Source organism: Streptomyces sp. NPDC051738, assembly GCF_044453205.1.
In the GTDB taxonomy this organism is placed as follows: Bacteria; Actinomycetota; Actinomycetes; order Streptomycetales; family Streptomycetaceae; genus Streptomyces.
In genome coordinates, this window is the sequence record NZ_JBITCM010000001.1 from 1 (window position 1) to 112,559 (window position 112,559).

General features: G+C 70.6%; 108 protein-coding genes and 2 pseudogenes (1 of these 110 running past the window's edge). 46 read left to right on the plus strand and 64 right to left on the minus strand.

From position 1 onward, the window contains the following. The first annotated feature begins 722 nt into the window (after positions 1-722). On the plus strand, positions 723-1,754 hold the full coding sequence (trpS, locus tag ACIA8X_RS00005) for a tryptophan--tRNA ligase (protein WP_393449028.1): 1,032 nt from the start codon (positions 723-725) through the stop codon (positions 1,752-1,754). 42 nt (positions 1,755-1,796) lie between these two features. Here the strand turns inward: trpS and proC are convergent, their stop codons facing one another. The 6 genes from proC to ACIA8X_RS00035 all read right to left on the minus strand — a co-directional run bounded on the left by proC (position 1,797) and on the right by ACIA8X_RS00035 (position 6,915). Continuing rightward, positions 1,797-2,606, minus strand: a complete 810-nt coding sequence (gene proC, locus ACIA8X_RS00010) for a pyrroline-5-carboxylate reductase (RefSeq protein ID WP_393449031.1) — start codon at positions 2,604-2,606, stop codon at positions 1,797-1,799. Positions 2,607-2,878: 272 nt separating this feature from the next. Then, entirely contained in the window at positions 2,879-3,670 is a 792-nt protein-coding gene (locus ACIA8X_RS00015; RefSeq protein ID WP_393449034.1) for an ABC transporter permease, read from the minus strand. Next, on the minus strand, positions 3,667-4,485 hold the full coding sequence (locus ACIA8X_RS00020) for an ABC transporter ATP-binding protein (protein WP_399457437.1): 819 nt from the start codon (positions 4,483-4,485) through the stop codon (positions 3,667-3,669). Before ACIA8X_RS00020 ends, ACIA8X_RS00015 begins: the two co-directional genes overlap by 4 nt. A gap of 231 nt (positions 4,486-4,716) precedes the next feature. Then, complete coding sequence (locus tag ACIA8X_RS00025; protein WP_399457438.1) at positions 4,717-5,487, minus strand: class I SAM-dependent methyltransferase; 771 nt, start codon at positions 5,485-5,487, stop codon at positions 4,717-4,719. Positions 5,488-5,881: 394 nt separating this feature from the next. Beyond that, positions 5,882-6,385: an EamA/RhaT family transporter gene (locus ACIA8X_RS00030; RefSeq protein WP_393449043.1), complete on the minus strand. Its 504-nt coding sequence runs from the start codon at positions 6,383-6,385 to the stop codon at positions 5,882-5,884. A 173-nt stretch (positions 6,386-6,558) separates the two neighbouring features. Beyond that, the gene (locus tag ACIA8X_RS00035; RefSeq protein WP_393449046.1) at positions 6,559-6,915 is read right to left on the minus strand and encodes an SH3 domain-containing protein; all 357 of its coding nucleotides are present in this window, start codon (positions 6,913-6,915) and stop codon (positions 6,559-6,561) included. A 182-nt stretch (positions 6,916-7,097) separates the two neighbouring features. Here ACIA8X_RS00035 and ACIA8X_RS00040 point away from each other — a divergent pair, with 182 nt between their 5' ends. Next, complete coding sequence (locus ACIA8X_RS00040) at positions 7,098-9,239, plus strand: serine/threonine-protein kinase (RefSeq protein WP_399457439.1); 2,142 nt, start codon at positions 7,098-7,100, stop codon at positions 9,237-9,239. A 103-nt stretch (positions 9,240-9,342) separates the two neighbouring features. Here ACIA8X_RS00040 and ilvD read toward each other — a convergent pair whose 3' ends face one another. The 4 genes from ilvD to ACIA8X_RS00060 form a co-directional block, all read right to left on the minus strand. Beyond that, a complete protein-coding gene (gene ilvD / locus ACIA8X_RS00045) occupies positions 9,343-11,196 on the minus strand; it encodes a dihydroxy-acid dehydratase (protein ID WP_393449051.1) in 1,854 nt (617 codons plus the stop codon). Positions 11,197-11,320: 124 nt separating this feature from the next. Further along, positions 11,321-11,962 carry a TetR family transcriptional regulator gene (locus ACIA8X_RS00050; RefSeq protein ID WP_399457440.1) on the minus strand — a complete coding sequence of 214 codons (642 nt, stop codon included), beginning with the start codon at positions 11,960-11,962 and terminating at the stop codon, positions 11,321-11,323. After that, entirely contained in the window at positions 11,959-12,783 is an 825-nt protein-coding gene (locus tag ACIA8X_RS00055; protein ID WP_393449057.1) for a sugar phosphate isomerase/epimerase family protein, read from the minus strand. Before ACIA8X_RS00055 ends, ACIA8X_RS00050 begins: the two co-directional genes overlap by 4 nt. Before the next feature lie 199 nt (positions 12,784-12,982). Beyond that, on the minus strand, positions 12,983-13,915 hold the full coding sequence (locus ACIA8X_RS00060; protein WP_393449060.1) for a Ppx/GppA family phosphatase: 933 nt from the start codon (positions 13,913-13,915) through the stop codon (positions 12,983-12,985). 74 nt (positions 13,916-13,989) lie between these two features. On the opposite strand from ACIA8X_RS00060, the gene ACIA8X_RS00065 reads away from it, so the two are divergent. Next, entirely contained in the window at positions 13,990-14,850 is an 861-nt protein-coding gene (locus ACIA8X_RS00065; RefSeq protein WP_393449063.1) for a hypothetical protein, read from the plus strand. A gap of 237 nt (positions 14,851-15,087) precedes the next feature. Here ACIA8X_RS00065 and ACIA8X_RS00070 read toward each other — a convergent pair whose 3' ends face one another. Beyond that, the gene (locus ACIA8X_RS00070) at positions 15,088-16,893 is read right to left on the minus strand and encodes a hypothetical protein (protein ID WP_393449066.1); all 1,806 of its coding nucleotides are present in this window, start codon (positions 16,891-16,893) and stop codon (positions 15,088-15,090) included. 205 nt (positions 16,894-17,098) lie between these two features. Between ACIA8X_RS00070 and radA the strand changes: the two genes are divergently transcribed. Next, positions 17,099-18,508, plus strand: coding sequence for a DNA repair protein RadA (radA, locus tag ACIA8X_RS00075; RefSeq protein ID WP_393449069.1), 1,410 nt, complete (start codon positions 17,099-17,101; stop codon positions 18,506-18,508). 81 nt (positions 18,509-18,589) lie between these two features. Then, the gene (disA, locus tag ACIA8X_RS00080; RefSeq protein WP_393449072.1) at positions 18,590-19,714 is read left to right on the plus strand and encodes a DNA integrity scanning diadenylate cyclase DisA; all 1,125 of its coding nucleotides are present in this window, start codon (positions 18,590-18,592) and stop codon (positions 19,712-19,714) included. A gap of 45 nt (positions 19,715-19,759) precedes the next feature. On the opposite strand, the gene ACIA8X_RS00085 is transcribed toward disA, so the two are convergent. Beyond that, positions 19,760-20,587 (minus strand): hypothetical protein, encoded by an 828-nt coding sequence (locus ACIA8X_RS00085; RefSeq protein WP_393449075.1) that lies wholly within the window; start codon positions 20,585-20,587, stop codon positions 19,760-19,762. Between the two features lie 186 nt (positions 20,588-20,773). Here ACIA8X_RS00085 and ACIA8X_RS00090 point away from each other — a divergent pair, with 186 nt between their 5' ends. Beyond that, positions 20,774-21,406 (plus strand): phosphatase PAP2 family protein, encoded by a 633-nt coding sequence (locus ACIA8X_RS00090; protein ID WP_393449078.1) that lies wholly within the window; start codon positions 20,774-20,776, stop codon positions 21,404-21,406. Positions 21,407-21,409: 3 nt separating this feature from the next. Here ACIA8X_RS00090 and ACIA8X_RS00095 read toward each other — a convergent pair whose 3' ends face one another. Both ACIA8X_RS00095 and ACIA8X_RS00100 read right to left on the minus strand, forming a co-directional pair. After that, on the minus strand, positions 21,410-22,069 hold the full coding sequence (locus ACIA8X_RS00095) for a response regulator (RefSeq protein WP_393449081.1): 660 nt from the start codon (positions 22,067-22,069) through the stop codon (positions 21,410-21,412). Then, positions 22,066-23,676, minus strand: coding sequence for a histidine kinase (locus tag ACIA8X_RS00100; protein ID WP_399457441.1), 1,611 nt, complete (start codon positions 23,674-23,676; stop codon positions 22,066-22,068). Before ACIA8X_RS00100 ends, ACIA8X_RS00095 begins: the two co-directional genes overlap by 4 nt. A gap of 249 nt (positions 23,677-23,925) precedes the next feature. Between ACIA8X_RS00100 and ACIA8X_RS00105 the strand changes: the two genes are divergently transcribed. The 5 genes from ACIA8X_RS00105 to cseC all read left to right on the plus strand — a co-directional run bounded on the left by ACIA8X_RS00105 (position 23,926) and on the right by cseC (position 28,791). Beyond that, positions 23,926-24,861, plus strand: coding sequence for an A/G-specific adenine glycosylase (locus ACIA8X_RS00105; RefSeq protein WP_399457442.1), 936 nt, complete (start codon positions 23,926-23,928; stop codon positions 24,859-24,861). Positions 24,862-25,164: 303 nt separating this feature from the next. Further along, positions 25,165-25,704: a SigE family RNA polymerase sigma factor gene (locus ACIA8X_RS00110; protein WP_003999062.1), complete on the plus strand. Its 540-nt coding sequence runs from the start codon at positions 25,165-25,167 to the stop codon at positions 25,702-25,704. A gap of 131 nt (positions 25,705-25,835) precedes the next feature. Continuing rightward, positions 25,836-26,441 carry a hypothetical protein gene (locus ACIA8X_RS00115; RefSeq protein ID WP_393449090.1) on the plus strand — a complete coding sequence of 202 codons (606 nt, stop codon included), beginning with the start codon at positions 25,836-25,838 and terminating at the stop codon, positions 26,439-26,441. Positions 26,442-26,548: 107 nt separating this feature from the next. Then, positions 26,549-27,253 carry a two-component system response regulator CseB gene (gene cseB, locus ACIA8X_RS00120; RefSeq protein WP_393449093.1) on the plus strand — a complete coding sequence of 235 codons (705 nt, stop codon included), beginning with the start codon at positions 26,549-26,551 and terminating at the stop codon, positions 27,251-27,253. A gap of 179 nt (positions 27,254-27,432) precedes the next feature. Then, a complete protein-coding gene (cseC, locus tag ACIA8X_RS00125; protein WP_399457750.1) occupies positions 27,433-28,791 on the plus strand; it encodes a two-component system sensor histidine kinase CseC in 1,359 nt (452 codons plus the stop codon). Between the two features lie 110 nt (positions 28,792-28,901). Here cseC and ACIA8X_RS00130 read toward each other — a convergent pair whose 3' ends face one another. Beyond that, a complete protein-coding gene (locus ACIA8X_RS00130) occupies positions 28,902-30,503 on the minus strand; it encodes an MDR family MFS transporter (RefSeq protein WP_393449096.1) in 1,602 nt (533 codons plus the stop codon). Positions 30,504-30,621: 118 nt separating this feature from the next. Between ACIA8X_RS00130 and ACIA8X_RS00135 the strand changes: the two genes are divergently transcribed. Further along, positions 30,622-31,209: a TetR/AcrR family transcriptional regulator gene (locus ACIA8X_RS00135; RefSeq protein ID WP_393449099.1), complete on the plus strand. Its 588-nt coding sequence runs from the start codon at positions 30,622-30,624 to the stop codon at positions 31,207-31,209. 34 nt (positions 31,210-31,243) lie between these two features. Here ACIA8X_RS00135 and ACIA8X_RS00140 read toward each other — a convergent pair whose 3' ends face one another. Continuing rightward, positions 31,244-31,855: a M23 family metallopeptidase gene (locus ACIA8X_RS00140; RefSeq protein WP_399457443.1), complete on the minus strand. Its 612-nt coding sequence runs from the start codon at positions 31,853-31,855 to the stop codon at positions 31,244-31,246. Between the two features lie 494 nt (positions 31,856-32,349). Here ACIA8X_RS00140 and ACIA8X_RS00145 point away from each other — a divergent pair, with 494 nt between their 5' ends. Continuing rightward, positions 32,350-32,985 (plus strand): HAD family acid phosphatase, encoded by a 636-nt coding sequence (locus ACIA8X_RS00145; protein WP_399457444.1) that lies wholly within the window; start codon positions 32,350-32,352, stop codon positions 32,983-32,985. Positions 32,986-33,062: 77 nt separating this feature from the next. On the opposite strand, the gene ACIA8X_RS00150 is transcribed toward ACIA8X_RS00145, so the two are convergent. After that, entirely contained in the window at positions 33,063-35,588 is a 2,526-nt protein-coding gene (locus tag ACIA8X_RS00150) for an ATP-dependent Clp protease ATP-binding subunit (protein WP_393449108.1), read from the minus strand. A 430-nt stretch (positions 35,589-36,018) separates the two neighbouring features. Between ACIA8X_RS00150 and ACIA8X_RS00155 the strand changes: the two genes are divergently transcribed. Next, entirely contained in the window at positions 36,019-36,726 is a 708-nt protein-coding gene (locus tag ACIA8X_RS00155) for an SCO3374 family protein (RefSeq protein ID WP_399457445.1), read from the plus strand. 42 nt (positions 36,727-36,768) lie between these two features. Here the strand turns inward: ACIA8X_RS00155 and ACIA8X_RS00160 are convergent, their stop codons facing one another. From ACIA8X_RS00160 to ACIA8X_RS00205, 10 genes are all read right to left on the minus strand, one after another. Then, positions 36,769-37,104, minus strand: coding sequence for an Lsr2 family protein (locus tag ACIA8X_RS00160; protein ID WP_093908531.1), 336 nt, complete (start codon positions 37,102-37,104; stop codon positions 36,769-36,771). A 247-nt stretch (positions 37,105-37,351) separates the two neighbouring features. After that, positions 37,352-37,915 carry an amino-acid N-acetyltransferase gene (locus ACIA8X_RS00165; protein WP_393449115.1) on the minus strand — a complete coding sequence of 188 codons (564 nt, stop codon included), beginning with the start codon at positions 37,913-37,915 and terminating at the stop codon, positions 37,352-37,354. Between the two features lie 9 nt (positions 37,916-37,924). Beyond that, positions 37,925-38,407 carry a BlaI/MecI/CopY family transcriptional regulator gene (locus ACIA8X_RS00170; protein ID WP_393450014.1) on the minus strand — a complete coding sequence of 161 codons (483 nt, stop codon included), beginning with the start codon at positions 38,405-38,407 and terminating at the stop codon, positions 37,925-37,927. A 178-nt stretch (positions 38,408-38,585) separates the two neighbouring features. Further along, positions 38,586-38,765 (minus strand): hypothetical protein, encoded by a 180-nt coding sequence (locus ACIA8X_RS00175; protein ID WP_093908534.1) that lies wholly within the window; start codon positions 38,763-38,765, stop codon positions 38,586-38,588. A gap of 72 nt (positions 38,766-38,837) precedes the next feature. Further along, entirely contained in the window at positions 38,838-39,542 is a 705-nt protein-coding gene (locus ACIA8X_RS00180; RefSeq protein WP_393449118.1) for a hypothetical protein, read from the minus strand. Positions 39,543-39,887: 345 nt separating this feature from the next. Then, positions 39,888-40,685 (minus strand): type III pantothenate kinase, encoded by a 798-nt coding sequence (locus tag ACIA8X_RS00185; RefSeq protein ID WP_393449121.1) that lies wholly within the window; start codon positions 40,683-40,685, stop codon positions 39,888-39,890. Between the two features lie 8 nt (positions 40,686-40,693). Then, positions 40,694-41,674: a carboxylating nicotinate-nucleotide diphosphorylase gene (gene nadC / locus ACIA8X_RS00190; protein ID WP_393449124.1), complete on the minus strand. Its 981-nt coding sequence runs from the start codon at positions 41,672-41,674 to the stop codon at positions 40,694-40,696. A gap of 5 nt (positions 41,675-41,679) precedes the next feature. After that, positions 41,680-43,395: an L-aspartate oxidase gene (locus ACIA8X_RS00195; protein ID WP_393449127.1), complete on the minus strand. Its 1,716-nt coding sequence runs from the start codon at positions 43,393-43,395 to the stop codon at positions 41,680-41,682. Next, a complete protein-coding gene (gene panC / locus ACIA8X_RS00200; protein ID WP_393449130.1) occupies positions 43,392-44,402 on the minus strand; it encodes a pantoate--beta-alanine ligase in 1,011 nt (336 codons plus the stop codon). Before panC ends, ACIA8X_RS00195 begins: the two co-directional genes overlap by 4 nt. Then, entirely contained in the window at positions 44,399-45,337 is a 939-nt protein-coding gene (locus ACIA8X_RS00205) for a Rossmann-like and DUF2520 domain-containing protein (RefSeq protein WP_393449133.1), read from the minus strand. The genes panC and ACIA8X_RS00205 overlap by 4 nt, the downstream gene beginning before the upstream one ends. A 197-nt stretch (positions 45,338-45,534) precedes the next feature. On the opposite strand from ACIA8X_RS00205, the gene ACIA8X_RS00210 reads away from it, so the two are divergent. Then, complete coding sequence (locus tag ACIA8X_RS00210; protein WP_393449136.1) at positions 45,535-46,731, plus strand: threonine aldolase family protein; 1,197 nt, start codon at positions 45,535-45,537, stop codon at positions 46,729-46,731. On the opposite strand, the gene ACIA8X_RS00215 is transcribed toward ACIA8X_RS00210, so the two are convergent. Beyond that, positions 46,721-46,936: a hypothetical protein gene (locus ACIA8X_RS00215; protein ID WP_393449139.1), complete on the minus strand. Its 216-nt coding sequence runs from the start codon at positions 46,934-46,936 to the stop codon at positions 46,721-46,723. The genes ACIA8X_RS00210 and ACIA8X_RS00215 overlap by 11 nt on opposite strands. Positions 46,937-47,113: 177 nt before the next feature. Here ACIA8X_RS00215 and ACIA8X_RS00220 point away from each other — a divergent pair, with 177 nt between their 5' ends. After that, positions 47,114-48,220 (plus strand): DUF5937 family protein, encoded by a 1,107-nt coding sequence (locus ACIA8X_RS00220; protein ID WP_393449142.1) that lies wholly within the window; start codon positions 47,114-47,116, stop codon positions 48,218-48,220. Positions 48,221-48,223: 3 nt separating this feature from the next. On the opposite strand, the pseudogene ACIA8X_RS00225 reads toward ACIA8X_RS00220, so the two are convergent. The 3 genes and pseudogenes from ACIA8X_RS00225 to ACIA8X_RS00235 all read right to left on the minus strand — a co-directional run. After that, positions 48,224-48,583 (minus strand): annotated as a pseudogene (locus tag ACIA8X_RS00225) (ATP-binding protein); the annotation flags it as partial. Positions 48,584-48,870: 287 nt separating this feature from the next. Continuing rightward, positions 48,871-49,542, minus strand: a complete 672-nt coding sequence (locus ACIA8X_RS00230) for a response regulator transcription factor (protein WP_093908545.1) — start codon at positions 49,540-49,542, stop codon at positions 48,871-48,873. A gap of 103 nt (positions 49,543-49,645) precedes the next feature. After that, the gene (locus tag ACIA8X_RS00235; protein ID WP_393449145.1) at positions 49,646-50,860 is read right to left on the minus strand and encodes a sensor histidine kinase; all 1,215 of its coding nucleotides are present in this window, start codon (positions 50,858-50,860) and stop codon (positions 49,646-49,648) included. Between the two features lie 118 nt (positions 50,861-50,978). On the opposite strand from ACIA8X_RS00235, the gene ACIA8X_RS00240 reads away from it, so the two are divergent. Then, the gene (locus ACIA8X_RS00240; RefSeq protein WP_399457446.1) at positions 50,979-52,040 is read left to right on the plus strand and encodes an SAM-dependent methyltransferase; all 1,062 of its coding nucleotides are present in this window, start codon (positions 50,979-50,981) and stop codon (positions 52,038-52,040) included. A gap of 43 nt (positions 52,041-52,083) precedes the next feature. Here ACIA8X_RS00240 and ACIA8X_RS00245 read toward each other — a convergent pair whose 3' ends face one another. Further along, complete coding sequence (locus tag ACIA8X_RS00245) at positions 52,084-53,235, minus strand: NADH-quinone oxidoreductase subunit D (protein WP_393449151.1); 1,152 nt, start codon at positions 53,233-53,235, stop codon at positions 52,084-52,086. Positions 53,236-53,266: 31 nt separating this feature from the next. Here ACIA8X_RS00245 and ACIA8X_RS00250 point away from each other — a divergent pair, with 31 nt between their 5' ends. Both ACIA8X_RS00250 and ACIA8X_RS00255 read left to right on the plus strand, forming a co-directional pair. Then, complete coding sequence (locus ACIA8X_RS00250) at positions 53,267-53,800, plus strand: PH domain-containing protein (protein WP_393449154.1); 534 nt, start codon at positions 53,267-53,269, stop codon at positions 53,798-53,800. Then, entirely contained in the window at positions 53,797-55,131 is a 1,335-nt protein-coding gene (locus ACIA8X_RS00255; protein WP_393449157.1) for a PH domain-containing protein, read from the plus strand. Before ACIA8X_RS00250 ends, ACIA8X_RS00255 begins: the two co-directional genes overlap by 4 nt. A 51-nt stretch (positions 55,132-55,182) precedes the next feature. Here the strand turns inward: ACIA8X_RS00255 and ACIA8X_RS00260 are convergent, their stop codons facing one another. Continuing rightward, on the minus strand, positions 55,183-56,691 hold the full coding sequence (locus tag ACIA8X_RS00260; RefSeq protein ID WP_399457447.1) for a hypothetical protein: 1,509 nt from the start codon (positions 56,689-56,691) through the stop codon (positions 55,183-55,185). A gap of 132 nt (positions 56,692-56,823) precedes the next feature. Beyond that, a complete protein-coding gene (locus ACIA8X_RS00265; RefSeq protein ID WP_399457448.1) occupies positions 56,824-57,942 on the minus strand; it encodes an alpha/beta hydrolase in 1,119 nt (372 codons plus the stop codon). A gap of 365 nt (positions 57,943-58,307) precedes the next feature. On the opposite strand from ACIA8X_RS00265, the gene ACIA8X_RS00270 reads away from it, so the two are divergent. From ACIA8X_RS00270 to ACIA8X_RS00295, 6 genes are all read left to right on the plus strand, one after another. Continuing rightward, entirely contained in the window at positions 58,308-60,098 is a 1,791-nt protein-coding gene (locus ACIA8X_RS00270; RefSeq protein ID WP_393450017.1) for a phosphatidylglycerol lysyltransferase domain-containing protein, read from the plus strand. 360 nt (positions 60,099-60,458) lie between these two features. Continuing rightward, a complete protein-coding gene (gene folP / locus ACIA8X_RS00275) occupies positions 60,459-61,364 on the plus strand; it encodes a dihydropteroate synthase (protein WP_393449166.1) in 906 nt (301 codons plus the stop codon). After that, positions 61,361-61,864 carry a nuclear transport factor 2 family protein gene (locus tag ACIA8X_RS00280; RefSeq protein WP_393449169.1) on the plus strand — a complete coding sequence of 168 codons (504 nt, stop codon included), beginning with the start codon at positions 61,361-61,363 and terminating at the stop codon, positions 61,862-61,864. The genes folP and ACIA8X_RS00280 overlap by 4 nt, the downstream gene beginning before the upstream one ends. 335 nt (positions 61,865-62,199) lie before the next feature. After that, positions 62,200-62,559: a dihydroneopterin aldolase gene (gene folB, locus ACIA8X_RS00285; RefSeq protein WP_274241749.1), complete on the plus strand. Its 360-nt coding sequence runs from the start codon at positions 62,200-62,202 to the stop codon at positions 62,557-62,559. Continuing rightward, on the plus strand, positions 62,556-63,167 hold the full coding sequence (gene folK, locus ACIA8X_RS00290; protein WP_399457449.1) for a 2-amino-4-hydroxy-6-hydroxymethyldihydropteridine diphosphokinase: 612 nt from the start codon (positions 62,556-62,558) through the stop codon (positions 63,165-63,167). Before folB ends, folK begins: the two co-directional genes overlap by 4 nt. Before the next feature lie 56 nt (positions 63,168-63,223). Then, the gene (locus ACIA8X_RS00295; protein ID WP_393449178.1) at positions 63,224-63,712 is read left to right on the plus strand and encodes a DUF3180 domain-containing protein; all 489 of its coding nucleotides are present in this window, start codon (positions 63,224-63,226) and stop codon (positions 63,710-63,712) included. Between the two features lie 68 nt (positions 63,713-63,780). Here ACIA8X_RS00295 and folE read toward each other — a convergent pair whose 3' ends face one another. The 6 genes from folE to dacB all read right to left on the minus strand — a co-directional run bounded on the left by folE (position 63,781) and on the right by dacB (position 71,686). After that, positions 63,781-64,386 carry a GTP cyclohydrolase I FolE gene (folE, locus tag ACIA8X_RS00300; protein ID WP_393449181.1) on the minus strand — a complete coding sequence of 202 codons (606 nt, stop codon included), beginning with the start codon at positions 64,384-64,386 and terminating at the stop codon, positions 63,781-63,783. 145 nt (positions 64,387-64,531) lie between these two features. Further along, positions 64,532-66,571, minus strand: coding sequence for an ATP-dependent zinc metalloprotease FtsH (gene ftsH, locus ACIA8X_RS00305; protein ID WP_393449184.1), 2,040 nt, complete (start codon positions 66,569-66,571; stop codon positions 64,532-64,534). Between the two features lie 207 nt (positions 66,572-66,778). Then, positions 66,779-67,339 (minus strand): hypoxanthine phosphoribosyltransferase, encoded by a 561-nt coding sequence (hpt, locus tag ACIA8X_RS00310; protein WP_393450020.1) that lies wholly within the window; start codon positions 67,337-67,339, stop codon positions 66,779-66,781. A 77-nt stretch (positions 67,340-67,416) separates the two neighbouring features. After that, positions 67,417-68,640 (minus strand): tRNA lysidine(34) synthetase TilS, encoded by a 1,224-nt coding sequence (gene tilS, locus ACIA8X_RS00315; protein WP_399457450.1) that lies wholly within the window; start codon positions 68,638-68,640, stop codon positions 67,417-67,419. Between the two features lie 211 nt (positions 68,641-68,851). Next, positions 68,852-69,991: a zinc-dependent metalloprotease gene (locus ACIA8X_RS00320; protein ID WP_393449190.1), complete on the minus strand. Its 1,140-nt coding sequence runs from the start codon at positions 69,989-69,991 to the stop codon at positions 68,852-68,854. 69 nt (positions 69,992-70,060) lie between these two features. Continuing rightward, the gene (dacB, locus tag ACIA8X_RS00325) at positions 70,061-71,686 is read right to left on the minus strand and encodes a D-alanyl-D-alanine carboxypeptidase/D-alanyl-D-alanine-endopeptidase (RefSeq protein ID WP_399457451.1); all 1,626 of its coding nucleotides are present in this window, start codon (positions 71,684-71,686) and stop codon (positions 70,061-70,063) included. 79 nt (positions 71,687-71,765) lie between these two features. Between dacB and ACIA8X_RS00330 the strand changes: the two genes are divergently transcribed. After that, positions 71,766-72,257: an inorganic diphosphatase gene (locus ACIA8X_RS00330; protein WP_015658794.1), complete on the plus strand. Its 492-nt coding sequence runs from the start codon at positions 71,766-71,768 to the stop codon at positions 72,255-72,257. A gap of 116 nt (positions 72,258-72,373) precedes the next feature. After that, positions 72,374-74,005: a threonine/serine exporter ThrE family protein gene (locus ACIA8X_RS00335; protein WP_393449196.1), complete on the plus strand. Its 1,632-nt coding sequence runs from the start codon at positions 72,374-72,376 to the stop codon at positions 74,003-74,005. A gap of 97 nt (positions 74,006-74,102) precedes the next feature. Here ACIA8X_RS00335 and ACIA8X_RS00340 read toward each other — a convergent pair whose 3' ends face one another. Further along, entirely contained in the window at positions 74,103-75,017 is a 915-nt protein-coding gene (locus ACIA8X_RS00340; protein ID WP_399457452.1) for a DedA family protein, read from the minus strand. A 137-nt stretch (positions 75,018-75,154) separates the two neighbouring features. Here ACIA8X_RS00340 and ACIA8X_RS00345 point away from each other — a divergent pair, with 137 nt between their 5' ends. Beyond that, the gene (locus ACIA8X_RS00345; protein ID WP_093908567.1) at positions 75,155-75,520 is read left to right on the plus strand and encodes a YbjQ family protein; all 366 of its coding nucleotides are present in this window, start codon (positions 75,155-75,157) and stop codon (positions 75,518-75,520) included. A 25-nt stretch (positions 75,521-75,545) separates the two neighbouring features. On the opposite strand, the gene ACIA8X_RS00350 is transcribed toward ACIA8X_RS00345, so the two are convergent. Then, entirely contained in the window at positions 75,546-76,307 is a 762-nt protein-coding gene (locus ACIA8X_RS00350) for a MerR family transcriptional regulator (protein WP_393450023.1), read from the minus strand. 88 nt (positions 76,308-76,395) lie between these two features. Between ACIA8X_RS00350 and ACIA8X_RS00355 the strand changes: the two genes are divergently transcribed. After that, positions 76,396-77,817: a glutamate decarboxylase gene (locus ACIA8X_RS00355; protein ID WP_393449202.1), complete on the plus strand. Its 1,422-nt coding sequence runs from the start codon at positions 76,396-76,398 to the stop codon at positions 77,815-77,817. Positions 77,818-77,836: 19 nt separating this feature from the next. On the opposite strand, the gene ACIA8X_RS00360 is transcribed toward ACIA8X_RS00355, so the two are convergent. The 5 genes from ACIA8X_RS00360 to ACIA8X_RS00380 form a co-directional block, all read right to left on the minus strand. Beyond that, positions 77,837-78,598, minus strand: coding sequence for an ABC transporter permease (locus tag ACIA8X_RS00360; RefSeq protein ID WP_399457453.1), 762 nt, complete (start codon positions 78,596-78,598; stop codon positions 77,837-77,839). After that, positions 78,595-79,560: an ATP-binding cassette domain-containing protein gene (locus ACIA8X_RS00365; protein ID WP_399457454.1), complete on the minus strand. Its 966-nt coding sequence runs from the start codon at positions 79,558-79,560 to the stop codon at positions 78,595-78,597. The genes ACIA8X_RS00360 and ACIA8X_RS00365 overlap by 4 nt, the downstream gene beginning before the upstream one ends. A 100-nt stretch (positions 79,561-79,660) precedes the next feature. After that, a complete protein-coding gene (locus ACIA8X_RS00370) occupies positions 79,661-80,302 on the minus strand; it encodes a PadR family transcriptional regulator (RefSeq protein WP_393449211.1) in 642 nt (213 codons plus the stop codon). Positions 80,303-80,386: 84 nt separating this feature from the next. Next, complete coding sequence (locus ACIA8X_RS00375) at positions 80,387-81,847, minus strand: aldehyde dehydrogenase family protein (protein WP_393449214.1); 1,461 nt, start codon at positions 81,845-81,847, stop codon at positions 80,387-80,389. Positions 81,848-81,965: 118 nt separating this feature from the next. Beyond that, complete coding sequence (locus ACIA8X_RS00380; RefSeq protein ID WP_393450026.1) at positions 81,966-82,790, minus strand: helix-turn-helix domain-containing protein; 825 nt, start codon at positions 82,788-82,790, stop codon at positions 81,966-81,968. Positions 82,791-83,123: 333 nt separating this feature from the next. On the opposite strand from ACIA8X_RS00380, the gene ACIA8X_RS00385 reads away from it, so the two are divergent. After that, positions 83,124-83,666: an ATP-binding protein gene (locus ACIA8X_RS00385; protein WP_393449217.1), complete on the plus strand. Its 543-nt coding sequence runs from the start codon at positions 83,124-83,126 to the stop codon at positions 83,664-83,666. A 111-nt stretch (positions 83,667-83,777) separates the two neighbouring features. On the opposite strand, the gene ACIA8X_RS00390 is transcribed toward ACIA8X_RS00385, so the two are convergent. The 5 genes from ACIA8X_RS00390 to rpmG form a co-directional block, all read right to left on the minus strand. After that, positions 83,778-83,996 carry a DUF397 domain-containing protein gene (locus ACIA8X_RS00390; RefSeq protein ID WP_093908784.1) on the minus strand — a complete coding sequence of 73 codons (219 nt, stop codon included), beginning with the start codon at positions 83,994-83,996 and terminating at the stop codon, positions 83,778-83,780. A gap of 593 nt (positions 83,997-84,589) precedes the next feature. Further along, positions 84,590-84,823 (minus strand): 30S ribosomal protein S18, encoded by a 234-nt coding sequence (gene rpsR, locus ACIA8X_RS00395; protein WP_393449220.1) that lies wholly within the window; start codon positions 84,821-84,823, stop codon positions 84,590-84,592. A 4-nt stretch (positions 84,824-84,827) separates the two neighbouring features. After that, positions 84,828-86,009, minus strand: coding sequence for a CobW family GTP-binding protein (locus ACIA8X_RS00400; protein WP_393449223.1), 1,182 nt, complete (start codon positions 86,007-86,009; stop codon positions 84,828-84,830). A 4-nt stretch (positions 86,010-86,013) separates the two neighbouring features. Further along, on the minus strand, positions 86,014-86,262 hold the full coding sequence (locus ACIA8X_RS00405) for a type B 50S ribosomal protein L31 (protein ID WP_393449226.1): 249 nt from the start codon (positions 86,260-86,262) through the stop codon (positions 86,014-86,016). Positions 86,263-86,270: 8 nt separating this feature from the next. Continuing rightward, entirely contained in the window at positions 86,271-86,435 is a 165-nt protein-coding gene (gene rpmG / locus ACIA8X_RS00410) for a 50S ribosomal protein L33 (RefSeq protein WP_030573688.1), read from the minus strand. A 61-nt stretch (positions 86,436-86,496) separates the two neighbouring features. Between rpmG and rpmB the strand changes: the two genes are divergently transcribed. The 4 genes from rpmB (at position 86,497) to ACIA8X_RS00430 (ending at position 88,286) form a co-directional block, all read left to right on the plus strand. Then, positions 86,497-86,733 (plus strand): 50S ribosomal protein L28, encoded by a 237-nt coding sequence (rpmB, locus tag ACIA8X_RS00415; protein WP_393449229.1) that lies wholly within the window; start codon positions 86,497-86,499, stop codon positions 86,731-86,733. Further along, the gene (rpsN, locus tag ACIA8X_RS00420) at positions 86,733-87,038 is read left to right on the plus strand and encodes a 30S ribosomal protein S14 (protein ID WP_393449232.1); all 306 of its coding nucleotides are present in this window, start codon (positions 86,733-86,735) and stop codon (positions 87,036-87,038) included. Before rpmB ends, rpsN begins: the two co-directional genes overlap by 1 nt. Positions 87,039-87,202: 164 nt before the next feature. Beyond that, entirely contained in the window at positions 87,203-87,697 is a 495-nt protein-coding gene (locus ACIA8X_RS00425) for a hypothetical protein (RefSeq protein ID WP_393450029.1), read from the plus strand. Positions 87,698-87,752: 55 nt separating this feature from the next. Beyond that, complete coding sequence (locus ACIA8X_RS00430) at positions 87,753-88,286, plus strand: DUF4232 domain-containing protein (RefSeq protein WP_393449235.1); 534 nt, start codon at positions 87,753-87,755, stop codon at positions 88,284-88,286. 8 nt (positions 88,287-88,294) lie between these two features. Here the strand turns inward: ACIA8X_RS00430 and ACIA8X_RS00435 are convergent, their stop codons facing one another. Next, positions 88,295-89,449, minus strand: a complete 1,155-nt coding sequence (locus tag ACIA8X_RS00435; RefSeq protein ID WP_393449238.1) for a DUF2786 domain-containing protein — start codon at positions 89,447-89,449, stop codon at positions 88,295-88,297. Between the two features lie 106 nt (positions 89,450-89,555). On the opposite strand from ACIA8X_RS00435, the gene ACIA8X_RS00440 reads away from it, so the two are divergent. Beyond that, positions 89,556-90,395 carry a Clp protease N-terminal domain-containing protein gene (locus tag ACIA8X_RS00440; RefSeq protein ID WP_393449241.1) on the plus strand — a complete coding sequence of 280 codons (840 nt, stop codon included), beginning with the start codon at positions 89,556-89,558 and terminating at the stop codon, positions 90,393-90,395. Positions 90,396-90,429: 34 nt separating this feature from the next. Continuing rightward, complete coding sequence (locus ACIA8X_RS00445) at positions 90,430-92,133, plus strand: bifunctional 3'-5' exonuclease/DNA polymerase (protein WP_399457455.1); 1,704 nt, start codon at positions 90,430-90,432, stop codon at positions 92,131-92,133. A gap of 222 nt (positions 92,134-92,355) precedes the next feature. Here the strand turns inward: ACIA8X_RS00445 and ACIA8X_RS00450 are convergent, their stop codons facing one another. Next, positions 92,356-93,249: a glycosyltransferase family 2 protein gene (locus tag ACIA8X_RS00450; protein ID WP_399457456.1), complete on the minus strand. Its 894-nt coding sequence runs from the start codon at positions 93,247-93,249 to the stop codon at positions 92,356-92,358. Between the two features lie 433 nt (positions 93,250-93,682). On the opposite strand from ACIA8X_RS00450, the gene ACIA8X_RS00455 reads away from it, so the two are divergent. Beyond that, positions 93,683-94,324, plus strand: coding sequence for a hypothetical protein (locus ACIA8X_RS00455; RefSeq protein WP_393449250.1), 642 nt, complete (start codon positions 93,683-93,685; stop codon positions 94,322-94,324). Positions 94,325-94,629: 305 nt separating this feature from the next. Then, complete coding sequence (locus tag ACIA8X_RS00460; RefSeq protein ID WP_393449252.1) at positions 94,630-94,824, plus strand: hypothetical protein; 195 nt, start codon at positions 94,630-94,632, stop codon at positions 94,822-94,824. A 132-nt stretch (positions 94,825-94,956) separates the two neighbouring features. Here the strand turns inward: ACIA8X_RS00460 and ACIA8X_RS00465 are convergent, their stop codons facing one another. Together ACIA8X_RS00465 and ACIA8X_RS00470 are read right to left on the minus strand one after the other, a co-directional pair. Next, the gene (locus ACIA8X_RS00465; protein WP_393449255.1) at positions 94,957-95,151 is read right to left on the minus strand and encodes a DUF397 domain-containing protein; all 195 of its coding nucleotides are present in this window, start codon (positions 95,149-95,151) and stop codon (positions 94,957-94,959) included. Next, positions 95,148-95,879 (minus strand): DUF5753 domain-containing protein, encoded by a 732-nt coding sequence (locus ACIA8X_RS00470; RefSeq protein WP_393450032.1) that lies wholly within the window; start codon positions 95,877-95,879, stop codon positions 95,148-95,150. Before ACIA8X_RS00470 ends, ACIA8X_RS00465 begins: the two co-directional genes overlap by 4 nt. Between ACIA8X_RS00470 and ACIA8X_RS00475 the strand changes: the two are divergent. Continuing rightward, positions 95,848-96,033: pseudogene (locus tag ACIA8X_RS00475) on the plus strand (helix-turn-helix domain-containing protein); the annotation flags it as partial. The gene ACIA8X_RS00470 and the pseudogene ACIA8X_RS00475 overlap by 32 nt on opposite strands. Positions 96,034-96,073: 40 nt before the next feature. Beyond that, complete coding sequence (locus ACIA8X_RS00480; protein WP_399457457.1) at positions 96,074-96,547, plus strand: ATP-binding protein; 474 nt, start codon at positions 96,074-96,076, stop codon at positions 96,545-96,547. Between the two features lie 592 nt (positions 96,548-97,139). On the opposite strand, the gene ACIA8X_RS00485 is transcribed toward ACIA8X_RS00480, so the two are convergent. Then, on the minus strand, positions 97,140-97,625 hold the full coding sequence (locus tag ACIA8X_RS00485; RefSeq protein WP_393449261.1) for a hypothetical protein: 486 nt from the start codon (positions 97,623-97,625) through the stop codon (positions 97,140-97,142). Further along, a complete protein-coding gene (locus ACIA8X_RS00490; protein ID WP_393449264.1) occupies positions 97,597-98,775 on the minus strand; it encodes an amidase domain-containing protein in 1,179 nt (392 codons plus the stop codon). The genes ACIA8X_RS00485 and ACIA8X_RS00490 overlap by 29 nt, the downstream gene beginning before the upstream one ends. 371 nt (positions 98,776-99,146) lie before the next feature. On the opposite strand from ACIA8X_RS00490, the gene ACIA8X_RS00495 reads away from it, so the two are divergent. The 6 genes from ACIA8X_RS00495 (at position 99,147) to ACIA8X_RS00520 (ending at position 107,077) form a co-directional block, all read left to right on the plus strand. Then, on the plus strand, positions 99,147-100,214 hold the full coding sequence (locus ACIA8X_RS00495) for a hypothetical protein (RefSeq protein WP_399457458.1): 1,068 nt from the start codon (positions 99,147-99,149) through the stop codon (positions 100,212-100,214). Between the two features lie 399 nt (positions 100,215-100,613). Next, positions 100,614-102,986, plus strand: coding sequence for a SpoIIE family protein phosphatase (locus ACIA8X_RS00500; protein ID WP_393449270.1), 2,373 nt, complete (start codon positions 100,614-100,616; stop codon positions 102,984-102,986). Between the two features lie 2 nt (positions 102,987-102,988). Then, positions 102,989-103,996: a LacI family DNA-binding transcriptional regulator gene (locus ACIA8X_RS00505; RefSeq protein WP_399457459.1), complete on the plus strand. Its 1,008-nt coding sequence runs from the start codon at positions 102,989-102,991 to the stop codon at positions 103,994-103,996. Positions 103,997-104,100: 104 nt separating this feature from the next. Next, positions 104,101-105,336 carry an ABC transporter substrate-binding protein gene (locus tag ACIA8X_RS00510; RefSeq protein WP_399457460.1) on the plus strand — a complete coding sequence of 412 codons (1,236 nt, stop codon included), beginning with the start codon at positions 104,101-104,103 and terminating at the stop codon, positions 105,334-105,336. Next, entirely contained in the window at positions 105,333-106,238 is a 906-nt protein-coding gene (locus tag ACIA8X_RS00515; protein WP_393449278.1) for a carbohydrate ABC transporter permease, read from the plus strand. The genes ACIA8X_RS00510 and ACIA8X_RS00515 overlap by 4 nt, the downstream gene beginning before the upstream one ends. Next, on the plus strand, positions 106,235-107,077 hold the full coding sequence (locus tag ACIA8X_RS00520; protein ID WP_393449281.1) for a carbohydrate ABC transporter permease: 843 nt from the start codon (positions 106,235-106,237) through the stop codon (positions 107,075-107,077). The genes ACIA8X_RS00515 and ACIA8X_RS00520 overlap by 4 nt, the downstream gene beginning before the upstream one ends. Positions 107,078-107,123: 46 nt before the next feature. Here ACIA8X_RS00520 and ACIA8X_RS00525 read toward each other — a convergent pair whose 3' ends face one another. The 6 genes from ACIA8X_RS00525 to ACIA8X_RS00550 form a co-directional block, all read right to left on the minus strand. Continuing rightward, a complete protein-coding gene (locus tag ACIA8X_RS00525; protein ID WP_393449283.1) occupies positions 107,124-108,500 on the minus strand; it encodes a Tat pathway signal sequence domain protein in 1,377 nt (458 codons plus the stop codon). A gap of 218 nt (positions 108,501-108,718) precedes the next feature. Then, positions 108,719-109,654 (minus strand): NADP-dependent oxidoreductase, encoded by a 936-nt coding sequence (locus tag ACIA8X_RS00530; RefSeq protein ID WP_393450035.1) that lies wholly within the window; start codon positions 109,652-109,654, stop codon positions 108,719-108,721. Between the two features lie 8 nt (positions 109,655-109,662). Then, the gene (locus ACIA8X_RS00535) at positions 109,663-110,097 is read right to left on the minus strand and encodes a nuclear transport factor 2 family protein (RefSeq protein ID WP_393449286.1); all 435 of its coding nucleotides are present in this window, start codon (positions 110,095-110,097) and stop codon (positions 109,663-109,665) included. Next, positions 110,094-111,206, minus strand: coding sequence for a methyltransferase (locus tag ACIA8X_RS00540; protein ID WP_399457461.1), 1,113 nt, complete (start codon positions 111,204-111,206; stop codon positions 110,094-110,096). The genes ACIA8X_RS00535 and ACIA8X_RS00540 overlap by 4 nt, the downstream gene beginning before the upstream one ends. Positions 111,207-111,237: 31 nt before the next feature. Beyond that, positions 111,238-112,389 (minus strand): acyl-CoA dehydrogenase family protein, encoded by a 1,152-nt coding sequence (locus ACIA8X_RS00545; protein WP_399457462.1) that lies wholly within the window; start codon positions 112,387-112,389, stop codon positions 111,238-111,240. Between the two features lie 58 nt (positions 112,390-112,447). Next, positions 112,448-112,559: the 3' end of a flavin-containing monooxygenase gene (locus ACIA8X_RS00550; RefSeq protein WP_399457463.1), read on the minus strand. 1,802 nt of this gene lie beyond the right edge of the window; only the last 112 of its 1,914 coding nucleotides appear in the window; its start codon lies beyond the right edge, outside the window — the gene reads right to left on this strand; it ends in the stop codon at positions 112,448-112,450.

Genomic DNA, 112,559 nt, shown 5'->3' on the forward strand with positions numbered 1-112,559 from the left:
GGAGACGGGGTATCAACTAATCTGGCGTTGATTTTTGGCACGCTGTTGAGTTCTCAAGGAACGGACGCTTCCTTTGTACTCACCCTCTCGGGCTTTCCTCCGGGCGCTTCCCTTCGGTCTTGCGTTTCCGACTCTATCAGATCCTTTTCCGATCCGATTTCCTCGGTGCTTTCCAGGTTCCCGCTCTCGCGTTTCCCTTTCCGGCGGTTCCGACTTTATCAGATCCTTTCGGGCCTGACCCCCAGTCAGCGGGGCTTGTCCTCGCGGCCGTTGGGCCGTTCCGACGAGTGAGACTTTAGCGGATTCCTCGCTCCCGAGCTAATCGGGGGCTGCGCTCTATCGAACGCGGATTCCTCATTCCGTAATTACACATGCCAATGAGACGACGGCAGACAGATCGACTGCTGTCGAATAGTGGTTTGTCCTTGCGGAGTGGCTGTCCGGGGACCGACCGAGGTCGGCGCTCACGTCGGACAACTCGGAGAACAGTACGGATCGGGGTGGGGCGTGTCAACTTCACTCTGTGCGGCACTCCTGGGGCGTAGTGTGGGACACATGACGACGTGTACGTGCACCCAGCTGTGGTGGGCCGCCTGACGGCGGCCGTGCGCACGTATGCACTCAACGGCCGCCGCCTCGGCGGCCGTTCTCGTATCTCCCTCCAGAGCTCCTGAGGGTCGGCCGGCCGGGGACGGCGGTCTCGACCAGAAGGTGGAGAAGAGATGACGCGGGTCTTCAGTGGGGTCAAGCCGACCGGGCATCTGACGCTGGGGAACTACCTGGGGGCCATGCGGCGGTGGGCCGCCGTCGATCAGCACCAGGCCGATGCGCTGTTCTGCATCGTCGATCTGCATGCGCTGACCGTGGACCACGATCCGGCGCGGGTACGCAGGCTGAGTCGGCAGGCGGCGACGTTGTTGCTGGCGTCGGGGCTTGATCCGGAGCTGTGCACCGTCTTCGTACAGAGTCATGTGGATGAGCACGCGCGGCTGTCGTATGTGCTGGAGTGCGTGGCCACGGACGGCGAGATGCGGCGGATGATCCAGTACAAGGAGAAGGCTGCTCGGGAACGGGAGCGCGGCGGGAGTGTGCGGCTGTCGCTGCTGACGTATCCGGTGCTGATGGCGGCGGACATCCTGGCGTACGGGACCGATGAGGTGCCGGTCGGGGACGACCAGACGCAGCATGTCGAGCTCGCTCGGGATCTCGCGGTGCGGTTCAACCAGCGATACGGGCATGCGTTCGTGGTGCCTCGGGCCACGCCTCCGCAGGTCGCGGCTCGGGTGATGAATCTGCAGGATCCGACGTCGAAGATGGGCAAGAGCGACGACTCCGGGCCGGGGATCGTCTATCTGCTCGACGAGCCGGATGTGGTGCGGAAGAAGGTCATGCGGGCTGTGACCGACAGCGGGCGGGAGGTCGTGTACGACCGGGCCGCGCGGCCGGGGGTGGCGAACCTGCTGGAGATTCTGGCTGCGTGCACGGGTGGGAACCCATCGGAGCTGAGCGGTGTATATGAGTCGTACGGCTCTTTGAAGTCGGCCACCGCGGAGGCCGTGGTCGAGGTTCTCAGGCCCGTGCAGGAGAGGCACAGGGGGCTGTGCGCGGATCCTGGCTATGTGGAGGGGGTGCTGCGGGATGGTGCGGAGCGGGCTCGGGCGATGGCTCGGCCGACCGTCGATGCCGCGTATCGGGCGATCGGATTGCTGCCGGCTGCAGCGACTGCGACCGCTGATATCGGGGTGACCGCGTAGGGGGTGGGCTGGGCCGCCCCTTGGGAAAGGGGCGGCCGGGCGTCACTTGGTGCCGGAGGCCAGTTCGCGGCTGCGGTCGCGGGCGGCTTCGAGGGCGGCGATGAGGGCGGCTCGTACGCCGTGGTTCTCGAGTTCGCGGATGGCGTTGATGGTGGTGCCGGCGGGGGACGTCACGTTCTCGCGGAGCTTGACGGGGTGTTCGCCGCTGTCGCGGAGCATCGTCGCGGCGCCGATCGCGGACTGGACGATCAGGTCGTGCGCCTTGTCGCGGGGCAGGCCGAGGAGGATGCCGGCGTCGGTCATGGCTTCGACCAGGTAGAAGAAGTACGCCGGGCCGGAGCCGGAGAGCGCGGTGCAGGCGTCCTGCTGGGACTCGGGGACGCGGAGCGTCTTGCCTACGGAGCCGAAGATCTCCTCGGCGTGGGCCAGGTCGGCTTCGCTGGCGTGGCTGCCGGCGGAGATGACGGACATGGCCTCGTCGACCAGGGCCGGGGTGTTCGTCATGACGCGGACGACCGGGGTGCCTGCGGCGAGGCGGGACTCGAAGAAGGAGGTGGGGATGCCGGCGGCTCCGCTGATGACCAGGCGGTCGGCGGGGACGTGCGGGGCGAGTTCGTCGAGGAGGGTGCCCATGTCCTGCGGCTTGACCGTGAGGATCAGGGTGTCGGCGGTCTTGGCGGCTTCCGCGTTGGTGACCGGGGTGACTCCGTAGCGGGTGCGGAGTTCTTCGGCTCGTTCCGCGCGGCGGGCCGTCACCAGGAGGTCGGCCGGAGCCCAGCCGCCGCGGATCATTCCGCTGAGCAGGGCTTCACCGATCTTGCCGGTGCCGAGGACTGCGACTTTCTGGGTCATGGCTGAGGTGCCCTCCGGGGGTGCGTCGTCCGGGGTACATCGTCGCACCAGGGGCCGTGGCTTGGGTGGGGTGTCCGGTAGGCGGAATGTTGGTGGGTGGGGTGCCGTGGGGTTTTTCTCGCCCCCGCCGCCCCTACCCGTCCCATCCTTCTGGGGCTCCGCCCCAGACCCCGCCAGGGGGCTCTGCCCCCTGGACCCCCGCTCCTCAAACGCCGGAGGGGCTGGTTTTTCAGCCGCCCACTCCCCGAACACGGGACGGGCTGGAAGGGAGGTCAGGCCGTCCTGCGCCGCAGGGTCGCCGCTCCCAGGCCCAGGACCAGCAGGGCACAGCCCGCCACGATCAGGGCGTCGCGGACGAAGGCGGCGGTCATGTCGGTGTGCTTGAGGACCTCGTTCATACCGTCGACCGCGTAGGACATGGGGAGGACGTTGGAGATGGCCTCAAGGGCCGGGTGCATGTTGTCACGGGGAGTGAAGAGGCCGCAGAGGAGGAGCTGGGGGAAGATCACGGCCGGCATGAACTGGACGGCCTGGAATTCGGAGGCCGCGAAGGCCGAGACGAAGAGACCGAGCGCGGTGCCGAGCAGCGCGTCGAGCAGGGCCACCAGCAGGAGCAGCCAGGGGCTGCCGGTGACGTCCAGGCCGAGGAACCAGAGGGCGAGTCCCGTCGCCAGGGCTGACTGGATGATCGCGAGGGTGCCGAAGGCGAGGGCGTAACCGGCGATCAGGTCGCCCTTGCCGAGGGGCATGGCCAGGAGGCGTTCGAGGGTGCCCGAGGTGCGTTCGCGCAGGGTGGCGATGGAGGTGACCAGGAACATCGTGATCAGCGGGAAGATCCCGAGGAGGGAGGCGCCGATGTTGTCGAAGGTGCGCGGGCTGCCGTCGAAGACGTAGCGCAGCAGGAACAGCATCACGCAGGGCACGAAGAGCATCAGCGCGATGGTGCGCGGGTCGTGGTGGAGCTGGCGCAGGACCCGGGCGGCGGTGGCGGTCGTGCGGGCGAGGTTCAGGGGGCCGGTGGGGGCGGGCCGCAGTGCCGGCGTCGTGCTCGTCTGCGTGGTCATCGCGTGGTCTCCTTCGCGCCGGCGGCCGCGACCGCCTCGTCGACCAGGTGCAGGAAGGCCGCCTCGACCGTCTCGGAGTTCGTACGGGTGCGGAGGGCGTCCGGGGTGTCGTCGGCGAGGATCCGGCCCTCGCGCATGAGGAGGAGGCGATGGCAGCGCTCGGCCTCGTCCATGACGTGGGAGGAGATGAGGAGGGTGGCGCCGCGTGAGGCGGCGATGGAGTGGAAGAGGTGCCAGAGGTCGCGGCGCAGGACCGGGTCCAGACCGACCGTCGGTTCGTCCAGGACGAGGAGTTCGGGGGTGCCGAGGAGGGCGACCGCCAGGGAGACGCGGCTGCGCTGGCCACCGGAGAGGTTGCCGGCCAGGGCGTCGGCGTGGCTGGTGAGGTCGACGTCGGCGATCGCGCGGGTGACGTTGTCATGGCGGCGGTCGGCGGCCGCGTGGCCAGAGTCGAGGATCGCGGCGAAGTAGGCGAGGTTCTGGCGGATCGTCAGGTCGTCGTAGACGGAGGGAGCTTGGGTGACGTAGCCGATGCGGGTGCGCAGGGTGGGGTGGCCGGCGGGACGGCCGAGGACGTCGAGGGTGCCGGTGACCTTGGCCTGGGTGCCGACGATCGCTCGCATGAGGGTCGTCTTGCCGCAGCCGGAGGGGCCGAGCAGGCCGGTGATCTGGCCGCGCGGGACGGTGAAGTCGAGGTCGCGGAGTACTGGGCGGGTGCCGCGTACGACGTTCAGGGCGTCGGCTCGGATGGCGGGGTAGTCGGGTGTGTCCGGGGTGTCGGGGGGATCGGATCGGACGGATGAGTAATTCATCATGCGATGAATAATCCTCCGGCGGGAGGACGTCGTCAAGCGTCGAGGGCCTCAGGGGCCGACCCTGCGTCCTGCCTCATGCGTCCTGCGCGTGTTCGCGGCCGGTGTGCAGTTCGCCCGCCCTCCCCGGCGCGGCGTTGCGTTGGTGTCCGAGGCCGTAGGGGAAGGGCGGGCGTGAGGAGGGGGGTGGGGGCGATGGTGGCGGGGCGGGGAAGCGGAGGGTGCGGAGGGAGGTCAGGGGGTGGTGGCTACGAGGAGGTCGACGTCGTAGGTCTCCTCGATGAATCCGTCCGGGAAGGTCCTGAGGAGGATCTGCTTCTCCTCGGCGAAGAAGGTGGTGCTGGCCTCTGCGCCGTGGACCAGGAAGATCGAGTGGCTGCCGAGGTTCGCCAGGTGGGTGTCGACGGTGACGTGGCGGCTCCAGCGCACCTTGCGGCGGGTGAAGGCGAGGCGGCCGGTGGGGTCGGTCAGGGCGGCTCGGGCGCCGCTGCCGCCCTGCTCGACGACGGGGTGGATGTCGAAGCGGTGTTCGATACGGCGCGCCTGGGCCACGTGCCAGGAGATGTCGAGGGGGGTGCTGTTCCACCACAGGGCCAGTGCGCCGCCCGGCCGTAGTACGCGGAGGGCCTCCGGGGCCGAGTGGGCGGGGTCGGTCCAGTGCCAGGCCTGGGCGTAGGTGAGGAAGTCGGCGGAGGCGGTGGCGACGGGGAGGGCGTTGCCGTTGCCGCGGACGATCGGGATGTCGGGGTGACCGTGGCGGAACTGGGCTGCCATGCCGTCGCCGGGCTCCACGGCCAGTACGTCGGCGCCGCGCTGTCGCAGGAGCGCGGTGGCTATGCCCGTGCCCGCGCCTACGTCGACGACGCGTGCGCCGGTGAGGGGGCGGCCGGCGAGTTCCTCGATCGCGTCGAAGAGGGCGGGCGGGTAGGAGGGGCGGTTCGCGGCGTACTGGGCTGCGGCGGCGTTGAAGGAGCGGGCGCGGTCGGTGTGTGAGGGGGCCGTCATAGGCCCATGGTGGCCGTGGTTGGTGCGGTGTGCACCGAGTTTGCCGAGAGGTGGAGGCGACTTGGCAGGCGGCGGCACGGGTGCCCCCGGGGAGGAGGGGAGCAGGGGGCGGCTGTGACAAATCCGAGCCGGAGCTGCGGCCCCGGAGCGACCCAATCCCTGGGACCTCGGCCGGGGGTGGAGCGGCTCCGCGCACGGCTGCAGAAGTCGGGCCGACCTGAACTTCCGGCCGCGGCTAGCCGGGGTCTGCACAGGCTGACGGGGCAGGAGGCCGGAGCCCGCACGAGCCAACGGGCCGAGGATCAGACTCCGCACGAGCCAACGAGGCAGAGGAGTGTGCGGCTCGTCCGGGGCTGGGGGGCTCGTGGGCTCTGGGTTGGGGCTGTGCCTGCGGCTAAGGGCGGCGGCGCTTCTTCGCTCGGTTGCCTGTGCGGCGGGTGGTGCGGGAGTTGTGTTGGGTGCGGGACTTCTCGTACTCCTCGCGGTGGAGTTTCTCGCCGGGGGCCTCGAAGAGGGAGCGGAAGAAGTAGGCGAGGAGGGAGCCGACGAAGCCGATCATGAGGAGGCTGCGGAGGCTGGCATGGCGGTCGGGGTCGGGGCGCTTGGTGAAGGCGTCCCAGGTGTGGCGGAAGGCGAGGGCGCTGCACACCGCGAACATCACCACGACCAGGACGGTGACGAAGCTGCCGACCGCGGCGATCTGGATCCCCTGGTAGGCGAAGCGCAGGACCAGGCAGGAGGCGGCCGCGGTGGCGAGGGAGCCGACGGCCACGGCGATGCGGCGGGCGGTGTAGCCGTTGTCGTGGTCGACCCAGGTCGTGCCGAAGAAGCGGAGGGGCTCGGGGCGGGGGCCCGTGGAGCCCGCGGGGATGTCCGGGGTGCCGTTCTTCTCGCTCACGAGTCGATTATGGCTCCGGCGTGGCCGCGGGCTCCGTACGGGTTCCGCCCGGTGTCCGTACTGGCCCCGTACTGGCCCCGTACGGGCTCCCTGCGGGTTACGGCGAAACAGGATCGGCCGGGATCAGCCGAGATCCGCCCCGGTCCACCTAGGTCCGCGGGGCTCCGTCCGGATCAGGAGCAGCGCGGGCGGACGTAGCCGTCGCTGCCGGTGTTCACGTAGGCGTCCGAGACGAACTCGCCGTCGTCGATGTTGTCCCAGATGTTCGACGTGCCGTAGGGGCCGGTCACCCTCGTGCCCGGCGTCTGGCAGTAGATCGGGATCATGGCGCCCTCGGGCAGGACGCGGACGACGGAGTACTGGGTGCCGGGGCCCCGGCGGACGTTCAGGCGAACGCCCGGCGCGACCTCGTAGTAGCGCACCGCCGTGGCAGCCATGGTCGTCACGGCCTCGCCCTCGCCTCGGCCGACGTCCTCGCCGACGACGGCCGCCTCGGCTCTCTCGAACCCTTCAGCGCGGTCCACAGACATGGAAAAACCTCCCCCGTTGATCCCCATGGCTCCCATGGGGTCCCGTTGATTCCCCTAAATCACGCCACGCACACATGTGCGCAGTGGGAACACGGAGGCTAGCAAGCCGCCTCTGTCTCGTACGAGTCATCGACTAGGCTCCGTGCGTCGCGCGCGCGGACGAACAGCACGGGGGTGGTCCCATGGCGCCACAGCAGAACGCCGGAGCGAGCGCGGAAGCGGAACTTCCCGAGTACGCCGGTCACTACCGCCTGGAGTCACACCTGGGGTCCGGCGGCATGGGCGTCGTCCATCTGGCGCGGAGCACCTCGGGCATGCAGCTCGCGGTGAAGGTCGTGCATGCCGAGTTCGCGCGGGATCCCGAGTTCAGGGGCCGGTTCCGGCAGGAGATAGGGGCGGCGCGCAGGGTGAGCGGGGCCTTCACCGCGCCCGTCGTGGACGCCGATCCGGAGGCCGAACGGCCCTGGATGGCCACCCTGTTCATCCCGGGGCCGACGCTCGCCGACCACGTCAAGCGGAACGGGCCCATGGAGCCCGCGCAGTTGCGGCGGCTGATGGCCGGACTGGCGGAGGCGCTGCGCGACATACACCGGGTCGGCGTGGTGCACCGGGACCTGAAGCCGAGCAATGTGCTGCTCGCCGAGGACGGGCCGAAGGTCATCGACTTCGGCATCTCTCGGCCAAAGGACAGCGAACTGCGCACCGAGACCGGGAAGTTGATCGGTACGCCGCCGTTCATGGCGCCGGAGCAGTTCCGACGGCCCCGGGAGGTCGGGCCGGCCGCCGACATCTTCGCGCTGGGGTCCGTGATGGTGCACGCGTCGACGGGGCGGGGGCCGTTCGACTCCGACAGTCCCTACGTCGTCGCCTACCAGGTCGTGCATGACGAGCCGGATCTGACCGGCGTACCGGAGAATCTGGCGCCGTTCGTGCTGCGGTGCCTCGCCAAGGAGCCCGAGGACCGGCCCACGCCCGACGAGCTGATGCGGGAACTGCGGTCGGTGGCGGCGTCGTACGACACGCAGGCGTTCATTCCGGCGCAGCGGGCCGGTGAGAAGGACCAGCCCGAGCCGGAGGCGGAATCCGGGGCGGGGTCCAGGTCCAGGTCTAAGGCTGGGTCGGCTGTCGAGGCAGACGCCGAACAGGCGCCCGGAAAGCGTCGGCGCCGGCTGCTCGCCCTCGGGGCCGGGGCCGTCGGTCTCGCCACGGTCGTCGCGCTGGCCTCCGTGCAGCTGCTCGGCGGTGGGGATCCGGCGCCGAGGCCCGAGGGCACGCAGACCACGTCGGCCGGGTTCGGCGGGTGGGCGACGGCAGCGGTGTCCAGGAAGGGCACGCCCCAGTGTTCTTACGGCGCCGGAAAGGTGCTGTGCTCGCAGACCGGGCTCGTCTTCGCGCTCGACCCCCAGGACGGCCGGCTGCTGTGGCGGCACCCCGTCGACACCGCGCGCGTGAGCGGAGCGCCGACCCTGGCGGGCGGTCTCGCGCAGCCGCCGTCATGGCCGGGCCGTCGGCTGGAGGCCCTCGATCCCGCTACGGGCAAGGCGCGTTGGCAGCAGGACGTGCCCGCGTACGACGCCTCCTCGGTCGTCGGCGGGATGGTGCTGCTCACCGGCGCCGACGGCACGGTCACCGGCGTGGACGGGGCTTTGGGCGACACGAAGTGGAGTCGCGCGGTGCCGGGGCACAGGGCGCCGTACTTCGTCTCCTTCGCCGGGGATCCGCTGGCGTACACGGCGAGCCCGGCCGACGACGGGTCGAGCACGCGGGTCACCGCGGTGGACCCGGCCACGGGTGAGGTGCGCTGGGACGCCCGGCTGAAGGGGACGCTGGAGCTCGTCGGCGCGTCGGACGGGTCGGTCTTCTTCGTGTCGGTCGGCGGGATCTACAGCGACTCGCGGACCGTTGTGCGCTACTCCCCCGCCGACCGGACCACGCGGCGCGTGCCGCTGTCCCTCCCGCTTCTGCGGGCGCACGGCACCGTACGCGGGAACGTCGTCCACCTCGTGGGCGGTGACGGTTCGCTGGTCGCCGTCGACATGGCGGCGGGCAAGCAGCTCTGGAGTCTGGAGACGTCCGTGCTCCGTACGTCGTCGCCCGTCGCCGACGGCCGGCATGTGTACGTCAGCGCCCCGGACGGACGGCTCCTCGCCGTGGACGCCCGCGACGGACGGCTCCTGGGCCAGACCCCGGCCCGACTCGGCGCGGGCTCGGGCCAGTTGGCGGCCGACCTGCCGGAGCCGGTGCTCACCGACGGCCGCGTCTTCGCGAGCGCCCCCGACGGCACCGTGTTCGCTGTCGACGCCCGCGACCCGTCGGCCTGGTGACGGGGCCGTACGTCCGGCCTCTCGGCCAGGTGACAGGCGAAGGGGCCGCCTCCTGTGGAGACGACCCCTGCAACACGCTGGGCCTCAGCCCCTACGGGAAACCTCAGCCGAGCTTCGTCACGTCCCGCACCGCGCCCTTGTCGGCGCTGGTCGCCATCGCCGCGTAGGCCCGCAGTGCCGCCGACACCTTGCGCTCGCGGTTCTTCGGGGCGTACGCCCCGTCCAACGCCTGCTCACGGCGCGCGAGTTCCGCCTCGTCGACGAGCAACTCGATCGAGCGGTTCGGGATGTCGATGCGGATCCGGTCGCCGTCCTCGACGAGGGCGATCGTGCCGCCGGACGCGGCCTCCGGGGAGGCGTGGCCGATCGACAGGCCCGAGGTGCCGCCGGAGAAGCGGCCGTCGGTGATCAGGGCGCAGGTCTTGCCGAGGCCGCGGCCCTTGAGGAAGGAGGTCGGGTAGAGCATCTCCTGCATGCCGGGGCCGCCCTTGGGGCCCTCGTAGCGGATGACGACGACGTCGCCGTCGGTGACCTGCTTGTTGAGGATCTTCTCGACGGCCTCTTCCTGCGACTCGCAGACGACCGCCGGGCCCTCGAAGGTCCAGATGGACTCGTCGACGCCGGCCGTCTTCACCACGCAGCCGTCGACGGCGAGGTTGCCCTTGAGGACCGCCAGGCCGCCGTCCTTGGAGTACGCGTGCTCGGCGCTGCGGATGCAGCCGCCCTCGGCGTCCTCGTCGAGTGCCTCCCAGCGCTCGGACTGGGAGAAGGCCTCCGCCGACCGGACGCAGCCGGGGGCGGCGTGCCACAGCTCGACGGCCTCCGGCGAGGGCGACCCGCCGCGCACGTCCCACGTCTTCAGCCAGTCCGCCAGGGACTGGCTGTGGACCGAGTTGACGTCCTCGTTGAGCAGCCCGGCGCGGTGCAGTTCGCCCAGCAGCGCCGGGATACCGCCCGCGCGGTGCACGTCCTCCATGTAGTACGTGCGGTCCTTGGCGACGTTGGGCGCGACCTTCGCCAGGCACGGGACCCGGCGGCTGACCTCGTTGATCTGCTCCAGGCCGAACGGAACGCCTGCCTCCTGGGCGGCGGCCAGCAGGTGCAGGATCGTGTTGGTGGAGCCGCCCATGGCGATGTCGAGGGCCATGGCGTTCTCGAAGGCGGCGAAGGTGGCGACGTTGCGCGGCAGGACCGTGTCGTCGTCCTGCTCGTAGTAGCGACGGGTGATGTCCATGACCGTCTGCGCCGCGGCGACGTACAGCTGTTTACGGGCCGTGTGCGTGGCCAGCACCGAGCCGTTGCCCGGCAGGGACAGGCCGATGGCCTCGGTCAGGCAGTTCATCGAGTTGGCGGTGAACATGCCGGAACAGGAGCCGCAGGTCGGACAGGCGTTCTCCTCGATACGGAGGATGTCCTCGTCCGAGATCTTGTCGTTCACGGCGTCGGAGATCGCGTCGACCAGGTCGAGGGTGCGGACCGTGCCGTCCACGAGGGTCGCGCGGCCGGACTCCATCGGGCCGCCGGAGACGAAGACCGTGGGGATGTTGAGGCGCAGGGCCGCGTTCAGCATGCCCGGGGTGATCTTGTCGCAGTTCGAGATGCAGATCAGGGCGTCGGCGCAGTGGGCCTCGACCATGTACTCGACCGAGTCCGCGATGAGGTCGCGGGAGGGCAGGGAGTACAGCATGCCGCCGTGGCCCATCGCGATGCCGTCGTCGACGGCGATCGTGTTGAACTCGCGCGGGATGCCGCCGGCCTCACGGATCGCCTCGCTGACGATCCGGCCGACGGGCTGCAGGTGGGTGTGGCCGGGCACGAACTCCGTGAAGGAGTTCGCCACCGCGATGATCGGCTTCCGGCCGATGTCCGCACCGGGTACACCGGAGGCGCGCATAAGGGCGCGGGCGCCCGCCATGTTGCGGCCGTGGGTGACTGTGCGGGACCTCAGCTCGGGCATCGTCGCTCGCTCCTTCAGGGACTGCGGGGACTGCGATCAGAGACTTCTGACTGCTAACGAGCGTACGCCGGTCATCCAGCGGTCGGGACGGGGTGTCCGGAATGCGGGACACATGTCTCGCGGATCAGCTGTCCGAGGAGCCCCGCCCGGTGAGGTGCCCCTGCACCACGGGAGCCACGCGCGCGATGATCTGCTCCACGTCGACCGAGGTGATCGGCTCGATCTTGATGACGTACCGCATCATGGCGACGCCCACGAGCTGCGCGGCCGCCAGCTCGGCGCGCAGTTCCGCGTCCGGGGCGTCGATCTCACCGGCGATGCGCCGCAGCAGCTGCGCGGAGACGAGGCGGCGGAAGACGGCGGCCGCGGCGTCGTTGTTGACCGCCGAGCGGACGATCGCGAGCAGCGGTTTGCGGGTGACCGGGTTCTCCCAGAGCCCGAAGATGGTGCGGGTCATGCGCTCGCCGGCGTCGTCGAGCGGTCCTTCCAGCACCGCCTCCCGCACCTTCAGCGCAGGCGCGAAGGCGACCTCCACCGCCGCCTCGAAGACCTGCTCCTTGGTGCCGAAGTAGTGGTGCACCAGGGCCGAGTCCACGCCGGCCGCCTTGGCGATGCCCCGCACGGACGTCTTCTCGTAGCCGCGCTCGGAGAACTCCTCGCGGGCCGCGTCCAGGATGCGGTCGCGGGTGTCGGCGGATTCCGTACGAGGGGGCCGGCCCCGGCGTCGGGAGCTCACCCCGCCTCGGCCCGAGGTGGCGTCGGTCACGGCCGGGGCACCTTCATCGCCGAGGCCAGATGCAGCCGCGTGAAGGCGAGGGCCTCGGCGAGGTCGGCCTCGCGTTCGGCGCCGGACATCGCGCGGCGGGTGTTGACCTCGATGACGACGTGGCCGTCGAAGCCGGAGAGCGCGAGCCGTTCCAGCACCTCGGCGCAGGGCTGGGTGCCGCGGCCGGGGACGAGGTGCTCGTCCTTGGCCGACCCCCTGCCGTCCGCGAGGTGCACATGGCCCAGCCGGTCCCCCATGCGATCGAGCATCTGCATGGTGTCGGTGCGGGCGGTCGCCGCATGGCTGAGATCGATCGTGAAGTGGCGGTAGTCGTCCTTCGTCACGTCCCAGTCGGGGGCGTACGCGAGCATCTCGCGGTCGCGGTAGCGCCAGGGGTACATGTTCTCGACGGCGAACCGCACATCCGTCTCGTTCGCCATGCGCCAGATGCCCTCCACGAAGTCCCGGGCGTACTGCCGCTGCCAGCGGAACGGCGGGTGCACGACGACCGTGGAGGCGCCCAGCTTCTCGGCGGCCGCCTGGGCGCGCTGGAGCTTGGTCCAGGGGTCGGTGGACCACACGCGCTGGGTGATCAGCAGACAGGGGGCGTGCACGGCGAGGATCGGGATGCGGTGGTAGTCGCTGAGCCGGCGCAGCGCCTCCATGTCCTGGCTGACCGGGTCGGTCCACACCATGACCTCGACGCCGTCGTACCCGAGGCGCGCGGCGATCTCGAAGGCCGTCGCCGTCGACTCCGGATAGACAGAGGCCGTCGACAGGGCGACCTTCGCATCCGGGATGCGCACCACTGGTTCTGCCACGAGGGACAGAGTACGGGGCGGTGCCGGAGGCCGAGGAACGCATGGGCGTGCGCCCGCCACGGGGCGTGGCGGCGGTCAGGGGCGCGAACTGGGCATATGCCGGGGGCTCGGCGTGGGGGTGCGGGCCGACGGTGTGGCGGGGTTCACGACACCCGGCAGCGGCGCCGGCTCCGCTGGGCCGGCCCTGCCGGGGCGGCCGTCACCCCACCCCCATGTGATCCAGCTTCCGCAGGATCACGCCCTCGCGCAGCGCCCAGGGGCAGATCTCCAGCGTCTCCACGCCGAACAGGTCCATCGCGCCCTCGGCCACCAGCGCCCCCGCGAGCAGCTGTTCCGCGCGCCCCTCCGAGACGCCCGGCAGCTCCGCTCGCTGGGCCGTGGTCATGCCGGCCAGGCGCGGGACCCAGGCCTCCAGGGACTCCCGCTTCAGGTCGCGCTGGACGTAGAGGCCCTCCGTGGAGCGGGCCGCGCCGGCGAGGCGGGCGAGTTGCTTGAAGGTCTTCGAGGTGGCGACCACGTGGTCGGGGGACCCGAAGCGGCTGAATTCGCCGACCGTACGGGCGATCTGGGCGCGGACATGCCGACGCAGCGCCCTTATCGCCTCCGGGTCGGGCGGGTCGCCCGGCAGCCAGCCGGCGGTCAGCCGTCCAGCGCCCAGCGGCAGCGACACCGCCGTGTCCGGCTCCTCGTCCATGCCGTACGCGATCTCCAGGGAGCCGCCGCCGATGTCCAGCACCAGCAGCTTCCCGGCCGACCAGCCGAACCAGCGCCGGGCGGCGAGGAAGGTCAGCCGGGCCTCCTCGGCGCCGGAGAGGACCTGCAGCTCGACCCCGGTTTCGTCCTTCACGCGCGCGAGAACGTCATCGGCGTTGGTGGCCTCCCGCACCGCGGACGTCGCGAACGGCAGGACCTCCTCGACACCCTTGTCCTCGGCGGCCTGCAGCGCCTCATGGACGACGCCGATCAGCCGGTCGACCCCGTCGGGGCCGATGGCCCCGCTGTCGTCGAGGAGTTGGGCAAGGCGCAGCTCCGCCTTGTGTGAGTGCGCGGGCAAGGGGCGCGCGCCAGGGTGTGCATCCACCACCAGCAGATGCACGGTGTTAGATCCCACGTCGAGGACACCGAGTCTCATGGACGGAACGCTACTGCCACCTGGGCGGTCCTCTGTCCTCGAAGTCGCAGGTACGGACGCCGTACTCTGGACCCGTGCCAAAGACGAAAAAGGCGAAGAGCGACAAGACGGCCAAATCCGCCACGGGTTCTTCGCAGGCAAAGGCAGCCACGAAGTCGAAGCAGCCCAAGAAGGGCTCCCGGGAGCCGGACGAGAAGGGGCTCGACTTCGCGCGCGCATGGGTGGAATTCCCTGATCCGGCGGACGACGAGCAGGTCTTCCGCTGCGATCTGACATGGCTGACCTCCCGTTGGAACTGCATCTTCGGCAGCGGCTGCCAGGGCATCCAGGCGGGCCGCGCGGACGACGGCTGCTGCACGCTGGGCGCGCACTTCTCCGACGAGGACGACGAGAAGCGGGTCGCCGGGTATGTGGCGAGACTCACGCCGGAAATCTGGCAGCACCACGACGAGGGCGTGGAGCACGGCTGGGTCTCGGAGGACGAGGACGGCGACCGCCAGACCCGCCCCTACAACGGCTCGTGCATCTTCCAGAACCGCCCCGGTTTCGCCGGCGGCGCGGGCTGCTCGCTGCACATCCTCGCCCTGAAGGAGGGCCGCGAGCCGCTGGAGACCAAGCCGGACGTCTGCTGGCAGCTGCCGATCCGGCGGACGTACGACTGGATCGACCGGCCCGACGACACGCGCGTGCTCCAGGTCTCGATCGGCGAGTACGACCGCCGTGGCTGGGGCCCGGGCGGCCATGACCTGCACTGGTGGTGCACGTCGGCGACCTCGGCGCACGGCGCCGGCGACCCGGTGTACGTGTCCTACCGGCCGGAGCTGACCGAGCTGATGGGCAAGGCGGGCTACGACCGCCTCGTCGAGCTGTGCGAGGAGCGGCTGGCGTCGCAGCTGCCGTTGCTGGCACCGCATCCGGCGGATCCTGTCGGCTAGGGCCTGTCCGGCGGATCAGGCCGGCACCGAGAGACAGTTCCTGGCGGCGGACCCGAGCGGGGCCTGGTGCGTGCAGCTGCAAGGCGGAGGAGGGCGCCGACGCGGAGCGTCGGCAACCGACGACAACGCGGCAGATGCGCGTGCCAGGCCCCGCGACGCCGGCATGATCCGCCGGACAGGCCCTAGGCGCGCCCACGGGGGCCTGCCCACGGAAGCGAGCTCACAGGAACCGGCGCGCTACGACGCCGAGGGAGTCGGGTCGCCGCTGCCGCTGGGCGGCGGGGGGCTGCCCGGCTCGGACGGGCCGGACGGCGACGGGTCGCCGGGCGTGGGTGACGGATCGGGCGACGAGGGCGGCGGCTCGCTGGGCATCGGGTCGGTCGGAGCCGGGGCCGTCGGCGTGGGGTCGGGTCCGGGGGACGAGGGCGGGGGGCCGCTGGGGCTCCCGGGGTCGGTCGGGTCGGTGGGATGACCGGGGTGCGTGGGATCGGTGGGATACGGGTCCGGACCGGGTCCCGGGTCGGACGGGCTGGGTGCGGTGCCGTAGCCCTCGATGGAGACGACGGCGCCGGCGGGTGAGATCGCCACACGCGCGCTCCAGTGCCCGGACGGCTCGCGCAGATGGTCGACGTACACCTTGATCGTCAACGACTCGCCGGGCGCCAGCGTTCCCGCCGACTGGCTCAGATAGAGCCAGTGCGCGCCGGTGGTCGCGGACCAGCGCACCGGCGCGCGCCCCGTCGCCGAGAGGGTGACGAGCGTGGTGTCGCCGCTGTTGTCGGCCGACACCTCCAGGAGCCCGGCGCTCTGCCCGCCCGCTCCGCTGACGCTGACGACCTCCACGGAGACGTCCGGTTCGTCGCGGCCGCCGAAACGGTCACCCCGGTCGGGGCGCGCGTTGCCGGCGTTCTCGTAGCCGCCGTCCGCCGTTTCTCCGTCGAGTTCTCCGTCGAGGTTGCCGGGGTCGTGCGCCTCGCTGGCGCTGGCCGTGGGCCCGTCGACACCCTCGCCGGTCGCGGTGCCCCGGTAGGCCGCCCACAGGGCGAGGACCGGGGCGGCGACGACGGTGGCGACGACGGTCGTGGTGACGGCACGCGCGCGTAGCCGGTCCCTGCGGCTGGCACGGTCCTTCGGGTCCATGGGGAAGCCACGCCGGTCGAAGCGCGGTACCGCGGCGCCCCGCGCGCGTGAGTGGCGGGTCAGGGCCACGTGCAGGGCCGCGCGGGGCGCCTGAAGGACGGGCAGCTCGGCGGGGGTGACGGTCGCGCCGGGCCACCGGCCGGGGATCGCGCGCTCGGCGGTGCGGCGGCAGCGGGGGCAGTCGTCGACGTGCCGGACGAGCTCGCGGCGCAGGGCCGTGCCGAGCACGAGCTGGTTGTCGCCGGTGAGGCGGGCGATGCTCGGACAGGCGCCGGTCTCGACGACGGCGAGGGCCGCGCGCGTGCGCTCGACCTCGCAGGCGGCGGAGGCGAGCAGTTCGCGGGCGGCGGCGAGGTCCATGCCGAGGACGGCGGCGACCTCGTGGGCGGCGAGGTGGTGGCGTACGGCGAGTTCGAGGGCCTCGCGCTGCTCCGGGGTGGTGCCGGCGGCCTCCGGCCAGGCGAGCAGGGCGAGTTCACGGCGACGCTGCTCCTGGACCTCCTCGGCGACGGGCGGCCCCTCGGCCCGTGTCCCCGTCTGCCGATGGGTGCCGTGGCGGCCCGCCGCATGACTGCTCTGACGTTTCTGCTTGGCCTCGGCCAGCTTGCGCAGACACGCCCAGCGGGCCAGCGCGTACAGCCAGGGGCGCCGGTCAGCGGCGGACTCCGGCACGCGCTGCCCGCGCCGCTCGGCGAGCGCGAGGGCGTCGCCGAGGGCGGCGGTCGCGGCGTCGTGGTCGCACAGGACGGACAGGCAGTAGGTGAACAACCCGTCCAGATACGGCTCGTAGCGCGCGGGCGGCCGCTGCGCCGACGTACGCGCCGCCGCACGATCACGCGCCTCCCGGCGCGCTCGATGCGCGCCGGTGGTGCGGGTCGGGGTTTCCGGACTGCTGCTCATCATTCGTGGACCGTAGGGGGCCTGAGGTGGCGCCTTCCTGCCGCTTTAGCGCTTTTAATCCATACGGGTGAAACGATCCCTCAATCGGGGACAGGAACCCCGGATTCCATGGCTTGTGCATGACGAAACGGCCCTGTGGCTGCCGCGAGAGCGGGGCCGGGCGCGCGGCCGTACGGTGTTGTCAGTGGGCTCGGTTACGGTTCTTCGCATGGCTGCCCGTACCAAGTCCACGAAGGACCGCCCGTCCTACCGCTGCACGGAGTGCGGCTGGCAGACGGCCAAGTGGCTCGGCCGCTGCCCCGAGTGCCAGGCGTGGGGGACGGTCGAGGAGTACGGCGCGCCCGCGGTCCGTACGACGACACCGGGTCGGGTGACGAGTTCCGCGCTGCCCATCGGGCAGGTCGACGGGCGGCAGGCCACCGCGCGGCCCACCGGAGTGCCCGAGCTGGACCGGGTGCTCGGCGGCGGGCTGGTGCCCGGCGCCGTCGTCCTCCTCGCGGGCGAGCCCGGCGTCGGCAAGTCCACACTGCTGCTGGACGTGGCGGCCAAGTCGGCGAGCGTCGAGAAGCCCACGCTGTACGTCACGGGTGAGGAGTCGGCGAGCCAGGTCCGGCTGCGCGCCGACCGCATCGGCGCCCTCGCCGACCACCTCTATCTCGCCGCCGAGACCGATCTGTCCGCCGTGCTGGGCCACTTGGACGCGGTGAAGCCGGCGCTGCTCATCCTCGACTCCGTGCAGACCGTGGCCTCCCCGGAGATCGACGGTGCGCCCGGGGGCATGGCGCAGGTCCGGGAGGTGGCCGGCGCCCTGATCCGGGCCTCCAAGGAGCGCGGGATGTCGACGCTCCTTGTGGGACACGTCACGAAGGACGGCGCGATCGCCGGACCCCGCCTCCTCGAACACCTCGTGGACGTGGTGCTCAGCTTCGAGGGCGACCGGCACGCGCGCCTGCGTCTCGTGCGGGGCGTCAAGAACCGCTACGGCGCGACGGACGAGGTCGGCTGCTTCGAACTGCACGATGAGGGCATCACGGGCCTTGCCGACCCAAGCGGACTTTTCCTGACCCGTCGTGACGAACCGGTCCCCGGCACCTGCCTGACGGTCACCCTGGAGGGCCGCCGCCCCCTGGTCGCCGAAGTCCAGGCGCTCACCGTCGACTCGCAGATCCCCTCACCCCGCCGCACGACGTCCGGTCTGGAGACCTCGCGCGTCTCGATGATGCTGGCCGTCCTGGAGCAGCGCGGCCGGATCAGCGCGCTCGGCAAGCGGGACATCTACTCCGCGACCGTCGGCGGAGTAAAGCTCTCGGAACCCGCCGCGGACCTCGCCGTCGCCCTCGCGCTGGCCTCCGCCGCCAGTGACACACCTCTCCCGAAGAACCTCGTCGCGATCGGCGAGGTGGGCCTCGCAGGCGAGGTCAGACGGGTCACCGGCGTGCAGCGCAGACTTTCCGAGGCACACCGTCTGGGCTTCACGCACGCGCTCGTGCCGGGCGATCCCGGCAAGATCCCTCCCGGCATGAAGGTGCTGGAAGTGGCCGACATAGGGGACGCTCTGAGAGTCCTTCCACGCTCGCGTCGTCGAGAGGCCCCACGGGACGAGGAGGACCGCCGGTAGACTTTGCCCTGGTCTCGCCCGTCCGTACGAATCCAGTGCGCGAAAGGGGAGCGCCCCAGAACCTGCGACCGGAGGAGTGCAGTGGCAGCCAACGACCGGGCAGCAGCTCCCGGAAAGTCCGGTGGGAGCTCCGGTGCCGATGGCCTGATGCGCGCCTCACTGAGCGCCGTGGCACCCGGCACGGCCCTGCGCGACGGCTTGGAACGGATCCTCCGCGGCAACACCGGCGGACTCATCGTGCTCGGCTCCGACAAGACCGTCGAAGCGATGTGTACGGGTGGATTCGTCCTGGATGTCGAGTTCACGGCGACACGACTGCGCGAGCTGTGCAAGCTCGACGGCGGCATCGTGGTGTCGTCCGATCTGTCGAAGATCCTGCGCGCGGGCGTCCAGCTGGTCCCGGACCCGACGATCCCCACGGAGGAGACGGGCACCCGGCACCGCACGGCGGACCGGGTCAGCAAGCAGGTCGGCTTCCCGGTCGTCTCCGTCTCCCAGTCGATGCGGCTGATCGCGCTCTACGTCGACGGCCATCGCCGCGTCCTGGAGGACTCGGCGGCGATCCTCTCCCGGGCCAACCAGGCCCTGGCGACCCTGGAGCGCTACAAGCTCCGCCTCGACGAGGTCGCGGGAACGCTGTCGGCGCTGGAGATCGAGGACCTGGTGACGGTCCGCGACGTCTCGGCGGTCGCCCAGCGGCTGGAGATGGTGCGCCGTATCGCGACCGAGATCGCCGAATACGTGGTGGAGCTGGGCACGGACGGACGGCTTCTCGCCCTCCAGCTGGACGAGTTGATCGCGGGCGTGGAGCCCGAGCGCGAACTCGTGGTGCGCGACTACGTACCCGAGCCGACGGCCAAGCGTTCCCGCACGGTCGACGAGGCGCTGTACGAACTGGACGCCCTCACCCACGCCGAACTCCTGGAACTCCCCACGGTGGCCCGGGCGTTGGGCTACACCGGCTCTCCGGAGGCGCTCGACTCCGCGGTGTCCCCGCGCGGCTTCCGGCTGCTGGCCAAGGTGCCGCGGCTGCCGGGGGCGATCATCGACCGGCTCGTGGAGCACTTCGGAGGGCTGCAGAAGCTGCTCGCCGCGAGTGTGGACGATCTGCAGACGGTGGACGGCGTCGGCGAGGCCCGGGCGCGGAGCGTGCGGGAGGGGCTCTCACGGTTGGCGGAGAGCTCGATTCTGGAGCGGTACGTCTAGCCGAAGCGGTACCGCGCCCCTCCGGTCGCGGTACCCCGTACCCCGCTAGTCGTTCTCCAGCACGAACGACGTCTGTGCCGTCCCGAAGCCCGGCGTCTTCGTCTCCACCAGATACGTCCCCGCCTCGGCCGCCCCCGCGGCAGGCGTCGCGCACTGGGGGGCGCTCGCGCTGCGGTCCCACTTCACCGTGTAGGTGATGCTCGACCCGGCGGGCACCCGGAACGGCAGGCTGCGGGTGACCTCGGGGCAGTCGGCGGAGGACCAGAAGTCGTCCTCGGCTCCCGCCTGAGTGATCGTCACCACCGCGTTCCTCGGGCCGAGATCGACCTTGCAGTCGTAGGTCGAGGTGTTGGTCGCGGTCAGCAGCAGGGCCGGCGTCTCGTCGGGGTTGTACGCGTTGTCCCGGCTCCGCACCGTCAACTTCACCTGGCCCGCGATGCAGCCGGGCAGCGTGGAGCCTTCGGCGACCGTGTCGTCCATGCCGACACCGCTGCCCGAGCCGCCACCCGCGGATCCGCTGCCCGGGCCGGCCGACCCGCCGGAGCCCCCGGCACCGTCCCCGGAATCCCCACCGTCGCCGGAGCCGTCACCGGACCCCGACCCGCCGGAGTCGCCGCCGCCGGTCGACTCGTCCCGGCCGCCCGGCGCCTGACTGATCGCCGGCCCCGAACCGGACGGGCCCGGCGTGATCGTCGAGGGCCCGGGGTTCTTGCCGTCCGACCCGCCCGCGTTGTTCTTGCCGCCTCCGCCACCCGATGCGAACACCCAGGTGATCAGCAACGCCAACAAGGCGACCACGGACAGCATGACGGCCCTCCGTCGCCAGTAGATGGTGGAGGGCAGCGGACCGACCGGATTGCGCAGAGATCCCACGGCGCAAACTGTACGAGAAGTCCGGGCGTTAGCTGGCTTCACCCGCCGCCCTGGGCCGCAACTTTTCCGGATCATCATCCCGGAAACGCCCCGGCAGCAACCGCTCAACCCCTGTCTTCCGTCAGGTGCGGCACCTGTCGATCGCAGGGTGTGACGGCATCGGCCCTCCGCCTACGGTCCGTGACCATGGACTTCGAGGACGCCGAGCTCTACCGCGAGATCACCGACTTCGCCCACGACACCCCAACGTGGGTACAGCGCACCGCCGAGACAGGGACGGATGCCGGACTGCTGCTGTTCGCCGCGCTGTTCGTCGCCATGTGGTGGCGAGCCCGGGGCGACAGCGCCCGCGCCTTCGCGATCGCGGCCCTTGCACCTCTGGCCACGGCTGTGGCGTACGTCTGCAGTGAAATGCTCAAGTCCGTTGTCACGCAGGAGCGTCCGTGCCGGGCGGTGCCGGACGCGACCGCTCCGCTCAGCGCCTGCCCACCGCCCGGCGACTGGTCCTTCCCCAGCAACCACGCCGCCATAGCGGGCGCCTCGGCCCTCACCCTGGCCCTGACCCACCGCACCCTCCTGTGGCTGACGGCCCCGCTGGCCCTCCTCATGGCCTTCTCCCGCGTCTTCGTCGGCGTCCACTACCCGCACGACGTCGCGGCGGGCCTCGCTTTCGGCGCACTGGTCGCGCCGGCGGCCGTACGACTGACCGCGCGTCCGGCGACCCGGCTGGCGGAGGCGATGCGGGCCTCGTCGACACCCGCCGTACGGTGGTTCACGGGGCGGGGACCGGAGCGCGTCACCTCCTACGACATGCGCTGAGCCTCACGTCTCCACCAGCCCCGCCTCGTACGCCACGATCGCCGCCTGCACACGGTTGCGCACCCCCAACCGGTCGAGTACCGCGCTCACATACGCCTTCACCGTGCCCTCGACGAGATGCAGCCGGGCGGCGATCTCCGGGTTGGACAGGCCCGCGCCGACGAGTCCGAGCACCTCGCCTTCGCGCGGGCTGAGCTCGGCCACGCGCGCGCGTGCGGCGGCCTCGCGGCCGAGTCGCCCGTCGCTGCCGCCCAACCCGTCGATGACGTACCGCGCGACCTTCGGCGACAGGAAGGCCGCGCCGGCCGCCACCGCCCGTACCCCGGCGATCAGTTCGTACGGATCCCCGGACTTCAGCAGGAAGCCGGTGGCGCCGCCGCCCAGCGCGCGGGCCACGTAAGCCTGTTCGGAGAAGGTGGTGAGCATCGCCACGGCCGTGCCGGGGACGGTCCGCACGATCTCCTCCGCGGCGGCGAGTCCGTCCAGGCGGGGCATACGGATGTCCAGCAGGGCCACGTCCGGGCGGTGCGCGCGGGTCAGCTCGACCGCCTCGCGCCCGTCGCCCGCCTCCGCGACGACCTCGGTCTCACCGCCGCTCGCCAGGATGGCGCGCACCCCGGCCCGCACCATCGCCTCGTCGTCGGCCAGCAGTACGCGGATCACCGTACGAACTCCTCATCAATGGAAGGGCGTTGGCGTCGGGACAGACCGGCCCTGGGAATCACGTCCTTGGCGATCAGCCGCCCCGCGTCGTCGAAGCAGAGCCTGAAGTGGTCGACGGAGACGAGGAGTTCGCCGCTGGCACGGTAGTAGCGGCAGTCGCTGCCCTTCGGGGGCGGTACGGGCGCGCGATCCACGGGGGCGTCCCGCACGGTGCGGTCCGGCAGGACGTGCGCGAGGTCGCCGCCCGAGGCCCCGAGCCGCAGGTCGGCGTATGCGGCGGGCGGCAGCACCGAGTGGGTCTCCGTGTACGCGTACCAGGAGAACGCCCCGCCGACGAGCACCGCGCCCGCGCCGACCGCGGCCACGAAGGCGAGGGCGACCCGGCGGCGGGCTCGGGTGAAGGGGGCGTACGGGGCCGGGGCGGCCGACGGTACGGATGGAGCGATGGCCTGGTCCGGGACGTACGCCCGCACCCGGAACCCGTCCCCGTACGGACCGGCCTCGAAGTCACCGCCGACCGCGGTGACGGCGGCGTGGAGCGCCTGGAGTCCGGTGCCGCCGGAAGAGGAAGAGGCAGAGGACGGGGCAGCGGGGCTCAGCGCTGCGGAGGCGCCCTGCCCGCCGGCCACCGTGACCGTCGTACCGTCGGCCTCCCTGGCCGCCGCCACGGTGACCTCGGCGCCCGGCGCGTGCCGGGCCGCGTTGGTCAGTGCCTCGCGGACCACCCGGTACAGGACGCGCTCGGCGACTTCGCCCGCAGGCCGCCGCGCCGCCGGACCGTCCTGCGTCGGCTCCCACCGCACCGGCAACCCCGACTCGGCGGCGCGTGCGACGAGTTGCTCGACGGTCTCGCCCGGCGGCGTCAGGAGCACCGGCTCGTCCTCCTCCCGCAGGACGCCGATGATGCGGTGCAGGCGTTCGGTGGCGTCGGCGGCGGCCACGCGCAGGTCGGCCGCAGCGGTGCGGTGGTGGTCCGGGAGGTCGGGGGCGACCTGGAGGGCGCCCGCGCGCAGGGCGATCAGGCTCAGCTCGTGGCCCAGGGAGTCATGCATGTCCTGGGCGATCCGGGCCCGCTCACGCAACCGGGCGCGCTCCTCGGCGATGCGCTGCTCACCTTCCAGGCGCGCGGCCCGCGCCCAGCCGGCCTCGCTCAGCTGACGGCCCTGCCGCCAGTACCGGCCGCCGAGCCACGGGAACACACACCCGAAGAGCAACGTGCCGGTCAGCACCACCCATTCCGGCGCCGGATCGACCCCGACCAGCGCGATCCTCGCCGTACCGAGACACCCGACGATCCCGAAGCCGACCCACGCCGGGCGCACCCGCGCCGCGCGCAGCCCGAGCAACAGCGCGAAGACCCCGAGCGCGGGGCCGTAGGAGACGGAGAACAGGGCGGGGGTCGCGACCAGACTCAGTACGGCCGCCAGCCCGAAGGCCGCCAAAGGCCACCGTCGCGCCACGCCGACCGCACCGCCGAGCACGACCAGCCCGGCCGCCTGCTGCCACCCGGCACGCGGCTCGTTCATCCCGAGCCGGTCGGCCGTCAGCGCGGGCGCCGCGAGGAGGGCCCAGAGGAGGCAGGCCCGCCATATACGAGGACGTTCCATCCGACCGACGTTACAAGTGGGGTACGGGGCGCCACTGCTGCCGATCGTCAGGTAAGCGTCATTCTGTGGTGCCGGCCCAGACCTTCCAGCCCGTCCGGCGTTTGAGGACAAGGCCCCTTCAGGGCCGGAGCGGGGGTCTGGGGGCGGCGGCCCCCAGGACCGCAACCCACCACACCCCGCCAGCCACAAACGCACCGGCACCGCCACCTACCCACCCGATCGCCCCCAACATGGCAGGATCAGAAAGCCATGACTGCGCCCACGAAACCCCCGCACAGCCACCCCGCCGACGCCAACTCCGGCAGCCCCCTCGGTCAGCCTCTGCACGGCACCGTTATCGACTGGTTCGAAGACAACGCCCGCGACCTCCCCTGGCGGCGCCCCGAGGCCGGCCCATGGGGCGTGATGGTCAGCGAGTTCATGCTCCAGCAGACGCCGGTGAACCGCGTCCTGCCGGTCTACGAACAGTGGCTCGCCCGCTGGCCCCGCCCCGCCGACCTCGCCAAGGACGCCCCGGGCGAGGCCGTACGCGCCTGGGGCCGGCTCGGCTATCCGCGCCGCGCGCTGCGGCTGCACGGCGCCGCCGTCGCCATAGCGGAACGGCACGGCGGGGACGTACCGACCGACCACGCCCAGCTCCTGGCGCTGCCCGGCATCGGCGAGTACACGGCAGCCGCCGTGGCCTCCTTCGCGTACGGCCAGCGCCACCCCGTCCTGGACACCAACGTCCGCCGCGTCTTCGCCCGCGCCGTCACCGGCGTGCAGTACCCGCCGAACGCCACCACCGCCGCCGAACGCAAGCTCGCCCGTGCCCTGCTCCCCGAGGACGAGGGCACCGCCGCGCGCTGGGCCGCCGCCTCCATGGAGCTGGGCGCGCTGGTGTGCACCGCGAAGAACGAGTCGTGTCACCGTTGCCCGATCGCCGCCCAGTGCGCCTGGCGGCTCGCGGGCAAGCCGGAGCACGAGGGGCCGCCGCGCCGCGGGCAGACGTACGCCGGAACCGACCGCCAGGTGCGCGGCAAGCTGCTCGCCGTGCTGCGCGAGGCCCACGCACCCGTCCCGCAGGCGGCTCTGGACCGGGTGTGGCACGAGCCGGTGCAGCGCGCCCGCGCCCTGGACGGCCTCGTCGCGGACGGCCTGGTGGAGCCGCTGCCGGGCGGGACGTACCGACTGCCGCTGACCTGACGCACAGTCACATCACAGCCGTAGGACCTCTGCAACACCCGGCACACAGCAACCCCACGGCCACCATTCGGACAAACCGCCCCATACTCCAAGCAACCGCGCCTCCGCTTTGCCCCTTTCCTTCTTCCGTTACACAACCGACGGACAGCCGAGCGCTAGCCGCAGGCTGCTTCGGACAGGCCCGTGACAACGCCTCCGTAGCTTCATTTCCGTACCCGACAAGCGGGGACGACTACGAACCACAGGCAGTGGGACCGACGGCGAATGAGCCGGCCGGTAACGGGGAATCGGGAGGCGGTCAACATGGCGCAGGGCGAGGTGCTCGAATTCGAGGAGTACGTCCGCACGCGGCAGGACGCGCTGCTGCGCAGTGCCCGCCGACTGGTTCCCGACCCGGTGGACGCCCAGGACCTGCTGCAGACGGCGCTGGTACGGACGTACCACCGCTGGGACGGCATCGCGGACAAGCGGCTCGCGGACGCCTACCTGCGCCGCGTGATGATCAACACGCGGACCGAGTGGTGGCGGGCCCGCAAGCTGGAAGAGGTGCCGACGGAGCAGCTCCCGGACGCCTCGGTCGACGATTCCACCGAGCAGCACGCGGACCGCGCCCTGTTGATGGACATCATGAAGGTTCTGGCTCCGAAGCAGCGCAGCGTCGTGGTGCTGCGACACTGGGAGCAGATGTCCACGGAGGAGACGGCCGCGGCCCTCGGCATGTCGGCCGGAACGGTCAAGAGCACGCTGCACCGGGCGCTCGCCCGGCTCCGCGAGGAGCTGGAGAGCCGCGATCTGGACGCACGCGCGCTGGAGCGTGAGGAGCGGGAGCGTTGCGCGGCCTAGGCACGACAGCGGGCGGCACCGGGCACACGGACAGGGGTGACAGGGGTACGGACGGGGATTCCGCGGAAATCGGACCCGACCGCCCCGGACCCTCACCGGTCCGGGGGACCATAAAGGCGGCGTTCACGGCGGTGGCCGTGGTCGTCGCCCTCGCCCTTTTCGTCTCCGCGTGCGCCACCGGCGGCACCGGCGCCCGCGACGAGGGGCCGGCGCACGCCGACCTGGCGGGCGGCTCGGCCGTCTCGTCGTCGCGCGCTGCCACGGCCACGCCCTCCGCCTCGGCCGTCCCGGACCCGACGCAGGTGGTCCGGCTGGTCAAGGCGGACCCCAAGGTCTCGGGGCAGGTCAAGCGCGAACTGCAGCCGTGCGTGTCCGACGACTATCCCGTCGACGTGTCGTACGGCGAACTGACCGGCGGACCGGCACAGGACATCGTGGTCAACGTCCTGTCCTGCGGCGATGCGGTCGGCGTCGCCTCGTACGTGTACCAGGAGCAGGACGGCGAGTACCGCAATGTGTTCAAGGCCGAGGAGCCTCCGGTCTACGCGGAGATCGACCACGGCTATCTGGTGGTGACCGAGCAGGTGTACGCGAAGGACGACGCGCTGTCGAACCCGTCCAGCGAGAACGTGATCTCATACCTGTGGAAGTCCGGCCGCTTCGTCCAGGAGGACGACACGCGCACCGAATACGGCAACCTCGGCGGAGGTGACGCGTCGGCGACGCCCGACGGCTGAGGCCGGGTGCGGCGCGCGCCCTTTAGACGCACCCCTGAGACGCATCCTTGAGACGCACCCCTGAAGACACAGACAACACACGGCACACGAGGACTGAGAGCACCGGGATGGCAGAGCAGACCCACGTCCTGTTCGTCGAGGACGACGACGTCATCCGCGAGGCCACCCAACTCGCCCTGGAGCGGGACGGCTTCGCGGTCACCGCCATGCCCGACGGGCTGTCCGGCCTGGAGGCGTTCCGGACGAACCGGCCGGACATCGCCTTGCTGGACGTCATGGTCCCAGGCCTGGACGGGGTCAGTCTGTGCCGCCGTATCCGCGACGAGTCGACCGTGCCGGTGATCATGCTCTCGGCGCGCGCGGACTCGATCGACGTGGTGCTGGGCCTTGAGGCGGGCGCGGACGACTACGTGACCAAGCCGTTCGACGGTGCCGTGCTGGTCGCGCGGATCCGCGCCGTGCTGCGCCGCTTCGGGCACGCGAGCGGCGGCGACCGGACGGAGGAGTCCGTGGCGGCCGCCACCGGCGGGATGCTGAGCTTCGGCGACCTGGAGGTCGACACCGAGGGCATGGAGGTGCGCCGGGGCGGGCAGCCGGTCGCGCTCACGCCGACCGAGATGCGGCTGCTGCTGGAGTTCTCCTCCGCGCCGGGCACGGTGCTGTCGCGGGACAAGCTGCTGGAGCGCGTGTGGGACTACGGCTGGGGCGGGGACACCCGGGTCGTCGACGTCCATGTGCAACGGCTGCGGCAGAAGATCGGCCAGGACCGCATCGAGACGGTCCGTGGCTTCGGCTACAAGCTGAAGGCCTGAGCGGGGCGGGCATGAGGGGGATGTTCAGACGCCCGGCGCCGTCCGGCGCGGGGAGCGCGGGGCTCACGGATCCGGCGGACATCGCGGACACGCGCATGATGGGTCGTGCGGGCGTAGGCGTGAGCGGGCACACGGAAAGCCGCTTGGACAGCGGTGCGAACAGCCGGGTGGGCAGCCGTATGGGCAATCGGTCGGACAGCCGTGCGGGCCGTCGGTCGGAAAGCCGGTCGGACAGCCGGGTGGCCATTCGTACGGGGCTGAGGTGGAAGCTGAGTGCGGCGATCGCGCTGGTCGGCGCGCTCGTGGCGGTCGTGCTGAGCCTGGTCGTGCACAACCAGGCCCGGGTCTCCATGCTGGACAGCGCGCGCGACCTCGCGGACGAGCGCATCCAGATCGCCCAGCGCAGCTACGAGCAGTCCAAGCGGCTGAACTTCCCCAACGCCACGATCGACGACCCGGCCCTGCCGGCGGCGCTGCGGGACAAGGTCGAGGAGGGCCGGCGGGCGACGTACGTGACGGACACGCCGAGCGGGGGGCCCGACATCTGGGCCGCCGTACCGCTCAACGACGGGAGTGTCCTGTCGCTGCGCACCGGCTGGACCGACCGCAGCGAGCACATCCTCGCCCGCCTCGACCAGGCCATGATCATCGGCTCCATCTCGGTCGTCCTCGGTGGCAGCGCGCTCGGTGTGCTCATCGGCGGGCAGCTCTCGCGCCGGCTGCGCAAGGCGGCCGCCGCGGCGAACCAGGTCGCGAGCGGCGAGTCGGACGTCCGGGTACGGGACGCCATCGGGGGTGTCGTACGGGACGAGACCGACGACCTCGCGAGCGCCGTGGACGCCATGGCGGACGCGTTGCAGCAGCGGCTGGACGCGGAGCGCCGGGTGACCGCGGACATCGCGCACGAGCTGCGCACGCCGGTGACCGGACTGCTGACGGCGGCCGAGCTGCTGCCTCCCGGCCGGCCCACCGAGCTGGTGCTGGACCGGGCGAAGGCCATGCGCACGCTCGTCGAGGACGTCCTGGAGGTGGCCCGGCTGGACAGCGCCTCGGAGCGGGCCGAGTTGCAGGACATCATGCTGGGCGAGTTCGTCAGCCGGCGGGTCGCGGCGAAGGATCCCGCGATCGAGGTGCGGGTCGTCCACGAGTCGGCGGTCACGACCGACCCGCGGCGCCTGGAGCGGGTGCTGTTCAACCTGCTGGCCAACGCGGCACGGCACGGCAGGCCGCCGGTCCAGGTCACGGTCGAGGGCCGGGTCATCCGGGTGCGCGACCACGGCCCCGGGTTCCCGGAGGACCTGCTCGCCGACGGCCCGAGCCGCTTCCGCACGGGCAGCAGCGACCGCTCGGGGCACGGCCACGGCCTCGGCCTGACCATCGCGGCAGGTCAGGCCCGGGTGCTGGGCGCCCGACTGACCTTCCGCAACGTCCGCCCGGCGGGCGCCCCCGAGCATGTGCGGGCGGAGGGCGCGGTGGCCGTGCTCTGGCTCCCGGAACACGCGCCGACGAACACGGGGAGCTACCCGATGCTGCCGTAGCGGCGCCGGTGACGAGGACCGGCCCGCACAGGCGAAGGCCCCCGGTATCCCGAGGGCCTCCCATGTACCGCAGACTCAGACGGCCTCCACGACCGCCGCCGCCTTCAGGCTCAGACGGCCTCCACGACCGGCGCCGCCTTCGGCCCGGTGTCCGCGCCCTCCTCGGCGGCGTCGTCCGCCTTCGGCCCCGCCCCCTTGAGCGGCACCTCCTTCACGAACACGGCCGCCGCCAACGACAGCACCGCGATCACCGCCCCCAGCAGGAACGCCGAGTGCGTCCCGGCCGACACCGCGTGCTGGTACGCCTCCCGCACCGCGTCCGGCAGCTTCGCGAGGCTCGCCGCGTCCAGCTGTGCCGACCGCTCGGTCACCTTGGAGCCGAGGGACCCGGCCCGCTCGGACATGACGTCCTGCACCCGGCTGTTGAACAGCGCGCCCATGATCGCGACGCCGAACGAGGAGCCGAGCGTACGGAAGAGCGTGGTGGACGAGGACGCGACGCCCATGTCCTTCATCTCGACGCTGTTCTGCGCGACCAGCATGGTGATCTGCATCAGACAGCCCATACCGAGACCGACCACGGCCATGAACACGCCGGAGGTGAACCGGCTCGTCCCGGTGTCCATCGTCGACAGCAGGTACAACCCGACGACCATCAGCACGCTGCCGACGACCGGGAAGACCTTGTAGCGCCCGGTGTTCGTGGTCACCCGCCCGGCGACCATCGAGGTGACCAGCATCGCGCCGAGCATCGGCAGCAGCAGCAACCCGGAGTTGGTGGCGGAGGCGCCCTGCACGGACTGCTGGTACAGCGGCAGGAACAGCGTCGCGCCGAACATCACGAACCCGGTGATGAAGCCGATCAGGGACATCAGCGTGAAGTTCCGGCTGCGGAAGATGTGCAACGGCACCACCGGCTCGGCCGCCTTGGTCTGCCAGAACACGAACCCGACGAGCGCGGCGACGCCGATGCCGATGAGCTCCATGATCCGCGCGGACGTCCACGCGTACTCCGTGCCACCCCACGTGGTCACCAGCACGATCGAGGTGATTCCGACGGTGAGCAGCCCCGCGCCCAGGTAGTCGATCCGTGCCTGTGCCCGCTTCTTCGGCAGATGCAGCACGGCACTGATCGCGGCGAGCGCCACGACACCGAGCGGCAGGTTGATGTAGAACGCCCAGCGCCAGCCCCAGTGGTCGGTGATGGTGCCGCCGACCAGCGGACCGCCGATCATCGCGAGCGCCATGACGCCGGCCATCATGCCCTGGTACTTGCCGCGCTCCCGAGGCGGAATCAGGTCACCGATGATCGCCATGACACCGACCATCAGACCACCGGCACCGAGCCCCTGCACCGCACGGAACCCGATGAGCTGCCCCATGTCCTGAGCCATACCGCTCAAGGCCGACCCGATCAGGAACAGCACGATCGACGACATGAAGACGCCCTTGCGCCCGTACATGTCGCCGAGCTTGCCCCACAGCGGAGTGGAGGCGGCGGTCGCCAGTGTGTACGCCGTCACGACCCAGGACAGATGCTCAAGCCCGCCCAGCTCACCCACGATCGTCGGCATCGCGGTGCCGATGATCATGTTGTCGAGCATCGCGAGCATCATCGTGATCATCAGCGCGAGCAGCACGACCCGTACGCTCTTCGGCTGTTTCTCAGCCGGTTCCTCCGCCCCCGCGTCAACTGTCTCTATGTCCGCCATGGTTCCCACTCCCCCGGCTACTTACTTGCCGCCCGGCTAGTTGTCTACACTCAGGGAAGGTAGGGGCGTAACTAGCCGGGCGTCAAGTAAGTTTTATGGAAAGCCGAGGCGTACGAGGATGGGTGGCACCATGGACGGCACCAAGCAGCGGCGCCGCGGGAACACCCGCCAGCGCATCCAGGACGTGGCCCTCGAACTCTTCGCCGAGCAGGGCTACGAGAAGACCTCCCTGCGCGAGATCGCCGAGCGCCTGGAGGTCACGAAAGCGGCCTTGTACTACCACTTCAAGACCAAGGAAGAGATCATCGTCAGTCTCTTCGAGGATCTGACGAAGCCGATCGAGGAGCTGATCGAGTGGGGCAGGCGGCAGCCGCACTCACTCGACACGAAGCAGGAGATCGTACGCCGCTACAGCCAGGCCCTGGCCGACGCCGAGCCGCTGTTCCGCTTCATGCAGGAGAACCAGGCGACCGTCCGCGAGCTGAGCATCGGCGAGATGTTCAAGAACCGCATGCTCGGCATGCGCGACATCATCATCGACCCGGACGCCGACATGGTCGACCAGGTCCGCTGCATCAGCGCGCTGTTCACGATGCACGCCGGGATGTTCGTCATGAAGGACCTCGAAGGCGACCCCGAGGAAAAGCGCAAGGCCATCCTCGAGGTCGCCACGGACCTGATCACCCAGGCACACAAGGGCACCTGAGAGCCTGTTCACAGGCTCTGAACGGCTCGGCGACTCAGATCGTCAGACCCTTGGCCCGCAGGAAGGCCACGGGGTCGACCGCGGAGCCGAAGTTGGCGGTCTTGCGGATCTCGAAGTGCAGGTGCGGCCCGCTGGAGTTGCCGGTGTTGCCGGACTTGGCTATCTGCTGACCGGTCTTGACGACCTGGCCGATCTTCACGTCGACGCGCGACAGGTGGGCGTACTGGGAGAACGTCCCGTTGCCGTGCTTGATGACGACGGCGTTGCCGTACGCGGGACCGTCGCCGGCGCCGTTGCCGCCGGCCTTCACGACCGTGCCGCCGTGCGCGGCCACGACCTGGGTGCCGCTGGGGACGGCGAAGTCCTGCCCGCTGTGGGTGGACTGCCACATGCCGCCGGCCTGCGCGTAGCTGGCGGACTTCGTGTACTTCTTCACCGGGCTCACCCAGGACGCGACGCCGGCCTTCTTCGCGGCGGCGGACTGAGCCTGCACGGCGGTGGAGGCACCGGTGGCGGAGGTCAGCTCGGCGGCGACCGCGCCTCCGGCGCCCAGCACGACCGAGGCCCCCAGGCCGGCGGCCACGACAGCGGCACGGGTGCGGAACGCGGACGTACGGGGCGAACGGAACGAGAAGCGCGGGGACATGCGAAACCTCATGGGGACGACGACAGAGAGAACCACCCGCCGCGTCAGTCGCTCGCCGGATGGCCATCCCTTGGTAACCCCCGACCCCTCGAACCCCAAAACCCCTTATCTACGACGGAAGCTAGTACCCCGCCACAAAAATCACCGCATCTTGACAGAGCCACCATTCCGGACGAACCAGCACGGATACGGAAACCCCACAGTCATTTCCTTGATAAACGTCCCTTTTGTCCGAGCCCTCGTTTCCACTATTCCAACTAGTAACGGACAAATCGCCTGTGCGGCATATCACCGCCGAGCGCAATCAAGAGACCTCGGAATGTGACGGGCCTTACGCGGCCCATCCGCCAACTCGTAACGAAATCCTGCGCAGTTATGTGAGCGAAGCCTCAACGTGAGCTACCGTCCGGTAACCCGCTGGTTCCCCACCAGCCACTCCGGCACACGAACATGCACGCGACAACCCGCGCACGTGACGTGAGAGGACCCCCCACATGACGCTTCGCCCCTGGGCGCGCCGCATCGCGGTCAGCACCGCCTCCGCAGCCGCCCTCGTGGCCCTCGCGGTCCCCGCCGATGCGGCGACGACCACCGCGACGAGCACCTCCACCGCCACCACCCCCGCAGCGGCGGCCGACGTCGACTACGCCACCTGGCAGAAGGACTGCCAGGCGGTGATGGGCCAGGCGCTGCCCGATCTGAAGCAGCGGATCGCGAACACCAAGCCCGGTGAGAAGCAGGCGATCGTCTTCGACATCGACAACACGACCCTGGAGACGGACTTCGGCTTCAGCTACCCGCAGCCGGCCAACGGGCCGGTCCTTGAGGTCGCCAAGTACGCCCAGGAGCACGGCGTCTCCCTGTTCTTCGTGACCGCCCGCCCCGGCATCATCGCCTCGGTGACCGACTACAACCTCAAGCACGTCGGCTACCAGGTGTCCGGCCTCCACGTGCGCAGCTTCGGCGACCTCTTCAAGGACGTCGCCGAGTACAAGACGGCCCAGCGCGTCGACATCGAGAAGAAGGGCTACACGATCATCGCGAACATCGGCAACAGCGCCACCGACCTGTCGGGCGGCCACGCCGAGAAGACGTACAAGCTGCCGGACTACAACGGCCAGCTGTCGTAAGCCGCTTCCATCGGGCACACGAAAAGGGCCGGTGCTTTCCAGCACCGGCCCTTTTCTTCGGCTCAACCCCCGGAGGGTCAGGCCTCCTTGCTCAGGTTCGGCCCGGATCCACCGGCCGCCTGCTCGATCGGCGGGACGTCCGGCAGCGCCGCCTTCTCCTCACCGCGGAAGGTGAAGGTCTTGGCCTCGCCCTCGCCCTCGGTGTCCACGACCACGATGTGACCGGGACGCAGCTCGCCGAAGAGGATCTTCTCCGACAGCGAGTCCTCGATCTCGCGCTGGATCGTACGGCGCAGCGGCCGGGCGCCCAGCACGGGGTCGTAACCCTTCTTGGACAGCAGCTCCTTGGCGGACTGGGAGAGCTCGATGCCCATGTCCCGGTCCTTCAGGCGCTCGTCCACCTTGCCGACCATCAGGTCGACGATCTTGAGGATGTCGGCCTGGGTCAGCTGCGGGAAGACGACCACGTCGTCGACGCGGTTGAGGAACTCGGGACGGAAGTGCTGCTTGAGCTCGTCCGAGACCTTGTTCTTCATGCGCTCGTAGTTGGTCTTCGTGTCACCCGAGGCCGCGAAGCCCAGGTTGAAGCCCTTGGAGATGTCCCGGGTGCCGAGGTTGGTCGTCATGATGATGACCGTGTTCTTGAAGTCCACGACCCGGCCCTGGGAGTCGGTCAGACGACCGTCCTCCAGGATCTGCAGCAGCGAGTTGAAGATGTCCGGGTGGGCCTTCTCGACCTCGTCGAAGAGGACGACGGAGAACGGCTTGCGGCGAACCTTCTCGGTCAGCTGGCCGCCCTCTTCGTAACCCACGTAACCGGGGGGCGAACCGAAGAGACGCGACACCGTGTGCTTCTCGCTGAACTCCGACATGTCGAGGGAGATCAGCGCGTCCTCGTCACCGAAGAGGAACTCGGCGAGGGCCTTGCTGAGCTCGGTCTTACCGACACCGGACGGGCCCGCGAAGATGAACGAGCCACCGGGACGCTTCGGGTCCTTCAGACCGGCACGCGTACGGCGGATCGCCTTCGACAGCGCCTTGACGGCGTCGACCTGGCCGATGACCCGCTTGTGGAGCTCGTCCTCCATGCGCAGCAGACGCGAGGACTCCTCCTCGGTCAGCTTGAAGACCGGGATGCCGGTGGCGGTCGCGAGGACCTCGGCGATCAGCTCGCCGTCGACCTCGGCGACGACGTCCATGTCGCCGGCCTTCCACTCCTTCTCCCGCTTGGCCTTGGCGGCCAGGAGCTGCTTCTCCTTGTCGCGCAGGGAGGCGGCCTTCTCGAAGTCCTGCGAGTCGATCGCGGACTCCTTGTCGCGGCGCACGCCCGCGATCTTCTCGTCGAACTCGCGCAGGTCCGGCGGCGCGGTCATCCGGCGGATGCGCATCCGGGAACCGGCCTCGTCGATCAGGTCGATCGCCTTGTCCGGCAGGAAGCGGTCCGAGATGTACCGGTCGGCCAGGGTGGCGGCCTGGACCAGCGCCTCGTCGGTGATGGAGACCCGGTGGTGGGCCTCGTACCGGTCACGCAGACCCTTGAGGATCTCGATCGTGTGCGGCAGGGACGGCTCCGCGACCTGGATGGGCTGGAAGCGGCGCTCAAGGGCCGCGTCCTTCTCCAGGTGCTTGCGGTACTCGTCCAGCGTGGTCGCACCGATGGTCTGCAGCTCACCGCGGGCCAGCATCGGCTTCAGGATGGAGGCCGCGTCGATGGCGCCCTCGGCGGCACCCGCACCGACCAGCGTGTGGAGCTCGTCGATGAACAGGATGATGTCGCCGCGGGTGCGGATCTCCTTGAGCACCTTCTTCAGGCGCTCCTCGAAGTCACCGCGGTAGCGGGAGCCGGCGACCAGCGCGCCGAGGTCCAGGGTGTAGAGGTGCTTGTCCTTGAGGGTCTCGGGCACCTCGCCCTTGACGATGGCCTGGGCGAGGCCCTCGACGACGGCGGTCTTGCCGACGCCGGGCTCACCGATCAGGACCGGGTTGTTCTTGGTACGGCGGGACAGCACCTGCATGACCCGCTCGATCTCCTTCTCGCGCCCGATGACCGGGTCGAGCTTGGACTCACGAGCGGCCTGGGTGAGGTTCCGGCCGAACTGGTCGAGGACCAGGGACGTCGAGGGGGTGCCCTCGGCAGGCCCGCCGGCGGTGGCGGTCTCCTTGCCCTGGTAACCGGAGAGCAGCTGGATGACCTGCTGCCGCACCCGGTTGAGATCTGCGCCCAGCTTGACCAGGACCTGGGCGGCGACGCCCTCGCCCTCACGGATCAGGCCGAGCAGGATGTGCTCCGTGCCGATGTAGTTGTGGCCCAGCTGAAGGGCCTCGCGGAGCGACAGCTCCAGGACCTTCTTGGCACGGGGGGTGAAGGGGATGTGCCCGGACGGGGCCTGCTGCCCCTGCCCGATGATCTCCTCCACCTGCTGGCGGACCGCCTCGAGCGAAATCCCGAGGCTCTCAAGGGCCTTGGCGGCGACACCCTCACCCTCGTGGATCAGGCCCAGGAGGATGTGCTCGGTGCCGATGTAGTTGTGGTTGAGCATCCGGGCTTCTTCCTGAGCCAGGACGACAACCCGCCGCGCGCGGTCGGTGAACCTCTCGAACATCGTTAATCGCTCCTCAGAGCGGTCAGGCAGTGGGGGGAACTTCCCCTCCCTGTCCTTCCGCAGCTTAGTCCCGCAAGCGGGGACCGCTCATTCCAACTGCCGACACCGTCGATGGCCTCCTGACCCCGAACGCCGACATCTGCTCCAACCCGATGGTGCGAGACGATGTTCCCGCAGGCCAGGTGGTTACCCTCACCATCACTACGCCGATGGCGAACGTGAGACCCACTGTCCTGCGTGTCGCCCCCTCCCACTAGGGATGTCTTACCCGCTGGGACTGACACTCCATGCCGCGCCCCCCGGTTCCCTCCGCTACGGGCGAACAACCTTGCGCCTCCCCACACCCCCCGCACGCCCCCTTTTCGACACTCTGCGCATCCACTAGGACACCCAGCGTAACTCGCATGCTCTTTCGGCGGTTGCACTTGGCATGGTCGGCACCCGCCCCGTGATCACCACGGACCTCGCCACGATCCCTCTCCCCCGTCGGCCGCTCGATCCGAGCGATCAGGTCCGTCGGTGGTACGAGAACGAACTGGGCTGGCCGGTGGTGCCCGGAGCGCCCGGATCCCCGCTGCGCCTTCGGGTGGGTCCACTGTTCGACGTCCTGGACGTCCCGGCCGCGGCGGGCCGCGCGGCACTGCGCCATCTGACGCCGGACAGCCCGGTGGCCGTACGGGGCGACCGGATGCGGCTGCTCATCGCCGCGGGCAGCGCGCAGGACGTGCCGGGGGCGCTGGACTGGCTGGAGTGGGGCACGCTGCCCCTGGACCTGACGACGCTCGGCGAGGGCGACCTCATGGAGGCGCCCGTGCCACCCGAGGTGGGGCTCGTCACGGCCGTACGGCATTCCGGCGATCCGGGGCCGAGGGCGGCTGTACGGCGTCCTGGGCCGCCGGGCGCCTGCGCGGTGCGGCCGCTTCTTCCCCTGGGGCGCTCCGATGCCGTACAGGGGGCCGCCGTGTGGCTGCGGCCCCCCGAGCCTGGGGGCGAGGTCGAGGCCTCGCTGCCGACGCTGTCGGCCATGGGGGGCGGTGGGGGCGCCCCCGATCTGGTACGGGTTCTGGACACGGTGGCGACGCACTGCCACCGCCTGTGGCTGCGACGCCTGGGCGCCCAGCCGTCGCCCTGTCCGTAGCTCAGGCCGTTGGCCTGTTTCACCGGTCAGGCTTGCCCTTGATCAGGCGTTTGCCTTCTCGTATGCCTCGCGAATGGACGCGGGAACACGGCCACGGTCGTTGACCTCGTAGCCGTTCTCCTTGGCCCACGCGCGGATCTGCGCGGTGTCCTGGCTGCCACCGGAAGCGGCGCGCGCCTTTCCGCGGCCACCCGAAGCGCGGCCTCCGGTACGACGACCGCCCTTCACGTAAGGCTCGAGAAGGCCACGGAGCTTGTCCGCATTGGCAGTCGTGAGATCGATCTCGAACGTCTTGCCGTCCAGCGCAAACGTCACGGTCTCGTCCGCCTCGCCGCCGTCGAGGTCGTCGACAAGAAGGACCTGAACCTTCTGTGCCACCGGATTTCCTTTCATCGATAACTTGAGGGCCGGGGGTCTGCGGCGTCCGCCGTTTCGCCGTCCCCTGTTATATGCAGTACTGCAGTACGTCGGAAAGCAAACCGCTTTTGCGGGAAAAACACAAACCCCCGGGAGAGACCGACAGGCCCGGCCCCCGTCCGGAAACATGCGCGTTTCGGACATAGGGAACCCGGGCATGGCCGCTCGGCCGGAATACGGGTTGTCGATCCTGGTGGATCCGCGGCGATCACAGATGCAGAAGCATCCGGCTGTTGCCCAAGGTGTTCGGTTTCACTCGTTCGAGACCGAGGAACTCCGCCACGCCCTCGTCATAGGAACGCAGCAGCTCGGCGTAGACATCGGTGTCAACCGGCGTCTCGCCGATCTCGACGAAGCCGTGCTTGCCGAAGAAGTCCACTTCGAAGGTCAGACAGAAAACCCGTCGAACGCCGAGCCAGCGCGCGGTGTGCAGCAACTTCTCCAACACCTGATGGCCGACGCCGGCGCCCTTCAGGCCGTGCTTCACGGCGAGAGTGCGGACTTCCGCCAGGTCTTCCCACATCACGTGCAGGGCGCCGCAGCCGACGACCTCGCCGTTGTCGTCGCGTTCCGCGACCCAGAACTCCTGGATGTCCTCGTAAAGCGTGACCGTGGCTTTGTCGAGCAGGATGCGACGCTGGACGTACTCGTCAAGGAGACGACGTACCGCCGGGACATCGCTGGTGCGGGCCCGCCGGACGGTGATGGCTTTTGAGCTGACTTCACGGCTCTCCACCGAGGGGCTCTCGGTCGAGTGGCTCTCTGCTGACATGAGCGGACGCTATCGCCCGCCTGGCTCCCGCGCCGAGCCGGGGTTCTCATGGCCGGTATCGGTACGGGTATCCGGGCCGGTATCCGTTCCGGCGGTATCGGCGGCGGCGGTATCGGCACCGCCCGTAACGCGGCGTGTATCAGGCGTTTCCGTGGGTTCGGGTGTTTCCGGGCCCTGGACGATGCGTACGGCGTCCCGCAGGGCATGACGCTGTTCGTCGCTCATCATGCCGAAGAAGGCGACGAGTGCGGCGGCGGGGTTGTCGCTCTGCGACCAGGCGTCGTTCATCAGGGCGGCCGCGTAGGCGGCTCGTGTGGAGACCGCCTCATATCGATAGGCCCGGCCTTCCGCTTCGCGGCGTACCCAGCCCTTCTGATGGAGATTGTCCAAAACGGTCATCACCGTGGTGTACGCGATGGACCGTTCCTGCTGGAGATCTTCCAGGACTTCTCGAACGGTCACCGGGCGGTTCCACTTCCACACCCGCGTCATGACCGCGTCTTCGAGTTCTCCCAATGGGCGAGGCACAGCTCGCACAATAGTGGGAGATCTGGGTGTTGGCGCCTCGGACGGGCACTTTCCTTGGCAAATGGGAACAAAAAGGGCGTACGACTCGGATAGCGAGGGCTTGAGTCGTACGCCGGTCAGCTCGGCGGTTGCGTCTGCCTGGTCAGGCGTCCGGGGTCGTGGAGGCCTGGCGGGTGCCCTCCGCGCGCGCGAGGGCGGCGTCGACGGCCGCGTCCTCCTTGGCCTTGTTGGCTCCGCCCTGGGTCTTCACGATCACCCTGATCAGACCGATGAAGAACACGGCCATGACGACCGGGGGGAGGAGTGCGGAGACGTAGTCCATGCGTCCAGGGTAGCCAGGGGGTGGGCGGGTGCTTTTTGGGGGCACCCGCCTGGGTCCGCCTTGCGGTTGTTCTCAGCCCGCGGCGAGGTGCTGGGACGGGTTCGTGGGCGGTGGGGCCGGTTTGCGGCGGGGGAAGACCTCGCCCGGGGTGGGGATGGGGCGGGTCGGCCTCGGGGCGGCGGGGTTGGGCTCCTGGCCGGGGCCGGGTTTGGGGGCGGCCGGTCTTTCGGTGGGCTTCTTCCGGGGTGGCTTGGCGGGATCCTGGGCGGTGTCGTGGCCGGGGTCCTGGCCGGTGTCCTGGGCGGGGAGGACGACGGTGGCGCCGGTGCCGTAGGCAGCGTTCGAGCGGCCTCCAGGGAGGGCCTGGAGGTGGGCGCGGGACGCGGGGATGGCGGGTGTGGCGGGGGTGGCGAGTGGCCGGCAGCGGGTGAGGAGGGTGGCTGCGGTGGGGGTGCCGCGCAGGGCCCTGAGGGCGGCGAGGTCGTCGGGGGTCGGGTGGTACCCGGCGGTGAGGGCCTCTTCGAGGAGGGTGAGGTAGCCGGCTGCGGTGCCGGGGAGGGCGGCGCGGTAGCGGGCGAGGTCGGCCACCAAGAACGCACGCAGCCTGGCACCCTCGCGCATCGCCTCGTCGAGCGACTCGGCGAGGCGGAGACAGTCCTGGACGTCTTCGACCGAGGCGGGGCTGGGGTGGAGGGCGAGGGCGAGAGCGCGGCGGAGCACACGCAGCTCCTCCGCACCGAACGCCATGCCGCCGCGGGATCCGTATGGCGTGGGCATGCGGTGACGATACGCGCTAATCAGACAAACACGGCATAGGGGGCGGGTGTGGCGTGGGGAGCCACTCGGGTGGTGGGGGTGCGCGTTGATGCCTGCGGCGGCCTGTGGGGGTTGGGTGGGGGCTCGCGTAGCGCCTGGGGGTGCGTTGTGGGTCGGGGCCGCGTCGGGGGTGTCCCCTTGCCGCCGTACGCGGCTGCGGCGCCGCAGGGGCGCGCTCCAGCCATCCGCTCGACGCCGGGCCAGGCAATCTCAGCCCGTCCGGCATTTGAGGACGAGGCCCCTTCAGGGCCGAAAGCGGGGGTCTGGGGGCCGCAGGCCCCCAGCAACCTGCATCCGGCCGCGGCGTCACATTCGGGAGACGTTGCGCTCGTACACCAGGCGTAGGCCGATCAGCGTCAGCCACGGCTCGTGTTCGTCGATGACCGAGGACTCGCCCAGGACCATCGGTGCCAGACCGCCCGTCGCGATGACCGTGACGTCGTCGGGGTTGTCGGCGAGTTCGCGGGCCATGCGGGTGACCACGCCGTCCACCTGGCCTGCGAAGCCGTAGATGATGCCGGACTGCATGGCCTCGACGGTGTTCTTGCCGATGACGCTGCGCGGGCGGGCCACTTCGATCTTGCGGAGCTGGGCGCCCCGGACGCCGAGAGCCTCGACGGAGATCTCGATGCCGGGGGCGATGACGCCGCCGACGTACTCGCCGCGCGCGCTCACCGCGTCGAACGTCGTCGCCGTACCGAAGTCGACGACGATGGCCGGGCCGCCGTAGAGGTCGACCGCCGCGACCGCGTTGATGATGCGGTCGGCGCCGACCTCCTTGGGGTTGTCCGTGAGGATCGGGACGCCCGTCTTCACGCCTGGTTCGACGAGGACCGCGGGGACGTCGCCGTAGTAGCGGCGGGTCACCTCGCGGAGTTCGTGAAGGACGGAGGGGACGGTGGCGCAGATGGCGATTCCGTCGATGCCGTCGCCCAGTTCCTCGCCGAGGAGGGGGTGCATGCCCATCAGGCCCTGGAGGAGGACCGCCAGTTCGTCGGCCGTGCGGCGGGCGTCCGTCGAGATGCGCCAGTGCTCGACGATGTCCTCGCCGTCGAACAGGCCGAGGACGGTGTGGGTGTTGCCTACGTCGATCGTGAGGAGCATGCCCGTCCCTACTCCGCCGCTCGCAGGTCCAGGCCGATGTCCAGGATCGGCGAGGAGTGGGTGAGGGCACCTACGGCCAGGTAGTCGACGCCCGTGTCCGCGTACGCCTTGGCGTTGGCCAGGGTCAGGCGGCCCGATGCCTCGAGTGCCGCCCGGCCGTGCACGATCGCCACCGCCTCCTCGCACTCCATCGGCGTGAAGTTGTCCAGGAGGATCAGGTCCGCGCCCGCGTCCACCACCTCGCGGAGCTGGTGGAGGGTGTCCACCTCGACCTCGATCGGGAGGTCCGGGAAGGCTTCGCGGACTGCCTTGAAGGCCTGCGTCACGCCGCCCGCCGCCAGTACGTGGTTGTCCTTGACCAGCGCCGCGTCCGAGAGGGACATGCGGTGGTTCACACCGCCTCCGCAGCGGACCGCGTACTTCTCCAGAGCGCGCAGACCGGGGGTGGTCTTACGGGTGTCCCGGACGCTCGCCTTCGTGCCGTCCAGTACGTCCGCCCACGCGCGCGTGGCCGTCGCGATGCCCGACAGGCGGCAGAGGATGTTCAACGCGCTGCGTTCGGCCGTCAGGAGGTCCCGGGTGCGGGTGGTGATCGACAGGAGCTTCTGGCCTGCCTCCACCTGGTCGCCGTCCTCCACGTGGCGCTCCACCTCGAACTCGTCCTCGCAGACGATCGAGACGACCGCTTCGGCGATCCTGAGGCCCGCCACCACGCCCGCCTCGCGGGCCACGAAGTCGGCCGTGGCCACTGCTTCTTCGGGGATGGTCGCGACCGTCGTCACGTCCACGCCGTGCGCCAGGTCCTCCTGGATGGCGACGTTGGCGATGTCCTCGACCTCGATCGGGTCGAGGCCCGCGTCGGCCAGGAGCTGGGCGAGCGCGGGGTCGAGGCCGCACTCTGCGTATTCTGCGGCCTCCTCGTCGGCACCGCAGGCGCAGTCGCCGCCGCAGCCGCCGTTCGGGGCGAGGGGAAGGTCGGGGGTGGTCACTTCTGTCACTGCTCCTGCTGTGGCTGCCGGGTAGGGGGGAAGTCTGCGGTTTCGGTGGTGTGCACGGCCAGTGTGCGGTCCGGGTCAATGCGTACGACGATGTGGCGGCGCCATGTCGTGTCGTCGCGGTCGGGCTCGTCCTCGCGCCAGTGGCAACCCCGAGTCTCCTCGCGGAGGTTGGCGGCGGCCACCAGGACCCGGGCCACGCACAGGAGGTTCGTGGCCTCCCAGGTGTCGACGCCGGGCTCGGCCGTCTTGCCGTTCTCGGCGAGGGCGTCGCGGGCCTCGGAGTGCAGTCGCTGGAGCTGGTCGGCGGCCTTGGCGAGGGACTCGGCCGAGCGCAGGACTCCGGCGCCGTCCGCCATGGTCCGCTGGATCGCGAAGCGGGCCTCGGGCGCGAGCAGGGGGTGCTCGGGGGTCTCGGGGTACGGCACCGGGTGCGGCACGCGCGCGTGGAGGCCGTTCGCCGCCTGGGCCGCCGCGATGTCCTCCGCGATGCGCTCGGCGTAGACCAGGCCTTCGAGGAGCGAGTTGGAGGCCAGGCGGTTGGCGCCGTGCACGCCCGTGCAGGCCACCTCGCCGCACGCGTACAGGCCGGGGACGGTCGTACGGCCCTGGGAGTCGGTGCGCACGCCGCCGGAGGCGTAGTGGGCGGCCGGCGCGATCGGGATGGGGTCGTGCACCGGGTCGATGCCGTGGGCGCGGCAGGCGGCCAGGATCGTCGGGAAGCGGTGCTCCCACATGTCGGCGCCGAAGTGGCGCGCGTCGAGGAACATGTGCTCGGCGTCCTGCTCCTGCATGCGCCGCATGATGCCCTTGGCGACGATGTCCCGGGGGGCGAGTTCGGCGAGTTCGTGCTGGCCGATCATGAAGCGCACGCCGTCGGCGTCGACCAGGTGGGCGCCCTCGCCGCGTACCGCCTCGGAGACCAGGGGCTGCTGGCCCTCCGCGTCCGCACCGAGGAAGAGGACGGTGGGGTGGAACTGGACGAATTCGAGATCGCTGACTTCGGCGCCCGCTCGGAGGGCGAGGGCCACGCCGTCGCCCGTCGACACGGAAGGGTTCGTCGTCGCCGAGAAGACCTGGCCCATGCCGCCGGTCGCCAGGACCACCGCGGGGGCGTGGACCGCTCCCACGCCGTCGTGCTGGCCCTCGCCCATCACGTGCAGGGTGACGCCCGCCGTACGGCCGTCGGCGTCCGTCAGCAGGTCCAGGACGAGCGCGTTCTCGATCGTGCGCAAGCCACGCGCGCGTACCGCCTCGACCAGGGCGCGGGAGATCTCCGCACCGGTCGCGTCGCCGCCGGCGTGGGCGATGCGGCGGCGGTGGTGGCCGCCCTCGCGGGTGAGTTCCAGTTCGCCTTCGGAGGACTCGTCGAAGTGGGCGCCGGTCTCGATCAGTCGGCGTACGGCGTCCGGGCCCTCGGTCACGAGGATGCGTACGGCCCCCTCGTCGCACAGGCCGGCGCCCGCGACCAGGGTGTCGTCCAGGTGCTGTTCGGGGGTGTCGCCCTCGCCGAGGGCCGCGGCGATGCCGCCCTGGGCCCAGCGGGTGGAGCCGTCGTCGAGGCGGGCCTTGGTGACGACGACCGTCCTGAGGCCGGCGGCATCGCAGCGCAGGGCCGCGGTGAGGCCGGCGACGCCGGAGCCGACGACCACGACGTCCGCGGCGATGGACCACCCGGGCGCGGGCGCGTGCAGTCGTATGCCTGTGCTGGTCACGAGGCGGCTCCGAGGGTTCCGAAGGTGAGGGGAATGTTGTCGATCAGCCGGGTCGTCCCGACCCGGGCGGCGACGGCGAGGACGGCCTCGCCGATGAAGTCCTCCTCGTGGTCGGTGATCTCCGTGAAGTCCGACGGGTCGACGAGGGCCAGGTAGTCCAGTTCGAGCGGCGGGTCGAGGCGGAGCGCCTCGTCGAGGACCAGCCGGGCGGCCGCGCGGACGGCTGCCGCCGCGCCGGGGACGGCCTTGGCGACGGCGTGCGCGTCGGCCGCCGCACGGGACTCCCCTATGGCGCTGAGGGCCTCGGCACGCGCACGCGTGGCGGGCACTTCGCGGGCACGCGCGCGCAGCGCCTCCTGCGCCGCGTGCCGGTCGCGCCCGGCGAACAGCGCCTGGGACAGCGCGAGCGCCGTGCGCCGTTCCTTGGGCGAGAGGTAGCGGTTGCGGCTGGAGAGCGCGAGGCCGTCCTCCTCGCGCACGGTCGGGACGCCGATGATCTCCATGCCGAAGTTCAGATCGCGCACCATCCGGCGGATCAGCGCGAGCTGCTGGGCGTCCTTCTGGCCGAACAGGGCGACGTCGGGGCGGGTGAGGTGCAGCAGCTTGGCGACGACGGTGAGCATGCCGTCGAAGTGGCCGGGGCGGGAACCGCCTTCCAGGCGCTCGCCCATGGGACCGGCGCTGATGCGTACCTGGGGCTCGCCGCCCGGGTAGACCTCGTCCACGGCAGGGGCGAACACGGTGTCCGCGCCCGCCTGTTCGGCGACCTTGAGGTCGGCCTCCAGGGTGCGCGGATAGCGGTCGAGGTCCTCGCCCTGGCCGAACTGCAGAGGGTTCACGAAGACGGTGACGACGACATCGCCGTCCGGCCCCGCGATCTCCCGCGCGGTGCGGATCAGGGTGGCGTGGCCCTCGTGCAGGGCGCCCATGGTCATCACTACGGCGCGACGGCCGGCACGCGTGCGTGCGTGCAGTTCGTCGGCGGTGCGCAGCAGGGTGGTGGTCATCGGGCGTCTCCCTCGGCGCCGTTGGTCCCGTTGGTCCCGTCGGCGAGTACCCCGAGGAGGTCCTCGGCGAGCTCCGGCTTCAGCAGTCCGTGGGCGAGCGCCCGGTCGGCGGTCGCGCGCGCCATCGCCAGGTAGCCGGCGACGGTCTGCGGAGCATGCCGGCGCAGCTCCGTGACGTGCGCGGCGACGGTGCCCGCGTCCCCGCGCGCGACGGGGCCGGTCAGGGCCGCGTCGCCGGAGCGCAGCGCGTTGTCGAGCGCGGCGCCGAGCAGCGGGCCGAGCATGCGGTCGGGGGCCGCCACACCCGCCTCGCGCAGCAGCTCCATGGACTGCGCGACCAGCGTCACCAGGTGGTTCGCGCCCAGCGCGAGCGCCGCGTGGTACAGCGGGCGCATCTCCTCTGCGACCCACTCCGGTTCGCCGCCCATCTCGATGACGAGGGCCTCGGCGGCCAGCCGCAGCTCCTCGGGCGCGGTGACGCCGAAGGAGCAGCCGGCGAGGCGCTGGACGTCCACGGGGGTGCCGGTGAAGGTCATCGCGGGGTGCAGGGCCAGCGGCAGCGCGCCCGCGCGCAGGGCGGGGTCCAGGACCCTGGCGCCGTATCGCCCGGAGGTGTGCACCAGCAGCTGCCCCGGCCGTACGGCCCCGGTCTCGGCGAGGCCCTCGACCAGCCCGGGCAGTGCGTCGTCCGGGACGGTCAGCAGGACCAGCTCGGCGCGCGCGAGGACTTCGGCGGGCGGCACGAGCGGCACGTCGGGGAGCATCCGCTCGGCCCGTCGCCGGGAGGCGTCGGAGACCCCGGAGACGGCCACCGGGCGGTGCCCGGCGAGCTGGAGGGACGCGGCGAGCGCGGGGCCCACCCGGCCGGCGCCGACGACACCGACGGTGAGCCGCGCGGGGCGGTCCTTGGGATCTGGCTGTTGGCTTGTACTCACGCGAAGGCGGCCTTCCCGTTCCAGTCCGCTCCGGGTACCGGACGATTTCTCGTCATGTTAACGCGATTGGTTCGAGGGGCGTTCGGTTGTCCACAGGCTGTGGGTTTCCCCACGCCTTTCGCGCGCCTGTGGACGGGTGGGGGCGTCGGTCGAAACTCGGGTGCCCCCGCGGGAGGTCGGGCGGGATGATCCGGGGCATGAGCGATACGGCGGAGCAGGGCACACAGCAGAGCACGCAGATCACGGACGACGAACAGCGCAAGCAACGCTACGAGCGGCGCATAGGCGCGTTCCGGGGCGCGGAGCGCGTCCTCTCGCGCCTCGATTTCCTGGGCACGCTCCGCGAGCGCCTCGCGCTCCTGGAGGCAGCGCCGGACGTGTACGACCTGGACGAGCGGGCGGACCTCTACGGAAACGGCGTCGTCGAGGCCCTGGAGGACAAGACCGCGGCGCTGCTCGGCAAGGAGGCCGCCGCGTTCTTCCCGACCGGCACGATGGCGCAGCAGGTCGCCCTGCGCTGCTGGGCCGGCCGCACCGGCGACCCGACCGTCGCCCTGCATGCGCTGGCCCACCCCGAGGTGCATGAGCGGAACGCGTTCAGCCAGGTCAGCGGGTTGCGCCCGGTGCGGGTGACGAGCGAGCCGAGGCAGCCGACGGCCGCCGAGGTCCGCGACTTCGAGGAGCCCTTCGGGGCACTGCTGCTGGAACTTCCCCTCCGCGACGCCGGATTCCTGCTGCCTTCCTGGGACGAGCTCGTCGAGGTGGTCGAGGCAGCGCGGGAGCGCGACGCGGTGGTGCACTTCGACGGCGCGCGCCTGTGGGAGTCCACCGTCCACTTCGGCCGCCCGCTGGAGGAGATCGCGGGCCTGGCGGACAGCGTCTACGTGTCGTTCTACAAGTCCCTGCGCGGATACGGGGGCGCCGCGCTCGCCGGTCCACGGACGCTGGTGGAGGAAGCGAAGGTCTGGCGGCACCGCTACGGCGGCATGCCGTTCCAGCAGTTCCCCACGGCGCTGTCGGCGCTGGTCGGCCTGGAGCGGGAACTGCCCCGGCTGCCGGAGTACGTGACCCACGCGCGCGTGGTGGCCGCCGCGCTGCGCGAGGGGTTCGCCGCGGCCGGGGTGCCGTGGGCGCGCGTCCACCCCGAGGTGCCGCACACGAACGAGTTCCAGCTCTGGCTGCCGTACGACGTCGACGTTCTCTCCGAGGCCGCGATCCGCCAGGCGGAGGAGACGAAGACCGGGCTGTTCGCCAATGCCTGGGATCAGAAGGGCCCGGGGCTGGCCTGCACCGAGGTCTCTGTCCGCGCCGCCGGCCTGGAGTGGACGGCGGGCGACGTGACAGCGGCCGTCGCGGAGTTCGTGACCCGGCTGACCGAGGAGGTCAGCAGGTAGAGCGGGCCCGTTGCCGAAGCCACCGGCCCAGAGCCTGGCGTATCCGCCCATGGGTCGGGCGTCCGGCGACGACCGCCCGGAACTCCCGGTGGTCGCGCCACTCGCGCGCGACCTGCCAGTCATGGGCACCGGGCGCGGGCGGGGCGGGCTCGCCGTGTTGGAGGGCACGGTAGGTGTCGAGGAGGTAGTGCTGCGTGATGCTCATGGCGTATCGCCTTCTCGGGACGTAGGAGACAGGAGGTGACAGGAGGTGAGGGGGACAGGGCTCCGCGGCTGCCCGGTGAATGCCAGGCTCGCCCCCGTACGGCGGCCACGTCGCGTCGATTGACGGCCGCCGTCAATCGACGGCCGCGTTGTCAGTGGCGGGGTGCACCATGAGGACATGAGCGTGACCATCGACATCGCGGGGCTGCGGCCGGAGAGGCTCGCCGTCGTGCCCTCGCCCCTGGCCGAGCTCGGCATGGCGCTGCACGCGCTGTCGGAGCCGGGGCACCACCCGGGCCTGCAGGGCTGGGTGACGAGCGTGACGGCCCGGCTGGACTCGCACCTGGCCGACCGGATGTGCGAGGCCGACTTCCTGTGGCGAACGACGTTCTCGGACCTGTTCCTGCCCTTCGCCGGCGTCCCGGGCGGCAGCACTCTCCCGGGTGCCACGCTCGCCGAGGACCTGGACCTGCTGGACAAGCTGACGGACGAGCAGTTCGTGGACGCGGCACTGGAGTTCACCTGCGCGCTGCCGTACGCGACGCGGGGGCCGTCCGTTCTGGCCGACGCGGAGCTGCGCCGGCAGGCTCTCGAGCTGGCCGCCGCGCGCGGGCCGCAGCAGTTGCGCTTCAGTGAACGGCTGCTGGTCGATCCGCCGCGGATCCGGTCCTGGCTGCGGCAGTTCCTCCAGGAATGCGACGAGGCGTTCTTCGCCGAGGCGTGGTCCCGCCTCAGCCACCAGCTCGCGGCGGACGCCCGCCACAAGACCGACCTGCTGCGACACAAAGGGCTGACCGAGGCGCTGACCGCGGTGTCCCCGGCGGTGAGCGTCGACGAGGCCGCCGGAAGGATCTCGATCGACAAGCTGCGCCAGGGCCACACCGTCATCAAGGACAGCAGCCTGCTGCTCGTGCCGACGAGCCTGGGATGGCCCCACCTGATGGTGCTGCACCGGCACGGCTGGCAGCCGGTACTGCACTATCCGACCGGCTCCCCCGGCCTCGCCGCACCGCCGTCGGTCGACCAGCTGACCCTGCGGATGACCGCTCTGTCCCACCCGGTGCGGATGCAGCTCTGCCGCAATCTCGCGCGCAGCACGTACACCACGAGCGAACTCGTGCAGATCCACGGCATGACCGCGCCCGAGATATCCCGGCACCTGGGCGTCCTCAAGAAGGCGGGCCTCATCGCCACCCGCCGCCGCGGGCGGTATGTCCTGCACCAGCTGGACGTCACCGCCGTGGCACGGCTCGGCAGCGACTTCCTCGAAGCGCTCCTGAGATGACCGTCAGTCGAAGCGGATGTGTCTGACCCCGACGCCCGCCTGCCGCAGCCGCGTCCGCAGCGCACCCTCGTTGTTCGGCCGCAGCCGGAGCCCGGCCAGGACGGCGATGCGGTCCGCCGTCTTCGGCACGGTCGAGTGGTCCGTCCACAGATGCTCGGCGAACTCCGGTTCGCACAACCGCTCCAGGCAGTGGTCGAGCTGCTGTACGGCCCAACTCTCACGGCGCAGCCCGGAGTTTTTCCTTGCGGCGAACGAGAGGAGGTGCCCGAAGCCCCGCTCGCGCAGCCGCTTCAGGACCGTCTCGCGCTCGGCGAGGAGCGTGAAGTGCCGTACGTCATGGCCGAGTTCGCGCCGGGCCGCCACGATCTCGCTGCCGCAGCAGGGGGAGTTGACTGCCCCGGTTTGTGCTACGTTGGGCGCGTCGCGGCAGGGTATGCCGGAGGGACGACACCATCTTCAAGTGGTCGAGCGTCCGTGAACCTCAGCCCGCTTGGGCTGGAATCCCGCTCCTCTTAGGAGGGGGAGGATGCCAAAGGAGCATGCGCAGACCTTCAGGCCCTGTCGTCAAGCCCTCACCTGCCCCGCAGCAGCGACGAGGGGTCGACGACAGGGCCTGAAGGCGTCCGGCACTCTCACCCGCGAAACCGCCCTCAACCGTGCCCGCCGGCCCGCACCAGACCCGTCTCGTACGCCAGGACCACGACCTGCACCCGGTCCCGTAGCCCCAGCTTGGTCAGGATGCGGCCCACGTGGGTCTTCACGGTCGCCTCGGACAGGACCAGCCGGGCCGCGATCTCGCCGTTGGACAGGCCCTGCGCGACCAGCACCATGACCTCGCGCTCGCGGTCGGTGAGCCGCTCCAGCTCCTTGTGCTGGGCCTCCTTGCCGGTGGAGGGCAGCATCGGCGCGAACCGGTCCAGCAGGCGCCGGGTCGTCGACGGGGCCACCACCGCGTCGCCGCTGTGCACCGAGCGGATGGCGGCGAGGAGCTCGCCGGGCGGCACGTCCTTGAGCATGAAGCCGGAGGCGCCCGCCTTCAGCCCGGAGAAGGCGTACTCGTCGAGGTCGAAGGTGGTCAGGATCAGCACCTTCGGCGGGTTGGCCTCCTGGCAGATACGGCGGGTGGTCTCCACACCGTCGAGCTTCGGCATGCGTACGTCCATCAGCACGACGTCGACGGGGGTCTCCCGCAGCACCTGGAGGGCCTCGACGCCGTCGCCCGCCTCCGCGACGACCTCCATGTCCGGCTGGGCGGCGAGCACCATCCGGAACCCGGTGCGCAGCAGCACCTGGTCGTCGACGAGCATCACGCGGATCGTCATCGGGGTCCTCTTCCGTGTCTTTCGTGTCCGTCTACAGGGGGGTTCTTCTACAAGGGGGTTCTACAGGGGCGTTACAGGTGTCAACAAAGGGCATGCGCAGGCGTCAGTGGGCCGGTTTGAGCGGCAGCAGCGCACTGATGCGGAATCCTCCGCCCGGACGCGGCCCCGCGTCCAGCGTCCCGCCGACCATGCCGACCCGTTCGCGCATGCCGATCAGACCGTGCCCCTGGCCGTCGGCGCCGCCCTCCTCGTACAGCTCGTGCGGGGCGCCCTTGCCGTCGTCCTCGACGAGCAGGCCGAGGCCGTCGTCGAAGTAGACCAGGCGCACGCTCGCGCCCGTGTTGGGCCCGCCGTGCTTGCGGGTGTTGGTGAGCGCCTCCTGCACGATGCGGTACGCCGTCAGCTCGACGCCGCTGGGCAGCGGGCGCGGGGTGCCCTCGACCTTGAAGTCGACCGGGAGGCCGGAGGTGCGGCACTGCTGGATGAGGTCGTCGATCTGCTCGACGTCGGGCTGCGGGACGTACTCGCCGCTCTCCTGGTGCTCGCCGGTGCGCAGCACCCCGAGCAGGCGGCGCATCTCGGCGAGGGCCTGGCGGCCGGTGGAGGAGATGGTCTCCAGGGCCTTCTTGGCCTGGTCGGGCGCGGCGTCGAGGACGTAGGCGGCGCCGTCGGCCTGCACCACCATCACGGAGACGTTGTGCGCGACCACGTCGTGCAGCTCGCGTGCGATCCGGGCGCGTTCGGCGGCGACCGCGACCTTGGCCTGCGCCTCGCGCTCCTTTTCGAGCCGGGTCGCGCGCTCCTCCAGCTGCTCGTAGTAGGCGCGGCGGGTTCGGATCGAGTCGCCGAGCACCCAGGCGAGCGCGAACGGCACCGTCAGGAAGATCATCAGGGCGATGTTGCCCGGGACGCTGGAATCCCGCTCCGGCCAGCGCAGCTGTGCCAGCGGCGCCGCGCACAGTCCCGCGCCCAGCGCGAGCCGGGAGGCCCAGCGGGCGCCGGTCGCGGCGACGGTGTAGGTGATCACCAGGAAGGCGAAGTTGGCGGGTGTCGTCGCCACGTTCAGCGCCAGCTGCGCCAGCCCCACACCGGCGGCCAGCAGCAGCATCTTCTCCGGCATACGCCGGCGCAACGCGATGACCAGGCACAACAGCAGAACCACCGCGATGATGGCGGCCTCTGAATCCGTGCCCGGAGGGTTCTGCCCGCCCTCGTCCCGGACGGCCACGGTGACCACAGAGATCCCGAAAAGGATGACGGCCCAGAAGCTGTCGACCCATGTCGGGTGCCTGCGGAGAAAGTCGTAGAGGCGCTGCACGTAACCCAGAGTAGGGAAGTGAGATGTGTGCAGGGGTCAACCGGAGGGCCGATCCGTACTACGTGCGCGTACTCCGCAAGGTGGAGGGTGCGTTCGTCTGTGCGCTTAGCCTGGGCCGGTGACGGCAGAGGCGGCGGGCGAGTGGCGCGGGTGGCGGGCGGCGGCGGAATCCGCCCTGTACGGGCCGGGCGGCTTCTACCGCAGGCCCGAGGGGCCGGCCGGCCACTTCCGTACGTCCGTGCACGCGTCGTCCCTCTTCGCCGGTGCCGTGGCCCGGCTGCTGTGCCGGGTCGACGAGGCCCTGGGCCGGCCCCCCTCGCTCGACTTCGTCGACATGGCGGCGGGGCGGGGCGAGCTGATCACCGGCGTACTGGCCGCCCTGCCCGCCGAGGTGGCGGCACGCACGCGTGCGTACGCCGTCGAGATCGCCGACCGCCCGCACACGCTCGATCACCGGATCGAGTGGCTGCGCGAGCCCCCGCCACGGATCACGGGCCTGCTCTTCGCCAACGAGTGGCTGGACAACGTCCCCGTGGAGGTCGCCGAGGTGGACTCCGGGGGCGTACCTCGCCGGGTCCTCGTACGACGGGACGGGGCCGAACGCCTCGGGGAGCCGGTCACCGGCGCGGAGGCGCAGTGGCTGGCGCGGTGGTGGCCGCTGGGGGGCGCGGAGGGGGCGCGGGGCGGGGACGCCCTGGAGGGGCTGGAGGAGCTGGAAGGGTCGTCGGCAGGGCTGCGGGCCGAGATCGGGCTGCCCCGGGACGAGGCCTGGGCGAACGTGGTCGCGGCGCTGGACGGGGGGCTCGCCGTCGCCGTGGACTACGCGCACACGGCGCGGGAGCGGCCGCCCTTCGGGACGCTGACCGGCTTCCGCGAGGGCCGCGAGACGGCGCCCGTGCCGGACGGCTCGTGCGACATCACGGCGCATGTCGCGCTGGACGCGTGCGCGGCGGCGTGCGCGCTGCCCGATGCACGCCTGCTCTCACAGCGCGACGCATTGCGCGCCCTGGGCATCACCGGTGCACGCCCCTCACTGGAACTGGCCTCCGCGCGCCCTGCCGAGTACGTACGTGCCCTCGCGACCGCGGGCGAGGCCGCCGAGCTCACCGCTACGGGCGGGCTCGGCGACTTCGGCTGGTTGATGCAGTCGGTTGGAATTCCGGACGTACTGCCGAAGTGAGCGGTACTGGCGAAGTGAGACGTACCGGCGAAGTGACCGGTCGCTACTTGTCGATGTCCCCGACCACGAAGAACATCGACCCCAAGATCGCCACCATGTCCGCGATCAGCGTCCCCGGCAGCAGTTCCACCAGCACCTGGATGTTGTTGTACGACGCCGAGCGCAGCTTCAGCCGGTACGGCGTCTTCTCGCCCTTGCTGACGAGGTAGTAGCCGTTGATGCCGAGCGGATTCTCGGTCCACGTGTACGTGTGCCCCTCGGGCGCCTTCAGCACCTTGGGGAGCCGCTGGTTGATCGGCCCGGGCGGCAGCTCGGCGAGCCGGTCGAGGCAGGCGTCGGCGAGGTCGAGGGAGTTGTGGGTCTGCTCCAGCAGGCACTCGAACCGGGCGAGGCAGTCGCCCTCGTCCCGGGTCACGACCTTCAGGACGTCCCCCAGTTCGCCGTACGCGAGATAGGGCTCGTCCCGGCGCAGGTCGAAGTCGACGCCCGAGGCGCGCGCGATCGGCCCGCTCACGCCGTAGGCGTGCACGGTCTCCGGCGCGAGGATGCCCACGCCCCGTGTGCGCCCCCGGAAGATCTCGTTGCCGAGCACCAGGTCGTCGAACCGGTCCATACGCGAGCGCACATCGGCGACGGCGGTACGCGCGCGCGTGGTCCACCCGGCCGGCAGGTCCTCCTTCAGGCCTCCCACCCGGTTGAACATGTAGTGCATCCGCCCGCCGGAGACCTCCTCCATCACATGCTGGAGCTCCTCGCGCTCCGAGAAGGCGTAGAAGATCGGCGTGATCCCGCCCAGCTCCAGCGGGTACGACCCGAGGAACATCAGGTGGTTGAGCACCCGGTTGAGCTCGGCGAGCAGCGTCCGGGTCCACACCGCCCGCTCCGGCACCTCCATGCCGAGCATGCGCTCCACGGCGTGTACGACGCCCAGCTCGTTGGAGAACGCCGACAGCCAGTCGTGGCGGTTGGCGAGCATGATGATCTGCCGGTAGTCGCGGGCCTCGAAGAGCTTCTCCGCGCCGCGGTGCATGTACCCGATCACCGGCTCCGCGTGCTGGATGCGCTCCCCGTCCAGGACGAGCTTGAGGCGCAGCACGCCGTGCGTGGACGGGTGCTGCGGCCCGATGTTGAGCACCATGTCGGTGCTCTCCGCGGCGCCGCCGATGCCGACCATGGTCTCCGTCGTAGGAGTCATGGACACAGTCTCTCCTACGTACGCTTGCCTCATGGAGACGGGGAGCCCGGAGAACACGGGGACAGCGGGAGACGAGCAGGCGGGGGCAGAGCGGGCGGAGGCCGAACCGGAGTGGACCGGGCTGCCTCCCGGTCTGCTCCGTATGCGACGGCTGTTGCTGGTGGTGTGGCTGGGACTGCTGACGATCGGCCTCGCCGTGGTGCTCAACCTGTTCGCCGGGCCCGCCTGGGCGGCCTTCGCGCTGCTGCCCCTGGCGCTGATGGCATGGGGCTGGGTGATGCTCGGCCGCAACTGGCGTTCGTGGCGCTACGCCGAGCGCGCCGACGACCTGCTGATCAGCCGGGGCGTGCTGTGGCGCGAGGAGACGGTGGTGCCGTACGGCCGGATGCAGCTGGTCGAGGTCACCTCGGGCCCCGTCGAGCGGCACTTCGGCTTGGCCAGCGTGCAGCTGCACACGGCCGCGGCGGCCACCGACGCCACCATCCCCGGCCTCGACCCCGCCGAGGCCGAACGGCTGCGCGACCGGCTCACCGAGCTGGGCGAGGCACGATCGGCGGGCCTGTGACGACGCCGGGCGTCGACGACGCCGTACGCGAGCAGCGACCCCTGACCGAGCGGCGGCTGCACCCCGTGACGCCGCTGAGGCGCGCGTGGGCGCCGGTCGCGGTGCTGATCGGGTGGGCGGTGCACGACCCGGACCAGGCCCAGCGCCACCTGACGAGGCTGACCACCACCACGCTCCTGCTCGCGCTCGCCGTACTCGTCCCGGCGGCCGCCCTGTACGGCTTCCTCACCTGGTGGTTCACGCACTACGCGGTGACCGACACGGAACTGCGCATCCGTACCGGCCTGCTGTTCCGGCGCTCCGCGCACATCCGGCTGGAACGCATCCAGGCCATCGACGTCACCCAGCCGCTCCTCGCGCGCGTGGCGGGCGTGGCGAAGCTCAAACTGGACGTCATAGGCACCGACAAGAAGGACGAACTCGCCTTCCTGGGCGCCGATGAGGCGCGTGCGCTGCGCGCGGAACTCCTCGCGCGCGCCGCCGGTTTCGCGCCCGAGACGGCACACGAGGTCGGCGAGGCGCCGTCCCAGGAGCTGCTGCGCGTGCCGCCGGGCGTGCTGGCCGTCTCGCTCGTCCTGACCGGCGCCACCTGGGGAACGCTGGCGGCGGCCGTCGTCGTACCGACCGTCCTGTGGCTGCTCACCGAGAGCGCGTGGACGGTCCTCGCGACCGCCCTTCCGCTGTTCGGCGCCGCGGGGGCGAGCAGCGTGGGGCGGTTCGTCACCGAGTACGACTGGACGGTCGGCGAGTCGCAGGACGGGCTGCGCCTCGACCACGGTCTGCTCGACCGGGCGCATGAGACGGTGCCGCCCGGCCGCGTCCAGACCGTACGGATCGTGGAGCCGCTGCTGTGGCGGCGGCGCGGCTGGGTGCGGGTGGAACTGGACGTGGCGGGCTCGTCGAACTCGGTCCTGCTCCCGGTCGCCCCGCGCGAGGTCGCCGAATCGGTCGTCGCACGTGTGCTGCCCGGCGTGACCGTCCCCCCGCGCGCGTCCCTGTCGCGTCCGCCGCGGCGGGCGGGCCGGTGCGTGCCGTTGTGGTGGCGGGGGTACGGCCTGGCCGTCACGGACGCGGTGTTCGCAGCCCGTACCGGGCTGCTCCGGCGAAGCCTCGCGCTCGTACCGCACGCGAAGGTCCAGAGCGTACGGCTGACTCAGGGCCCCTGGGAGCGCCTGTGGGGCGTCGCCGACGTCCATGTGGACTCTGGGGCGAACAAGACGGTGACGGCCCGGCTGAGGGACGCCCAGGAGGCGGCGGAGCTGCTGCGGGGGCAGGCGGAGAGGTCGCGTACGGGACGCAAGGGAGCCCGGCCCGACCGGTGGATGGTCTGAGGCCGGTCGCGTCCCAGAAGGGACACCGACCGGCCTCGTCCAACCTCGTCGTCAGGAAACCGCGCTCCGCAGCCCCTGCACATCGATCTGTTCCGTCTCGTCATGCGCCGTCAGGTCGATGACCTGGCCGATCCCCCGGGACTCCTCGTCCGCCGGCTTGAACTCGGCCTCGGCCTCGGCCTTGTGGAGGGCGAGGGCCTCCTGGCCGACGACGTCGGCGAGGTCCTCGTTCTGGACGGACTCCAGCGCGGAGGGCTCCGCCGCCCCCTCCTTGGTGCCGAAGAAGTCGAAGCCGCCCTGGATCGCCGGACGCCGTACGGGCGCCGGTACGACGGCCACGGCGGTCGGCGCGATGAAGTGCCCCGCGGGCTGCTGCGACGGGACCGAACCGGCCGCGGGCAGGGCGGGCCGGGCCTTGGCGACGGCGTCGGCCCCGGCGGCGGCATCAGCCGTGGCCACCGCCTCGGCTGCGGCTTCCGGCTTGGCCGGAGCGACCGCGCCCGCCTTGGTGAGGGCGCCTGCCGTGATGTCGGCGGTCGCGCGCTCGTGCCCGTCGACCGCCTCGGGCTTCCCCTGCGCTTCGTCCTCCAGCGCGGGCTCCTTCTCGGCTCCGCCGACGTGCTCCGCCTCGGTGGCCCGCGTTTCGGCGGGCTGCGTCTCGGCAGCCCGCGTCTCGCTGCCCTGCGTGTCGGTTGCGCCCGAACCGTCCTTCGCGGACTCGTCGTTGGACGGGCCGTCGCCCTTCGGGGGGTCGTTCTTCGGAGGCTCGTCCTTCGGGAACTCGTCCTTGGCGGACTCGCCGGCATCCGCCGACGCGCCGCCCTTCGAGGACTCGCCACCCTGCCCCGACGCGCCGCCCTTCGAGGACTCGTCGTCCTCCGCGGCCTCCGCGGCCTCCGCCCCTTCGAACCGCTCCAGCGCCTCCTTGGCCCGCAGGAACAACCGGGACCCCTCCGGCGAGAAGACCGCCGCAGCCTGAGGCGTCTCCTCGGCGGACTCGGTCTCCGCACCCTCGACCTCGGCCTCGGCAGGGGCAGCCACAGCCCCCGCTTCCTCCGCCGAAGAAGCGGCGACCGGCGCCGGCGGCAACGCGCGCGCGGGCGCTGTCGCCTCTATCTCCAGAACCCGGCGCTCCTCCAGGACGCTCGCCCGCTCGGTCTCCGCCGTGGCGTACCGCCGCAGCAGCGCCGCGTGCTCGTTGCGCAGGCCCGCGAGCTCCGTCCGCTTGGCCCGCAGCCGCTGCTCCAGCTTCATGCGCAGCTCGCGCGACTCGTCGAGGTCGGTCTCCAACTCGGCGACCCGTTCCTCGTACCGCCACTCGTCGCTCGCACGCGCGCGCGTAAGGTCGGCGACCTGCTTGCCGGCCTGAGTGTCCCAGCGGCGCATGACGACCGCGCCGACGACCGCCGTCGCCGCGGCGGCCGCCGCAAGGCCGCGTAGCACCATGGCCTCGGAGAACACCCAGGGGGCGAGGGCGCAGACGACGGAGACGCCTGCGATCGCCGACGGGGGCAGCAGCCTGTGCAAGGGCGGGGAATGACGGTGACGTCCACGTGGCATGGCCAGAAACTTACCGCGCGTAGGCGAATCTTGTTGCCCCGCCCCGTAAAAAGACAGCCATCGCGAGTCGTTCACCCGGCATCCTGAATCAGATCCGGCACCGAATTAACCAAGAACCAAGATCACAAAGGCTCAGCCGCCGCTCAACCGCCCGCTCATCCACTCCAGCGTCCCCGGAATCTCCCGCCGCCAGGTGTTGAAGTTGTGCCCGCCGCTTTCGAGGATGATCGACGAGATGCGGGTCAGCTTCGTGGCCTTCACGCGCTCAATGAACTTCAGTGTGTCCTTGTAGTTGGATTCTCCAACTTTGCTGCTGCTGACGAGCAGTGAAGTGTCCGGAGCCGGCATGTGCTCGAGGTACCACCACAGGTTCGCGCGATTGCGCAGTTCCTCGTCACCCTGGAAGAGATCGCCGGTCGTGGCGTCGATCGGCGCCTTGTAGTAGGCGGAAAGCCCGGCCCCCGCGGCGTACGCCCGGGGATGGTGCATGGCGAGCTTCAACGCGCAGTAGCCGCCGGTCGAGTCGCCGATGATGCCCCAACTGCCGGGCCCGCCGCCCACCCTGTAGTGGCCGCTCACGGCCTCGGGCAGATCCGACGCGAAGAACGTCTCCGTCTGCGGGCCCCCCGGAATGTCCACGCACTCCGTGTCCCGCGGCGGCGCCACGGTGGGCCGCATCATCACCAGGATCATCGGTTCCATCCGGCCCTGGGCGGCGAGCCTCGCGGCCGTACGCGGATAGTCGAGCTTGTCCACCAGCGCCTGCGCCGTACCCGGATAGCCGGTGAGGACGACGGCCGCGGGGAACGTACGCGTGCGGAACTCCGGCTGAAAATACTCGGGCGGCAGATAGACGTACGCAGGCGTGGCGATGCGCGACGTCCGGCCCAGGATGTCGACCTTCTGGATCTGACCGCCCGTCCGCGGGCTGGAGCTCGCCGCCCCCGGCACCCGCCGCGTGTCCACGACCCGTAGCGGCCCGCGTTCCGGCGTGTGGTCCACGACGACGCCCTGGTCCTTCTCCTGACCGAACAGATCGGCCCAGCTGGCGTAGAACCCGAAGGCCTGGTTGGCGGCGAGGCCGACCGCCATGAAGAGCGCCAACTGCGTGGAGAACAACAGGCCCACGCGTCCGCTCACCGCCCGCCAGCCGCGCCGCGCCAGCCGTGGCCACAGCCACACCGTGCCGACGAACAGCCCTAGGGCGGTCAGAACCGCCAGCGCCAGCACCTTGTCGCTCGTGAGACCCATCGATGGTTACCTGTCCGCACTTTCCGCCCGGTTCGCGGTTTCCCCGCGCTGCCTCCCTCGCTCCTTCGCAAGGGCTTGCCCCGGACTTTCCTTGGCCTTTGAAACGGTTTTGAGGAGCTGAGTGAACCTCTCCCCTCGAGACACCGTCCTAGAGGGCGCAATGTCGCCGGATGCCCGAATCGGCACCGGATCCAAGGTCTCTCGCGGAACACTGGGATGCGATGTCTGTCAGGACAGATGTGGAAATGTCGGGCAAGGTTCCTCAACGATCAAGTCAGGTATCGAACCAGGCATCAAGCCAGGCATCGGGCCAGGCATCGGGCCAGGCATCGGGCCAGGCAGGGCCATCGAGCCAGGCAGGACATCTGTCGAGCCGCGTACGGCACCTGCTGCGCGGCCCGCGCCCCGAGGCCGTTCCCGTCCTCGTCGGCAGGGCCTGCGCCCTGGTGGGCCTCCTGAACATCGCCGCGGGCGTCTTCCCACGCTTCCGACACAGCCGCATGCACGCCATCGCCGAGGTACTGCCGGGTTCGTTCGGCCCGTTCGCGGCCGCGCTGTCGCTCAGCGCGGGCGTGCTCTTGCTGCTGCTCGCCCACGGCCTCAAGCGCCGCAAGCGGCGGGCCTGGCGTGCCGCCGTCGTCCTGCTGCCGGCGGGAGCGGTGGCACAGTTCACGTACCGCCACTCACTCATCGGCGTGCTCATCTCGCTCGCGCTGCTCACCGTGCTGCTGCGCCATCGCGATCAGTTCGCGGCACTGCCCGACCCGCGCAGCAGGTGGCGCGCGCTGGCCAACTTCGTCCTGATGGGCGCCGGTTCGCTCGCCCTCGGACTGATCATCGTCAGCGCCCACCCGAACACCCTGGTGGGCGACCCGAGCCTGGCCGACCGCATCACCCACGTCCTGTACGGCCTGTTCGGCTTCGAGGGCCCGGTCGACTACCAGGGCAACACCTCCTGGACGGTCGCCTTCTCCCTCGGCGCGCTCGGCTGGATCACCGCGGTCACCACGATCTACCTGGCCTTCCGCCCCGAACACCCCGCCGCACGCCTCACCGAGGACGACGAGGTACGCCTGCGCGCCCTGCTGGAGAAGCACGGCGGTCGCGACTCCCTCGGCCACTTCGCGCTGCGCCGCGACAAGGCCGTCGTCTTCTCCCCCAGCGGCAAGGCGGCGGTGACGTACCGCGTCGTCTCCGGCGTGATGCTCGCCAGCGGCGACCCGATCGGCGACGTCGAGGCCTGGCCCGGCGCCATCGAGCGCTTCATGGACGAGGCCAGGGCCCACTCCTGGACCCCGGCCGTCATGGGCTGCTCCGAGACCGGCGCCGAGGTGTGGACCCGCGAGACCGGGCTCGACGCCCTCGAACTGGGCGACGAGGCGGTGGTGGACGTCCCGGATTTCTCGCTCGCCGGCCGCGCGATGCGCAACGTACGCCAGATGGTCAAGCGCATCGAGCGCGCCGGTTACGAGACCCGGGTACGTCGTGTCCGTGACCTCGGTGAGACCGAGCTGGCGCGGATCCGGGAGGCCGCCGAGGACTGGCGCGGCACCGACACCGAGCGCGGCTTCTCCATGGCGCTGGGCCGCGTCGGCGACCCGTCCGACGGCGACTGCCTCATCGCCACCGCCCACAAGGCCGACGAGCAGCCCGGACCGTACGGCGACCTCAAGGCGATCCTCCACTTCGTGCCGTGGGGCACGGACGGCGTCTCGCTGGACCTGATGCGCCGCGACCGCTCGGCGGACCCCGGCATGAACGAACTGCTCATCGTGGCCGCCCTCCAGGCCGCCCCGAAGTTCGGCATCGCGCGCGTGTCGCTCAACTTCGCCATGTTCCGCTCGGCACTGGCACGCGGCGAGAAGATCGGCGCGGGGCCGGTACTGCGTGCCTGGCGAGGCCTGCTCGTCTTCCTCTCCCGCTGGTTCCAGATCGAGTCCCTGTACAAGTTCAACGCCAAGTTCCAGCCCCGCTGGGAGCCCCGCTTCGTCGTCTACCGCGCCTCCGCCGACCTGCCCCGCCTCGGCTTCGCCGCGATGCAGGCGGAGGGCTTCGTGAACCTGGCCGTACCCCTGCCGCGCTTCCTGCGCCGCCGGACGACCACTGCGCGCCCCTGCCCCCACCAGGTGGCGGAGCGGGAGGTCCGCGCGGCATAGCGCGGCCACCCGGAAGGCCCGAGCGGAAGCCCACGCCCCCCCACGTGGACTTCCGCTCGGGCCACGGCAGGTCCACCCTCGAGGGCTTCCGCTCGGGCCACCGCAGGTCCCGACCCTCCAGGGCTTCCGCTCGGACCTCCGCACGTGCCCAGCCCAAGAGCCTCCGCTCGGACCACGGCACACCCCCAGCCCTAGGGCCTCTGCTCATGCCACGGCACATCCCCACCCCCAGGGCCTTCACTCGGGCCACCGCACGCCCCCAGCCCAAGCACCTCCGCTCGGACCACCCCACGCCCCCAGCCCACGGCTTCGCCCGGGCCACCCCACGTCCCGGCCCCTGCTTGGGCCTAGGCTGAACGTATGAGCAAGCAGAGCGGACGTGGGCGCGTCGCGGGACTTCCGGAGTGGGACCGGTGCGCGGTCATGGGAGTCGTCAACGTGACCCCCGATTCCTTCTCCGACGGCGGCCGCTGGTTCGACACGACCTCCGCCGTCAAGCACGGTCTCGCCCTCGTCGAGGAGGGCGCCGACCTCGTCGACGTCGGCGGCGAGTCCACCCGCCCCGGCGCCACCCGGGTCGACGAGGACGAGGAACTGCGCCGCGTCATCCCGGTCGTCCGCGGCCTCGCCGCCGAAGGCGTCACGGTCTCCGTCGACACCATGCGCGCCTCCGTCGCTGAGCAGGCCCTCGCCGCCGGCGCCGCCCTCGTCAACGACGTCAGCGGCGGCCTCGCCGACCCCGCGATGATCCCCGTCGTCGCCGACGCCGGCGCCCCCTTCGTCGTCATGCACTGGCGCGGCTTCCTGCAGGGCGGGAACGTCAAGGGGACCTACGCCGACGTCGTCGCCGAAGTCGCCGACGAGCTCCACGCGCGCGTGGAGGCCGTTCTGGCCGGCGGCATCGCCCCGGACCGCGTCGTCGTCGACCCCGGCCTCGGCTTCTCCAAGGACGCCGAGCACGACCTCGTCCTGCTCGCCCACCTCGACCGCCTGATCGGCCTCGGCCACCCCCTTCTCGTCGCCGCCTCCCGCAAGCGGTTCCTCGGCCGCGTCCTCGCCGGCCCGGAGGGCGCGCCGCCGCCCGCGCGCGAGCGCGACGCCGCCACGGCCGCCGTATCGGCGCTCGCGGCGCACGCCGGCGCGTGGGCGGTGCGTGTGCACGAGGTGCGCGCCACGGCGGACGCGGTACGCGTCTCGCGCGCCATCGAGGAGGCCCGTACGACGGAGAACGCGCCCAGCGCGAACAGCGCTGAAGGAGCCCGGTGAGCGCCCCCCACACCGACGTCGAGCAGGTGGAAGCCGCCAACAGCGCCTTCTACGAGGCCATGGAGCGCGGCGACTTCGAGGAACTCTCCTCGCTCTGGCTCACCCCGGCCGACCTGGGCGTCGACGAGGAGTACCACGACCCGGCCGACAGCGGCGTGGTCTCCTGCGTGCACCCCGGCTGGCCGGTACTCACCGGACGCGGCGAGGTCCTCAGGTCGTACGCCCTGATCATGGCGAACACCGACTACATCCAGTTCTTCCTCACCGACGTGCACGTCTCCGTCACCGGCGACACCGCCCTGGTCACCTGCACCGAGAACATCCTCAGCGGCGGCCCCGCCCCCGAGGGCGGCGAGGAACTCGGCCCGCTGGTGGGCCAGCTCGTGGTCGCCACGAACGTGTTCCGCCGCACGCCCGACGGCTGGAAGCTCTGGTCGCACCACGCCTCGCCGGTTCTGGCCGAAAACGACGAGGAAGAGGGCGACGGCAAAGCCTCCTGAGTGGGTAGGCGCCCCGACACAGAGCCGACAGGCCCTGGCACAGAGGCGACACCGGGGAGCCACCGAGCCGCCGAGCCACCCACAAGAGGGTCCGCCGGACCCCGCCGGGACCAAGAAGTGGTTGGAATCACGCGTCTCCGGGTAGGCGCGGCTACCAGCCCGTGAGCCACCGGATTCCCCAGGGGAAACACGCGATGAATCCTCCTGGCCCCGGACCGGACCACGCCCCCGTGGCCCGGCCCTGTCAGTGCCCGCAGGTAGATTCGTTCGAGGCCGGTGTGCCGCCCGCACGCGGCAGCGACCGGCCGTCACCAACGATTGCAGGAGTGATTCGCGTGGATCGTGTCGCGCTGCGCGGCCTGAAGGCCCGCGGGTACCACGGTGTGTTCCCCGAGGAGCGCAGGGAGGGCCAGACCTTCGTCGTGGACCTCGTCCTCGGCCTGGACACCCGGCCGGCCGCCGCCGACGACGACCTGGCGAAGACCGTGCACTACGGCATCGTGGCGGAGGAGGTCGTGGCCGTCGTCGAGGGCGAACCGGTCAACCTCATCGAGACGCTCGCCGCACGCATCGCCCAGGCCTGCCTGAAGCACGAAGGGGTCCAGGAGGTCGAGGTCACCGTCCACAAGCCGGACGCGCCGATCACCGTCCCCTTCGACGACGTGACCGTCACCATCACCCGGAGCCGAGTATGACCGCGTCCTTCACCGAGGGTCACAGCGACCCGACCGTACAGCCGGTACCCGCCTCCGTCGTCGAGCAGGTCGACGCCGCCGACACCACCCTCAGCAACCCGAAACGGGCCGTGATCTCCCTCGGCGCCAACCTGGGGAACCGCCTGGAGACCCTCCAGGGCGCCATCGACGCCCTGGAGGACACCCCCGGCGTGCGCATCAAGGCCGTATCGCCCGTGTACGAGACGGAGCCGTGGGGCGTGGAGCCGGGAAGCCAGCCGTCCTACTTCAACGCGGTCGTGGTCCTCAAGACCACGCTTCCCCCGTCCTCCCTGCTGGAGCGGGCCCACGCGGTCGAGGAGGCCTTCCACCGGGTACGGGAGGAGCGCTGGGGCGCCCGCACGCTCGACGTCGACATCGTCGCGTACGCCGATGTCGTCTCCGACGATCCGAACCTCACCCTCCCCCACCCCCGCGCCCATGAGCGGGCCTTCGTCCTCGCCCCCTGGTACGACGTCGATCCGCAGGCACAGCTTCCGGGCCGCGGCCCGGTGGCCGACCTGCTGGCCGGCATCACCGGCGAAGGTGTCGTAACCCGCCCGGACCTGGAACTCCAGCTGCCCGAATAGTCGTTAAGGTCAAGACGACACATTCCGTGGGTAGTCGGGGGAGTTGAAGGGACGCCGTGAGAGAGCTGCGCATCAGGATGCTGGCCGGTGTGTTCATCGTCGCCGGAGTCCTGTCCTGGGCGGGCGCCCGCCTGTGGAACTCCGTCGGGACCCTGCCCAGCGTCCCCCTGGCCGCCCCCATCGTCCTCGCCCTGATCGCCGTGGTCCTCCTGGCCACGGCGATCTCGATCCGCGCCCGCCTCAAGGCCCAGCGCGAACGCCGCCCCGAGGCCAAGGGCGTCGACCCCCTGATGGCAGCCCGCGCGGTCGTCTTCGGCCACGCCAGCGCCCTGGTCGCCGCCCTGGTCGCCGGCATGTACGGCGGCACCGGCGTCTTCCTCCTGGAGTCCCTCGACATCCCGGCCCGCCGCGACCAGGCCATCTACGCCGGCTTCTCGGTCCTGGCGGGCATTGGAGTGATAGCGGCAGCCATCTTCCTGGAACGCGTGTGCAAGCTGCCGGAGGACGACGAGCACAATGGGGCGGGGACGGCGCCGACGGTATAGCGCGGGATCAACACACCGCGCGTACCGGAATCAGCGCATCACGCATCCGGGAATCAGCACCCCACGTATCAGCGGGCCATGATGAGGCTCATCGCCTCGTTGCGCGTCGCCGCGTCCCGCAGCTGACCGCGCACCGCCGACGTTATGGTCATCGCGCCCGGCTTGCGGATGCCACGCATCGACATGCACATGTGCTCGCACTCCACGACGACGATCACGCCGCGCGGCTCCAGAATCTCCATGAGGGAGTCGGCGATCTGCGTAGTGAGACGTTCCTGCACCTGCGGCCGGCGGGCGAAGACGTCCACCAGCCGGGCCAGCTTGGACAGCCCGGTGATCTTGCCGGACGTGGCCGGGATGTAGCCGACGTGGGCGACACCGCGGAACGGCACCAGATGATGCTCACATGTGCTGTACACCTCAATGTCCTTCACGAGCACCATCTCGTCGTGCCCGATGTCGAACGTCGTGGTCAGCACGTCTTCGGGCTTCTGCCACAGCCCCGCGAAGATCTCCCTGTACGCCCGCGCCACCCTCCCCGGCGTCTCCTTGAGCCCCTCGCGGTCCGGGTCCTCTCCGACCGCGATCAGCAGTTCGCGTACGGCGTTCTCGGCGCGCTTCTCGTCGAACTCGCCGATGCTGCCCTCGCCGTCCAGCGTCACGGGGTCGGTCATGTGGTGCCTCGTTCCTTCGCGGGTGGCGCGTGTGGGTCACGCGTCTGAACTGCTGGCATACGAAAATGCCGCGCCCCCCAGGCTAAAACCTGGGGGGCGCGGCATCCATTCCGGGCCCGGTGGGGGTCCACCGGGGGCCGGGGTGTCAGCTCTCCGGACGCTCCTCGGGTGCCGGCTCGGCCACCGGGGCGGGCTCCGTCACCGTCGACTTGGCGGTGCTGATCGCCGGCGTCGCGCCGTTGGCGCCGTTCGTCAGTGCGAGCTCCTTCGGGGAGAGCACCGGCGGACGGGTGGACGGCGTACGGCGGGAGGACCCGGTCCAGGCGGGCCGCGGCGGACGCTTGACGATCGTGGCGAAGACCTCGGCGATCTCCTCCTTGCCGAGCGTCTCCTTCTCCAGGAGGGCCAGGACGAGGTTGTCGAGCACGTCGCGGTTCTCGACCAGGATCTCCCAGGCCTCGTTATGCGCGTTCTCGATGAGCTTCTTGACTTCCTCGTCCACCAGCGCGGCGACCTCTTCCGAGTAGTCGCGCTGGTGAGCCATCTCACGTCCGAGGAACGGCTCGGTGTTGTCGCCGCCGAACTTGATGGCGCCGAGCCGCTCGGTCATGCCGTACTGCGTGACCATCGCGCGGGCCGTGGCCGTGGCCTTCTCGATGTCGTTCGCCGCGCCCGTGGTCGGGTCGTGGAAGACGAGCTCCTCGGCCGCCCGGCCGCCCAGCATGTAGGCCAGCTGGTCCAGCATCTCGTTGCGGGTGGTCGAGTACTTGTCCTCGTCCGGGAGCACCATCGTGTAGCCGAGGGCTCGGCCTCGCGACAGGATCGTGATCTTGTGGACCGGGTCGGAGTTCGGGGAGGCCGCCGCGACCAGGGCGTGTCCGCCCTCGTGGTACGCGGTGATCTTCTTTTCCTTGTCCGACATGATCCGGGTCCGCTTCTGCGGGCCCGCCACGACGCGGTCGATGGCCTCGTCCAGCATGTGGTTGTCGATCAGCTTCTTGTCCGAGCGGGCGGTGAGCAGCGCGGCCTCGTTGAGGACGTTGCTCAGGTCCGCGCCCGTGAAGCCGGGCGTACGGCGGGCGACCGCCGAGAGGTCGACGTCCGGGGCGACCGGCTTGCCCTTCTGGTGGACCTTGAGGATCTCCAGACGGCCCTGCATGTCCGGGCGGTCGACCGCGATCTGGCGGTCGAAGCGGCCGGGGCGCAGGAGGGCCGGGTCGAGGATGTCGGGCCGGTTCGTGGCGGCGATGAGGATCACGCCGCCCTTGACGTCGAAGCCGTCCATCTCGACGAGCAGCTGGTTCAGGGTCTGCTCGCGCTCGTCGTGACCGCCGCCGAGGCCGGCGCCGCGGTGGCGGCCGACCGCGTCGATCTCGTCGACGAAGACGATCGCCGGGGCGTTCGCCTTGGCCTGCTCGAAGAGGTCACGGACTCGGGAGGCACCGACACCGACGAACATCTCGACGAAGTCGGAACCGGAGATCGAGTAGAAGGGGACGCCCGCCTCGCCGGCGACAGCGCGCGCGAGGAGCGTCTTACCGGTACCAGGAGGCCCGTAGAGCAGGACGCCCTTGGGGATCTTGGCGCCGACGGCCTGGAACTTCGCCGGTTCCTGGAGGAACTCCTTGATCTCGTGGAGTTCTTCGACGGCTTCGTCCGAGCCGGCGACGTCCGAGAACGTCGTCTTCGGGGTGTCCTTGGTGATGAGCTTCGCCTTGGACTTGCCGAAGTTCATGACCCGGGAGCCGCCGCCCTGCATCTGATTCATCAGGAACAGGAAGACGACGACGATGAGGACGAAGGGCAGCAGGGAGAGCAGGATGCCGACGAACGGGTTCTGCTTGGACGGCGAGACCGTGTAGCCGTCGGGGATCTGCTTCTGCTGGTACTTGTTCTGCAGCGTGTTGGCGATGTCCACGCCTTGGTCGCCGATGTACGACGCCTGGATCTTGGTGGCGTCCTCGACCTTTACGCCGTCCTTGAGCTGGGCCTTGACGATCTGTTCGTCGCCGGTGGTCAGCTTGACCGACTCGACCTTGTTCTCATTGATCGCCTGAATGACCTGGCCGGTGTCAACCGTCTTGTAGCCGCCGGACGAGCCGACGACCTGCATCAACACGACCACGGCAAGGACGGCCAGCACGATCCACATGACCGGCCCACGGAAGTATCGCTTCACGTCCATCCATACGGAGCGGTGTCGCCCCGTCCCTCCTGCCATAGTGAGTTTGATAAGACAGTTCTTCTGACGGTACCCCAGCTTTGACGCCCGTAGCCGCACGGGCGGGCCGACAAGCCCGTCTGCATGCTCCAACGCCGCGAGGCCCGCCGGGGTTCCCGATCTTCGTACGGGGCTTGGGCCCTTCGGGTCCGATTCGCCGGACCGTCGGGCTCAGCCGCCGTAGACGTGGGGCGCGAGCGTACCGACGAACGGGAGGTTGCGGTACTTCTCGGCGTAGTCGAGGCCGTAGCCGACGACGAACTCGTTGGGGATGTCGAAGCCGACCCACTCCACGTCGATGGCGACCTTGGCGGCGTCCGGCTTGCGCAGCAGGGTGCAGATCTTCAGGGACTCGGGCTCGCGGGAGCCGAGGTTGTTGATCAGCCAGGACAGGGTCAGGCCGGAGTCGATGATGTCCTCGACGATGAGGACGTGCTTGCCCTTGATGTCGGTGTCGAGGTCCTTGAGGATCCGCACGACACCGGAGGACTGGGTGCCTGCGCCGTACGACGACACGGCCATCCAGTCCATGGTGACGGGGGTGGACAGCGCCCGGCCGAGGTCGGCCATGACCATCACCGCGCCCTTGAGGACGCCGACGATGAGCAGGTCCTTGCCCTCGTACTCCGCGTCGATCTTCGCCGCCAGCTCAGCCAGCTTCGCGTCGATCTCTTCCTTGGTGATGAGCACCTCTTTGAGGTCGGTGCCCATGTCTTTCGCGTCCACCCGCATCACTTTCGGTCGTCCCACCGGCCGGTCCGGGCCGCTCGTGGCGACCCCTTGGAGGGGGCCGGTGGGAGGGTCCGGTTTCAGCCTTGCCGAATCACCAGTCTGCCACCCTGGCGCTGGGCCACGACTTTGCCGGGGAGATTGATGGCCCCTTGGCCGCGCCAGCCGGTGATCAGGCGGTCGACTTCCTCGATGTGGCGGGCGAACAGCGCGCCGGCCGGCGCCCCGGCCTCGATGGCGGCGCGGCGCAGGATCCGGCGGCGTACGGCGGGCGGCAGCGCGTAGAGCTTCGCGCACTCCAGGAGGCCGGCCGAGTCGCGTACGGCGGCCTCGGCCTGGCGGGCCCAGGCGTCGAGGGCGTCGGCGTCGTCGCGGGAGAGCTGGGCCGTACGGGCGAGGGCCTCGACGACGCCCTTGCCGAGCGCCTTCTCCAGGGCGGGCAGGCCTTCCTGGCGCAGCCGCGATCTGGTGTACGCGGGATCGGAGTTGTGGGGGTCGTCCCAGACCGGGAGGGACTGGACCATGCAGGCCTTGCGGGCGGTCTGCCGGTCGATGTGGAGGAAGGGGCGCCGGTAACGGCCGTCGGCCCCCGAGACCGCGGCCATTCCGGACAGGGAGCGGATGCCGGATCCGCGGGCGAGGCCGAGCAGGACGGTTTCGGCCTGGTCGTCGCGTGTGTGGCCGAGCAGGACGGCGAAGGCGCCGTGGCGTACGGCCGCGGCGTCGAGGGCGGCGTAGCGGGCGTCGCGGGCGGCGGCCTCGGGCCCGCCCGCGCGGCCGACGGTCACGGCGATGGACTCGACCGGATCGAGGCCGAGTTCGCGCAGCCGCAGGGCGACTTCGTCGGCGCGCAGGTCGGAGCCGGGCTGCAGACCGTGGTCGACGGTGATGCCGCCGGCGCGGATGCCGAGTTTGGGGGCCTCGAAGGCGAGCGCGGAGGCGAGGGCCATGGAGTCGGCGCCGCCGGAGCACGCCACGAGCACGAGCGGGGAGGGGGATCGCTCGTGCGAGAGGGCGGGCGGGGGCTCGTGCGGGAAGGCGGCGGGGGGCTCGTACGACGGCTCGCGCGCCGTTCCGTAGGCGGCCGCGGAGCTCGTGGGGCCGAACGCGACCGTGGCGAACGTGGTGGCGGCGGACAACACGGAAGGCGCCGTCGGCGATGTCGCGGGCGGCGCCTCGGGGGAGGTCGCGCGCGAGCTGCCGGGCGCGGGCAGGTCGGATGTGCGGCTGTGTTCGGTGAGGATGTCGTGGAGGACGCGGCGGACCGCCAAACGTATCGCCGCGACCGCAGGATGGGGACCCATGTCCGGTTCCCTTCATGAAATTGTCGGGGGGTGAGCCCTGGATCGGTCACTCAGAGTGTGTAGATGGTGACAGAACCGAGCCGTTCCCCGAGCATTGCACGCCTACCCATGGCTCACGGTCCCTCGGACGGGTGATTGGAGGGGCGTTCGACTGCCGTCGGCCGGATTCGGTTCACGACTGTCGTATGAGATGTGCGACTCGGCGCGTGATTCACGACTCCGCCTTGCGATGCACCCGCGCGACCCAGTCCGCCGGTTTGGCGATCTCCGCCTTGGTGGGGAGGGTGTTCGGGGACGTCCACACGCGGTTGAAGCCGTCCATGCCGACCTGGTCGACGACGGCGCGTACGAAGCGTTCGCCGTCGCGGTACTGCCTGAGTTTGGCATCCAGGCCCAGCAGTTTGCGCAGGGCCATGTCCAGCCTTGAGGCGCCCTTGGCGCGCCGCTGCTGGAACTTCTCGCGGATCTCCGCGACGGACGGCACGACCTGGGGACCGACCCCGTCCATCACGAAGTCGGCGTGGCCCTCCAGGAGTGACATCACGGCGGTGAGGCGGCCGAGGATCTCCCGCTGGGCCGGGGTCTGCACCAACTCCACGAAGGAGCGCCCGCCATCGTCCTCCTCGGCCTCGGGCCGGCCGCCCGCGAGCGACTGCGCGGCCTCGCGGATGCGCTCCAGGACGGTCATGGGGTCGACGTCGGTCTCCCCCAAGAACGACTGGATTTCGCCCTCCAGGTGGTCCCGCAGCCAGGGCACCGCGCTGAACTGCGTGCGGTGCGTCTCCTCGTGCAGGCACACCCACAGGCGGAAGTCATGGGGGTGTACGTCGAGTTCGCGCTCCACGTGCACGATGTTCGGGGCGACGAGGAGGAGGCGCCCGCCACCATTCGGTGAACCAGGGGGGCCGCCCGCCGGGAGTTCGCGGGTGGCGGGGGCGAAGGTCTCGTACTGGCCGAGGACGCGGGAGGCCAGGAAGGACAGCAGCATCCCCAGTTCCACACCGGTGACCTTGCCGCCGACGGCGCCGAGCATCGCGCCGCCGGGGCTGCCGCCGCGGCGCTCCTGCATCTTGTCGAGCAGGGGCTTGAGGATCTCGCGGAACCCGGCGACGTTCGCCCGCACCCAGCCGGGGCGGTCGACGACGAGGACGGGGGTGTCGTGGATGTCCTCCGTGCCCATACGAGTGAAGCCCCGGACGTGTCCCTCCGAGGCCTTGGCATGTCGGCGCAGCTCGGCGACGACGGCCCTGGCCTCGTCGCGGCTCACCTCCGGGCCCGGCCGTACGAGCCGGGTCGCGGTCGCCACCGCGAGATTCCAGTCGACCATCTCGGCACCACCGATGCTCGTCATGTGTCAACCGTACGTGAGCGTTCCCACTTGGGGCAGGCCGTGCGGGGTTGTCCCGGTTGACGGTGGAGATCAGCCGCAGCCGCAGGACGCCAGCGCCGTGGCCGTTCTGTCCAGGGCCGACTGTGCCGCCCCCGCGTCCGTCGTGTTCGTGGCCAGGAAGGCGAAGGCCAGCAGGCGGCCGTCCTGGTCAACCACCGTGCCGGCCAGGGTGTTCACGCCGGTCAGGGTGCCGGTCTTGGCTCGTACGATGCCTGCCGCGCCGTCCGCGTAACGGCCGGCCAGGGTGCCGGTGAAGCCTGCTACGGGGAGGCCGGTGAGGGTGGCGCGGAGTTCCGGGTGGGCCGGGTCGGCGGCCTTGGCCAGGAGGGCCGTGAGGAGGTCGGCGGTCAGTCGGTCGTCGCGGTTGAGGCCGCTGCCGTCCTTGAAGACGGCGCCGGACACCGGGAGTCCGAGCTTGCCCAGCTGGGCCCGGATCGCCTGGTCGGCGCCGTCGAAGTCGGCGCGTTCGCCGCTGGCCACGGCCGTCTGGCGGGCGAGGTGCTCGGCGATGTCGTTGTCGCTGTTGGTGAGCATGCGCTCGACCAGTGCGGAGAGCGGGGGCGAGGAGACCTCGGCGAGCGACTCGGCGCGGTTGGTGGCCTTGGACGGGCCGGGGGCCGTGGTCTTGATGCCGTGGTCCGCGAGGAAGGACGCGAACTTGGTCGCGGCGTCCTTCGCCGGGTCCGCCACCCGGGTCACCGGGCCGCTGGTGGAGTCGTCGGTGCGGGCCTCGTCGGCCATCAGGGCGGTGACCCGGGCGAGGTTGCCGTTCACCCCGATGGGGTGCAGGTCGGGGCCCGCGTAGAGCGTCGTGTCGTACGAGAGGGTGACCTCGCGCAGGTCGTGCTTCTCCAGCGCCTCGGCCGTCCTGGTGGCCAGCTCACGCAGACTCGCCCACCCGTCGGACTCCTTGCGGGCGGTCAGCGTGGGGTCGCCGCCGCCGACCAGGACCAGTTCCTTGGTGTCGGGTTCCAGGGCGGTGCGGGTGATGAGGCGATGGTCGGGGCCGAGGGCGGCGAGGGCCGCCGCCGCGGTGGCGATCTTCGTGGTCGAGGCCGGGGTGAGGGGCGCGGAGGCTCCGTCGCCGTAGATGCGCTTGCCGGTGGCCACGTCGACGACCGCCGCGCCGCGCTTGGCGAGCTCCGGGGCGTTCAGGAGCGGGCCCAGGACGCCGGCGAGGGCCTTGCCGTTCGGGGCCGACTTCACGGTGCTGGTGCCGCCGCGCAGGCCGGTTAGGACGGGGGCCGCGCTGGGGGCGGGCAGAGGCGCGTCGGTCGGCGAATCGGACGTATCGGTATGACGGCCGTGATCTGTGCCACCCGTGCGCTCCTGGGCGGCCGCCCTGTCCCGCTCGGCCGTACGCTGGCCGGTGGAGTCCCAGGGGCCGACGGCGGTCACCACGCCGACGGCCAGCGCCAGTCCGGCGGTGGCGGCGCCCGCGGTGTACTGCCAGGTCTTCGGCTTGGCGGTCCGTGCGGCCTGCGGGGAGACGGCTCGTGCGAGCTGCGCGACCCGCGGTTTCGCGGCCGCCGCGGCGCGCGTGAGACGGGGGCGTACGGCCTCCGCGGCCCGTGCCAGACGCGGTCGTACGGCGCCCGCGAACCGCCTCACCTGCGGTCTCGCGGCTCGCCAAGGCCTCAGCTCTGGCACGACCACCAGCCCCTTTCGCGATCACACACCTGCGTGAGGGACACTTAACCACCAGAACTATGTGCTGATCATGGAGGAGCCACCGGTGGAGTTCGACGTCACGATCGAGATTCCGAAGGGTTCGCGGAACAAGTACGAGGTGGACCACGAGACCGGTCGGATCCGCCTGGACCGTCGCCTCTTCACCTCGACCGCCTACCCGACCGACTACGGCTTCGTCGAGAACACCCTCGGCGAGGACGGCGACCCGCTGGACGCGCTGGTCATCCTGGACGAGCCGACCTTCCCGGGCTGCCTCATCAAGTGCCGTGCGATCGGCATGTTCCGTATGACGGACGAGGCCGGTGGCGACGACAAGCTGCTGTGCGTGCCGGCGACGGATCCGCGCCAGGAGCACCTGCGTGACATCCACCACGTCTCCGAGTTCGACCGCCTGGAGATCCAGCACTTCTTCGAGGTCTACAAGGACCTGGAGCCCGGCAAGTCCGTCGAGGGCGCCGACTGGGTGGGCCGCACCGAGGCCGAGGCCGAGATCGAGCGGTCCTACAAGCGTTTCAAGGACCAGGGCGGCCACTGAGGCACCGGCTCCTTCGAGCCATGTGAACGGGCTGTACGCGTGGGCGTGCAGCCCGTTCGTGTGTCTGTGCGCATACTGAGGGCGGCAGGAGGTGTCGTACAGGGAGTGCTACGCAGGTGACGGACGCGGAGGATCGCAAGCCGCAGTCGGATGAGGCGAGGATGGCCTTCATGCCGCCCGCCGGCGTCGAGGTGGGGGAAAGCGAGTCGGAGACCACGTCCGAGTTCGCCCTCCCCAAGGGGCTGGACGCACTGCACCCGCCGGCCCCGGAGTCCGAGGGATCGGCGTTCAGCACACCGCGCGGCTACAGCGTCGAGGACGCCCTGCCCGCCTTCACGCCCCCGAACGGCATACCGCAGGTCAGCCTGATCAAGGACCTGCCCTGGCAGGACCGGATGCGCACGATGCTGCGCATGCCGGTGGCCGAGCGGCCCGCGCCGGAGCGGCTGCCGAAGGCGGAGGAAGAGGGCCCGGCCGTCCCGCGCGTGCTCGACCTGACCCTGCGTATCGGCGAGCTGCTGCTGGCCGGCGGTGAGGGCGCGGAGGACGTGGAGGCGGCGATGTTCGCGGTCTGCCGTTCCTACGGCCTGGACCGCTGCGAGCCGAACGTCACCTTCACGCTGCTGTCGATCTCGTACCAGCCGTCGCTGGTGGACGACCCGGTGACGGCGTCGCGCACGGTACGGCGGCGCGGCACCGACTACACGCGCCTGGCGGCCGTGTACCAGCTCGTCGACGACCTCAGCGACCCGGAGAGCCACATCTCCCTGGAGGAGTCCTACCGGCGGCTCGCGGAGATCCGCCGCAACCGGCACCCGTACCCGACCTGGGTGCTGACCGCCGCGAGCGGGCTGCTCGCGGGGGCGGCCTCCGTGCTGGTCGGCGGTGACGTGATCGTCTTCATCGCGGCCATGCTGGGCGCGATGCTCGGCGACCGTCTGGCGTGGCTGTGCGCGGGGCGCGGACTGCCGGAGTTCTACCAGTTCACGGTGGCCGCGATGCCGCCGGCCGCGATCGGGGTCGCGCTGACGCTGGCGCACGTCGACGTGAAGGCCTCCGCGGTCATCACGGGCGGGCTGTTCGCGCTGCTGCCCGGGCGGGCGCTGGTGGCGGGCGTGCAGGACGGGCTGACCGGCTTCTACATCACCGCGGCCGCGCGCCTGCTGGAGGTCATGTACTTCTTCGTCGGCATCGTCGTCGGTGTGCTGGTGATCCTGTACCTCGGCGTGAACCTGGGCGCCGGCCCCGACCCCGACGCGCTGCTGAACATCTCCGAGCGGCCGTACTGGCAGATCAGCGCGTCGATGCTGCTGTCGCTCACCTTCGCGGTGCTGCTCCAGCAGGAACGGTCCACCGTGCTCGCCGTGACCCTCAACGGGGGTGTCGCGTGGGTGGTGTACGGCGCGCTGCACTACGCCGGTGAGCTGTCGCCGGTTGCCTCCACGGCTGTGGCGGCGGGGTTGGTGGGGTTGTTCGGGCAGCTGATGGCGCGGTATCGGTTCGCGTCGGCGTTGCCTTACACGACGGCGGCGATCGGGCCCCTTCTGCCAGGGTCGGCAACCTATTTCGGGCTGTTGTCGATCGCACAGAACAAGGTGGATGCGGGGCTTGTTTCGCTGGCCACGGCGGCTTCTTTGGCCATGGCCATTGCCATTGGGGTCAATCTCGGGTCTGAGATCTCCCGGTTGTTCCTGCGGATCGGGTCGCCTGAGAAGCGGCGGGCCGCCAAGAGGACGCGGGGATTCTGAACGCCGGGTGCCTACCAGCTCGTGAGCTTATGACCGACGGCGGCTGCGGGTTCGTTTGTGGTTGATCGCGCAGTTCCCCGCGCCCCTAAAGGGCGTGTCAGTAACCCTGGTTCGGCGGGTACTGCTGGTTCTGCTGACCGCCATAGGACTGCTGCTGGCCGTAACCCTGCGGGTACTGCTGGGCGTACGGCTGCTGCTGTTGGGGCTGCTGGCCGTAGTGCTGCTGGTCATAGCCGTGCTGCTGGTCGTAGCCGTACTGCTGCTGGCCCTGGTCGCCGTACGGCTGCTGGGGCTGGTCGTCGGACGGGATGCGGCGGAGTTGGGTCGTCGCGTCGTCCATCGGCATGTGCTGGTGCTGCTGGGCCGGGGCGAGCGGGGTCTCGGCCGCCGCGCGCTTCTTCTTGGCGCGCTCCCTCAGGTACTCGATGATGATCGGGACCACGGAGACGAAGACGATCAGGACGAGGATCGCCTCGACGTTCTTGTTGATGAACTCGATCTGGCCGAGCCAGTAGCCCGCGAGGGTGACGCCGGTGCCCCAGGCGATGCCGCCGATGACGTTGTACGTGAGGAACGTGGCGTACTTCATACGGCCGGCGCCCGCCACGATGGGGGCGAAGGTGCGCACGATCGGCACGAAGCGGGCGAGGACGATCGCCTTCGGGCCGTACTTCTCCATGAACTCGTGGGCCTTCTCCAGGTTCTCCTGTTTGAAGAGCTTGGAGTTCGGGCGGTTGAAGAGCTTCGGGCCGAAGAACTTCCCGATCATGTAGCCGACCTGGTCGCCGATGACGGCGGCCAGCACGATGAGCGTGCAGACCAGCCACAGGGGCTGGCTGATGTACTGCCCCTGAGCCACGAAGAGGCCCGCCGTGAACAGCAGCGAGTCACCTGGCAGGAACGCGAAGAGGCCGGACTCGGCGAAGACGATCAGCAGGATGCCGGGAAGGCTGAAGGTCTCGATCAGATAGTCCGGGCTGAGCCACTCGGGGCCGAGCGCAAGCGTGGTCACGTGACTGTGGCTCCTGCGGGGAAGGGGCGGGCGGGCTGTGCCTGACGGGTCAAAATTATCAACGCCGCAATGGCAGCCCAGGTTCCATGGACCCGTTCAGGATGCACTGTGCCCCCGCTGGGACAAAGCTGTGAGTCATGGGCATCGAAGAGTACGGCGGCGGGCAGGGACCCCAGCCCGACGTTCTGGTAGTGACCACCAACGACATTCCCGGCTACCGGGTCACCTCGGTCATCGGCGAGGTCTTCGGACTGACCGTGCGCTCCCGGCACGTCGGCAGCCAGATCGGCGCCGGGCTGAAGTCGCTGGTCGGCGGTGAGCTCAAGGGGCTCACCAAGACCCTCGTGGAGACCCGTAACCAGGCCATGGAGCGGCTCGTCGAGCAGGCACGCGCGCGTGGCGCGAACGGCGTGCTGGCATTCCGCTTCGACGTGACGGAGGCGGCCGACGTGGGCACCGAGGTGTGTGCCTACGGGACCGCGGTGGTCCTGGCCCGGGAGTGACCCGTACGGGGTCCCGGGCCAGGGGTCACACGGTGTGGCGGGCGGCGTTGGCGAGGATCGCGTCCCTCAGGTAGACCGCGAGGCCCGGCTTGGCCTGGTCGATGTTCTGGGTGAACCGCTCGTCGGAGACGTACATCTCACCGAGGCAGGCGTGCATCTCGTGCCCGCAGTCGTAGTGGTTGCGGGCGATCCCTTGGCGGTGCTCCTCGGCGGCGTCCATGGCCGCCTCGGAGTCGGCCGGCTCACCGGCCTCCATGAGCGCGACGAAACGGCGGGTGAGTTCGTCGGCCTCGCCCTGGATCCGCTGCCAGTCCTCCTTGGTGTACGAGGCGGCGCGCTGCTGTGACTGCCGATAGGCGTCGGTGTTGCCCCAACGTTCCTGCACCTCCTCCTCGTACTGGTCCGGGTCGAAGTCCCCGAACACCTCGAACTTCTCCTCCGGCGTGAGATTGATCCCCATCTTGCGTGCCTCCATGGCGTGTTCCACGGCCGCCGCCATCTTCTGCAGCTTCTCGATCCGGGCGGTCAGCAGCTCGTGCTGCCGGCGCAGGTGTGCGCGCGGGTCCGCTTCCGGGTCGTCGAGCAGGGCGGCGACCTCTTCCAGAGGGAAGCCGAGCTCGCGGTAGAACAGGACCTGCTGCAGCCGGTCGAGGTCGGCGTCGCTGTAGCGCCGGTGGCCCGCGTGGCTGCGCTCGCTGGGCACGAGCAGGCCGATGTCGTCGTAGTGGTGCAGGGTGCGCACCGTCACCGCGGCGAACCCGGCGACCTGTCCCACGGAGTAGCTCACTTCCGCTCCCTTCTCGGTACGCACTCCACGGTGTCTCCTCACGCGGCGTGAGGTGCAAGCCCGACCACGCGGACCTACCGTCGTATACATGCCACTGCATCGTGGGGACAGCGAAGCACCTGACCACAAAGGCGACGGCCGCAGGATCGCTGTGAACCCCTTCTACGGCGAGGCGAACCCGGCCGGCGGCATGACCGAGGCGCCGCCCAGGCACCGGCTGCCCGACACTCCCCTGCCGCCGTCGACGGCGTACCAGCTGGTCCATGACGAGCTGATGCTGGACGGCAACTCCCGGCTCAACCTGGCCACCTTCGTCACCACCTGGATGGAGCCGCAGGCCGGGGTGCTGATGGGCGAGTGCCGGGACAAGAACATGATCGACAAGGACGAGTACCCGCGCACCGCCGAGCTGGAGAAGCGGTGTGTGGCGATGCTCGCCGACCTGTGGAACGCGCCCGATCCCGCGGCGGCCGTGGGCTGCTCCACCACCGGGTCGAGCGAGGCCTGCATGCTCGCCGGGATGGCGCTGAAGCGGCGCTGGGCGCGGCGCAACGCCGACCGGTACCCCGGAGCGCGCCCCAATCTCGTGATGGGCGTCAACGTCCAGGTCTGCTGGGACAAGTTCTGCAACTTCTGGGAGGTGGAACCCCGGCTGGTGCCCATGGAGGGCGAGCGGTTCCATCTCGATCCGCAGGCGGCGGCCGAGCTGTGCGACGAGAACACCGTCGGGGTCGTCGGGGTCCTCGGCTCCACCTTCGACGGGTCGTACGAGCCGATCGCGGAGCTGTGCGCGGCGCTGGACGCCCTCCAGGAGCGGACCGGGCTCGACGTCCCGGTGCACGTCGACGGCGCGTCCGGCGCCATGGTCGCGCCGTTCCTGGACGAGGACCTGATCTGGGACTTCCGGCTGCCCAGGGTCGCCTCGATCAACACCTCGGGGCACAAGTACGGGCTGGTCTATCCCGGGGTCGGCTGGGCGCTGTGGCGGGACCGGGAGGCGCTGCCCGAGGAGCTGGTGTTCCGCGTCAACTACCTGGGCGGCGACATGCCGACCTTCGCGCTGAACTTCTCCCGGCCGGGCGCGCAGGTGGTGGCGCAGTACTACTCGTTCCTGCGGCTGGGCCGGGAGGGGTACCGGGCCGTGCAGCAGGCCTCGCGGGACGTGGCCGGGACGGTCGCCGAGGCGGTGGAGGAGTTCGGCGACTTCCGGCTGCTGACGAGAGGCGACCAGCTGCCCGTCTTCGCCTTCACGACGGCGCCGGGGGTGATGGCGTTCGACGTCTTCGACGTCTCCCGGCGGCTGCGCGAGAAGGGCTGGCTGGTCCCGGCGTACACCTTCCCGCCGAACCGCGAGGACCTGTCCGTCCTGAGGGTCGTCTGCCGCAACGGCTTCTCCGAGGACCTCGCCGAGCTGTTCGTGGAGGACCTGGGCGTGGTCCTGCCGGAGCTGCGCCGGCAGTCGCACCCCCTGACCCGGGACAAGGGTGCGGCCACCGGCTTCCATCACTAAGGCCTGCCCTAGGACGCGGCTAGCGGCTCAGGCGGGCGAACCTCCGTACCGCGAGCGGGAAGAACACCGCCAGGAGCACGAGCGGCCATACGATCGCCGCCACCACGTGCTCCGTGCCCGTGCCGCCGAACAAGTCGCGTACGGCCGTCGCCGTGTGGGACATCGGATTCCACTCGACGACCGTGCCGAGCCAGCCGGGCATGGTCTCGGACAGGGCGAGCGCGTTGGACAGGAAGCCGATCGGCCAGACCAGGATCTGCACCGCCTGCACCATCTCCGGCTTCCCGGCCACCAGCGCCAGGTGGATGCCGATCCACAGCATGGCGAAGCGGAAGAGCAGCAGGAGGCCCAGAGCGCCCAGGAAGGCTCCCGGACCGCCGTCCGCGCGCCAGCCGAGCGCGAAGCCGACACCCATCATGACGAGCAGCGCGAGCGCCGACTGGAGCATGTCGGCGACCGAACGGCCCACCAGGACCGCGCCGTTGGTCATCGGCATGGACCGGAAGCGGTCGATCACGCCCTTGTTGAGGTCCTGGGTGACCGCGATCATCGTGCCCTCGAGCCCGAACGCCATGGTGAGCGCGAGCATGCCGGGCAGGAGGTAGTCGATGTAGGAGCCCTGGACGCCCCGGCCGCCGCCGATGAGGTAGCCGAACATCAGCAGCAGCATCACCGGGAAGACCAGGTTGACCACGACCTGCACGGGCTGCCGCGCCCAGTGGGCGAGTTCGCGGCGGGTCATGGTCCAGGAGTCGGTCAGGGCGTAGGCGTTCGTGCTCATGCGGGCTCCTTCACTCGGCGGTCGTCCCCGGTGAGGTGCAGGAACACCTCGTCCAGCGTCGGCCGGCGCAGCGCGACGTCCTCCGCCTCGATGCCGGCTTCCTCCAGGGCGCGTACGACCTCGGAGAGCGCCGCCATCCGGTCGGTGACGGGAGCGCTGAGCAGGCGGCGGTCGGGGTCGACCGAGACGGCGTCCTTCGGTACGGGCAACAGGGCTACCGCCGCGCCCAGTTGACCGGCGTCGCGCAGCACGACGTCGATGCGGTCGCCGCCGGTCAGGGCCTTGAGCTCGTCGGCCGTGCCGTCCGCGATGACCCGGCCGGCGTCGACGACCGAGATGCGGTCGGCGAGTTGGTCGGCCTCCTCCAGGTACTGGGTGGTGAGCAGGACCGTCGTGCCGCCGCCGACCAGGGAGCGGACCGCGGACCAGACCTCGGCGCGACCGCGCGGGTCGAGGCCGGTGGTGGGTTCGTCCAGGAAGAGCACCTCCGGGTCGGTGATGAGTGAGGCGGCCAGGTCCAGTCGGCGCCGCATGCCTCCGCTGTACTGCTTCACGGGCTTACGGCCGGTGTCGGCGAGCCCGAAGCGTTCCAGGAGCTCGTCGGCCCGCACGCGCGCGTGCCGGGCGCCCAGGTGGTGGAGACGGCCGAACATCTCCAGGTTCTGGTCGCCGCCCAACTCCTCGTCCAGGGCCGCGTGCTGGCCGAGGAGACCGATCCGCAGGCGCACCTCGTACGCCTGCCGCACCACGTCGCGCCCGGCCACCTCGACCCGGCCGCTGTCCGGCCGCAGCAGGGTGGACAGGATCCGGACCAGAGTGGTCTTGCCCGCGCCGTTCGGGCCGAGCACTCCGTGCACCGTGCCGCGCGCGACCGTGAGGTCGAGCCCGTCCAGTGCGTATCTGCCGGCTTTGCCGCCGTACCTCTTGCGTGCCCCTTCGACGGTGATCGCCGTGTCGGCCACTGAGACTCCCTCGCTAGTCAAACTTGACTACCAGCTCGAAGCTAGCGCCCCGACCTCGATTGGTCAAACTTGATTAGCAGACTTGGCGGACTTGGCGGACTTAGACGTCGTCCTCGGGATGCCGGCGCCCCGTCGCGTACGGGTTCTCCTGGTCCTCGGCGAGGATGCCGACGAACGGGTCGCCCTCTCCGGCGAAGGTGTAGGCGCCGCCCCTGATGCGTTCAATGAGGCCGCGGGTCCACTCGGCGCCGGTGTCGGCGGAGTGCACCCAGAAGTTCATGATCTCGCCGATGTGGCCGAGCTGGCCGGGGCCGTCCTCGGGCGTGTAGTACTCGGTGACGGCCTTGCGCCACTCCTCGATGCTGCGCACCCGCTCCTCAAGGAGGGCGAGGGCCTCCTCGCGATCCAGGTCGACCATGAAGCCGAGCGCGGCGGTGAGGACGTCCGGCCGCTGGTCGTAGGCCGTGAGGTACTGCCGTACCAGCCCGAGGTACTCCTCGACGCCCTTCTCGGTGATCTCGTACTCCGTGCGCGGCGGCCCGCCGGCCGTGGACGGCGCGATCTCGTGGGCGTGCAGCAGGCCCTGCTTCGCCATCTGCTTCAGGGCGTGGTAGATCGAGCCGGGCTTGGCGTTGGACCACTCATGCGCGCCCCAGAACTCCAGGTCGTTGCGCACCTGGTACCCATGGGCCCGCCCGTGCTGCCGGACGGCGCCGAGCACGAGGAGACGGATCGCTGACATGCGGTCCAGGTTAGAGCCGGGGAGCCCCGGAGCCGAGATCAGCCCCGGGAAGCGCCCTGCGGACCCGCGTCGCAGCCGGTCGGCTCAGAACGGGAAGCCGCTGCGTCCGTGCTGCACCGAGATCCACTTGATCGTCGTGAACGCGTCCAGCATCGTGTCGCCGTTCAGGCGGCCGAGGCCGGAGTGCTTCTCGCCGCCGAAGGGCACGATCGGCTCGTCGTGGACCGTGCCGTCGTTGACGTGGAACATGCCGGTGTCGATCCGCTTGGCGAAGGAGACGCCCCGCTCGATGTTCCCGGTGTGGACGGCGCCGCTCAGGCCGTACGGGGTGTCGTTGACCAGGCGTACGGCCTCCTCCTCGCCGTCGAAGGGGACGAGGAAGGCGACCGGGCCGAAGACCTCCTGCTTCAGCAGGGGCGAGTCGGCCGGGAGGTCGGTGAGGACGGAGGGCTCGACGAGGTTGTCCGTCGTCGTGCCGTGCACCAGGGCCGTGGCGCCCTCGGCGATCGCCTGCTCGACGGCGGCCGAGATCGCGTCCGCCTGGGAGGAGTTGATGACCGGGCCGATGACGGTCTCGGGGTCGCGCGGGTCGCCCGCCTTGAGGGTCTTCACCTTGGCGACGAACTTCGCGGTGAACTCCTCCGCGATCGAGCGGTCCACGAGGACGCGGTTCGCGGCCATGCAGACCTGGCCCTGGTGGACGTAGCGGCTGAAGACCGCCGCGTCGACCGCGTAGTCGATGTCGGCGTCGTCGAGGACCACCAGCGCGCTGTTGCCGCCGAGTTCGAGGACGGCGTGCTTGAAGTGCGAGGCGCAGACGGTGGCGACATGGCGGCCGACCTTGTCGGAGCCGGTGAAGGAGATGACCTTCGGGACCGGGTGCTCGATGAAGGCGTCGCCGATCTCCGCTATGTCCGTGATCACGACGTTCAGCAGGCCGGCCGGCAGTCCCGCGTCCTCGAAGATCTTCGCCACCAGGGAGCCACCGCAGATCGGCGTGTTCTGGTGCGGCTTGAGGACCACGCCGTTGCCGAGCGCGAGCGCCGGGGCGACCGACTTGAGGGAGAGGAGGAAGGGGAAGTTGAAGGGGCTGATGACGCCCACGACGCCGACCGGGACGCGGTAGACGCGGTTCTCCTTGCCGTCCGTCGGCGACGGGATGATCTTGCCCTCGGGGCGCAGGGCCAGATGGACCGCCTCGCGCAGGAACTCCTTGGCGAGGTGGAGTTCGAAGCCCGCCTTCAGCCGGGTGCCGCCGAGCTCGGCGATGATCAGCTCGGCTATCTCCTGCTCGCGGTCCTCGATCAGGCGCAGCGCCTTCTCGAAGACGGCGCGACGGGCGTACGGATTGGTCGCGGCCCACTGCTTCTGGGCGCGGGCGGCCGCCTGGTACGCCTGATCCACCTCGTCGACCGTGGCTATGGTGATCGACGCCAGCTTCTCGCCGTCGTACGGATTGAAGTCGATGATGTCCCAGGAGCCTGTGCCCGGGCGCCACTCACCGTCGATGTACTGCTGGGCCAGGTCGGTGAAGTAGGACGACATGTGATCCCTCAATCCGTAGCGGACACCCGATCGACTTGATCCGATCGACTTGACCGTCATCACGATCGCCCACCATGATCGTCTTCACGGTCTGATCACACGTCATCGTACTTGTGTTTCAAGAGAGTTGAAGGAGTCCCCGAAGAAGATCCCGGCTCTCGTCCAGCCCCGGACTGTCCTGCTGAAGCTCCTTCAGCGCCCGCTCGTACTGGGTGACGTCCTCGTGCTTGTCGAGGTAGAGCGCGCTGGTGAGCTGCTCCAGGTAGACGACGTCCGACAGGTCGGACTCCGGGAAGCTGAGGATCGTGAAGGCGCCGGACTCGCCGGAGTGGCCGCCGAAGCCGAACGGCATCACCTGCAGCCGCACGTTCGGATGCTCGGAGATCTCGATCAGGTGCTGGAGCTGACCGCGCATCACCTCGCGGTCGCCGTAGGGGCGGCGCAGGGCGGCCTCGTCCAGGACGATGTGGTACTCGGGGGCGTTGTCCGCGACGAGGTACTTCTGCCGCTCCAAGCGCAGCGCCACACGCCGCTCCACGTCCGCCTCGCTCGCGCCCTTCATCCCGCGCCGCACGACCGCGCGGGCGTAGCCCTCGGTCTGGAGCAGGCCGTGCACGAACTGCACTTCGTACGCCCGGATGAGGCTGGCCGCGCCCTCCAGGCCGACATAGGTGGGGAACCAGCTCGGCAGGACGTCCGAGTAACTGTGCCACCAGCCCGCGACGTTGGCCTCGCGGGCGAGGGAGAGGAGCGAGTTGCGCTCCGCGTCGTCCGTGATCCCGTACAGCGTCAGCAGGTCCTCGACGTCCCGCGTCTTGAAGCTCACCCGGCCCAACTCCATACGGCTGATCTTCGACTCGGAGGCGCGGATCGAGTAACCCGCCGCCTCGCGCGTGATCCCGCGTGCTTCCCGCAGTCGCCTCAGTTGCGAGCCGAGCAGCATGCGCCGCACCACCGATCCGGGCTCTCCCGCGCTCACGTTCGCCAGCCTCCCCAACCGTCTTCAGGGCCCGCAGTCTGCCACTAAATCACTTCGAGCAGTACTCGTCCGATTACAGAGATGGAAAGAAGACAAGGATTCCTCTCAGGAAGGAGTGAGCAGAAGACAAGGAGAGGTACTGAAGTTGGCGGAAAAAATGGCCAACAAGCGGTACGGGAGCATCCAATTCGGTCACGTGCACGTGCATCTGCCCTTGCATCTGCTCTGCGCATCCGAAACCATGGTCCCGCGCAACCGCTGCATCGCATCGACCGCGAATACCCGGGAGTGCCTCGCATGGGGACGAATGGATCGACCATGCTCGAGCCGTTACGGCAGGGCCTTCCGCCGCTGGATCCCGCAGCCGTGTCCAACGCCGCCTCCTGTGCGCTGCCCGCCCGCTACGAAGCGGTGCGCGAGGCGCGGAAGTTCACCCGGCGCACCCTTGACCAGTGGGACCTGGAGCATCGCTTCGACGATGTCTGTCTCGTGGTCTCGGAGTTGGTGACCAATGCGCTGCGGCACGCGCTGCCGGCGGGTGCTCAGCGCCTGCCCGAGCAGACGCCGCCCGTGCGGCTGCATCTGATGCGGTGGACGGAGCGGCTGGTGTGCGCGGTGCGCGATCCCAGTCACGACAGCCCGGTCGCGCGCGATTCCGACGACTTCTCGGCGGAGTCGGGGCGGGGTTTGTTCCTTGTCGACTCCTTCAGTGACGGGTGGGGTTGGCATCCGCTCGCGGGAACGTTGAGCGGGAAGGTGGTCTGGGCGCTGTTCCGGATACAGCCGGGGCAGACCGCGCCGCCGGGGTCTTCAGGGGCTGCAGGCTCGGTGGATTGCTGAACCGCGGCGTTCCATGGCGCCGCGGTTCTACGCGCGTTACGGAGCGATAGGTGCCGATTGCCCTGAGTCGTGCGGTCGGTTTCGCGGCGACCGCGCGGCGACTGAGGCGCGTCAGCCCACGACCAAGTGGTCGAACTCGCCGTCCTTGATACCCAGGAGCATCGCCTCTATCTCGGCGCGGGTGTAGACGAGGGCGGGGCCGTCCGGGAAGCGGGAGTTGCGTACGGCGACCTCGCCGCCGGGGAGTCGGGCGAACTCCACGCAGGAGCCCTGGGAGTTGCTGTGCCTGCTCTTCTGCCAGGCCACCCCGGTCAGAGCCGTGGCTGCCATGCCGTTGTACACGTCGTGGTCCACAGGTCGCTCCCCGGTGGTGCGGCGGCTTCGAGGCCATTGATGCGAGAGGTGGTGCAGCTTGGCGCGCAACTGGTGTTGCAGCGGTCAACTGCTCCCGGATCATAGCCCTGTTTCACGTGCAGCTACATGAGCAGATGCACGTGCACGCGGGGTGTTCCTGCGGTTACTCCTGTGACGTACGCGGCCCTAGATGCGTTCCAGCGCATACCCCAGGGATCGCCTCACATGGCGTCGTCCGGATCGAATCCCTCGTGCACTAGGAAGAGACGCGTTCCGCGGCGTTGTTGTTCCAAACCTCAAGTGGCGTTCCGGTTAGTGGAGTTGAGGGCGGGGGCCTCCGGCGGTTGTGGGTGGGATGCCTGCGGCGGCCTGTGCGGGTGGGGTGGGGGTGCGCGTAGCGCCTGCGGGTGCGGTGGGTGGGTCGGGGCCGCGTCCAACCGGTCACTTATCAGGGCCGGTCCCGGCAATCTCAGCCCGTCCGGCGTTTGAGGACGAGGCCCCTTCAGGGCCGAAGCGGGGGTCTGGGGGCGGCAGCCCCCAGTTGCCCCGCACCCGGCGCCGGGTGAGCTTCAGCGGGCGGCGTACGGGAGCAATGCCATCTCGCGGGCGTTCTTGATGGCCGTGGCCAGTTGGCGTTGCTGTTGGGCCGTTACTCGGGTTACTCGGCGGCTGCGGATTTTGCCGCGGTCGGAGATGAACTTTCGGAGGAGGTCGGTGTCCTTGTAGTCGATGTGGGTGATTCCGGCCTGGTCCAAGGGGTTGGGGCGGGGCTTGGCCGGCTTGCGGTCGAACTTGCGGGGCATGGGGTCAGACCTCCAGAAGGGTGTCGAAGGCGGGCGGGAGCTGCTTCCAGGCGTCGCGCCCGGCGGCGTACTCGGCGTCGGTGAGGAGGCAGGACTCCAGGAGCTCGGCGAGGCCGTCCCGGTCCAGGGCGGGGGACGTGAAGACAAGGTGCTGGCAGCAGTCGCCGTGCTCGGGGTGCCAGTCCAGCGCGGCGGCGGCCCGGCGCACCGGCGGGACCATGTCCCAGGCCGCGTCGGGGAGCGAGGCCAGCCAGGGCCCCACGCTCTCCACGCACAGGGCACCGCCTGCCGCGTCCCAGTGCAGCAGTACGTCCGGCTTGTCGGCGAGCCAGAAGCGGCCCCTGCTGCGGGCCGCCGCGCAGGTGATGTCCTCCAGCGCCTGGTACAGCCGCTCCGGATGGAAGGGGCGGCGCCGGTGCCAGACCAGGGTCGAGATGCCGTGCGCGTCCGCCTCGGCGGGGAGCAGGGCGCACGCCGGGTGCTGGGCCGCGGCGGCCGACTCGATGTCGAAGCCGGCCAACGCCGCCTGGGAGAGGGCGGTGAGGGGGCCGCGGCGCGGGGGCGGCACCGTCAGGTCGTCCGCCTCGGTGATCGGGACCTGGCGGGCCGTCGGGTGGAGCTGGGCCAGCAGTTCGCGGTCCTCGTCGTCGGCCTCCGGGGAGTCGGCGACGGCCAGGACGGGGGCGTACTCCAGCTGGCGCGCGAAGGTGTCGGCGACCGTGCGCTGGTCCGTCGCCGCGGCGGCCAGGCCGCGCTCGGCCAGGTCGTCGCCGTTGCCCAGGTAGGGCAGGACCAGGGCGGGGTCCACGGCGGTGATCACGCCGGTGACCGTCAGCCCGCCGGCCGTGACCACCTCGGCCATCGCCTTGGGTTCCACGGAGTCCCAGAGTTCGACGATCGCCATCCGGATGCCGCCCACGTCCCGGATCCGGATCAGTTCCGGCACCAGGTCCTCGCGCAGCGCGCAGCAGGCGCAGTCGTTGACGAGGGGCGCCTCGCCGGCGCTCACCAGACCGGCGGCGTCGCGGATCGTGCGGACGACCGTGCCGGCCGCGGCCGTCGCCAGGTCGTGGTGGAGTACGACGCTGTCGGGGACGTCGGCGAGCAGCCGGTCCACGGTCGCCTTGCGGGCGTCGGTGTGCAGTCCGCCGACGATCACGACGGAGAGCCCGGACTTCTCGGACACCTGCTCAGCCCTGCTTCCCGTAGCGGCGCTCGAAGCGCTCCACTCGGCCGGCCGTGTCCAGGACGCGGGCCGTGCCCGTGTAGAAGGGGTGGCTGACGTTCGAGATCTCGACGTCCACGACCGGGTAGGTGTTGCCGTCCTCCCACTCGATCGTCTTCTCGCTGGTCATCGTCGAGCGGGTGAGGAAGGCGTGGTTCGCGGCCCGGTCACGGAAGACGACGAGGCCGTAGGAGGGGTGGATTCCGTTGCGCATGGCGGTGCTCAGCGCTCCTCTCGGAAGTCGACGTGGCGGCCGGCGACCGGGTCGTACTTGCGCAGGGTCATGCGGTCCGGGTCGTTGCGGCGGTTCTTGCGGGTCACGTAGGTGTAGCCGGTGCCGGCGGTGGACCGGAGCTTGATGACCGGACGGAGTTCGTTGCGTGCCATGCTGCTATCTTACTGAAAATGAATTCCATTAACACCAGAGCTTGAGGAGAGGTTCGTCACCGTGTCCGCCCACTGCATGCTGACCGGCGCCCAGCCCGGCTTCGGCAACACCATTTCCTTCTCGCACCGGCGGACCTCCCGCCGCTTCGACCCCAACATCCAGACCAAGCGCTACTGGCTGCCCGGCGAGGGCCGGTATGTGCGGCTGCGGCTGAGCGCCAAGGGGATCAAGACCGTCGACGCCATCGGCGTCGAGGCCGCCGTCGCCCGTATCCGCGCCCGGGGAGTGAAGGTCTGATGGCCAAGAAGAGCAAGATCGCGAAGAACGAGCAGCGCCAGGAGGTCGTCGCCCGGTACGCCGCGCGGCGGGCCGAGCTGAAGGAGATCATCCGGCGCCCCTCGACCGGCGAGGCCGAACGGCTCGCCGCCCAGCGCGAGTTGCGCAGGCAGCCGAGGGACGCGAGCGCCACGCGCGTACGCAACCGCGACCAGGTGGACGGACGGCCGCGTGGCTACTTCCGCGCCTTCGGGCTGTCCCGGGTGAGCCTGCGGGGGCAGGCGCACGCCGGGTATCTGCCGGGGGTGCGCAAGGCGTCCTGGTAGGGCCGGCGGGTCCTGGGGTCCCGACCGGACTCCCTGGTAACTTGCTGCCGGCCGGTTGTTTCGGCCATGTCGGCCGAATCGGCCGTATGCCGACCGCTACAGCTTGGGAGCACCCAGTGACCTCGGCGACTTTCTCGCGTACGCGCACGATGTCGGGCCGGCGGATGCGGGTCGCCGCCGTGGCCGCGTCCCTGGCGGGCGCGCTCGCCCTCACCGCCTGCAGCGGCGACGGCGGCTCCGATTCCGACCCCACCGCCGGCTCCACGGGGGCCTCCGGTCCCAGTGCCTCCGCTTCCGCCAGTGCCGACACGGGCGGCGGTACGGGAGGGTCGGGGTCGGCGGCCGGTGGGCTGGCGGGCAGCTGGCTCGCCACGACCGACGGCAAGGCCGTCGCGCTGGTCGTCACCGGCAAGGAGGCGGGGCTCTTCGCGACCGGCGGGATCGTGTGCAGCGGGACCGCCGGTGAGGAGGACGGGATGCGGATGATCCGCCTCAAGTGCAGCGACGGCAGCAAGGACCGGGCCGTCGGGATGGTCGACTCAGTCGGCAAGACCTCGCTGAAGGTGACGTGGGAGGGCGGCCTCGGCGCCGAGACCTACACCAAGGCGGAGGGCGGCTCGCTGCCGACGGGGCTGCCCACGGCCGGCCTGGGATCGTGAGGTTTGATTCGGTGACTGCGCTCGATCACCGACGTCACTCCCCCTGAAGGACTCCATGCGCGCCACCTCTCTCACCGTCACCGCCCTCGCCGCGGCCCTCCTCCTGACCGCCTGCGCCGACGGCGGCGACGGCAAGGACGCCGACAGCGGCAAGGACACCAAGGCCGCCGCCACCTGCGCCGACCAGCTGGCCGTGCGGCTCGGGCCGGCCAACGCCGCCCCCGCCGTCGGGGACACCGGCAACGTCACCTTCACCGTCACCAACCGCAGCGGCGCCGAGTGCACCCTGGACGGAGGGCCCGGCTTCGAGTTCGACGCGGGCAGCGGCGTGACCGGCGTCGCACTGGACCCCGCCGTCACGTCGAGGAAGACGACCTTCCCGAAGGAGGCCTCCTCCTCCTTCACCGTCACCTACGTCCGGGGCGAGGGTGGCGGCACCAAGAGCCTCGCCGTGAAGTCGGCGAAGATCCGGCTGCCCGGGGCGGCCGAGGCGCACAGCTTCAAGTGGTCGTACGGCGATGTCGCGCTGAAGAGCGACGGGAAGACCGCGGACGCCTCGGTGAGCGGGTTCCAGCAGACCGGCGACTAGACGCGGGCTCAGCGCAGCGGCCGGCGGGCCTTCGTCCGGGCCCGGTCGGCCGCCTCCGAGCCCTCCACCCAGCCCGCCTCGTCGCTGACGCCGCGCAGCCGGGTCATGGTCGTCTCCGGGAACATGCGGTCCATGCGGTCGGTGACCGCGACCTCGCGGGAGGCGAGGACCGGGAGCAGGTCCTGGGTCACCTGCGTCTGCGCGGCGACGGTCAGGTGGGTGCCGATGCGGTGGGCGTAGGCGGCCAGGAACGACTGCCGGAAGGTCTTGGTGCGCTTGCGGCCGCCCGCGCGCTGGGCCGCCTCCGCCTTGGTCATCGCGGTCTGGGCCTGCACGAGGAGCGAGGTGTAGAGGAGCTCGACCGCCTCCAGGTCGCCCTCGAAGCCGATGACCGTGCAGAAGCCGAAGGGTTCGTTCCACACGGCACGGCAGTGGTTGGCGGTCGCCACCGCGTCCAGCAGGACGGCCTTCGCCTGCTCGTACGGCGGTTCCACACCGATCCGGCAGGCGCCGGGCGCGTCCTTCGGGGCGTGGTCGCGGCCCGCGAGCAGCGCCTCGTCGATGCTGTGCCGGGCCATCAGTTCCTGCGCCTTGGCGGTGAGCGCCTCCGCCTCCTCGGGAAAGCCGGTCGCCTCGGCTTTCGCCAGCAGCGCGCGGACACGGGTGAGCATGCGGGACTCGGGCGCGGCGTCCCGGGTGGCGGGCCCGGCCGCCTGGTCCAGGGGCTCCAGCGCGGGCAGCCGCAGCAGGAGGCGGTACAGCTCCAGGACGGCGGTCGCGTGCGAGAAGCGGTCCGTGCGGGGCGGGGTCTCGGCCGGCAGGTCGTCGAGCTGGGCGTTCCAGCGCGGGCCGCGGGGGCCGTCGTACGGCTGCTGTGCGCGGATCAGTGCCGAGAGCAGTCGTACGTGGCTGTCGTCCAGGTCGCGCCGCACGAGCCGTACGACGTCGGCGGGCTGCCAGCCGCGCCGCCAGGCCGCCGCCACGAACTCCTGGCCGCGCCGGGCGAGTTCGGCGTCCGTGGCCGGGTCGGCGGCGAGGAGGGAGGCGCCGAGGTCGAGGGCCGTGTCGGTGTCGGCGTAGAGGGCGTGCCCGAAGGCTCGGTCGATGGCGCCGGGGGCGTCGGAGGTACCGGGGGTGCCGCTCGAACTGTTCGTACTGCTCACCCGGCGATGGTGCCATGGGGCGGGCGGTGGCCGGTCCCGCGAGACAAGCGGAGGGCAATGTCAACTGCGGGTTGACACCCCTCCCCTGTCAACCTACGGTTGACACATGTCGACGAACTCCACGAGCATCACGTCATCCGTACGTCTCGACGAACTCATCGCGGCCATCAAGAAGGTCCACGACGAGCCCCTCGACCAGCTCCAGGACGCGGTGATCGCCGGCGATCACCTCGGGGAGGTGGCCGACCACCTGATCGGCCACTTCGTGGACCAGGCCCGGCGATCGGGTGCCTCCTGGACCGACATCGGCCGGAGCATGGGCGTCACGCGGCAGGCCGCGCAGAAGCGGTTCGTGCCGAAGGAGTCCATCGACCTCGACCCGCAGGAGGGCTTCGGCCGCTTCACGCCGCGTGCCCGCAACGCCGTGGTGGCCGCCCACAACGAGAGCATCGCGGCGGGCAACGCCGAGGGGCGCCCCGAGCACCTGGTCCTCGGCCTGCTGGCCGACCCGGACGGCCTGGCCGCGAAGGCGATCACGGCGCAGGGCGTCCTCCTGGACTCCGTGCGCCAGGCCGCCACCGCCGCGCTGCCGCCCGCCGCCGGCGAGGTCCCCGAACTCGTCCCCTACGGCTCCGACGCCAAGAAGGTCCTGGAGCTCACCTTCCGCGAGGCCCTGCGCCTCGGCCACAACTACATCGGCACCGAGCACCTCCTGCTGGCCCTGCTGGAGTTCGAGAACGGCACCGGCGTCCTGTCCGGCCTCGGCCTCACCAAGCAGACGATCGAGGAGTACGTCGTCGAGCAGCTCTCCCAGTTCCTGAAGGCCGGCGAGGAGACGACCAGGAAGTCGGCCGACGGGGAGGGAGAACAGGGGAAGCAGGGCGGGGAGCAGAGCGAGGCGCAGGGCGGGGAGCAGAGCGAGGCGCAGGGCGGGGCGCAGGACTGAGGGCGTTGTCAGACCCGGGTGCCACACTCGCAGCATGGCCGACCGGTGGGCGCTCGCTCCGGCCGAGGACGGTGGCGTGGAGATCGCCCCCCTCGGTGCGGACGGGCTGCCCGCGGGGCCGGTGCTGTGGGCGGCCGACGCGGCCGAGGCCGTGCGGGAGCGGCCGGAGGTGGCGCGGTGGGTGTGGCGGTCCACCGCCGAGGTCTATCCGAGACTGCTCGCCACGGGGGTGCGAGTGGAGCGGTGCTACGACATCGAGGACGCCGAGACGCTCCTGCTCGGTCACGAGGGGCGGTCCGGGGAACCGAGATCGGCGGCCGCCGCCCTCGCCCGGCTGCGTCACCTCCCCGTACCGCCCGATCCGCCCCAGCGGTCCGCCGAACCCGGCTCCCAGTCCCCGCTCTTCGAGCCGCAGGCGGTCCGGGTACCGCTCGCCGACCTCGTCGAGGTGTACGCCGACCAGCAGCGCCGGCATGAGGCGACCGCGCACCCGGAGCGGATGCGGCTGCTGACGGCGGCCGAGTCGGCGGGCATGCTCGTCGCCGCCGAGATGAAACGGGCCGGGCTGCCGTGGAGCGCCGAGGTGCATCGCCGGGTGCTGCATGAGCTGTTGGGTGAGCGCTATACCGGGGGCGGGGAGCCGCGGCGGCTGGCCGAGTTGGCGGACGAGGTGTCGGCCGCGTTCGGGCGGCGGGTGCGGCCCGATCTGCCCGCCGACGTGATCAAGGCCTTCGCGCAGGCCGGGATCAGAATCAGATCGACCCGTCGCTGGGAGATCGAGTCCCTCGACCATCCGGCCGTGAAGCCACTGGTGGAGTACAAGAAGCTGTACCGGATCTGGGTGGCCCACGGCTGGTCCTGGCTGCAGGACTGGGTGCGCGAGGGGCGGTTCAGGCCGGAGTTCCTCGCGGGCGGGACGGTCACCGGGCGGTGGGTGACCAACGGCGGGGGCGCGCTGCAGATCCCGAAGGTCATCCGGCGTGCGGTGGTCGCCGACCCGGGCTGGCGGCTCGTCGTGGCCGACGCCGACCAGATGGAGCCCCGGGTGCTGGCGGCCATCTCCCGTGACCCCGGGCTGATGGAGGTGGCCGGGCGGGAGACCGACCTCTACCAGTCGGTGTCGGACCGCGCCTTCTCCGGGGATCGCGACCAGGCCAAGCTCGCCGTGCTGGGTGCCGTCTACGGACAGACCTCCGGCGACGGGCTGAAGAACCTCGCCGCGCTCAGACGCCGTTTCCCCAGAGCGGTGGCGTACGTCGACGAGGCGGCGCGGGCCGGGGAGGAGGGGCGGCTCGTGCGGACATGGCTGGGGCGGACCTGTCCGCCGGCGGCCGGGGCGTCCGACGACGCGGCCGAGGAGGCGGGGATTCCGAGCCCGGAGGCACAGGTCGAGTCGGGCGACGGTTCCGGGCCGCAGGAGTGGGTGCCGGGTTACGCCTCCACCAACGCCCGCGCGCGGGGCCGCTTCGCCCGTAACTTCGTCGTCCAGGGCAGCGCGGCCGACTGGACCCTGCTGCTGCTCGCCGCACTGCGGCAGGCCTGCGCGGGCATGGCGGCGGAACTGGTCTTCTTCCAGCACGACGAGGTGATCGTGCACTGTCCCGAGGAGGAGGCGGGGGCGGTCGTGACGGCGATCCGTGAGGCGGCGGAGCTGGCGGGGCGGCTGACCTTCGGGGAAACGCCGGTGCGGTTTCCGTTCACCACGGCGGTGGTGGAGTGCTATGCGGACGCGAAGTGATGACCGAGTGCCACGAAACACTCCTCGACCTGAAGTTGACGTTTGGTCAACATGGCTTAATCTGATCAGCACATCGGATCCGGCCCGACGGCGCGCGTACGACACGCAACTCGGGGGAGTGCCGTCCCGGCCGGATCCGGGGACGCAGGTGGGCCCTGGTCGGCTGAGGTGACCGACCGGGGCCCGCGTCCCGTCAGCAGCCGGTGACTTCAGGCAGATCGTTCAGATGACCGGCGGCCGCCCCAGTCGGCAGAGCCGCCACACCGTACGCCACCGCATGGGCCGTCGTTCGCCCGCCGGATCCCGCACGCCTTCCAGGAAGCCGCCGAACCAGGCACGCAGACCGGCCCGCGACCGGGTGCGGGCGAGGGTGAGCAGGGTCCAGATGCCCAGGTGGACGGGGACGAGGGCGAGCGGGAGTCGGCGGCGGGTCAGCCAGACGCGGTTGCGGGCGTTCACGCGGTAGTAGATGGCGTGCCTGGCCGGCGAGGTCTTCGGGTGCTGGAGGAGGAGTTCGGGGGCGTAGAGGATGCGCCAGTCGGCATCGGCGGCCCGCCAGGCCAGGTCGGTCTCCTCGTGGGCGAAGAAGAACTCGGCGGGCCAGTCACCGGTTTCGTCCAGCATCGCCATGCGCAGCGCGTGGCCGCCGCCGAGGAAGCCGGTGACGTATCCGCCCTTGAGCGGATCCGACTTGCCGACCCTGGGCACGTGCCGCTGCTGTGTCTCGCCGTGCTCGTCGGCGATGCGGAAGCCGACGATGCCGAGTCGGTCGTCGGCGGCGTACAGGTCGCGTACGCGGCGCAGGACGTCGGCCTCGACGAGGAGGCCGTCGTCGTCCAGGTCGACCACGATGTCGACGTCCCCGAACTCCCGCAGCCGGGCGAGGGCCGCGTTGCGTCCGCCGGGACAGCCGAGGTTCTCGTCCAGCTCGATCAGCGTGATCTCGCCGGGCAGGCCCAGCCGTTCCGCGAACTCGGGCAGCGGGCAGCCGTTGCCGACGATGACGATCCGGTCCGGGGTGAGGTCCTGCTTGGCCACGGATCCGAGCAGCGCGTCGACCTGGGCGGGGCGGTTGCCCATGGTCACCACGGCGACGGCGATCCTCGGTTCCGTCATGCCCCGCCCTCGCTTCGTCGTGCGCTTCGTCCTGCGCTTCTCCTGGCTTGCAACTACCGGCGGATGCTAGCCGTTCACGGTAACGACGTCTTGAGTACGCCGATTCGCATGACGGTCGACGGTCGCGTACGGCTGTTCGCTGTGCTGTACGCCACAGCGGCACGGGGCGGGCGGGACAGGAGTCCAGCAGGTGTGAATTCAAAGGCTTCGCCGTAACTGCCACATATCCAGGGGGAGTTAGTCCGCTGCCCTGCCATTGGGGGAATTCCGAGGACTTCCCGAGCTTTCCTCAATCTCTTGCGTCAACGATCAGTAGGCATATAGGAATGTTGCGAACACGACACCTGGGGAAGCGCCTTGGAGGCGCTGTGGTGACGTGCACTCAGTTTTGTGGCCTTGAGTCACGCGGTCAGACCAACCGAATCGGGATCAAATGAAACGCGCCGCAAAGCGCACCGCTTTGCCCCTTATAACCGCTGCAGCCGTGCTGCTGACGGCAACCGGCGCCGGCGCTGTCACGCCAGGCGACGAACCGGTACCGGCCGGCGACGCAAAGATCGTCCTGAACGATGGAACCGTCGTGGACGCAGGCGGCGGAATCGAGTTCACTTTCACAGGCGACAAGCCCGCCGCGAAGACGACCCGGGCTTGCCCTGAAGAGAACGACCCTCCCACGTACAAGGTGAAGGGCACGCCGTACTTCCTGCCGGACAAGAGCAAGCCTCAGTCGACGTGGCTCCTGCCTCGCCAATCGGTCTCCTGGACGGTAACGGGGTCCCACACTTTCACCTTCGACGTCACTGGCGGATATGAGGCAGAGGCCAAGATCATCGTCGCAAAGGCCAAGGTGAAGGTCGACGTCAAGATCGGCAACTCGTGGACCTGGACGGGCACGCAGACAGTCACCGACACGAATAGCACCAGTAAGGGGTATCGGGCCGTCCTCGGGCAGGTGGGCTGGAAGCTGACTGCCGTGAAGACGTGGATCGGGGCGCCCTGTAACGTCAAGACGAAGACGATTACCGTGAAGGCCCCGCGCCAGGGCGACATGTCGATCGGACGGCAGAAGTCGTGACACGAACCGGACTGCGACGGAAAGCGCTGCTGTGCCTGGTGGCAGTGGCGGCACTCACCGCGGCGTGCGATTCCAGTGAGCCTACCAACTCTTCGGCGCCCACGCCCCGTACGAGTCAGTCTTCGTCAGACGCGGTTCCGGACGGCAACAAGGCAATGGAAATCCTGGATCAGGCATTCGTGGGGAGAGAGTCGCTCGGGAGCGGATCCGGTCGTCTGCAATCGCACCTCGGGAACACCGTGCCGGCGACGCCCGAGAATGTGCTGAGTGTGACGTTCGCCTTCACCTGCACAGGGAAAGGCAGGGTGTCCTTCACTTTCAACGCCCAGGGCGGGAATGCTTCGCCGGCAGCACACACCAGCACATGTGACGGGTCGATCTTCCAGCAATCCATACAGGTCTCCGAGCCTGGCCCCATCACCTTCGAGGCCGACCTGACCGGCTCGGACGACGGAAGCTTCGCCTACTCCTACTACACGGAGAAGAAGCAGCTGTCGTAGGCACCTGCGCCGTCCACAGGCATGAGACGGCACCGGGTGGGATCGGCCCCAGAAAGAAGCCCCGGCCAGCATTGGCCGGGGCTGACCTGGCTGGTCAGAGCAGTACCAGTGCCCGCGCGGGCTTGGTTCTGCTCAGCCGAGCGATCCGTTCTTGGCGCCCGCCAGGAAGCCTTGCCAGCCCTCGGGGCTGAGGTGCACGGAGGGGCCGTGCTGGTTCTTGCTGTCGCGTACGGCGCGGCCGCCGGTGGAGGTGGGGGCGACCTCGACGCAGTTGCTCTGTGTACCGGAGTACGACGACTTCCGGAAGGGACCTGCAACCTCGGTCACGATGTGTCTTCCTTGGTGCTCCGCAGTACGCGCCGAATGAGCCTCGCACTCGCCTCCGGCGCCAGTGCTGCCGATCGTAGTTGGTCGAACGCGTTGGCGTAAGCGGTTAAATCCTCGGATCCTTCAAGGACCGAGGTGCCCCTCAGATTCTCCAGCGTGACCGCCTCGACCGTTGGCTCCGAATCGAAGCTGAAGGTGGAGAAGGCGGAGGTCAGGGCCGCCAGAGCCCCCGCACTGAACGGGAGCACCTGCACTGTGACGTTCTTCCTCTTCCCGACCTCAAGGATCGCGGACAGCTGCTGCCGGTGAGCCTCGGCGCTCACCAACGGATGCGTGATCACGCCTTCCCAAAGGATGGCGGTGTACGTTGCTCCGCCTTCCTCGATCTTGGCCTGTCGCGTCTGTCGCACCTTGAGCAAGTCAGCAACCAGGTCCGGGGGAACGTAGTTGGGGTCCGCCCCGATGTTTTCCTCCGTGTAGGCCGGAATTTGCAGAAGCCCCGGCACCAGAACCGGCTGCCACTCCCGGATATACGTCGCGTCGTCCTCCAGCGCGATGTGGTCGAGGTAGTCGGACCGCAGATGTGCCGCATGTTCGAGCCACCAGCCGCGGTGCTTGGACCTCTTGGCCAGGCCCTCAAGCTTCTCGCGGGCTTCCAGATCATCTACGCCGTACGCGTTCAGCAGTAGGGAAGCGATGCCCGCAGGGGGACGGCCGACGGTGCGCAGTAGGCGACTTGGTACTGCGCTCAAGCGGTACCGACAGGCCTCCAAGCTCGATCAGCAGCAGGCGGCGGAAGTGATCGGTGTGGATCCGGCGCGAGTCAGCCGTATAGACAGCGGGCACGTGACCGCGCGAATCATTGAGATCCGCGCGCCGCTACTCGGCGCAATGTGACTGCACGTCAGGGGGTCTCTCCGCCATGCCCGCACACGCCCCGCACCCCACCCAGCCGCGCCGGGACACGTTCCGCATCCCCAAACACACGAGACATGTGCCGCAGGTTCGCGCGGAGTTGCGGCGGATCCTCAAGGACTGGGCCATGGACGGCGAACTGGCCCACGACATCGCGACCGTCACCACAGAGCTGGTCACCAACGCCGTACGCCACTGCCGTGTGACACATGCCCTGGTCGAGGTGACCGTCTCAATCCGGGGCTGTGGCCTGCTGGTTGAGGTGTCCGACCCCGACAGGGACAAGATCCCGGCGCCACGCACGGACGGCACTCCGCAGGAGGACGGCGGCCTCGGACTACCCCTCGTCGCCGCGCTGGCGTCGCGCTGGCGTCGCGCTGGCGTCGCGCTGGCGTCGCGCTGGGGGCACGAGCTGCGCCCGTTCACCGAGTGCGTCTGGGCGTACTTCATGATTCCCGAGGAGTCCCGTTGCCGCGGCTGACGACGTTGGGGAAGTCGCTGACCGCGTCACTGACCGCACGTGCCAGGCGCCCGCCGGCCGAACCACGAGACGCCACCCAAACCCCCAGCCAACCGGACCCGCACGCCTGGCACCCGCCCAGCCCCCACCACGCCCGCTGGCGCCGTTGGTCGAGACGTGCGGAGCGTCACCGCGCCGAGCACGGGCGGTGGTTGCCGCACCTCGCCCGTGAGGCGTGGGGGGGGGAACGTCCGCCCGCGCGGCGCGCCGAATCCTCGCACGACACGCACCTGGGGGACATCGTGCGGCCGTACGTCACCCTGCACTTCTCCGAGGAGCGACCGGCATGAGCGAGGAACCGAAGCGGCTGGACGTCCCGGTCATGGCCACTTTTCGCGACTGGCTGGGCCACGTCGTGGCCTGCAGGGGCGCCTGCCGCCTCAGGGGTCTCTCCTGCCATCACTCCATGCGGCTGGGCGACAGGCACCGCGAGGCGAAAAGATCCGCACGCATGGCCCGGCGAAGCACCACGCCTCGATAACCAGAACATGGGAAACGGCGAGCCCCCGCCCTCCGGATCGCTCGGAGGGCGGGGGCGTCGCGTGCTGATGACTCACCCGGGTGGTTCGGTCCCTGCCGCATTGGACGGCGTCGGTACGACGCCCGGCAGCGGGGCCATCACCCAGTTCCCGTCCTCCCAGGTGACCGTCTCGGTGACGCGGACGGGTTTGCCCTCGGCACGAGCGGTGCCGGTCAGGTCAACGCTCCACACCCCCTCGAACTCCGAGGCGCGGCTCCATCGGACATCCCAGCCCTGTCCGCCGTACGCCTTGATCCGGGCACGGGCGTCCTTGTCGCCCTGAGGGTGGGCGTCGAGAAGCCGGGCCAGGCCGCTCTCGTCCGACTCGTTGAGGAACTCCACGTAGTCGTGCAGGAAACGGTCCTGATCCGCAAGGTCGGGGGACTTCGCCTCAGCGCCGTCCCCGCCACCGCACGCGGTGAGCAGTACCGCGCAGAGCAGGGCCATGAGCAGCCCGGCGCGACGCCGCCAGGAGCGGTGGCTGCGCCTCTCAGGTGCGGAAGGCGTAATACGTCGCATTCGGGTACTGCGCCACAAGGCTCCTCACCGACTTCCGGTAGGTGTTCGTCGAATGGTAAGTGAGGTAGGGGACTCCACCACTCTTGTACGTGGTGATCATGGAGTGGTCCTTGGAGCGGTTGCCGGAGAAGTCCATCTGGAGGATGTCCCCGATGCCCAGCTTGTAGACGTTGTCCAGGTTGTAGGCACGGTCGCTGTACAGGGCGAAGGACGCCCAGTAGTTGACGTTGACCCAGGACGTCGTCTGGTTCGAGGAGTTGTACCACCAGTTCTTGTAGCTCTTGTACCAGCCGGTGTCGTTCTTCCAGCCGCCCGCACGCAGCGCCTGGCTGATGAAGTTGGTGCAGTCCCCGCCGACATCATTGAACTTGCGGTAACTGGAGTTGTAGTTCTTCCAGTACTTCTCGGCGTACTTCGCCATGTCGCTGTAGTCGTAACCTGCGCGGACGGTGGCTTTGGCCTCCACCGGGCCGCGGGGCTCGTTCGGGCCGGCCGGAGCTTCCTCGGGGGCGGGCCCGTCGACTTCGGGCGCACCGCCCTCGTCAATCGGGCCTTCCACCGTGTCGGTGGACGGAGAGCCACCGTCGTCCGTGGCGGTGTCCACCACAGAGTTCACAGCGGCGGGTCCCCCTTCGTCGAGGGGAGTGATTCCGGTCATTTCCCACGTGCCGTCCGAAGCGGCGACGAAGGTCAGCTCGTGCCGCGCCTGGAATCCAGTGGTCGGCGGCTCGTCGCCGCGGATCTTCTTGTACGTGAGCATCGTGGTCTCGGTGATCTGCGCGATCGCCCGGTCCCCGGTCACCGAGACCTTGTCCACGTCGACCTCCGTGTCGGCCGCCGTGTACGCCTCTTCGAGGTCGGCGAGCCGTGCCTTGCGGTCGCTCAGGACGTTCGCCGCATCGCTCTCCTTGCGGGCCATACGGCTGGTGACATGCACGTCACCCTTCAGCGGCAGTGCTTGTGCGGCACGGCGGGTCGCCTGGGCGCCGTCCACAAGGGCGGAGGTCCGTTTGGTCAGAACGGTGTCCGCGAGGGCGGCGAATTCGCCGGTGGTCTTGGTGTCCACGGTGCGGACCGCCGCGGCCGCACCTTCGGTGTCCGTGGTGCTCTCCGCGGCCTGCGCCGCCGCGGCGGGCGGCAGCAGGGCCATCACGGTCGCACCCAGCGCTACTATCGCGCGTCTCTGTCCCCTGATTTGCACAGGATTCCCCCAACTCTGGCCCCCCGTGGACCAGTTGAGAGAATCCTGCCAGCTTTCGGCTGGAACTGGTCAGGATTCCTTTTCACGCTGGCCTCGATTGTTCACCCGTGTTCAGCCGCCGATCGGTTCGACGATTCGCCGTAGCGCTGTCCTTCCGTGATGCACTCGCCGCCCTCGTCGGCGAGCTGGTCAATACCCTGGGTGAGGCAATTGGGTCTCTGGCCATGCCGGCCTCCAGAAGTCCGGCCGCCCGGAACTTCAGGTCGCGTGGTCGGCCCGTACATCACGTCCGTGGACGTGAACCTCAGGGGGAGGTCGTGGTGAGCCAGGTGCTCTACAGCGAGCAGTCGTGGAATCCGCTGGCGCGGACCGCGGAGTTGACCGAGGACCGGCTGCGGAGGAGCGGCAGGACCACGCCGTTGACCGAGCTGAACCTCGGCGCCATGGCTGAGGCGTTCCAGCGTGGGTGGTGGCTCGGGGGCGGTGGGGCGGAGCGCCCGCTGCAGCGACTGCCGGAGGGGGCCGGGATCATCCCCGTGACCCGCGTCACCGGAACCGTCACGCCGGTGAAGGTGCGCCGGGCCGCCGAGTTCGCCCACAGGCTGGGGGAACTGGCGGTACGGCAGTGCGGTGGGCCCGGGCAGGTGGCCGCTCTGGGGGCGCGGGCCCGGGCCGAGGGCGTACCGCTGTGGATCGCGCGACGGTTCGCGCCGGGGCCCGCCGGGCCGGTCGCCGTCGCCGTGGACCGGCGCCTGGTGCGCGTGGACGTATGGGGGCCGCACGCTCCCGTCGTACGGGTCCGAGCGCCCCGCGGGTTCCGGGCCGACTCCTCCGAACCGGCCAAGGGCCTGTGGCTGACGGTCGGTGACGTCACGGCAGAGCTCAGCCTCAGGAAGAAGATGCGCAAGTCCAGGAGTTCCGTGGAGGTGTGGCTGCCCGGGCAGCACTGGGTGCTGCGGCGGGAGAACGCGGCGAATTCGTGGCTGCTGCGCAACGAACAGCGCGTCGCCCTGCTGGCGCGTCCCCCGCGCCGGCCGGTGCTCGAACCGGGCTCGGTCCTGCTGCCGCTGTCCCCTGTGCGGTATGAGAGCCCGGACCCGTTGGACGCCGTCATGGCGCAGCTCTTCGCCGTCGCCTTCGGGCTGGGGGACACCACCGGCCTGGCACGGTTCCGGTCGCAGCGGCGCCCGGTGAACGAGGTGGAGCCCCTCGCCCTCGACCAGTGGTGGGACCGTGCCTGGTTCAGCAACCTCGGGCAGGGCCGCGACGACAACGAGCCCGGCGGCGGCGACGGCTGGGGCGCGGACGGCGGCAGCAGCGGCGACGGTGGTGGTGGGGGCGACAGCGGGGGTGGTGACGGCGGGGGTGGTGGGGGCGGCGGCGACTAATGGTTCGTGGTTCACGGTGAGGCGCAGCTCCCTGCGCCCCTGTGCCCGGCCTGCGAGTCGCCTCCGCCTCATCTTTCATGCAGCTGTGCCGCGCAGCCGACCAGGGCCAAGAGCAGCAGCGCCACCCACCTCAGCGGTCGTACGGGCCTCCCGCACCTCGTCCGGCAGGCCGCGCTGCCGGGCCAGACCCCAGCACCGCCGCCGGTCATGACCGGCGGCGACTCGAAGGCTCGCCCCGGTCCAGTTGCCCGCACCGTGGCAGCCGGCGGGTCACGTGCGACGGTTCCGCCGCTGGGGCCGTCGCCCCCATTTCCATGCACAGGAATCCGACTTGTTTGATTCTCTCGCGACGCGCACGCTGGAACCGTGAGTAACATCACCACCGCGAATTGAGCAGTGATGACCACTTTTGATCAGAGTCTCGGTCACAACGGGTGGTCAGTAGATGCCGCGACGGCCACCGTCAGCCTGGAGGGCATCGTCACGGGGTGGAGCGAGGGTGCCCGGCGGCTGCTGGGGTACCCCGCCTCCGAGGTGGTGGGACGGGCCGTGGCCGATCTTCTCGTGGACCGGGAGGCGACCGGCTTCTCCCCGGTCGGTTCTCAGGAGTGGAGCGGTACGGCCGTGCTGAGGCAGCGGGACGGTCGTCGTGTCGAGTTGACCCTGCACGCCCATCCCTCGCTGGACGGGGACGGCGCGACCCAGGCGTTCGTCGTCGCCGCCACCACGGGCACGCCCGACTCGGAGCGCGACCGGCGGATGGTGGAGTGGGCCTTCGCGCAGTCCTCGATCGCCCTGTCCACCTACAGCCCGGCGTCGGGCTCTTGGCGGCTGAACGCGGGGGCCGAGGCGGATCCGCTCGGGGAGGCCCGGTCCGACGAGGGGTTCCTCCGGTGTGTGCGGCGGGTCGCCGAGGAGGCCATGCCGATGCGGTACGAGGGGTTCGCCCCGGCACCGGCCGGTACCGGTCGGCATCGCTCATGGATCGTGGAGCTGTGGCCCGTCCGGGACCCCGGCTCCGGCACGGTAGCCGGGGTCGGCACCGCCGCCTTCGACAGCAGCGAGCAGTACGCCGCCCGGCAGCGGCTGGCCCTGCTGAACGAGGCCGGCACCCGTATCGGCACCACCCTCAACGTGACCCGCACCGCCCAGGAGCTGGCCGATCTGGCCGTCCCGCGGCTCGCCGACTTCGCCAGTGTGGATCTGCTCGACTCGGTGGTGCGCGGGGAGGAACCGGTGCCGGGGCAGGTCGACGCCGCCGTGGTGCTGCGCCGGGTCGCCCATCAGTCGGCGGCGGAGGGCGGGGGTGTGCCCGAGGCCGCCGTCGACCTCGGTGGCGTTGACACCTATCCGCCGTACTCGCCCCCCGCCCGCTCCCTGACCAGCGGCCGGCCGGTGCTCAGCGGCGAGGGGGACCCTGACTTCGTCCGGTGGGTCACCGAGCACGAGGCGCGGGCCGTCGTGGTCCGGGAGCACGGCTTCCACTCGGTCATGGCCACCCCGCTGCGGGCCCGCGGCATCACCCTCGGCGTCGCGGTCTTCGTCCGCGGCAAGGGGACCCCGCCCTTCCAGCAGGATGACCTGATCCTCGCCGAGGAGCTCGCGGGGCGGGCCGCCGTCGGTGTGGACAACGCCCGCCGGTACACGCGCGAGCGCACCAACGCCCTCACCCTTCAGCGCAGCCTGCTCCCCCGCGACCTGCCGAAACAGGCGGCCGTCGAGGTGGCGTACCGCTATCTGCCCGCCGGTACGGGCGCCGGCGTGGGCGGCGACTGGTTCGATGTCGTGCCGCTCTCCGGCACCCGGGTCGCGCTGGTCGTCGGCGATGTAGTCGGGCACGGCATCCACGCCTCGGCGACGATGGGGCGGCTGCGTACCGCCGTGCGCACCCTCGCCGACGTGGATCTGCCACCGGACGAGCTGCTCACCCACCTCGACGACCTGGTCACCCATCTGACCTCGGACGACGACAGCATCGTCCGGGAGCTGCCGTACACCGGCGGGATCGGCGCGACCTGCCTGTACGCCGTCTACGACCCGGTCTCCCGGATCTGCACCCTGGCGAGTGCAGGCCATGTCCCGCCCGCCCTGCTGTTGCCCGACGGCACGGTCGGCATCGTCCACCTCACCCCCGGTCCCGTGCTCGGCGTCGGCGGACTGCCCTTCGAGGCGACCGAGCTGGAGCTGCCCGAGGGCAGCCTGCTCGCCTTCTGCACCGACGGCCTGATCTCCCACGAGCGCGACGTCGGCCTCGGCCTGGAACGGCTCTGCGAGGCCCTCGCCTCTCCGGTGCCGTCACTGGAGACCACCTGCGACTCCATCCTCAAGGACCTGCTCCCCGAGAGCCCGGCCGACGACGTGGCCCTTCTCCTCGCCCGCACCCGCGCCCTGCACGCCGACCAGGTCGCCGCCTGGGCCCTGCCGTCCGACCCGGCGATCGTCGCGGACGCCCGTGCGCAGGCCTCCCGGCAGCTGGCGGCGTGGGGCCTGGAGGAGGCCGCGTTCGTCACCGAGCTGGTGGTGAGCGAGCTGGTCACCAACGCCATCCGCTACGGCGGCGTACCCATCGGACTGCGCCTGATCCGGGACCGCACCCTGATCTGCGAGGTGTCCGACGCCAGCAGCACGGCCCCCCATCTGCGCCGCGCCCGTACCTTCGACGAGGGTGGCCGCGGGCTGCACATGGTCGCCCAGCTCACCCAGGGCTGGGGCACCCGCCAGACCCCGACCGGCAAGACGATCTGGGCCGAACAGCCCCTCCCGGTCGGCTGACCATGACCGGGCGTCCGGGCGGCGACCCGACGACACCGCCGGCCGACGGAGGACCGGCCGACGGAGGGGACCTGCGCACACACACGCTCGGGCTGCTCTATCCCCCGTCCGGCCGGGCCCGGGACTACACGACCATGCAGCTCGCCTTCGTCGGCGGCGTCGCCGAGGCCGCGGCGCCGTACGGCTACGACGTGCTGCTCTCCCCCGCCGACGCGGACGACGCCCCCTCGTTCCGGCGGATGCTCGGGCAGCGGCTCACGGACGGGGAGTGGAGCGGGGACGGCGGGCGGCGTGTGGACGGCGTGATCGTGATGGAGATCCGCCGCGAGGACGGCAGGGTCGAGCAGCTGGTGCGGAGTGGCTTCCCGTTCGTCGCCATCGGCCGCAACCACCGCGCCGACGAGGCGGGCTGGGTCGATCTGGACTTCGCCGGGCTGGCGAGCGGCTGCGTGCGGCACCTCGCCGATCTGGGCCATCACCGGATCGCCTTCGTCAACCGCTCGGAGGAGCTGTTCAACAGCGGCTACGGCTTCGCCCGGCTCGGCCACGAGGGCTACGTCACCGCGATGCGGGACCTCGGCCACGAGCCGCGCGCCTACCTCTGCGGGGAGGCCCTCGCCTCGGGTGAGGAGGTCGTGGCGCGGATCCTGGCGGACGACCCGGCCACCACCTCGCTGGTCACCCTGAACGAGGCGGCCCTGGAGGGCGTCTACCGCGGGCTGACCCGGCACGGCCGCGCCGTGCCGCGCGACTTCTCGGTCGTCGGGGTGGCGGCGAGCCCCTGGGCCGAGCAGGTGACCCCGCAGCTCACGGCCGCCGAGATCCCCGCCAAGGAGATGAGCCGGGTCGCCGTCGAGCTGATGGTGGAACGCCTGCGCTCACCCGGCTCGACGCCCCGGCATGTCCTGCTGAAACCCCTGATCACCCTGCGCTCCAGCACGGGGCGGTGTCGTCCGGTGCCCGGTTCGGAACCCGAGCCGGAATTCCCCGATTTCGACGTGAATTTCTGATACGCCGACTCTGACACCTCTTTCCGTGCACCTCTTTCCGAACACCTCTTTCCGAACACCTCTTTCCGAACACCTCTTTCGGACACACCCCCTTGGAGGGCAGCATGCCGTACCCGCTCGACCGCCGCGGCTTCCTGCGTACCGCCGGTGCGGGAGCCGCTGCCCTCGGGCTCGGCGGGGCGCTGGCCTCCTGCGGCTCCGACGAGCCGAGTACGACCACCCTCACCTGGTGGGACTACTTCACCCTGGACAACTTCCAGCCCGGGATGACCCGGCTGATCAAGGACGTCGAGGCGGGCGTGCCGGACGTACGGATCGAGCGGCGGACGTTCCCGTTCGCGGAGCTGGAGCGGCAGATCACGCTGGGCGCGATCTCCGGCGACCTGCCCGACATCGCGATCGTCGACAACGTCGCCATGAACTCGCTCGGCGGCAGCGACCTGCTGGCCGACCTCACCGACCGGGTCGAGGAGTGGGGCCAGGCCGACCGGTACTACAAGGGTCCCTGGGACGGCTGCCAGGTCGACGGCAGGACGCTCGGCATCCCCAACCAGAGCAACTGCCTGGCCCTGTACTGCAACACGCGGCTGCTCCGGGACGCCGGCGTGGCACCGCCCACCACGTGGGACGAGCTGGCCGCCGCGGCCGAGCGGCTGACCGGCAAGGACCGGTACGGGCTGGCGCTGAGCGCGATCAAGACCGAGGAGGGCGTCTTCCAGTTCCTGCCGTTCCTGTGGCAGGCGGGCGGCGACCTGGACACCATCGCCACCTACGGCACCACCGCCCTGACCTTCCTCGACGAACTGATCACCAAGAACTCCCTGTCCGAGAGTTGCGTGGGCTGGACGCAGCAGGACGTCAACACGCGGTTCCTCGACCAGCGCGCCGCGATGCAGATCAACGGCCCCTGGCAGATCCCGGCTCTGAAGGAGGCCGCCTTCGACTGGTCCGTCGTCGCCCTGCCCCGCGACAAGGAGGCGGCCACCTGCCTGGGCGGGGAGAACTGGGTGCTGATGGCGAGCAGCGAGAAGCTCGACAAGGCGTGGGAGGTGCTGGAGTACACCCAGCGTCCGTCCGTGCTGGTGCCGTATCTCGTCTCCTTCGGCAACCTGCCCGCCCGCAAGGACCTGGCCGACCGGGGCACTTGGGCCTCCGACCCGGCGCTGCGGCTGTTCATCAGCCAGCTCCCCCTGGCCCGTCCACGCCAGTACGGCGAGCACTACGCCGACGCCTCCCAGGCCGTCTCGGAGGCGGAACAGGCCGTGCTGACCGGCTCGGCGTCCCCGGCGGCCGCGGCACGGACGGCGGCCGGAAAGATCGACAAGGCGCTGGGCGGGTGATCTCCCCCTCCGCGCGCCGCCGCCGCGCCGGATACCTCTTCTGCCTCCCGGGACTGGCCTTCCTCGCGCTCTTCCTGGCCTATCCGCTCTTCTACAACGTCTGGACCTCCGTCCACGACGTGCGCCTGAGCAGCCTGCTCGGCGGCGCCGAACGCTTCAGCGGCCTCGACAACTACCGGGCGGTGCTGGACGATCCGGCGTTCTGGCACTCCGTACGCCTGTCGCTGGTCTTCACGCTGGGCTCCCTGGTCTGCCAGTTCACCCTCGGTTTCGCCCTGGCCCTGCTCTTCGCCCGCCCCTTCCCGCTCAACGGCCTCCTGCGCTCCCTGCTCCTGGTGGCCTGGCTGCTGCCGCCCGTGGTCAGCGGCACCCTCTTCCGCTGGCTGCTGGACGCGGAGTCCGGCGCCTACAACGCCCTGCTGACGGCGGCCGGCCTGGACACGCTCTCCCACGACTGGCTCACCGACCCGTCCACGTCCCTGGCCGGGGTGATCCTCGCCAACATCTGGGTCGGCGTGCCCTTCAACATGCTGCTGCTCCTGGTCGGCCTGCACACCATCGACCCCGAACTCCACGAGGCCGCCGCCCTCGACGGCGCGAGCGCCTGGCAGCGCCTGCGCCACCTCACGCTGCCGCTGATGCGCCCGGTCTCGGTGACCGTCCTCCTGCTCGGCCTGATCTACACCTTCAAGGTCTTCGACCTGGTCTTCGTGATGACGGGCGGCGGCCCCGTGGACGCCACCCGTGTGCTCTCCCTCTACGTCTACGAGGTCTTCTTCAAGTTCTTCCGGTTCGGCGAGGGCGCCGCCGCAGGTCTGCTGCTGCTCGTCGTACCGCTGCTGACCGGCCTGTTCTACGTACGACGACTGCGCCGCGAGGAAGCCCCGGGAGGTTCCACGTGAAACCTCCCCGCCGGCCCCGCCACCACCACCCCTGGCTGCTCACCGCGGTCGCCGCGCTCATCACCGCGGCCTTCCTGCTGCCGGTGTACTGGATGGCCAAGACCAGCCTCACCGAGCCGGATCGGATCCTCGCGCCGACCCCGCAGTGGGTGCCCGCCCCGCTCACCGGCGAGAACTACCGGGCGGCGCTGGACTACGAGGGGCTCCCCCGGGCCCTGCTCAACAGCGTGGTGATCTCCAGCGGGGTCGTGGCCCTGACTCTGCTGCTCGGTGTCCCGCTCGCCTACGCGCTCGCCCGGGTCCGGATGCGCGGCTCGAGCGCGATGGTGCTCGCCCTGCTGGTGGCCCAACTGCCGCCCGCCATCGTGCTGGCGGCACCGCTGTTCATCCTGGAACGCCGGGCCGGTCTCGACGACACCTACCTCGGTCTGATCGCCGCCGACACCACGCTGACGTTGCCCTTCGCGGTGATCGTGCTGCGCCCGGTGCTGCGGGCCGTGCCGTCGGAGCTGGAGGAGGCGGCGCTGGTCGACGGCTGCGGGCTGCCCGGCGTACTGCTGCGCGTCGTGCTGCCCGTCATGGTGCCGAGCCTGGTCGCCACGGCCGGGCTGTCGTTCCTGATCGGCTGGGGCGAGTTCCTGTTCGGCCTCACGCTGGCCGACGGGCCGGACGTGCAGCCGGTCACCGTGCTGCTGAACTCCTTCGTCGGGCAGCACGGGACGGCGTGGGGCGCCCTGATGGCCACGGCCACGCTCATCAGCGTTCCGGTGGTCTGTGTGTTCGCCCTGTTCCAGCGGTTCATCGTGGGCGGGCTGACGGCGGGCAGCGTCCGGGGTTGAGCCGTGGGGAGAGCCGTGACGGCGGCGCTTGCGGGCGACCGCCGGTTCAGACCCGCAACGGGTTGAAGCGCGCGGCCGCCATCACGTACCAGGCGGTCGCCCCCGTATGCCGATACGGGTAATAGCCGAACCCGAACCCCGTGTCGAGCGGACTGCTCGCCGCCACGACCCCGGACCGTCCGGGCAACTCCCGTCCTCCCACGCTCTGTTCCGCCCCGAGCAGATCCTGAGCCCGCTCGATGGACTCGACCAGCCGCCGGGCCCGCGCCTCGTCCCCCCGCCCCTGCCGTTCCCGCAGGGCGAGCGCGAGATGAGCGGTGCCCTCGAACCACACGCCGTTGCGGTCGGGCCTGGGCTGGGAGTCGGCGATCGGGGCGTCCTCGTTCGCGAGGAGACTGGCGGAGCTGAAGGTGACACCTTCGTACGACTGCCCCGCCGGCACCGTGCTGTTGCGCCGCCCGGCGTGGTCGAGGACGGCCAGCTCGCGCACGGCCCAGTCCAGCGACGCGGCGTGCGCGCGGGAGTCGAGGGCGAGGTGGGTCCAGGTCTGGGTGTCCTCGGGGATGGGGGAGGTGTTGATGCTGATCCCGTCATTGGTCCCGGTGTAGAAGAAGCCGCCGTCCGCCTCCCACATCCCCTCGACGAATGCGCGGGCCCGAGCACGCCGCTCCAGCCACACCCGGTCCCCCGTGAGCCGGGCGAGCCGCCCGAACAGACAGACAAGGTCGGTGTTGTGCTCGGTGGAGGTGAAGGGAAGCTTCTCGTTCGCCCCGTTGACGCCGAACTTGTACCCCCCGAGGGGTTCGTCGGTACGCCCGTTGCGCTCGATCCACTCCCCGATCCGCACGGCACCGTCGAGGAACCGCCGCTCGCCCGTCCGCCGGGCCAGCGCACTGAGCGCGATCCCGGCCCAGGCCATGTCCCCGACGGCCGTCCCCGTGAACCCGAACTGCGTGCCGACGTTGGCGCTGCCGTCGGCCCGCACGAACCCGTCCGGCTGCGACGAGCCGTCGTAGAAGGTGTACGGCCCGACGTTGTAGGCCTGCCGAAGCCGACCGTCGTCATGGGCCGGGTCGTGCTGCTGCGCGTACAGCAACGCGTCCCCGAGCACGACGGCCCGGGTTCGCCCGTCCACGCTCCGGACGGCGAGGTGGGCGAGGATCGCGAGGGCGTTGTCGTAGGTGAAGGCGGTGCTGAAGAGGCCGGCCTGGTCGGTGTAGCTCTGGGTGAGGCGGATGGTGCCGTGGTCCGGGTAGGCGTCCATGGCGGCGGCCAGGAAGGTGTGGGCACGGCGTTGGGCGGACACCCCTCCGGCGTGTGCCGCGCCCGCTCCGGCCGCGGTGAGCACTGCGGCGCCGAGACCGGCCCCGATGAGTGTGCGCCGGCTGAACGCCGGGCCTTGCCTGTCGGTCATGCCGGTCATGGGTCTCCCTCACCGAACCTTGAGAGCGCTCTCACGGGTGCGGGCTCATTCTGGTGGTGTGGGTGGGGTGGGTCAACGTTCTTGAGGCGGGGAGTAGTTGGCGGGTGGGCCCGGAGGGGCGCCGTAGAGGGGGGTGTAGTGAGGTGCCGTAGAGGGGGCGGCGTAGCGAGGTGCCCGACTGAGCGCAGCCACCACCCCGGTGGGCCGCGCTCAGCACCTCAGGCCGTCCTCAGCACCACCTTCCCCGGCAGCGTGCCCGCCTCCAGCAGCCGGTGGGCCTCGGCCGCTCGGGACAGCGGCAGTGCGTGGGCGATGTGCGGGTGCAGCAGGCCGGCGTCGACGAGGTCGGCCAGGGCCGTCAGGCCCATGTGGTCCGGTTCTGCGGTCACGCCGTGGAAGGAGAGGCCGCGCGCCTTCGCCCGACCGGCGAGGTCCTCGTTGCGCATCTCGACGATGGTCACCAGCGTGCCGCCCGGCCGCAGGACGTCCAGGGAGCGTTCGGCGGTCTCGCCGCCGACGCCGTCCAGGACCACGTCGACGTCCTTGACCTCCTCGGTGAAGTCCCGCGTGCGGTAGTCGATCACGTGGTCGACGCCGAGCTCCCGGACGAAGTCCGCCTTCGCGGTGCTCGCCGTCGCGATCACCTCGGCGCCCCGGGCCTTGGCGATCTGCACCGCGAAATGACCGACGCCGCCGGCCCCGCCGTGCACCAGCACCCGGGTGCCGGTGCCGACCAGCCCGGTGTCGACCAGCGCCTGCCACGCGGTCAGCCCGGCGAGCGGCAGTGCGGCCGCCGTGCGGTGGCCCACGGTCGACGGTTTGCGGGCGAGTTGCCGGGAGGGAGCGACGGCGTACTCGGCGTAGGCGGCCGCAGCACGCGGGATGTACGGCATGCCGTACACCTCGTCCCCGACGGCGAACCGGGTCACGCCCGGGGCCGTCTCCACCACGACACCGGAGATGTCCCAGCCGACGGTGAAGGGCGGGGTGCCGAGCAGGGGCAGCGCGCCCGAGCGGACGAGGGCGTCGATCGGGTTCACGCCGGCCGCGTGGACGCGGACCAGCACCTCGTTCAGGCCGGGGCGGGGCCGGAGCACCTCGGCCGGTTCCAGGACGTCCGGGCCGCCGAAGGCGTGCTGGGTGACGGCCTGCATGAGCTCGCTCATCCGGCGTCCCCGGCCGCCGCGTCCTCGATCATCTCGTCGAGGGTCGAGCCGTCCGGCACGGCCTGCCCGACGTCCCAGTGCTCGGCCAGCCGGCCGTCCTCGATCCGCCAGATGTCGACGACCACCGACGGGTGCGCGCCGGGCGCCGCCCTGGCCACGCTCTGGGTCCACACCTGGTCGTCCTCGGCCACGACGCGCCGCACGGTCAGCGAGAACTCGGGCATCACGGAGGCGGCCGCCGAGAACGTCTCCACGGTGCGGTCCCGGCCGGCCCCGACGCCGTGGTGGTGGTTGACGAAGCCCTCGGTGAGCAGTTCCCGGGCCCGGTCGAAGTCCTTCTCGTTGTAGAACAGCCGGATGTACTCGGCGACGAGTTCCTTGTTGGCCTTCAGCTGTGCCTGCTGAGCCTGCTGTGCCTGCGCGGAGGTCATTCCCTGACTCCTACCACGATCGAGTCGGGTCCCACGAGGTGTTCCGTCCAGGCGCGGGCGAATCCGGCCTCCCGCATCCACTCCTGGCACTCGGCGCCGGTGTAGCCGAAGCCGCCGTCCGTGACCGCCAGCATGTTCAGGCTCATCAGCAGCGCGAACGCGTTCTCGGAGCGCTCGTCGTCGATGAGGGTGTCGTACACGACCACCGCACCGCCCGCGGGCAGCGCCTCCCATGCCCTGCGCAGCAGGAGCTTCTTCCGGTCCAGGTCCCAGTTGTGCAGGATGTGGCCGAAGGTGAGCACGTCGGCCTTGGGGAAGGGGTCGGTGAAGAAGTCCCCGCCGGTGAAGCGGAGGCGCTCGCCCAGACCGTGGCGTTCGGCGTACTCCGTGAACACCGGCTCCGCCTCGGGCAGGTCGAAGCCGGTGCCGGTCAGGTGCGGGTTGGCGAGCAGCACCTGCGCGACCAGGTCGCCCTGGGCGGTGCCCATGTCGGCGACCGTGGAGTAGTCCTCCCAGGGCACCTGCCGGGCGATGCGCAGGTTGGCGCGGTGGCTGATGCCGGTCATGGACGCGAGGAACTGCTTCAGCCGGGCCGGGTCGGCGTACAGCGCGTCGTAGGTGTCCGTGCCGGAGTCCTTCGACTCGTCCTGGGAGAGGCCGGTGCGCAGCACGTCCGTCAGGTGGTTCCAGATGCCGAACAGCCGGGAGTTGGCCATCTCCAGCAGCGGGGCGACGGTCCCGTAGCCGGGCTTGGCCCGGTCCAGGTGGGCGTCGGTCTCGGGGGTGTTGTGGTAGACGCCGTCCTCGCGGCGCAGGAAGCCGAGGGCGACCAGCGCGTCGAAGAAGTCCCGGGCGCCGCGCGGGTGCAGACCGAGCCTGTCGCGCAGCTCGACCACGTCGGCGGGCCTGCGGGCCAGTTCGGTGAAGACGCCGATCTCGACGGCGCTCAGCAGGGTCTTCGACGCCTCGAAGGCCAGCGCCGTCTCCATGATCCGTTCGGCGGACGGGGTGGTGGGGTCCAGGGGGGTGGTCGGGTCCACCGGGGTGGTGGTGTCCAGCGGGGTGGTGGTGTCCAGCGGGGTGGTGGTGTCCAGCGGCGGGCTCGTCATGTTCGTACTCCTTTTCGTACTCCTTGATGGATCAGGCGTCAGTGGTGAGCAGGGCGCGCGCGTAGTGGTGGGCGGCGGGCTCGAACTGGAGGGCCTGGTGGGTGGCGACCGCGTTGACGTCGTGCCAGAACCGCTCCAGCGGGCCGTGGGCCGCCTGCCCGCCGGTGCCCGCGCCGCGGAAGATCCGGTTGACGGCGGTGACCAGCAGGTCGACGGCGAAGGCGCTGTCCCGTGCGTTTCGCGCCACCGCCTGCGGGGTGAACGGCCCCTGGGCGTCGGCCAGTTCGGCGATGCGGGTGAGCAGCAGGCGGGCGCTGTCGATCTCGGCGGCCGAGCGGGCCAGGGTCATCTCGTGGCTGGCCAGAGTGCCGCCCGGTCCGGGCACGCCCGGCGTGGCAGACACGTTCGTCAGCTTGCCGCCCAGGTAGCGGGCGAGCTCGGCCAGCGCGCCCTGGGCCGCGCCGAGGGCGGGCACGACGAACGTCAGGCCGTTGACGGCGGCCAGCGGGGCGATGGGCGTGTCGGGACTGTCGACCGGGCGCCCGCCGAACACCGCGTCCCGGTCGACGACCCGGGCGGCGGGTACGAGGACGTCGTCCAGGACCACGGTGTTGCTGCCGGTGGCCCGCATGCCCACGGTGTCCCAGGTGTCCTCGACCGAGACCGCCGACACGGGGACCGCGACCAGCTTCAGCCGCGGTCCGTCCGCCCCGGGCAGCCTGGCGCAGACGACGACCCAGTCCGCGTACTCGACGGCGCTCATGTACGGCCACCGGCCACTGACCCGCAGCCCCGAAGTGCCGGAGGCCTGCGTCGCCTCGCCGAACGGCAGCACCGAGCAGACGAACGCGGTGTCCGGCCCCTCGGCCCAGAACTCCCGCTGTCCGGCCTCGGGAAAGCACGGCACGAACCGGGGCGTGCTCGCGAACAGCGAGGCGCACCACGCGGTCGCCGGGCACGCCTCGCCCAGGGTCGTCACCGCGTCCAGCAGGTCCGTGAAGGTGCCGGCGGCGCCGCCGTAGCGGGTGGGCACGAAGTGCCGCATGAAGCCGGCCTCGCGCATCGCCTTCACCAGGTCGGCGTCGATCCGCCGCCGTTCGGTCATGGCCGGGGCGAGGCCGGCGGCCGTGTCCGCGATCCGCCGGGCGGCCTCGGTCAGCCGGCCGGGCGTGGTGTCCACCATGGGGCTGGTCCTCGATTCGCAGGGACGCCCAGCGGCGTCGGATGGCATGTCTGACAGGTCAGATGACATGGAGGTCGTCGGGGTCCGCGCGACGGGTGCGGGTCCAGTACTCGACGGCGGAGAAGGGCCAGTTGGTGGCGGAACGGCCGCCGTCCTTGTACCAGCCGCTC

Coding starts and splice junctions, on each gene's coding strand:
- ACIA8X_RS00360 (WP_399457453.1), bottom strand. CDS start 78,598: ATGAGCACGAACGCCTACGCCCTGACCGACTCCTGGACCATGACCCGC.
- ACIA8X_RS00480 (WP_399457457.1), top strand. CDS start 96,074: ATGCCCGCACACGCCCCGCACCCCACCCAGCCGCGCCGGGACACGTTC.
- ACIA8X_RS00145 (WP_399457444.1), top strand. CDS start 32,350: ATGACGCTTCGCCCCTGGGCGCGCCGCATCGCGGTCAGCACCGCCTCC.
- proC (WP_393449031.1), bottom strand. CDS start 2,606: ATGACCCAGAAAGTCGCAGTCCTCGGCACCGGCAAGATCGGTGAAGCC.
- ACIA8X_RS00220 (WP_393449142.1), top strand. CDS start 47,114: ATGAGCGTGACCATCGACATCGCGGGGCTGCGGCCGGAGAGGCTCGCC.
- ACIA8X_RS00345 (WP_093908567.1), top strand. CDS start 75,155: ATGGGCATCGAAGAGTACGGCGGCGGGCAGGGACCCCAGCCCGACGTT.
- ACIA8X_RS00535 (WP_393449286.1), bottom strand. CDS start 110,097: ATGACCTCCGCGCAGGCACAGCAGGCTCAGCAGGCACAGCTGAAGGCC.
- ACIA8X_RS00530 (WP_393450035.1), bottom strand. CDS start 109,654: ATGCAGGCCGTCACCCAGCACGCCTTCGGCGGCCCGGACGTCCTGGAA.
- ACIA8X_RS00110 (WP_003999062.1), top strand. CDS start 25,165: ATGGCGCAGGGCGAGGTGCTCGAATTCGAGGAGTACGTCCGCACGCGG.
- ACIA8X_RS00485 (WP_393449261.1), bottom strand. CDS start 97,625: ATGCGACGTATTACGCCTTCCGCACCTGAGAGGCGCAGCCACCGCTCC.
- ACIA8X_RS00130 (WP_393449096.1), bottom strand. CDS start 30,503: ATGGCGGACATAGAGACAGTTGACGCGGGGGCGGAGGAACCGGCTGAG.
- ACIA8X_RS00250 (WP_393449154.1), top strand. CDS start 53,267: ATGGAGACGGGGAGCCCGGAGAACACGGGGACAGCGGGAGACGAGCAG.
- ACIA8X_RS00015 (WP_393449034.1), bottom strand. CDS start 3,670: ATGACCACGCAGACGAGCACGACGCCGGCACTGCGGCCCGCCCCCACC.
- ACIA8X_RS00185 (WP_393449121.1), bottom strand. CDS start 40,685: ATGCTCCTCACGATCGACGTAGGCAACACCCACACCGTCCTCGGCCTG.
- ACIA8X_RS00265 (WP_399457448.1), bottom strand. CDS start 57,942: ATGGGTCTCACGAGCGACAAGGTGCTGGCGCTGGCGGTTCTGACCGCC.
- ACIA8X_RS00165 (WP_393449115.1), bottom strand. CDS start 37,915: ATGTCAGCAGAGAGCCACTCGACCGAGAGCCCCTCGGTGGAGAGCCGT.
- trpS (WP_393449028.1), top strand. CDS start 723: ATGACGCGGGTCTTCAGTGGGGTCAAGCCGACCGGGCATCTGACGCTG.
- ACIA8X_RS00320 (WP_393449190.1), bottom strand. CDS start 69,991: ATGACGAGCATCGGTGGTGCCGAGATGGTCGACTGGAATCTCGCGGTG.
- ACIA8X_RS00380 (WP_393450026.1), bottom strand. CDS start 82,790: ATGCTGCTCGGCTCGCAACTGAGGCGACTGCGGGAAGCACGCGGGATC.
- ACIA8X_RS00450 (WP_399457456.1), bottom strand. CDS start 93,249: ATGACGGAACCGAGGATCGCCGTCGCCGTGGTGACCATGGGCAACCGC.
- ACIA8X_RS00430 (WP_393449235.1), top strand. CDS start 87,753: ATGCGCGCCACCTCTCTCACCGTCACCGCCCTCGCCGCGGCCCTCCTC.
- ACIA8X_RS00245 (WP_393449151.1), bottom strand. CDS start 53,235: ATGACTCCTACGACGGAGACCATGGTCGGCATCGGCGGCGCCGCGGAG.
- ilvD (WP_393449051.1), bottom strand. CDS start 11,196: ATGCCCGAGCTGAGGTCCCGCACAGTCACCCACGGCCGCAACATGGCG.
- ACIA8X_RS00505 (WP_399457459.1), top strand. CDS start 102,989: ATGACCGGGCGTCCGGGCGGCGACCCGACGACACCGCCGGCCGACGGA.
- ACIA8X_RS00215 (WP_393449139.1), bottom strand. CDS start 46,936: ATGAGCATCACGCAGCACTACCTCCTCGACACCTACCGTGCCCTCCAA.
- ACIA8X_RS00375 (WP_393449214.1), bottom strand. CDS start 81,847: ATGTCGTCCTACTTCACCGACCTGGCCCAGCAGTACATCGACGGTGAG.
- ACIA8X_RS00020 (WP_399457437.1), bottom strand. CDS start 4,485: ATGATGAATTACTCATCCGTCCGATCCGATCCCCCCGACACCCCGGAC.
- ACIA8X_RS00425 (WP_393450029.1), top strand. CDS start 87,203: ATGCGGGTCGCCGCCGTGGCCGCGTCCCTGGCGGGCGCGCTCGCCCTC.
- ACIA8X_RS00155 (WP_399457445.1), top strand. CDS start 36,019: ATGGTCGGCACCCGCCCCGTGATCACCACGGACCTCGCCACGATCCCT.
- ACIA8X_RS00035 (WP_393449046.1), bottom strand. CDS start 6,915: ATGTCTGTGGACCGCGCTGAAGGGTTCGAGAGAGCCGAGGCGGCCGTC.
- ACIA8X_RS00390 (WP_093908784.1), bottom strand. CDS start 83,996: ATGGCAGCCACGGCTCTGACCGGGGTGGCCTGGCAGAAGAGCAGGCAC.
- ACIA8X_RS00545 (WP_399457462.1), bottom strand. CDS start 112,389: ATGGTGGACACCACGCCCGGCCGGCTGACCGAGGCCGCCCGGCGGATC.
- ACIA8X_RS00060 (WP_393449060.1), bottom strand. CDS start 13,915: ATGAGACTCGGTGTCCTCGACGTGGGATCTAACACCGTGCATCTGCTG.
- ACIA8X_RS00385 (WP_393449217.1), top strand. CDS start 83,124: ATGGGGACGAATGGATCGACCATGCTCGAGCCGTTACGGCAGGGCCTT.
- rpsR (WP_393449220.1), bottom strand. CDS start 84,823: ATGCCCCGCAAGTTCGACCGCAAGCCGGCCAAGCCCCGCCCCAACCCC.
- ACIA8X_RS00180 (WP_393449118.1), bottom strand. CDS start 39,542: ATGCCCACGCCATACGGATCCCGCGGCGGCATGGCGTTCGGTGCGGAG.
- ACIA8X_RS00090 (WP_393449078.1), top strand. CDS start 20,774: ATGGACTTCGAGGACGCCGAGCTCTACCGCGAGATCACCGACTTCGCC.
- cseC (WP_399457750.1), top strand. CDS start 27,433: ATGGGCAATCGGTCGGACAGCCGTGCGGGCCGTCGGTCGGAAAGCCGG.
- ACIA8X_RS00445 (WP_399457455.1), top strand. CDS start 90,430: ATGGCCGACCGGTGGGCGCTCGCTCCGGCCGAGGACGGTGGCGTGGAG.
- ACIA8X_RS00150 (WP_393449108.1), bottom strand. CDS start 35,588: ATGTTCGAGAGGTTCACCGACCGCGCGCGGCGGGTTGTCGTCCTGGCT.
- ftsH (WP_393449184.1), bottom strand. CDS start 66,571: ATGGACGTGAAGCGATACTTCCGTGGGCCGGTCATGTGGATCGTGCTG.
- tilS (WP_399457450.1), bottom strand. CDS start 68,640: ATGGGTCCCCATCCTGCGGTCGCGGCGATACGTTTGGCGGTCCGCCGC.
- cseB (WP_393449093.1), top strand. CDS start 26,549: ATGGCAGAGCAGACCCACGTCCTGTTCGTCGAGGACGACGACGTCATC.
- ACIA8X_RS00170 (WP_393450014.1), bottom strand. CDS start 38,407: ATGACGCGGGTGTGGAAGTGGAACCGCCCGGTGACCGTTCGAGAAGTC.
- ACIA8X_RS00510 (WP_399457460.1), top strand. CDS start 104,101: ATGCCGTACCCGCTCGACCGCCGCGGCTTCCTGCGTACCGCCGGTGCG.
- radA (WP_393449069.1), top strand. CDS start 17,099: ATGGCTGCCCGTACCAAGTCCACGAAGGACCGCCCGTCCTACCGCTGC.
- ACIA8X_RS00405 (WP_393449226.1), bottom strand. CDS start 86,262: ATGCGCAACGGAATCCACCCCTCCTACGGCCTCGTCGTCTTCCGTGAC.
- ACIA8X_RS00140 (WP_399457443.1), bottom strand. CDS start 31,855: ATGTCCCCGCGCTTCTCGTTCCGTTCGCCCCGTACGTCCGCGTTCCGC.
- ACIA8X_RS00105 (WP_399457442.1), top strand. CDS start 23,926: ATGACTGCGCCCACGAAACCCCCGCACAGCCACCCCGCCGACGCCAAC.
- ACIA8X_RS00540 (WP_399457461.1), bottom strand. CDS start 111,206: ATGACGAGCCCGCCGCTGGACACCACCACCCCGCTGGACACCACCACC.
- ACIA8X_RS00355 (WP_393449202.1), top strand. CDS start 76,396: ATGCCACTGCATCGTGGGGACAGCGAAGCACCTGACCACAAAGGCGAC.
- ACIA8X_RS00500 (WP_393449270.1), top strand. CDS start 100,614: ATGACCACTTTTGATCAGAGTCTCGGTCACAACGGGTGGTCAGTAGAT.
- ACIA8X_RS00100 (WP_399457441.1), bottom strand. CDS start 23,676: ATGGAACGTCCTCGTATATGGCGGGCCTGCCTCCTCTGGGCCCTCCTC.
- ACIA8X_RS00260 (WP_399457447.1), bottom strand. CDS start 56,691: ATGCCACGTGGACGTCACCGTCATTCCCCGCCCTTGCACAGGCTGCTG.
- ACIA8X_RS00230 (WP_093908545.1), bottom strand. CDS start 49,542: ATGACGATCCGCGTGATGCTCGTCGACGACCAGGTGCTGCTGCGCACC.
- ACIA8X_RS00025 (WP_399457438.1), bottom strand. CDS start 5,487: ATGACGGCCCCCTCACACACCGACCGCGCCCGCTCCTTCAACGCCGCC.
- ACIA8X_RS00070 (WP_393449066.1), bottom strand. CDS start 16,893: ATGATGAGCAGCAGTCCGGAAACCCCGACCCGCACCACCGGCGCGCAT.
- hpt (WP_393450020.1), bottom strand. CDS start 67,339: ATGCGGGTGGACGCGAAAGACATGGGCACCGACCTCAAAGAGGTGCTC.
- rpmG (WP_030573688.1), bottom strand. CDS start 86,435: ATGGCACGCAACGAACTCCGTCCGGTCATCAAGCTCCGGTCCACCGCC.
- ACIA8X_RS00490 (WP_393449264.1), bottom strand. CDS start 98,775: ATGGCCCTGCTGCCGCCCGCCGCGGCGGCGCAGGCCGCGGAGAGCACC.
- ACIA8X_RS00175 (WP_093908534.1), bottom strand. CDS start 38,765: ATGGACTACGTCTCCGCACTCCTCCCCCCGGTCGTCATGGCCGTGTTC.
- ACIA8X_RS00440 (WP_393449241.1), top strand. CDS start 89,556: ATGTCGACGAACTCCACGAGCATCACGTCATCCGTACGTCTCGACGAA.
- panC (WP_393449130.1), bottom strand. CDS start 44,402: ATGACCACCACCCTGCTGCGCACCGCCGACGAACTGCACGCACGCACG.
- folE (WP_393449181.1), bottom strand. CDS start 64,386: ATGACCGACCCCGTGACGCTGGACGGCGAGGGCAGCATCGGCGAGTTC.
- ACIA8X_RS00525 (WP_393449283.1), bottom strand. CDS start 108,500: ATGACCGGCATGACCGACAGGCAAGGCCCGGCGTTCAGCCGGCGCACA.
- ACIA8X_RS00135 (WP_393449099.1), top strand. CDS start 30,622: ATGGGTGGCACCATGGACGGCACCAAGCAGCGGCGCCGCGGGAACACC.
- ACIA8X_RS00210 (WP_393449136.1), top strand. CDS start 45,535: ATGAGCGATACGGCGGAGCAGGGCACACAGCAGAGCACGCAGATCACG.
- ACIA8X_RS00040 (WP_399457439.1), top strand. CDS start 7,098: ATGGCGCCACAGCAGAACGCCGGAGCGAGCGCGGAAGCGGAACTTCCC.
- folK (WP_399457449.1), top strand. CDS start 62,556: ATGACCGCGTCCTTCACCGAGGGTCACAGCGACCCGACCGTACAGCCG.
- ACIA8X_RS00455 (WP_393449250.1), top strand. CDS start 93,683: ATGAAACGCGCCGCAAAGCGCACCGCTTTGCCCCTTATAACCGCTGCA.
- ACIA8X_RS00370 (WP_393449211.1), bottom strand. CDS start 80,302: ATGTCAGCGATCCGTCTCCTCGTGCTCGGCGCCGTCCGGCAGCACGGG.
- folP (WP_393449166.1), top strand. CDS start 60,459: ATGAGCAAGCAGAGCGGACGTGGGCGCGTCGCGGGACTTCCGGAGTGG.
- rpsN (WP_393449232.1), top strand. CDS start 86,733: ATGGCCAAGAAGAGCAAGATCGCGAAGAACGAGCAGCGCCAGGAGGTC.